Here is a 105,300-nt window from a genome sequence, read left to right on the forward strand (position 1 = left end):
GTCACCCGCGTCTCACCGCCGCCCTGGATCAGGCCGTAGTTAAACAGCGCGGGCGTGGTCAGCGTCAGCGCATCGCGGCTGACGATTTCGCCTCCGCTGTTGTTGGTCAGCGTCCCGCTGAGGGCCAGCGTCGCGCCGTTATCGCCCTGCAGACGACCGTTGTTGGTGAGCGCCCCGGTGGTGATGCCGAGCGTGCCCCCCTGCATTTTGCCGTCGCTGGTGACGGAGGCCGCCGTGATGTTCAGCGCCCCGCCGGACAGCAGGGTGCCGCCAGACTGCTGGCTGACCGCGCCGGTCTGGCTGAGGGTCAGGCCATTCACGCCGCTGATGGCGCCGCTGTTGCTGAGCGTGCCGCCTGTCAGCGTCAGGTTTTTCGCCGCCCACTGGCCCTGGTTCGCCAGCGTCGCGGCCTGCAGCGTCGCCGCACCCAGCGCGGTGATCCTGCTGCCTGCGGTTCCGGTGAGCGTATCGGCCAGCGTCATCTGCAGCGCGTCGGCGCTCTGCACCGCGCCGCTGTTGGTGAGCGACCGGGCGTTAAGCAGGATGTTCTGTGCCTGCCAGCTGCCGGCGTTGGTCACCGCGCCGGACGCAATCGTCAGAGTACCCTGGGTGAGAAGCTTACCGCCTGCGACGTTGATCAGCTCCTGCTGAGGCGCGGCCATCGCCATGCGCGCCATCAGCCGCTGCTGCCCCTGAACGGTCAGGCTCTGCAGACCGGTCAGGGTGCCCTGGTTGTTAATGCTGCTCTGACTCAGCGTAAGGGTGTTCCCCTGCACGGTGCCGCTGTTTTTAAGCGTGCTGCCGCCGAGCGTCACATCACCCTCGCTGAGGAGCTGCCCGCGGTTATCCAGCGTCTGAGCGGTGATATCCGCCCGGCCCTGGCTCATCAGCGAGCCGGTTGAGGTCAGCGTGCCGCCGGTCGTGGCCGTCAGCGTTCCCTGGCTGAGCAGAGACCCGCCGTGCGTCCAGTCGCTGGCGCTGATGTCCGCGCCGTTCCCCTGCAGCGTGCCCTGCGTGGTCAGCTGGCCTGCATCCAGCGTCAGCATGCCGCCGGAGAGGGTGCGCGAGGTCGCGCCCGTGGTCAGCGTGGTACCGGTGAGCGCCAGGCCGTTCGTTCCCTGCATCAGACCGCCGTTGTTCATATCGCGGGCAGTGAGGGACAGCGTACCGCCCGTGATGCGCCCCGGGTTCGCCAGGGTATCCGCGGTGAAGGCAGTCGCGCCGCCGCTCTGCAGCAGCCCGGTATTGGTTAACGCCCCGCTGAGCGTGCCGCTGAGTCCCGTCTGCCCGTTCACCGTGCCGCTGTTGGTGAGGGCGGTGCCGGTCATGCCCAGCGTCGCACCCTGCAGCGTACCGGCGTTGGTCAGCTGTCCGCCCGTCAGCGTGAAGCCGCCGCCGGAGAGCCATTTACCGTTCAGCTCGTTGATAAAGCGGTCGGCGGTGGCGTTAACTGCGTTGCTGCCCTGCATCAGGCCGCTGTTGCGCAGCTCAGTACCGCCTGCGGTCAGCGTTTTGCCCGCCACCGTGCCGCTGCTGGTCAGCGTCGTCGCGTTAAGCGCGGCATCTTCGGTGGCAACGATGTTCCCGGTATTGGTCAGGGCATTGCTCAGGCCCAAATCCAGGCTCTGCGCCTGAATATCGCCCCGGTTCGTCAGGTCGCTGCCCCGCAGGGTGAACCCGCCGTTCACCAGCAGCAGACCGGCGTTATCGAGCGTGTCGAGGGATAAGTCCAGAGGACTGCCGCTCACCAGCTGCCCGGTGGCGCCGTTGCTCAGCGCGCGGGTGGTCAGCGCCAGCGTGTCGTTGCCCTGAAGAATCCCGGTGTTGTTCAGCTGCGCGGCCTTCACCGTGAGCGCTTTCCCGGCCAGCTGGCCGTCGTTGAACAGCTGCGCCGCCGTCAGCGTGAACAGGTTCTGGCTGAGCAGGGCGCCAGTGTTATCCAGCCTGCCGGTCGTGGAAAGCGTCAGGGCGTCCAGCGTCTGAATGCTGCCCTGGTTATTCAGGTTCCCGGCCTCAAGCGTCGCGCTGCGCCCCTGAAGGCTGCCCGCGTTGCTGAGGGTTTGTCCGCTCAGGGTCAGGGTATCGCCGCCCGTCACCTGGCCCTGAGCCTGGTTCGTGAAGGTGTTCCCGGACCAGGCCAGCGTGCTGCTCCCCTGAAGCAGACCGCTGTTCTGCAGGTCGCCCCGCAGGGTCAGCACTTTTGCCAGCAGTTGGCCCCGGTTATCGGTACTGCCGGCCTGGACGTCCGCCGCCTGCTGGCTGAGCACCTTGCCGCTGTTGGTCAACGCGCCCGTCACCGCCGCAGTGATACCCGCTTCACCCAGCGCATTACCGGTGTTGTTCCACTCGCCGGTGGCCAGGTTCAGGGTATTGCCCTGCAGCAGCCCGGCGTTGTTCAGGGTGGTGTGGTGCAGGTCGAGCGCGCCGCCGGAGAGCAGCATGCCCGCATGCTGGTTGCTGAGCTGTGCCCCGGTCGCCGTGAGGGAATGTGTCCCCTGCAGCGTGCCGCCGTTGGTCACCGACGCGCTGTTAAACTGCGCGTCGGTACCGGCCATCAGCCCGCTGTTCGTCAGGCTGGCGGCGGTCAGCGTCAGGCCGTTCCGGGCAATCACTCGCCCACCGGCATCGTTGCTGGCCTGTCGGGTCAGGTTCAGCAGCAGGGCGGTGGCGCTGAGCTCGCCGCTGTTGGCCAGCGTTTCACCGCCGAGCGTCAGCGTTCCGCTGCTGCGCAGCGCGCCACGGTTAGTGAGGTCTGCCACGCCGAGCGTCAGCGCCGAGTCCCCCCCGACGGTGCCCTGGTTTTGCAGGCTGTCCGCCGTGATGTGCAGGTCGCTGGCCGCTATATTGCCCGCGTTAGCAAACGCAGTGCCGTTCAGGGTGAGCCGGTCGTCCGCCAGCAGGCGTCCGGTATCGGCGTTGGTCAGGCTGAGGTAGTCACTGTTCAGGCTGACGCCGTTGATTTCCCCCAGGTTTGTCAGCGTGTCACCCCGGAGGCGCAATGTGCCGTCAGTGGTGATAAGCCCGCTGTTAGCCAGCACCGGAACGTTCAGCGTTAAATCCTGCGTGCTGTAGACCGACCCGCCCGCGAGGTTCGTGAGTGACCCGGTCTTCAGGCCGAGCAGGGTGGTCCCCTGCAGCAGTCCACTGTTCTCCACCGAGGCAGCGTCCAGCGCCAGCGTACCGGCAACCAGCGTACCGCTGCTGGTGATGCGCCCGGGGGCCGTCAGGGTCATGCGATCCGCTTTTGCGATGCCGGACTGAAGGATGTTCTGTCCGCTGAGCGCGATGGCGCTGGCGGTAAGCTCACCGCCGCTGGTCAGGTCGCCGGTCGCGTTAAAACTCAGCGTGTCACCGGTGGATTTCCCGGCGTGCGCAATCGTGCCCGCCGTCACCGACAGGGCCCCCTTCGCCGCCTGCGTGCCGTTCAGCGCGGCATTCTGCGCCTGCAGGGTAAGCCCCTGCCCGCTCTGCAGATGCGCATCCTGGCCGGTAGTCAGGTCGCCGGTGCTGACGGTTAAGGCCCCCGCCGCGTCCGTTTGCCCGTTCAGGCTGGCGCTGCGGGTCGCGGAAATCTGTACATTGCCCTGGCTGGTGGTACGGGACGCCTGACCGCTGGTCAGGGTGCCGGCCTGCGCCGTCAGCGCCGTCGCGCCGGACAGGATGCCGTTCTGCTCAAGCGAGCCTGCGGTCACGTCCATCGCGCCGTCAGCCAGCAGGCTGCCGTCGTTACGCAGGGTCTGCTGCGCCGTGACGTTTGCATTGCCCTTCGCGCTCAGCGTGCCCCGCTGCTCCAGGGTTCCGGCGCTTAACGCCAGGTTACCGGCGCTCTGCAGGGTGCCGTTATTGGTGACCGTCTGCCCCCTGAGGGTGACGTCGTTACCCTGCGCCGTGCCGCCGTTCGTCAGGTCTCCGGCGTTCACGTCCAGATGGCCTTTCGCCGCCAGCTGGCCACCGTTGGACACCCTGTCGCCGGAGAGCGCAACGTCTCGCCCCGCATTCACCTGGCCCTGGTTACTGACGGTGCTGCCCGTCAGGCGGATATCGCCCGTGGCATCGGCCCGGCTCTGGCCGTCCAGCACCAGCTGTCCGCCGCTCAGGGCCAGACTCTCTCCTGCCGAGACCGCACTGCCCGTGGATGTCAGCGTACCGCCGCTGCTGAGCGTCGCCCGGGTATCGCTACCGCTGCGGGTATTCGTCAGCGTGATATCTTTTCCGGCCGCCACGCTGAGCGCGCCTTTGCTGGTGACGCTGCCGCCGCGCTGCGTCAGGCTGCCACCGGTGGACAGCGCAGTGTCGGCCTGGCCCGTCAGCGTCGCATCCGCAAGCGCTGTACCCTGACTGCTCGTGACGGTCAGCGCCCCGCCCTGTGCCGACACGCCGCCGCCGTTGACGGTCAGGGTATCTTTACTGTCCAGCGTCGCCGCGCCGCGGGAGACCAGGGAGGTATTGCTGAGCGTCATCCCCTGCCCGCTGCTCACCGCAAGCGCCCCCGCGCTGTTTGTCCCGCCGCCCGTCGTCTGCACTTTCCCCGCAGCGGAAAGGCGCATATCGCCCTGGCTGGCGAGCGTGCTGTTATTGAGTTCCACATCCTGCGAGCTGGTTACATTCAGCGCGCCCCCGGCCTGATGGCTGCCGTTGAGGACCACTCCCGCGCCATTCGCGGTAATCGAGCCGCTGGCCAGGCTGTTCGTGACCGTCAGTTTGCCGCCCGCATCCAGCTGAATGTCGCCCTGGCGCGCGGTGAGGTTACCGAGGTTCACCCCCACGCCCGTCTCGCTGGAGACCAGGCGGATACGGTTGGCATACATCCCGCCGAGCGCGCCGGTATCCACGGCCACCACGGGCGCGGCGCCCTCACCGGCAATCGGTTTGACGCTGCCGTCTGCGCCCACGCGGTTCGCCCCTGCCGTTACCGTCAGGTCGTTCGCATGTATCGCGGCGTTCACTTCCGTCGCGCGCGCAATGATCGACAGCGCGTCGCTCTTGCTGGCATCCAGCCCCTGGCCTTCAACCGTGATGGCGCCTTTCGTCACTTCCAGCGCCTGCAGGTTACCGCTGGCGTCGAACTGCGGTTTCCCGGTGGCCAGGGTGACGTTCGGGGTGTTGATAAATCCGCACCCGTTACAGGTGATGCCGTACGGGTTGGCCACCATAACGTTTGCCGCCTTGCCGGCGACTTCCGTATAGCCCTGCAGCTGCGAGCGGTTAGCTCCCGTGACTTCGTTGATGATGCCTTTCGCTTCCCGGCCGGCCTGCAGGTTGGGGTTGTTCTGGATAAGCCCGCCCAGTTGGGTCTGGGTTAAACGGTCCGTGCCGTTGTTGAGGATAAGCCCCTCTTTGCCGACATTATACTCACCGAACTGGTTATGCGAGATACCCGCCCCGTTGGGCGTGGCGATGTTGACGACCGGCACCCCGTTCCCCGCCCGATCGACCGTGGTCTGCCCGGTCGGCGTAAGCGCCGCCGCGACGGCAGGTGCCATCGGCTGCCAGACCATCAGGCTGCAGACAATCCAGCTGATCAGACGCTGCGAGAAACGAACGGGTGGGTGGCGGGTATCCATAGTCGTAGAGTCTCTTAAAGCATGAAGGCAATGCGCCAGTTAACGCTCACATGATCCGGGCCGAGCCAGTCGGGGTAGTGCAAAGGCGTACCGACCGAAATCTGGCTGCTGTACCAGCGCCCTGCGCTGCTCAGCCCCACCGAGCCACCCCATAACGTGCCGGAGGCAAAGCGGTCCTGGCGGTCTTTTTCCAGCCAGCCGCCGTCAACGGCGACCGTTGCGCTCACCGCACCAATCACCGGGAGGGTGAAGAGGGAATACCCCAGCTCGTTACGCCAGTAGCCGCCGTTGTCCCCGGACAGGTACTGCTCTTTAAAACCGCGCACGGAGCTTTCGCCGCCGAGCGTCAGGCGCTCGGAGCCGTACAGCCGGTCGGGCGACCACTGGCCGTAGGCGCTGGTCAGCCACCACGCGTTACGGGTGACAGGACGCTGGAAGCTGGCGTTCAGACTCCATTTGCGGAATTCCGCCCGCGGCATATCCCCGGACTTATCTTCGTCGGTTTCGGCATTGAACCACGGCATGCCGTGGCTCCAGGTCGGGTTGAAGGTCGCCACGCCGCCCAGCATTTTTTGCGTATGCGTAATGCCCAGGACCAGGCTGGAGAGGTTGCGCGTGCTGCTCTGAAGCGGCGCGTCGTTAAGCCAGTTGCGGCTGGAGCGCTGAACCACGCCTGCCGCAATGCCGGTTTTGACATCCCCGTTGCGGAAGACCACCCATGACACGTTAACGCGGTGGGTTTTGGTATCGCCCGTGGAGAGCCAGTTGAACCCCTGGTTACTGATGGTGGTCCGGTAGTTACTCCAGGCGTAGCTGTAGTCCAGTAATCCGTAACCAAACGGCACGCTGACGCCCGCCTGGAAATTCTGCGCATCGTACGCGCTGGCAAAATCACTGCTGCGCCCGCCGCTGACAAACCATTTATCCGCCAGCCCCAGCATATTATTGGCGGTGAGCACGCCACTCAATTGATCTTCCCCGGTACTCTTCTGCCCGCTATTATCCAGGCTTACGGATGCACTTAAGGGAAATTCCGGTTTTGCCGTGAGATTAACGATGGAATATCCGGCCTGCGTCCCCGGAAGAATTTCAATCTGAACCGGCTCGGTACGCAAACGGTTAATTTGCTCCATGCCCTGTTCGATGTCGCGTAAATTAAGAATGCCGCCCACCCGTCCCGGAAACGCCATTTTCAGCATGCGCGGCGTTTCGCCTTCCAGACGGATCGCTTCCAGCCGACCTTCCAGCACAACAATATTCAGCTGGCCGCCGGAGAGATCCTGCTCGGTAAGAAAAGCGCGGCTGGTGATATAGCCCCGGCTGATATACCAGTCAGAAATATGGGCGAGAAGTTCCGTTATTTTCGCCATATCCAGACAGCCGCCGGAGAGATCCTGCTCGGTAAGAAAAGCGCGGCTGGTGATATAGCCCCGGCTGATATACCAGTCAGAAATATGGGCGAGAAGTTCCGTTATTTTCGCCATATCCAGACAGCGGCCCTGCCACGGCGCGACAAGGGTCTGCCGGGTTTTCGGGGAGATTAAGGTCGCACCGGAAAGGGTAATGGTATGAATGGTGAAACAGGGTCCGGAGCCGGTAACAGGCAGCGGTCTGGCAGGCGCGGGGCGAGGAATACTGCGCTCCAGCTCTTCACGCTGTTGCTGGTTCTGTAATAAAAGCTGCTGCTGTTGCTGTTGAATGGAATCGCGATCGGCTGGTGACAAGGGGGCAGCGTTCACGCTCGCTGAAAAAAGCGCAACCGATAAGATAAAAACAATATAATTTGCTAATGAAATTATTATTTTTTTTATTTTATTGCTATTCATCCATGCCACAAAATTTATTCGCAATTAATATTTCCGAAATATAGGACCATTCTTAATGCGAGTATATCTAATTTGCTTTAAGGGACATCAAAGAAAATACTTTTTCAGAAAAGTGAGAGGTTGATTAAGAAAATATGAGAAATAATTTAACTCACCCTTAAATCTTGAGTTAGCCGTAATACATTAGGTATGAAGACGAAACGTTTTTCGCCATTCTGCGGGGCTCACCCCAAAACGTGCTTTAAACTGCTGTCGCCAGGTGACGGCGGAATTAAATCCCACCAGCTCGGCCACGCGCTCAATCGGCATATTTCCGGCTTCAAGCAAAATCTGGCTGCGCCGCAGGCGTTCGGCGGTAAGCCAGTCGGCGACGCTCAATCCCGTGGCTTTAATAAAATGACGGGTCAGGGTGCGGCGACTCATCGAAACCACCTCCGCCAGGGAGTCCAGGCTATGCGGTTCGGTGATGTGCTGCTGTAGGTAGTCGATGAGGCAGTTAATGCGTCCGTCGCGGGTATCTTTGGGTACCGGCTGGGCGATGAACTGCGCCTGCCCGCCCTCGCGGTGGGGCGGAACAATCATCCGACGGGCAATCTGGTTAGCAATCACGCTGCCAAAGCGCTGGCGAATGATATACAGGCAGCAGTCGAGGGCAGCGGCAGTACCGGCGGAGGTGATGATATTGCCGTCATCCACGTAAAGGGCATTAATATCCAGCTGAACGTTCGGGAAGAGCGACTGAAACTGACGTTCGAACTCCCAGTGGGTGGCCGCACGTTTGCCGTCGAGGATCCCCGCCCAGGCCAGCACAAACGATCCCAGACACAGCCCGACGATTTCTGCACCGTGGTCTCTCGCCTGCACCAGGCTGTCGAGCAGCACCTGCGGCGGGCGTTCCAGAACGTGCTGCCAGTAGGGAACGACAACAATATCGGCCTGCCCAATGGCGGTAAAATCCTGCGTGGCGTTGAGAGCAAATCCGTCTTTTGAGGTAAGGAACCCCGGCGTTTCGGCGCAAATCGTTACGTTAAAGCGCTTTTCGCCGGAGACCGAATCGCCAAACAGAATGCAGGGAACGGAGTAGTGAAACGGGCTGAACCCGTCTACCGCGACAATCGCGACGTTGATTAGCGACATCTGTCTCTCCTTTCCCTTTAACGCACTCAGAATATAACGGTTTCGCCATCCTGGGGAATGCTCACTGCGTCACTCACCTGATTAGCTTCAACGTACTCACGCAGCGCGCTGCGGGTCAACAGGCAGTGGTTAATGGCCTCCATATGGCTCGCCACAATTTTAGCCTGCGGCAGCAGGAAATGAACGTTAAGCACGTCCTCCTGCCCCATAATAATGGGCCCAAAACCAATGACGTGGGCATAGCCGGCGTTCAGTACCACCACGTCCGGCTGGTGCTTTTGCAGATCGGCCGCTACCTCGTCACGCCAGACGGTATCCCCTGCAAGATAGAGCGTCTTCTCATCAGGATGACGCAGCACCACGCCACAGGCCTCACCCAGCCGCTCCGCCAGCTCCGGCACGGCATAAGCGCGATCGGTCCCGTGCTGGCCGCCGCGGGTTTTCGTAATCTGAATATCGCCGAAGGTGGTCGCGTCGGTCATGACCGTCAGGTTGTTAAATCCCTGGCTGCGCAGCAGCGCGGCGTCACGGTCGTTTTGCACGTAAATCGGTTTGTCTTTGGCGATCAGCTCCGCCGCGGCGCGATCCCAGTGATCGTCATGGGTATGGGTGACGATCACCGCGTCGGCGTCCAGCAGCGTGTTGACGTCAACGGGGAGTTCAACCGTCGGGTTACGGCGTTCGGCATACGCCGTACCCGGGAAGCCCGGATAAGCACCCTTTGGGGCCAGCATCGGGTCGATTAAAAGACGTTTTCCGGCATAGGAAATCAGCTGAGTGGCGTTGCGAATGTGGGTAATGTTCATGGGCTATCCTCCTGTTGGTGTGATAAGGAGGATAGCCAGCCGTCGCAATTGACGCTGTGGGTTAAAGGGCGATTACCGATGGAATCGGGCCAAGAGAAGCAACCCGTTTTCTGTCACATCGTTTACCAGCCCGGCACTGCACCACCGTTAAAGATCGTCTCAGCCGCTTTTGCCACTTCAGGTGACTGATACGACTGGATAAACGCCTTCACATTCTCCGCGTCCTTGTTGTCTTCGCGCGTCACCACGATGTTCACGTACGGCGAGTTTTTGTCTTCAATAAAGACGCTGTCATGCACCGGTGACAGCCCGGTTTGCTGGATATAGGTGGTGCTGATGATGGCGACATCCACTTTCGGGTCGTCCAACACGCGCGGCAGCTGCGCCCCTTCCAGCTCCATAATTTTCAGCTGCTTAGGGTTGGCGGTAATATCCAGCGCGGTCGGCAGCAGCCCGGTATTCGGCTTCAGGGTAATGAGCTTCTCTTTTTGCAACAGCAGCAGCGCGCGGCCCAGGTTGGTCGGGTCGTTTGGAATGGCAATGGTTGCCCCGTCCTTCAGGTCAGACACGGATTTGATTTTGCGGGAATAGCCGGCCATCGGGAAAACAAAGGTGTTCGCCACGGCCACCAGCTTGTAGCCATGCGCCTTGTTATCTTCTTCAAGGAACGGGCGATGCTGGAAGACGTTGGCATCCAGTTCCCCCTGGTTGGTGGCATCGTTAGGCAACAGCGAGCCGCTGAAGCCCACCAGCTCCACGTCCAGGCCATATTTCTCTTTTGCCACCTTTTTGGCGACTTCCGCCACGTCCTGTTCAGCGCCGTTGATGACGCCGACTTTAATGTGTTTGGCATCGCTGCCACTTTGATCGCACCCTGCCAGCAGCAGGCCAGCCAGTACCAGAGCACCCAATCGACGTTTCACAAGACAGTTCCTTTTGCTGAATGTTGTAGTGACTATATCGACAACGAGGCGGGGAAATAAAAACCGAAAAAGAATCAATAAGAAGGATCGGTTATATGCGGGTATGGCCGGGTGGCGCTGCGCTTACTCGGCCTACGGATTCAGGGCTTAAAGGGCTTTCGCCAGATAATGCCGCTGCATGCCCGGATAAGGATAATCCTGCAAAGACATCTGCAGCTGGTACCCCTGCTTTTCATAGAACGGACGCGCCTGGAAGCTGGCGGTATCGACCAGCGCGTGCTTGCAGCCTTTGCGTCTGGCTTCATCTTCAGCCGTTTTGATGAGCTGGCTGCCCACGCCGGTTCCGCGCACGGTATCGCTCACCCAGAGGTAATCAATATTCAGCCAGTCGCCTTTGCGCACGCCGATTAACCCGCCTAGCATCACGCCATTCTCGTCACGAACGTAAACGCCAATATCGCCGCTAAAGGTCGCCATATCCAAAAATTGCGCGTTGTAGGCACGCAGCCCCACGAATAACTCTTCTTTTTCCTGCTGCGTAACCGTATTGGTAATGCTCAGTTGCATGGCGTTCTCCCTGTTTTTGTGTGCTGTTTGACTATCTCACAGATACTTTACGGAGAAAATTCATACTTTCGGCTGGCGTCGCTACACTGAATGTAACGATATATTTCATGGGAAGCCTGTGACTTCTAATGGGGGTTGTTGATGAAAGCTGCGCATCTGGTCTGCCTGCTGGTTTGTCTGCTCTTCGCCGCGTTTGCCCATGCTCAGGAAAAGGAGGATCCGGCGAAAGAGGCGCAGATTAAGCAGCAGGTCCTGAAAGATATAAAGAAAACCTGTACGCCACAGAAAAAGCAGAGCGATAAGGCCTGGCAGGCGATGATTTTGTCGTCAGAGGCCAATCAGCTGCTGATCAAAAATGCCATCACCGCCGTGAAGCGCGACAACCTGGATGCCTACTGGGCGGCGATTGGTCAGGTGGATTGTATGGAAGATTATTGAGGGCTGGAAACGTGCTTCTCGCCGGGTGGCGGCTGCGCCTTACCCGGCCTACACAACATTTTTAACGCTTACGCACGTCTGGAATGATCAAATCCCCGCGCAGCACATACGAGCCCAGCATCTGCGTTTTCTCCGTCAGCCAACTCACGATACGCGCCGCCATCGCATCCATTGAATATTCAATCGCCGGGATCACCGGAATACCCGGCAGGTGCAGCGATCCGGCCAGGCTAAAGACCATAATGTCGTCCGGCACGGATTTATTAAACGCCTGCAGCTGCGGGATCACCCGCTGGGCTTCCTGCTCGTCCGCCACCAGCAGCGCGTTGAAGTTCAGCGTGCTGGCGTTATTCAGCAGCTCCTGTAGCGCAACGGACGACGAGGTCGCGTCCATGAACACAAGGTTGCGATTAAAGGGCAGGAAATTTTTCTCCAGCGCGTGCTTGTAGCCGAGCAGCACCTGGTCAGCAAAACCGCTGCCGTGCGGATGGATCAGGGCAATCTGGCGTCGCCCCTGGCTGGTCAGGTAGTTACAGGCGGTTTCGGCGGCAAAGGCGTGATCGAACTGGATGCTGTTGGAATTATCAGACTCCATGCAGTCCACCAGAATGACGTTGTCCATGTCGACGTCCAGCGGGAAACGCGCGCCAATCACCAGGATGTCATCGCAAAGCCCGCAGGAGAGTTCCTCAAGAGCGTGCATCACTTCCGCTTTGCTGTGCGCGAAACGCAGCAGCAGGTGTTTTTGATGCTGGCTGAGCTGTTTTTCCAGCGCGTAGAGATAACCGGTGGTCTGGTTAATGTTTTCCTGGGCGCAAATCACCCCGATACAGCCCGTAGACTGGCTCAGCAGCGACTGGGCAATCACATTAGGCCGGTAGTTAAGCTCATCCACTGCCTTCAGAACGGCCTGACGGCTGGCTTCCTTTACGCCACGCGACCCACTCAACACTCGCGATACCGTGGCTTTAGACACCCCGGCAAGACGTGATACATCATTGATTGTCGACATCTCTTTCCCCTGGCAGGCTTACCTCGCGCCTGCAAATTCCATGACCGCTTCGGCTCACATTATAGCCAGAGCGGAGTATATCCGTTTCCGTTTTCCATGGAAACCGATTTTCCGTTTCCACTCCAAATGATGTCAAAACAGCCAAATTATGTGACCTACATCCGGTTAATTAGCCTCATAAGTATTTGACCTTGATGGCTGTCACAGTTCTGTCTTTTATGAATGGAAACCGGTTTCCGTATCATGTCCAATCATCCTCGCAATAACTATTTACATTTAGAGGATGGTTGTCGATGTTCAAGATTATGCTGTGCTGCTCTGCCGGGATGTCCACCAGCCTGCTGGTCAGCAAAATGGTCGATGTCGCGAAAGAACGTGGTTTGCCGGTGAAGATTGATGCGTACGGTGTTTCCGAATTTGATACGCAGTTTCCGCAATACCAGGTGGTACTTCTCGGACCGCAAGTGAAATACATGTTACAGACACTCTCAGACAAGGCGGCGACGCATGGCATTCCGGTGCAGCCCATCGACATGATGGACTACGGCATGCAGCGTGGCGATAAGGTACTGGACTATGCTCTGTCGCTCATCGAAGCGGCACACTAAAAGGTGTTCACATGAGTTCGTTATATCAATCCATGGTCGCGGTGATTGAGCAGTCAATTACCCCGCTGGCCGCAAAGCTGGGCCAGCAAAAGTACGTGATTGCCATCCGCGACGGCTTTACCGCCGCGCTGCCGTTCATGATCATCGGCTCGTTTATGCTGGTGTTTATCTTCCCGCCGTTCTCGGCGGATACCACCAACAGCTTCGCCCGCGGCTGGCTGGATTTCTCCCAGACCTACCGCGAGCAGCTGATGCTGCCGTTTAACCTCAGCATGGGCGTGATGACCTTCTTCATCTCGGTGGGGATTGGAGCGAGCCTGGGGCGTCAGTTCAACCTTGACCCGGTAATGTCCGGCCTGCTGGCCTTTATGGCCTTCCTGCTGGTCGCCGCGCCCTATGCCGACGGCAAAATCTCGACCCAGTATCTCTCCGGCCAGGGCATCTTCACCGCGCTTATCACCGCCATCTACTCCACCCGCGTCTATGCGTGGCTGAAGCAGAACAACGTCACCATTCGCCTGCCGAAAGAAGTGCCCACCGGCGTGGCGCGTTCGTTTGAGATCCTGATCCCGGTGATGGTGGTGATCGGTACCCTGCACCCGCTGAACCTGTTCATTGAAGCGCAGACCGGGATGATTATCCCGCAGGCGATCATGCACCTGCTGGAGCCGCTGGTGTCCGCGTCTGACTCCCTGCCCGCCATTCTGCTCTCCGTGCTGCTGTGCCAGATCTTCTGGTTCGCGGGTATCCACGGCTCGCTGATTGTCACCGGCATCATGAACCCGTTCTGGATGGCCAACCTCTCGGCAAACCAGGCGGCGCTGGCCGCAGGCGCGGCGCTGCCGCACGTTTACCTGCAGGGCTTCTGGGATCACTACCTGCTGATTGGCGGCGTAGGCTCTACCCTGCCGCTGGCGTTCCTGCTGCTGCGCAGCCGCGTTACCCATCTGCGCACCATCGGCAAAATGGGCGTGGTGCCAAGCTTCTTTAACATCAACGAACCGATCCTGTTCGGCGCGCCGATCATCATGAACCCGATGCTGTTTATCCCGTTCGTGTGCGTTCCGCTGGTCAACGCCTGCCTGGCGTACGGCGCAACCAAACTCGGCTGGCTGGCACAGGTTGTGTCGTTGACCCCGTGGACCACCCCTGCACCGATTGGCGCCTCATGGGCGGCAAACTGGGCGCTCAGCCCGGTGGTGATGTGCCTGGTCTGCATGGTGATGTCCGCGCTGATGTACCTGCCGTTCCTGCGCGCCTATGAGCGTACGCTCATCAAAAACGAAGAGCAGAAGGCCCAGGCAACCGTCGGCAACGCTGAAGCCGCCAGCAATTAAGTCAAAGAGGAAGAGTCATGAAATACGCATTTCCCGATAACTTCTGGTGGGGCAGCGCAAGCTCCGCTCTCCAGACGGAAGGGGCAAGAGAGGGGGAAACCACGTGGGATTACTGGTTTGCCCGCGAGCCGAACCGTTTTCACAACGGCGTGGGGCCGCAGCAGACCTCCACGTTTTATCAGTACTGGAAAACGGACATTCAGCTGTTGAAACAGCTGAACCACAACAGCTTTCGTACCTCGATTAGCTGGGCGCGCCTGATCCCCGACGGTATCGGTGAAGTGAACCCGGACGCGGTCGATTTTTATAATCAGGTCATTGATGAGCTGAATGAACAGGGCATCACGCCGTTTATCACCCTGTTCCATTTCGACATGCCGATGGCGATGCAGGAAATTGGCGGCTGGGAAAACCGTGACGTAGTGGACGCGTACGCCCGCTATGCGCAGATTTGCTTCGAGCTGTTCGGCGACCGCGTGCTGCACTGGTTTACCTTCAACGAGCCGATCGTGCCGGTGGAAGGCGGTTATCTGTACGACTTCCACTACCCCAACGTAGTGGATTTCCGCCGGGCGGCCACCGTGGCTTATCACACGGTGCAGGCCCATGCGAAGGCGGTTCAGGCCTACCGCGCCGGGCACTACGCGGGGGAGATCGGCATCGTGTTGAACCTGACGCCGTCGTATCCGCGTTCGCAGAACCCGGCAGACGTGAAGGCGGCGCACGTTGCGGATCTGATGTTTAACCGCAGCTTCCTCGATCCGGTCCTGCGCGGCGAATACCCGGCCGATCTGGTGGCGCTGCTGAAATCTTACGACCAGCTGCCCGCCTGCAAGCCGGAAGACGGTTTCCTGATTGCGGAAGGGAAAATCGACCTGCTCGGCATTAACTACTATCAGCCGCGTCGCGTGAAGTGTCGCGACAGCGCGGTGAACCCGCAGTCGCCGTTTATGCCGGAATGGTTCTTTGATAGCTACGAGATGCCGGGCCGCAAGATGAACCCCTACCGCGGCTGGGAAATCTACGCGCCGGGTATTTACGATATTCTGATTAACCTGCGCGACAATTACGGCAACCCCCGCTGCTTTATTTCTGAAAACGGCATGGGCGTCGAAAACGAGCAACGTTTTATTGAAAATGGCCAGATTAACGATCAATACCGCATTGATTTTATATCTGAGCATTTAACGTGGCTGCATAAAGGCATAAGCGAAGAGTGTAATTGTCTTGGCTACCATATGTGGACATTTATTGATAACTGGTCGTGGTGTAATGCCTATAAAAATCGCTACGGATTTATCCAGCTCGATTTGGAGACGCAGCAGCGCACCATTAAGAAAAGCGGGGAGTGGTTTGCCGCCACCGCCTTAAATAATAGCTTTGATAAAGAGTAATGATGATGATCGCACTAGAAGAAGCCGTAATGGAAATTATCGTCAACGCCGGGCAGTCCCGCAGCCTGTGCTTTGAAGCGCTGCACGCGGCGCGCCAGGGCAACATTGACGAAGCCAAAAGCCTGCTGCGCGAAGCCGACGGCTACGCGCGTCAGGCGCACAAGATGCAGACCAAACTGATTGAGCAGGACGCGGGCGAAGCCCGCCAGCCGATGACCTTAATTATGGTGCACGCGCAGGATCATTTAATGAACTCCTTATTAACGCGTGAATTATCCGAAGAAATTATTCATTTATATCAGAGATAGTCTATGGCGAAATAAATTACTGTAATACCTCTGTACCTAAAACTAGAAATCCACTTGTTCTGATGATAGCGACATATTCTGTCAGATCGGAGCGGGATGGTTATTGTCTGAATAAAATTAAACTATATTGAGATAACCATGAATACGATTAAAAAACTTCCATTAACTATGGCGGTTATCGCCGCGCTTTGCCCAATTTCCGTGCTCGCCCAGGAATTCACGCAGGAGCAAATCGACGCCATTGTGGCGAAAGCGGTGGATAAAGCCCTGGCCGAACGTCAGGCCAAAATGGATGCCGCCGTCGCGAAAAAAGCGGACGTGGTGACCGAGCCGCAGAGCGCGGCGCAATCCCCGGACATGGCGATTCCGTTCGGGATTAAATTTACCGGCTACGCCCGCTATGGCGCGCACTTCCAGGCCGCCGATCAGAAATATGTGGCGGTCGATGGCTCCTACAACGGCGCGTCCGCAATTGGTCGTCTGGGTAACGAAGGCAACGGCGGCGAGTTCCAGCTCTCTAAAGCCTTCAAGGGCGAAAACGGCGCCATCTGGGACATCAACGTGATGATCGACCACTGGGGCGACGAAGTTAACCTGAAAAAGGCCTACGCGGGGGTGACCAATATTATGGCCTCCAACCCGAATGCCTATTTCTGGGCCGGTCGCGACTTCCACCAGCGTCCGCAGCAGGGCATCAACGATTACTTCTGGATGAACCACGACGGCCAGGGCGCCGGGGTGAAGAACTTCGATATCGGCGGCGTGCAGTTTGACGTCGCTGCCGTGGCGGCAGTGGAATCCTGTAGCCCGGAAGTGATGGAAGACGAAGCGAACCCGTCACGCATCACCTGTACCGGCGGGTCCGGCACGGGCGACAAAGGTAACTACGCGGCCACCTCTAAAATCCACGGTATGAAGCTCGGTCCGCTGGATCTGGAGCTGTACGCCAACTACGGCTTTGATTCAAAAGCGGTGGAGAGCGATGAGCGTCTGAACGCCTGGCAGGGCGGCGTGGTGCTGAGCCATACCAACGACAGCGGCGTGAACAAGGTGATTGCCCGCTACTCCGATAACGCGGACAACAGCGTGTTCAACAAAACCGAGGATCTGACCACGGTCTACGCCAGCTTCGAAGGGCTGTATAAATTCACCCAGGCCACGCAGGTGGAGTACATCCTCGCCTTCCACGATTATGACAACAGCCGCGATAAGACCGACAACCGTAAGAACTACAACGCCATCGTGCGCCCGATGCACTGGTGGAACGACGTTCACTCCACCTGGCTGGAAGCAGGCTGGCAGCACGTTGACTACGATAACGGCGGCGACAACAAGGGCTGGAAGCTGACCCTGTCGCAGAACATGTCTATCGCCATGGGGCCAGAGTTCCGTCCGATGCTGCGCTTCTACGTGACCGGCGGCAAAGTGGATAACGCACGCACCGCGCGCGTGAACAACACCAAAGACGAGACGCTCGACGACTTCAACGTCGGCGCAATGTGGGAGGCGTGGTTCTAAGGTAAAAGCAAAACGGCAACGCAACGTTGCCGTTTTTAGTGTTTTCTCCCTCTCCCCGTGGGAGAGGGCCGGGGTGAGGGCATCAGGCCGCACACAACCATGCTATGCTGTTGACCGAATTAACGACAACATAGCAGGGGAGAACATGGGTTCCACACGTAAAGGGATGCTGAACGTTCTGATCGCCGCCGTTTTATGGGGCAGTTCCGGCGTTTGCGCGCAGTACATCATGGAGAAAAGCCACATTTCTTCGCCTTACCTGACCATGGTTCGCCTGCTGTTTACCGGCGTGATCCTCCTGACGCTCTCCTTCGTTCACGGCGACAAGATTTTCTCGGTCATCAAACATCGCAAAGACGCCCTCAGCCTGCTGTTTTTCTCGCTGGTCGGCGCGCTCACCGTGCAGCTCACCTTCCTGCTGACGATTGAGAAATCCAACGCTGCGACCGCTACCGTGCTGCAGTTTCTGTCGCCGACCATCATTGTGGCGTGGTTCGCCCTGGCGCGAAAAAAGCGTCCCGGCGTGTTTGTGCTTTCGGCCATCATGACGTCGCTTGTCGGTACCTTCCTGCTGGTGACCCACGGCGACCCAACCTCGCTCTCCATCTCGCCAGCCGCGCTGTTCTTCGGCATCGCCTCGGCGTTTGCCGCCGCGTTTTACACCACCTATCCGTCAACGCTTATCGCCCGCTACGGCACATTGCCGATTGTCGGCTGGAGTATGTTAATTGCCGGGCTAATGCTGACGCCGTTCTACGCCGGGCGCGGGACCACGTTCGTGATTGACGGCAGCCTGCTGCTGGCGTTTTTCTATCTGGTGGTGATCGGCACCGCGCTGACGTTCAGCCTGTACCTGAAAGGCGCGCAGATGATCGGCGGGCCGAAGGCGAGCATTCTGAGCTGCGCCGAACCGCTGAGCAGCGCGTTGCTGTCGGTGATTTTACTGGGCGTGGCGTTCACCCTGCCTGACTGGCTGGGAACGCTGCTGATTGTATCGTCGGTGATGCTGATTTCGATGGATTCAAGAAGACGGGTGAGGACATCGGCGTAGCCTGAAGTCCCCTCACCCCGGCCCTCTCCCCAAAGGGGCGAGGGTGAAAATACCGCACCGAGCAGTCCCCTATCCCCTATGGAGAGAGGGTTAGGGTGAGGGAAAATTGACTACTTCGCCTTCACCTTCCCCGCCACCAGCAGTGCCGTCAGCAGCATCAGCGTGCCGGAAATCACCAGCGGTGACGTCAGCCCCAGGTGGTCGAGCGCCACGCCGCCAATGGCCGCGCCGCAGGTGTTCGCCAACTGGATCACCGCCACCTGAATCGACCCGGCTTTTTCCGCCTGATCGGCAAGCGAGCGGGTGATCCACGTCGACCAGCCCACCGGTACCAGCGCAAAGGCAAAGCCCCAGACGATCGCAATGGCAGACGCGACCCACTTGTCGCTGCCCCACAGCACCAGCACCGTGGCGCTCGCTGCCAGCACCAGCGGCGCACCCGCCAGCGCCATCTTCAGGGAGCGCTTCAGGAACTGAGACGACAGCGACGTGCCGACAAAGCTGGCGATACCGAAGCTCAGGAGCACCAGCGTCAGGCCGTCGACGTCAAAGCCCGCCATGGTCATATACACCGGGCGGATATAGGTGAAGAAGGCAAACTGCCCGGCAAAGGACATAAATATCGCGGTCATTCCCGCCAGCACGCCGGGGCGCTTCAGCAGGCTGAACATGTTCTGCTTATGATGCGCCGCTTCACCCGGCAGGGACGGCAGCGCCTTCCACACCCAGATAATGCAGAGCAGGCCCATCACCGCCGCCGCGTTGAAGACGTTACGCCAGCCGATGATCCCGCCGAGGAAACTGCCGAGCGGCGCGGCAATCACCAGCGCGATGGAAACCGCACCGAAGATAACGGAAAGCGCTTTTGGCACCGTACGCGCGGGCACCAGCCGCATGGTGAGCGAGGCCGACATCGCCCAGAAGCCGCCTAATCCCAGCCCCAGGCAGGCGCGCCCGAGCAGCAGCAGGGTGAAGCTTTCCGCGAAGGAGACCAGCAGGCAGGAGAGAGTCAGCAGCACGCTGAACAGGATGACCACTTTACGGCGGTCGATGGTGCCAATCACCTGGGTGATAAACAGGCTGGCGAACATCGCCACGAAGGCGGTGACGGTAACGGACTGACCCGCCACGCCCTCGGAAATGCCCAGATCCTGCGCCATCGGCGTCAGCAGGCTCACCGGCAGAAACTCAACGGTAATCAGGCAGGCGACGCAGAACGCCACGGCGAAAACGGCTGACCAGTTGGGGCGTGAAACCTCGTTGGTCTGCGGTCTGGTCGTGGGCTGGATATGTTCTGTCATGGCGTCACCTGAAGATAAAAACGTGCGGAAAAGTCGCGCAGTTTATCATCATAAGTGTGACGGATTTAACGATTTGACAACTTTTATCGTTTTTACAGGGGATCAGTGCAGATAAAACACGCCCTCTTCCGGCAGGAAGAGCTGGTTATAGCGCAGCTGGAAGGCGTTCAGCTCCTGCGGATCGGGCTCCATCTCGCGCATAAAGCCAAGCGCGAGACGAATTTGCGCATCGGTAATCGGCGCGGCCAGGCGGGCTTTACGCAGCAGGCGGTGCCACGTGTGCAGGTTCTCTTCACTGCCGTCGACAATGCAGACCTGCCAGATCAGCAGCACCTGCGCCGCGTTTTGCAGATGCGCTTCGTCCGGGCGCTCAAGGTAGCGGATAAACTCATTGCCCGACGTTTTACCAAACTGGTCGATCATCGACTCAACCGGCATCGGAGTGATCCCAAGACGCTCGCTTAAACGTTTGATGGCGCGGCGGGAATCTGAGGTCAGGACGCGAAATCCCACCACAAACACCACGGCAAGCGTTGCCAGCATTATCCAGACCATGCGTTCTCCTTAGACTAGCCGCTCATCATAGCGGGAAACGCACGGCGTCGACAGCGGGTAGAAGCATAATAGTGAATGGAAAAGCGCTGGAAAAACGGCAGGAAAGTCGTTTTAGTTTTTATGGGGACGATTATACATACACGGTGTATGGTCAATGCCTGGCGGTAACGAATCTTCACTTCAGGGAAAGAGCGAACATGTCCATAACAATCAGTGTCCTGCTGGAGAACAGACCTAATCCCGGCGCTAAAAATTTACTGCGAGCTAAAGCAGGACTCAGCCTGTTTATACAGGATGAAAATGATTCCATTCTGTTTGATACCGGTCCGGATGATAGCTTCATACATAACGCAGCTCTGATGGGAGTCGATTTGACCCGCCTGACCGCAGCTATACTTTCTCACGGGCACTATGACCATTGCGGCGGCGTTCCGTGGTTACCGGATAATTGCCGGATCGTCTGCCATCCCGACGTGGCCTGCGAGCGCTACTCGGCAATACAGTTTTCAGGGTATACCGCCAGATTAAAAAAGTTGTCGCTGAAAAATGATTATTCACACTATCGCATGGAGTACAGCAGCACCCCGCTCCAGATTGGGAAGCGCTTTATATGGTCAGGGGAGATCCCTGTCGCCAAACCGCACGCATACGGTGTTATCGGTAGTAAAAATGCGAATGTGGATTATGTGAAAGATGAAGGGGTTCTAATTTATAAATCTGACCGTGGCCTGGTCATTTTTATCGGCTGTGGGCACCGAGGTCTGATCGATATTGTGCGTCACTGTCAGAGAATAACCGGCATCAACCATATTCATGCAATTTTCGGTGGTTTCCATCTTCGCTGTGCGTCACCGCGTAAGCTCTGGGCACTCAGGCAGTTTCTGCACTGCCTACAACCCGACAAAATAATGGGCTGCCATTGTACGGGTAAATGGGGCAATTTGTGGTTGCCGGACGCGGTTACCCCGGCAACAGGGGATATTTTTGTTCTGGGGTAGGTCTTAACTCAGCTAATAAAAAAGCCCGGCATCACACACCGGGCAAAGAAGTTACCTGCACACTCAGGCTGTTTTTAATTTCTGCGCACGATTCTCACGGCGAATTTTACGTTCTTCCAGCACGGCTACCATCGCCATCAGGACGATACAGCCAATCGCTGCTGCATCCAGCGCCGCGAAGGTGCCCGCCCAGCCGGTGAGGCCGAAAATCGGCGTGCCGTCAGCAATCATCCCCAGACCCAGCTTGGCGAAGCTGTCGCCGATCAGGTAGGCGAAGGTGCCCTTAATCCCATCGGCGGCGCCGATCGCTTTTTTCGGGACGAAGCCCACTGCTGCCACGCCAATCAGCAACTGCGGACCAAACACCAGGAAGCCGAGCGCGAACAGTGACGCCAGGTAAACGTACTGGTTGCTGGCGTGCTGGTAGACGCCGAGCGTGGCGATAATCAGCGCCAGCGCGACGCAGGCCACCAGCGCGCGACGGCCATTGGCGAGGTCGGAGAGCCAGCCCCACAGCAGGGTACCAACCAGCGCGCCCACTTCGAACAGGGTGAAGCCCTGAATCGCCACCTCTTTAGAGAGCTTCAACTCCTGGAAGGCGTACACGGTGGACCACTGGTCGATACCAATGCGCACCACGTAGAGGAAGATGTTCGAGAAGCACAGCAGCCAGATCACTTTGTTTTTCAGCACGTACTCAACAAAGATCTGCCATTTGGACATCTCGTTTTCTTCGGTCTCTTTGTCCTCTTCGCTGATCTCCTCGCCGAACAGCTCTTCGGCTTTGCCGAGGCCGTACGATTCCGGGGAGTCACTACCGTAGCGCAGGCCGATAAAGCCGACAATCAGGGCGATAATCGACGGGAAGATAAACATGCCGATCACGTGGCCGTCGAACAGGTAGTTAGCGCCAAACAGCGCCACGCCAGCCGCACCGGCACCGCCGAGGTTGTGGGAGATGTTCCACATGCCGAGGTACGAACCACGCTTGCGGCGCGGCGTCCATTTGGTGATGGTGGAGTAGCTGCACGACCCGCCGGTACTCTGGAAGAAACCGCTCAGGGCGTAGAAGGCGATCATCAGGAACAGGCTAACGGACCCTGCGCCCATGCTGGCGCTGAAGCCGAGCATACAGATGGCGGAGAGGATCAGCATAAACGGCAGGAACTGCTTGGTGTTTTTGCCGTCCGCGTAGTACGACACGACGGTTTTACCCACGCCGTAGGTGATGGAGAAGCCCAGGCCAATCATCCCCAGCTGCGTCATGCTCAGCCCGTAGGTGGAGATCATGTCGTTCTGCGCGATGTTAAAGTTTTTGCGGATCAGGTACATGGTCAGGTAGCCGATGAAGACCACCAGATAGGACTGCATGAACGGTTTGAACCACATCTTGCGCCGCACGTCGAGCGGCAGATCCAGGGTCGGCTTGCGCACCTGATTTAAGAAGGCCAGCATGACTGAGTTACTCCTGAGCTGATTTTTGCAGCATTGTAAAAACCAGCCGGGAGAGATGCCTGAGACAGCGTCCAGGTGAAACCGGGAAAATTTCTTAGTTTTGCGCCACTCGGCAGCAAAAGGTGAGGCGCGTCACGCTTCGCGCGGCGCCTGCGCGTTCAAAAACGGCAGCAGCAGCAGGGCGGAGATCCCCGCCGCGATGGCGATCACCGCGAAGAAACCGCTCCAGTGCCAGATGTCGATCACCCGCGCCAGCGGCCAGCCGGAGAGCGATGCGCCAAGGTAGGCAAACAGCCCCACAAAGCCCGTCGCAGCACCTGCCGCCTCTTTGTGGGAACACTCCGCCGCCGCCATGCCGATCAGCATCTGTGGGCCGAACACGAAGAAGCCGGTGGTGAAGAAGCACGCCGCCTGCATCACGTAGCTGGCAAACGGCATCAGCCACAGCGAGCCAACGGAGAGCAAAATCCCGGCGGCGAATATCAAGTTCATCGGGCCGCGGTTGCCGTTGAACAGCTTGTCCGAGCCCCAGCCCGCCACCAGCGCGCCGATAAACCCGCCCAGTTCGAACATCGTCACCGCCGAGTTGGCGGTCACCAGGTCCACGCCGAGCGTCTCGGACATGTACAGATTGCCCCAGTCGTTGATGGCCGCACGCACCACGTAAACCAGTACGTAGCAGAGCGACAGCAGCCAGATATACGGGTTTTTCAGCACATATTTGGTGAGGATCTCTTTGCGCGTCAGCCCCGCCCCCTCCTGCTGTTGCGCCATTTCCATCTCGTCGTGCCGCCAGTCGCCCACCGCGGGCAAGCCAACGGTTTGCGGCCTGTCGCGCAGGCGCCAGCAGAGGAACAGCCCGGCGAGAATGGCAAGCCCGCCGGCAATCATCATCCCCGCGCGCCAGCCGTAGCGCAACGCTGCGGCACCCACCACCATCGGGATCAGCGCCCCGCCGACATTATGCGCGGTGTTCCAGATTGCCCACCAGCCGCCGCGCTCGTTGCGCGAATACCAGGCGGTAAGCAGGCGGGCGCAGACCGGCGCACCCCAGCCCTGGAAGAAGGCGTTCAGCGCCCACAGCAGGGCGAAGGCCCAGAGCGACGTGGAGAAGCCAAACAGAATGTTCACCACGCCGGTGGCGATCAGCCCAACGCCCATAAAATAGCGTGCGTTGGAGCGGTCGCTGACGATGCCGGAGAAGAACTTCGACAGGCCGTAGGTGATGTAAAACAGCGTCGCCAGCAGGCCGATATCGGTGCGCGTCATCACGCCGCTGGCGAGGATCTCCGGCGCGGCGGCGTTGAAGCTTTTGCGGGTAAAGTAGAAGAGCGCGTAGCCGAGCCAGATAGCGATCAGAATATGGCGACGCCAGTAGCGGTAGCGGGCGTCGATTTCCGCTTTGTCACCTATCGGTGCGGCGTTCGCGGGGGTCTTAAACATGGTGGCTCCTTAGCGGCAGGCTGACGCTGACGCGCGTCCCGTGGGTGCAGGAGAGGTTCAGCGTGCCGCCGAGCGCCTTCACGCGCTCGCGCATGCCCGCCAGGCCAAAGCCCTGCTGGCCGGAGCCCGGCGGCAAGCCGCAGCCGTCGTCTTCAATTACCAGCATCAGGCGCTCGTCCTGCTGCCAGCCCTGGATCGTGACCGCGCTGGCACTGGCGTGTTTGACGATATTGTTCAGCCCCTCCTGACAGACGCGGAACAGCGTCACGCGCTGGCCTTCGCTCAGGACAGATTCGTTAATTCGCCAGTCGAGATGGCTGACAATGCCGCGGCTTTCCAGCTCCATCTCGCGCATCAGGGAACGCACCGCCTGCTCCAGCGACAGGTCGTCGAGCTGGCGCGGACGCAGCCTGCCGAGGAGGCGTCGCACCGAGTCATACACGCCCAGCGAAAGCTGCTCGATATGCGCTCCGCCCTGCTTCACGCCCGCGTTTTCCGCCGCCAGACGCTGGACAATGCCCGCCTGGGTGCGGATGGCGGTGATCGTCTGGCCGATATCATCGTGCAGCTCGCGGGCGACCTCCTGCCGCACGCTCTCTTCGGTCTCCAGCAGGCGTTCAGCCAGACGCCGGTTGCGCGCCAGCTCGGTTTGCAGGGACTGGTTCAGCTCGCGCAGGCGCTGAATGCCCGCGCCGAGCAGCAGCCCGGTCAGGCTCTGGGCCAGCAGGGAAAGCAGCAGGTCCACCGGATGGTCGTGCCAGGTCTGGCTGGCAATCAGCGCGATGGCGTTCATTAGGGTGGCGATCAGCGCCCCCTGCCAGCCGTAGTGCCAGGCCAGGGCGATAATCGGCAGCGCAAGGCAAAATGGGGTAAAGCGTGAAAGCTCGGCAGGTAAACCCAGCTGAAGCCACAGGCTCACCACGAACAGCAGCAGATACCAGATGAGGTGCCGGGCGCGCCAGTTCACCGGCTGGGAAACCAGCGCCGGGCCGAGCGGCTGCCAGACGGTACTGGTGAGGTAATGCCAGATGACGAGGCAGGTCGGCGCGAGGGTCAGGCCGCCGGTCAGGGTCAGCAGCAGCGCGTTGAGCATCTCCTTATCACCCGCCCACGGCAGGGACTGCAGCAGCGCGGCGGCAATCAGCGCCGCCCCCTGTCGCAGCAGCGTGCGCCAGTCGCGCTGGTGACGGTAGCGGGAAATGAGGGCAACAGGGAGCAGCGTGAGCAGGCTTCCGGTCATCAATAATGGCAGGTGCGCCAGAGCGACTTCCTGCGCCAGCCAGACCAGCAGCAGCCACTCCGCGCCCAGCAAAACCGGCCAGTATCCGCGCGGGCACTGGAGCATGAGCCCCAGTCGCAGGCCGAAGGGAAACAGCAGCACCGCCAGTTCGGGGCGTTCCACCAGGTGCAGGCTGATGCTCCATAAGCAGAACCACGCGGCGGAGAAGATAAAAAAGCTGGCAACGACGGCGATCAGCCGCGAAAAGACGGGACTCATTGCCAACTGTCGAACATACGGCGCGCCAGCTCGACGTCGTTGCTGACGTTAAGTTTTTCCATCAGGTTGGCGCGGTGAACGTGTACGGTTTTCGGGGACAGTTCCAGCTCGGCGGCAATCTCTTTTACCGACATTCCCTGCGCGAGTTTTTCCGCAACCTGGCGCTCGCGTCTGGTGAGCGGATCCTGACGTCCGGCCGCCAGCTTGATGGCGATATCCGGCGTTAAATAGCAGCCGCCGGTGGAGACGGTGCGCACGGCGGCAATCAGCTCGTCCGGGCTACAGCGTTTGGAGAGGAACCCGCGCGCCCCCGCGTTGAGTGCCTGCTCGACCAGCGCCGGGCTGTCGTGGACCGAGAGCATAATCGTCGACATCCCTTTCGGCAGCTGGCTTAACAGCTCCAGCCCGGAGAGATCCGGCATCGAGATGTCGCAGATACAGACCTGCACCCCGCGCCCCGGCAGGCCCGCCAGCGCCTCGCGACCGGAGCCAAACTCGGCCACGACCTGGAAATCCGGTTCGAGGTTGAGAAGCTGGGCAAAGCCAGAGCGGACGATAAGGTGGTCGTCGATAAGGGCGATGGTGGTCATGTGTCTTCCTGCGGTCTGAAAACGCCGGATGGCGCTGCGCTTATCCGGCCTACAAGAGCGAAAGACGCTTACCTTAAGCGATCTATTCGAAAAACACCGCAATTTTGTTAAACATGGTGGGATCGGACTGGTTACGCGCCACTTTGGTCACGTCTTCCAGCTTGTCGATCTGCGCCATCATCTGCTCCAGACGCTGGTCATCGTTGACCAGTAGCCAGATGCGGCTGTGCTCGCTGCCCTGAATCGGCAGACAGAGAATGCCTTCCACGTTAAACGCCCGGCGGGCAAACAGCCCGCAGACGTGGGTCATGACGCCAGGGTGGTTGCGGACGGTGAGTTCCAGAATGACGTTATCATGTTGTTTCTGCATGGCTTATTCTCCCACCATCTCAGTATTTGCCGCACCCGGCGGCACCATCGGATACACTTTTTGTTCAGGGTCGATACGCACGTGGATCAGCGCCGGGCCAGGGCGAGAAATCGCCGCCTGCAGCGCCGCGTGGGCATCCTCTTCCGCGTTCAGATCGCAGGTGTGCAGGCCAAAGCCGGCGGCAATCTGTATAAAGTTAATCATCCCCGGATAGGTCGCCGCAAACACGCCCTGCTTGTAGAACAGGCTCTGCTGCTGATGCACCAGACCCAGCGCTTCGTTGTTCATCAGGATAATTTTCACGTCTAACTGGTTTTCGGCCGCGGTCGCCATCTCCTGAATGTTCATCATCAGGCTGCCGTCGCCGGAGAAGCAGATGACCTTGCGGTCCGGATTCGCCAGCGCTGCGCCGACTGCCGCAGGCAGACCAAAGCCCATGGTGCCGAGGCCGCCGGAGGTCAGCCACTGGCGCGGACGGTTCAGCGGGTAGGCCTGGGCGGTCCACATCTGATGCTGACCCACGTCGGTGGTGATAATCGCACTGTCGTCCACGCAGGCGGCAACGGCGTTGATAAGACCATAGTGGCTCAGCGGGTCGCCTTCGGTTGGGATGGCGCCCGGGAACTCGCGCTGCAGATCGGCCACCAGCTGACGCCAGTCGGCGCGGTCGGTTGCGTCCGTCTGCGGGATCAGCTGCGCCAGCACTTCGGCCACGTCGCCCTGAATCGCCACGTGCGGCTGCTTGATTTTACCCAGCTCGGCGCGGTCGATATCCACGTGAATGATTTTCGCGTTCGGGCAGAACTGCTCGGTTTTGCCAATCGCCCGGTCATCAAAACGCGCGCCCATAACAATCAGCAAATCCGCCTCTTGCAGGATGTAGTTGGTGCTGCGCGCGCCGTGCATGCCCAGCATCCCCAGGGACAGCGGGTGCGCTTTTGGCAGCATGCCCAGCGCCATCAGGGTCATGGTGGTCGGCAGGTTGGCTTTTTCCGCAAACTCACGGATTTCATCCGCAGCGTTAATCGCCCCGCCGCCCAGATAGAGCACCGGACGTTTAGCGGCGTTGATCATGGCGGCAGCATCGCGCACGCTCTCAGCGCTGAATGCTGGCGCAGGGGCACGGTCGCCCGGCTCCGGCAGCACGTCGATCTCGATCTCTGCGGTCTGGACATCCTTAGGAATGTCTATCCACACCGGGCCCGGGCGGCCGGACTGCGCAATGCGGAACGCATCGCTGATAACCTGAGGAAGTTCGCTGATATCGCGAACTAAATAGTTATGTTTGGTGATGGGGATAGAGATGCCGTAGGTATCCACTTCCTGGAACGCATCGGTACCGATCATCGAGGAAGGCACCTGGCCGGTAATGCAGATCAGCGGAATGGAGTCGAGGCGCGCGTCGGCGATGGCGGTCACCAGGTTGGTTGCGCCCGGCCCGCTGCAGGCCATACAGACCGCCGGTTTACCCTGGGTACGCGCCATGCCCTGAGCGATAAAGCCTGCCCCCTGCTCGTGGCGTGCCAGGACGTGGCGGATCTGCGTGCTTTGGCTTAACGCATCGTACAGCGGCAGCACCGTGCCGCCGGGGATGCCCGCAACCGTGGTGATGCCCTGTCGCTCCAGCAGATGAACGATCAGCTGCGCGCCAGTAAAACGCGTCTTGTTGGATGTTGTGCCCGAACTTGCCATGCTCCAGTCCTTTTCTTCTGGGCCGACTTTCCGGGGAGGCTCTTAAACGAAAAACCCCGCCCGGTTTGCGCCGGCGGGGTTTTGGATTCGTGTGTTGATCCAGTCCCTACGGCGCATTGCCGACGACCACCACCACACGCACGACGACCACTGCGGCTGGTTGCGCAGTTTTTAGTAGAGTCGAAGTGAAGATGGATGAAGTCATTGGGGACCTGTGTTTGGATTCATTGATTGAATTTATACAAACACAGGTTTTCGGGCGTGACAATGGAAATATTTTCATCTGCACAAAAATGCGTCAGGGATCACGTTTCGTTTGTTGGGTGGTGAAAACAAAAAACCCCGCCTAAGCGAGGTTTTTATCAGGGTTTTGCGGTTGGTTGCCGCAGAACACACTGTGTTACGTCAACGCAAAAAGTATACGCGATCGAAGACGAACGCGCAATTCCGGCACGGATTTTGACGTTTTTGAGTATGGATCGCCTTTCGATTTTTGTCCAAAAAATACTGTTCATACATACAGTATTTATCTATACTGAGGGTGTTCGCAGTGAGCGAGGGGGCCGCAGTTCTACCGGCGCAACGAAGTCCTGGCTGAAACGGGTGGTGCCGTCAGTGCCTTAACCCCTGAAGTGAGCACACTGTGTTACGTCAATCCAGGTGCTGGCAACAGGCGGCGGAAAGGTACGCCAGCATCGTGCTCCTTTTAACCAAAAGGAGACGCGTATGAGCGTAGTGGATATGGTGATACTTATCCTCAAACTCATTGTTGCTGTACTGCAACTGCTTGATGCTTTCCTGAAATTCCTTCGGTAATTCAGGTTCAAGTCGCACCTGAGAGGGGCGGGCAACCGCCCCTCTTTAATAACGAGGGAATGCTATGTCGCGTCTGTTGATTGAGCCTGTCACACCGGATGAGCCGGGGTATATCGCCCTGAAGGCGGAAAGTATCGCATTGAATTTCAACATGCTGCGCAGGCTGGAAGAGAACTGGCAGCGTGGTGAGAACCGCTTTAACGCACCGGGTGAAAAGCTGCTGGGTGCGTTTCTCAACGGCAAGCTGGTCGGCGTGTGCGGCCTCAACCGCGATCCGTTCAGCCAGCAGCCGCGCGCCGGACGTATTCGCCATCTCTACGTCAGCGAGAAGTGCCGCGGGCTGGGCATTGGCAAGCAGCTTTTAACCGTCGTGATGGCCGATGCCAGCATCTGGTTTGATTTCCTCAATACCCATGCGCCGGACGCTGCCTATGGGTTTTATCGCCGCGCAGGTTTTACGCTGGTCTCGGACGAACCGCGGGTGACGCACCGCCTTTTTTGTGCGGTGTAAGCGGCTGGCAGCATCAGGGTGTGAATGTTACAGTTGAGTGACAATTCACCGCCCGATACGCCATGACCATCACCGTTTTCTGCATTTTGCTGTTCGCCGCACTGCTGCATGCCAGCTGGAACGCCATCGTTAAGGCCGGAACGGACAAGCTCTATTCCGCCATAAGCGTCAGCGGCTCCGCCACGGTTATCGCTCTGGTCTTACTGCCGTTTTCTCCACAGCCCTCTGCCGCAAGCTGGCCGTTTTTGATTGTTTCCTGCGCCTTGCAGGTGGTGTACACCGTGCTGGTAGCGAAAACCTATCAGGTCTCCGACATGAGCCAGACCTACCCGCTGATGCGCGGCACCGCCCCGCTGCTGGTGGCGCTGATCAGCGTGCTGGCGCTCGGCGATAGCCTTTCGTGGCTCGCCTGGTCCGGGATCGGGGTAATTTGCCTGTCGATTCTGGCGATGGCGATGAACGGGCGCACGCAGTCGCGGAAAGGGATCTGGCTGGCGCTGCTGAACGCCTGTTTTATTGCCGGATATACGCTGGTGGACGGCACCGGCGTACGGCTGTCGGACACCGCGCTGGGCTATACGCTATGGACCTTCTTTATGAACGGTTTCTGCCTGCTGAGCTGGGCGATGGTGGCGCGTCGGCGCGAGGCGTCCGGCTACCTGCGTCTGCACTGGAAAAAGGGGTTGCTCGGCGGCGTTGGCACGATGGGCTCATATGGTCTGGCGCTGTGGGCAATGACGCAGGCACCGCTGGCGGTGGTCGCGGCTCTGCGGGAAACCTCCATACTCTTTGGCGCGCTGATCGCTTTTTTGCTTTTAAAAGAGAAGGTTGCGGGCCTGCGCATCGCGGCGGCGCTGGGCATTGCCGGCGGCGCCATTCTGCTGCGCCTGGCGTAAAGCACTGGCAACATTAGTTGCCGTTCTTGTTTACAAATCCTGCCTTTGCCGGTTTTTTCATTCACCAAGACAATGCTTAAATTGTCATCTCTCTGTGGTAGATTCCTCGCGCATTTATGGGAATGCGCAGTCACTTATTCTTCATTTTTCTCTTTTGGCAAAAGTATTCAGCGACATGAAAAAGCAACGGAACGTTAACTTATTGTTGATGCTGGTGTTACTGGTGGCCGTCGGTCAGATGGCGCAAACCATCTACATTCCGGCGATTGCCGACATGGCAAAGGAATTAAACGTCCGCGAGGGCGCAGTACAGAGCGTAATGGCAGCCTATCTGCTGACCTATGGCGTTTCGCAGCTCTTCTACGGCCCGCTGTCCGACCGCGTCGGGCGTCGCCCGGTGATCCTGGTGGGCATGAGCATTTTCATGGTGGCGACGGTAATTGCCATTACCACCCACAGCCTGACCGTATTGATTGCCGCCAGCGCCCTGCAGGGCGTCGGCACCGGCGTCGGCGGGGTGATGGCGCGTACCTTACCGCGCGATATGTATCAGGGTACCCAGCTGCGCCATGCCAACAGCCTGTTAAACATGGGTATTCTGGTCAGCCCGCTGCTGGCCCCGCTGATCGGCGGCCTGCTGGACACGATGTGGTCCTGGCGCGCCTGCTACGCCTTCCTGCTGGTGCTCTGCGTGATTGTCACCTTCAGCATGGCGCGCTGGATGCCCGAAACGCGCCCGCAGGACGCGCCGCGCACGAAGCTTATCACCAGCTATAAAACGCTGTTCGGCAACGGCGCGTTTACCTGCTATCTGCTGATGCTGATCGGCGGCCTGGCGGGCATTGCGGTGTTCGAAGCCTGTTCCGGCGTGCTGCTCGGGGCTGGTCTTGGACTGAGCAGTATGGTCGTGAGTATTCTGTTTATTCTGCCGATCCCGGCGGCATTCTTCGGCGCGTGGTTTGCCGGGCGACCAAACAAGCGCTTCTCCACCCTGATGTGGCAGTCGGTGATCAGCTGTCTGCTGGCGGGTCTGATGATGTGGATCCCGGGGCTGTTTGACGTGATGTCGGTCTGGACGCTGCTCATCCCGGCAGCGCTGTTCTTCTTCGGCGCGGGGATGCTGTTCCCGCTCGCCACCAGCGGCGCGATGGAGCCGTTCCCGTTCCTTGCAGGTACGGCTGGCGCACTGGTGGGCGGCTTGCAGAATATCGGCTCCGGCGCGCTGGCCTGGCTCTCGGCGATGATGCCGCAGACCGGGCAGGCTAGTTTGGGCCTGCTGATGACGCTGATGGGGCTGCTGATTTTACTGTGCTGGCTGCCGCTGGCGTCGCGTGTCCCGCATCACGAGCAGCCGGTTTAACCGCATGATGGCCCGGCTTCTCGCCGGGCTTTTCACAGACAGGGGCGATCATCGCCTGCAATAACGGCTCTGGCGCTGGCCGCCAGGCGCCCTCTTCTCCGTCATAAAACTGGAAATCCGCGTTAAGCGCATACGGGATTTTCGCCTTTTGCAGCTCGCAGGCCATAAAGGTGGCGAAGGCCAGCTGCGAAGCGGTTGGCGTAAAGCGGCTTGATTCTCCCACGCCCCAGCCCCCGACCCAGCTAACGTGCCCGGTTTTTTGCTGCCAGTGCAGCGCGGCGTTGATGCGGTTATGGATAGCCGCTTTCTCCGCCGCCGTGCCGGACGTCCACGGGTATTTACCGCTATTTTTCAGCGGCCCCCACGGGAAAATATGCCACTCCGCCAGCAGGTAGTTCTGGCTGTGCGCAGGCAGCTTCAGGCTGGATAAATCCTCCGGTGCGGCACGCAGGCGCGGCGCAATAAAGATCATGCGCTGCGGGTCCATGTCGTGGATCGCTTTAATGGTTTTTTCATACACTCGGTTTAGCGACGCGAGGTTGTGGTTAAGCTTGTCGGCTGGCTCATAAATGAGATCAAAACCCAGCAGCGGGTAGCTCTGACCGAAATAGTGCGCAACGGCAATCCACCAGTTGATCGTCTCTTTTTCGTTGTCGGCTTTTGGGTCGTTTTTATATTCATCAGCCTGATAAGCGATTATCGGGATCACGCCATACTGCTCGCAGGCTTCCACCAGCTTGCGCAGGTGAATCAGCCGCGCTTCCGTCGGCTCATCGGCCACGCGGATGCGCACGTGAGTAATGCCTTTTGCACGAAAATCGCGAACCACCAGCGGGTCGAATTCGCGTATGCCGCGCTCGGTGCGCGCCCAGTCCACATCCATCCCGACGCCAAGCTGCTGCGCATAATGGGCAGCCGTCAGCGGCGGCTCAGCGGCAATCGCCCAGCCGGAAGAGATCAGTAATGCAGAGACAATAAAAGGCTTTAACACGGTTTACCCTGGATAAATCGAAAGCATTACCTGTATTTAGCACGCTTTTTCATATTTGGTGTAGAGCGAAAGCGTAATAATTCTTCAACCTGCCAGTTCTCTCAGCCAGCCGATAAAGGCGTCAATTTTCGGCCACTGACGGCCAGAAAGCGTCGAAATATAGTAGTGCTGATGGCATTTCAGGGTCTTTTCGCCAAACGGGGCGATCAGCTCGCCTCGTTCCAGCCGTTTCTGCACAAGCCGCTTTCTCCCCATCGCGACGCCAACGTGGTTGATGGCCGCAATAATCGCCAAATCAGAACGATCGAAACCAATACCAGATGATGGCGGCATGTTCACCGCAAAGTGCTGCGCCCAGCTCAGCCACTCATCCGTACCGGAATCATTGCTCCAGGCCTGACGGTCATGCAGCAGCGTGCAGTGGCTGAGGTTATCGGGGTTTTTCAACAGTTCATGCTCACGGGCATATTGTGGTGAACAGACGGGCAAAATTTCCTCGTCCATCAGGAAGTGATGAGAGAGATGGTTAGGCGGCGTATCGTCGAAATAAAGCGCCAGATCGATACCCGTTCGCTGCATATTGACGTAATCATTGCCGGTCAGGATGGTGAGCGAAATCGATGGATAGCGGCGGGTAAAATCACCCAGCATGGGCACCAGCCAGCACTGGGCGATCGACGGCCGGGAGTAGACCGTCAGCGTACCGGACAGCGCCTGGTTTTTGATATCCAGGATCTCCTGATTCAGGGTGTCGAGGGATGATTTTAGCGTCCAGTAGACGCGCTTTCCCTCCTGCGTCAGCTCGACTTTACGGTGCGAGCGGACGAACAGCTGAATGCCCAGTTCCTCTTCCAGCAGGTTGATGCGGTGGCTCACCGCGCTGGGGCTAAGCGACAGTTCCTCCGCCGCCAGCGCGAAGGACTCATGCCGGGCGGCCACTTCAAAGGTGTACATTTTCGACAGCTGCCAGCCATTTAACAGCCGGTTTCTGGCTTCATTTGCATCGGTCATCACAATTCTCACGCGTGGTTGCTGCGCTCAGCATACCGTTTAAGGGTGAATTTATGTGAACCTAATACGAATTAAGCGCGCTTTTTAGAGCGCAGTCACTCAGTTGATCCAATCTGGCTCACCTGAACGCCAATTTATATCGTTTGTCAGCCCACGCCGATTTTTCGTCCAATACCCTCAGATGACATAAGGGTGAGGTGAGATATGGGATCTCAGGTCTGGGTTGTGGCAACGCTGCTGGTCAGCATTGTGTTGATTGTTTTAACCATCGTAAAACTGAAGTTTCACCCGTTCCTCGCGCTGCTGCTGGCGAGCTTTTTCGTCGGCACGATGATGGGGATGAGCCCGCTGGATATGGTGAACGCCATTGAGAGCGGGATTGGCGGCACGCTGGGCTTCCTGGCGGCGGTGATCGGTCTGGGCACCATTCTCGGCAAGATGATGGAAGTCTCCGGCGCGGCAGAGCGCATCGGGATCGCACTGCAACGCTGCCGCTGGCTGTCAGCAGACGTGATTATGGTGCTGGTGGGCCTGATCTGCGGTATCACGCTGTTCGTGGAAGTGGGCGTGGTCCTGCTCATCCCGCTGGCGTTTTCCATCGCCAAAAAGACCCACACGTCGCTGCTCAAGCTGGCTATTCCGCTCTGTACCGCGCTGATGGCGGTGCACTGCGTGGTGCCGCCGCATCCTGCAGCCCTGTTTGTGACCAATAAATTAGGTGCGGACGTCGGGACGGTCATTGTCTACGGTTTGATGGTAGGCCTGATGGCCTCGCTGGTCGGCGGCCCGCTGTTCCTGAAACTGCTCGGCAATCGTCTGCCGTTTAAACCGGTTCCGGCGGAATTTTCAGACCTGAAGGTGCGGGAAGAGCACACCCTGCCGTCGCTGGGCGCCACGCTGTTCACGGTACTGCTGCCGATTGCCCTGATGCTGGTGAAAACCATCGCCGAGCTGAATATGGCAAAAGAAGGCACGCTGTATACGCTGCTGGAGTTTATCGGCAACCCGATCACCGCGATGTTTATCGCCGTGTTTGTCGCCTACTACCTGCTGGGGATCCGCCAGCATATGGGCATGGGCACGATGCTGACCCATACCGAGCACGGCTTCGGCTCTATCGCCAACATTTTGCTGATTATCGGCGCGGGCGGCGCGTTTAACGCCATCCTGAAAACCAGCGGACTGGCGGACTCACTGGCGCATATTCTCTCGAACCTGCACATGCATCCTATCCTGCTTGCCTGGCTGGTGGCGCTGGTGCTGCATGCCGCTGTCGGCTCCGCCACGGTCGCGATGATGGGGGCAACGGCGATAGTCGCGCCGATGCTGCCGCTCTACCCGAACGTCAGCCCGGAGATCATCACCATTGCCATCGGTTCCGGCGCCATTGGCTGCACGATCGTGACCGATTCCCTCTTCTGGCTGGTGAAGCAATACTGCGGCGCGACCCTGAATGAGACCTTCAAATACTATACGACGGCGACGTTTATCGCCTCGGTGCTTGCACTTGGCAGCACATTCCTGCTTTCCTTCATTATCTGAGCGCGAAGAGACGTATTATGGAAAACGCAACTATCACTACTTTAACCGCACAGTTTCCTCTGGTTGAGGATCTGATTGCCCTGAAAGAAACCACCTGGCTTAACCCGCGTACCACCACGCTGGCGGAAGGACTGCCCTATGTCGGGCTGACTAAAGCCGATGTGGACGACGCGCACGCTCGCCTGAAACGCTTCGCGCCGTATCTGGCGAAAGCATTCCCGGAGACGGCCGCCACGGGCGGGATTATCGAATCCGAGCTGGTCGCGATCCCGGCAATGCAGGCGCGGCTGGAGAAAGAATCTGCTAAGTCTATTCCCGGCACCCTGCTGCTGAAAAAAGACAGCCATCTACCGATTTCCGGCTCGATTAAAGCGCGCGGCGGTATCTATGAGGTGCTGACCCACGCGGAAAAACTGGCGCTGGAAGCCGGGTTGCTGAGCGTTGAAGACGACTACAGCATCCTGCTGGAGCCGCGCTTTAAGGACTTCTTCAGCCAGTACAGCATTGCGGTAGGTTCAACCGGCAACCTCGGGATGTCCATCGGCATTATGAGCGCACGCATCGGTTTTAAGGTGACGGTACATATGTCCGCCGACGCCCGCGAGTGGAAGAAAGCCAAACTGCGCAGCCACGGCGTCATCGTCGTGGAATATGAGCAGGATTACGGCGTGGCGGTGGAGCAGGGACGCAAGGCGGCAGAAAGCGATCCGAACTGTTTCTTCATTGACGATGAAAACTCCCGCACCCTGTTCCTGGGCTACGCGGTGGCAGGCGAGCGACTGAAGGCGCAATTTGCCGCACAGGGCCGCGTGGTGGATGCGGATCGTCCCCTGTACGTCTATCTGCCGTGCGGCGTCGGCGGCGGCCCTGGCGGCGTGGCGTTTGGCCTGAAGTTGGCCTTTGGCGATAACGTCCACTGCTTCTTCGCGGAGCCCACGCACTCCCCGTGCATGCTGCTGGGCGTCTACACCGGCCTGCACGATGAGATTGCGGTGCAGGATCTGGGCATTGATAACGTCACGGCAGCGGACGGGCTGGCGGTAGGACGCGCCTCCGGCTTCGTGGGCCGCGCGATGGAGCGCCTGCTCGACGGGTTCTACACCCTTTCCGACCAAAGCATGTACGACATGCTCGGCTGGCTGGCGCAGGAGGAAGGCATTCGGCTGGAACCGTCCGCGCTGGCGGGCATGGCCGGGCCGCTGCGCGTGCCTTCAGATGCCAGCGTTACCCACCTGGTGTGGGCGACCGGCGGCGGCATGGTGCCGGAAGACGAGATGGCGAAGTATCTGGCGAAAGGGAAGTAATTATGCCGGGTGGCGGCTGCGCCTTACCCGGCCTACAACTGCAAAATTTGTTGAATGTGGGTTACCGCAAACAGCAGTGACAGAGACAGCACGGCCAGGGCGATCAGGAACTTATCCCGCACCGCCTTCGGCTGCACAACATCCTCTTTTGCCACGTCCATCAGGTTACGACTGCGGGTATAGCGCCATAAAACGATCGCCACCAGCGCCAGCACAACAAGCGAGATCCAGAACGGCACCCCGGTGCGGTGCCAGTTGTGCTTAATCGCCAGGGCAATCAGCGCACCATACCCCAGCAGCGTGCGCAGCCAGGCGAGTGACGTCCGCTCCGGCTGCAGGCCGGGGTCCGCTTCGCGTCGCGCTTTGCGGCTATCCGCCATAGAACACCAGCACCATCACCACACCCGCCACCGCCAGCAAAATCCCGCTGATGATAAGCAGCCCGCGGGTATAGGGCAGATCCTGCTTCAGACGCATCGCCTTCTCATTGCGCAGCCAGCGCAGGTAGCCGTAAATTGCCAGCACGCCCGCGAACAGGCACAGCAGCAGCGCCAGCACCTCGCGAATCAGCGGGGTGGCGAAATCAGGCGCGAGCTGGTCGAGCCCCACCCCGGCGGCAAGGAATCCCAGCGCGGTGCGGATCCACGCTAAAAACGTGCGTTCATTAGCCAGCGAGAAGCGGTAGTCCGGCGCTTCGCCGAGGCGGGAAATTTTCATGAAGGTTCCTTGTCGTGCTACGGGCAGGCTTCAGCATAGCGTAAATCGACAAGGACAAGGAGACCGGCATCGGGCGATGCCGGTCAGGACGATCAGTGCAGCTCTGGCCAGAACCCCTTATTGGCCTCGATCAGGTCATCCAGAATCGCCTTCGCGACGGACGCGCTCGGCACGGTTTTTGACAGGGTAATCGCCTGCCAGAGTTTCTGGTACGAGCGCTGTTCCCAGGCATCCACCACCAGTTTTTCCACCGCCACCTGCTGGCTCATCAGCCCTTTCTGGAAGTGCGGAATATCGCCCACCGTAAGCGGCTCCGGCCCGTTATGGCCCACCAGGCACGGGATCTCCACCATCGCGTCGGCATCAAAGTTATGGATGGCCCCGTTGTTGGGCACAATCAGCAGCATCCGCTCCTGGGTGTTAAAGGCAATGGCGGTCGCCAGATCGACGATGTACGACGCATGTTCGTCGATTTCCAGCTCACCGGCAGAGGATTTACCCGCCTCGATAATCGCCCGGCAGGAACTGAACACGTGCTTCTCACGGTGATCCATGACCTCATTGGCGCGGGTGCGTTCCGGGTTGGAATGCGCGACCACGTAGTCCGGGAACAGGTAATACTTCAGGTAGGTGTTCGGCATGGTGTCCGGATCCAGCGCCTGCACGTCTTTTGCTTTAGCGAACGTATCGTTCCAGCTCGCTTCGGTATGCGCATCTTCTGAAGGCGGAACATAGCCCTTTTTCGCCACGTATTCGCGCAGTTTCGGCATCAAATCGTTGCCGTTCAGATCTTCAATCGACGTCCACCAGCCGAAGTGGTTCAGGCCGTAGTAGCGCACGCGCATCTCTTTGCGGTCCTTCAGGCCGACGATCTGCGCCATGCGCCCTTCAATGCCGATCGGCATATCGCAGATGTTGAGGATTTTGGCGTTCGGACGCAGGCGGCGCGTGGCTTCCGCGACAATCGCCGCCGGGTTGGAGTAGTTCAGCATCCATGCGTTCGGAGAGTACTGCTCCATATAATCCACCAGCTCCAGCACGCCGCCGATAGAGCGCATGCCGTAGGAAATCCCACCCGGGCCGCAGGTTTCCTGACCCAGCACGCCGTGGCGCAGCGGGATTTTTTCATCTTTTTCGCGCATCGGGTATTTACCCACGCGGATATGCGCCATCACGAAATCGACATCGCTAAACGCCGCTTTCGGATCGGTGGTGTAGCTGAACTCAATCTCCGGAGCCTGTTCCTTAAGGATAATTTTGCACGCTTCGGCGATGGTCTCCTGACGCGCGCCGTCGTTGTCATAGAACTTCAGGGCGCGCAGCGGGAAACGGTCACGGTTGGCTAACAACATCAGGACGATACCAGGCGTAAAGGTGCTGCCGCCGCCTGCAATGACAACTGAGAATTTTTTCATGATATAGCCTCTGTCAGGGTGGTTTGTTCATTTGTTAAGGGGGTTTTCATCAGCGATTCCAGCTGGTCGCGCACCTGAGGAACGTGCAGGCCGACAATTACCTGAATGCCGTTGCCGCGTCGCACCACGCCGTGGGCGCCGAGGGCTTTGAAGACGTCATCGCTTTGCGTTTTCGCCATATCGACCAGGGCGATGCGCAGGCGGGTGGCGCAGTTGTTGATGCTTTCGATGTTGGCCGCACCGCCCAGCGCCTGCAGGAATCCGGCGGCCTGCCCGACCTGCTGGCTGGCCGCAGCCGGAGCTGTGGTTTGCCCACGCGCCGCCTTATAGTCGGCCTTGCTGTAGAGCTTGATTTCGCTCTCCTCCCGGCCCGGCGTTTTCAGGTTCAGGCGCGCAATCAGCGTTTTGAAGACCACGAAGTAAATTCCGGTGAAGCAGACGCCAATGCCGATCTGGGTGAAGACCGTCGCGGCGTGGTTATGGAACATCGGGATCCAGTTTTGCGGCAGGAACTGATCCAGCAGGCCGCCGCCCATGTTCCCGACCACGCCAAAGGTGTACATCACCGTCGCCATGGTCGCCGCCAGCACGGCGTGAACGGCAAACAGCAGCGGCGAGATAAACAGGAAGGTGAATTCGAGCGGTTCAGTAATGCCCACCAGCACGGCGGTGAGCGTGGCCGGGACCAGCAGCCCCGCGACCTTGACGCGGTTTTCCGGCGACGCGGTGTACCAGATCGCCAGCGCAATCCCGACCGAACCAAACACTTTTGAGTTACCGTGCAGAGCGAAGCCGCCTTCCGGGAAGAGAGTTTTCAGCGGCAGGGTGCTCTGGCTGAATTCCTGCAGGTGCTGCGCCCAGTAGACCTGAATCCCACCCTCAACCGCCGCCGGGCCGAAGATGAACGGACCGTAGACGAAGTGGTGCAATCCGGTTGGGATCAGAATGCGTTCCAGGAAGGTATAGACCCACACGCCCAGCGCCCCGGCAGAGCGCAGGAACGCCTGCAGGGACTCAATGCCCATCTGCACTTTCGGCCAGCCCAGCAGCGTCAGCCAGGCGCAGGGGATCATTACGAAGAATGCGAGGATAACGACAAACGAGCTGCCCTGGAAAATCCCCAGAAACACCGGCAGCGGCTTGTCAAAATAGCGGTTGTGGATGGCGGTGACGATGCCTGAAATCACGATAGCGCCGATGATGCTGGTATCGAGCGTTTTGATGCCGGCAATCATCGCCAGCCCGCTTCCCGCCGTCGGTTCGGCGGAGAAGTCGACGCCGAAGAAGTGGCCCCAGGTCATCCCCATCGCGTTGATGAAGTAGTTCCAGGTCAGGAAGCTAATCAGCACCGCCAGACAGGCGCGGCCCTGGGCCTGCTTCGCCAGGCCAATCGGCAGGCCGACGGCAAAAATCAGCGGCATATTGCGAAACACCGCCCAGCCGCCCTCTTCAATGATGTGAACAATCTGCGCGAAAAGATGATCGGGGGCGGTTAAGGCTTCGCCGACAAACAGCGGGTTGCGAAGCATGATGGCGATTCCCACCACGATCCCGGCGAACGGAAACAGCAACACCGGGGTAAACATGGCACCGCCAAAACGTTGTATTTGACTGAGCATTTTTAAATCCTCATGAAACAACCTGTAGGGGTAGAGGCCTTTATGGTTTTTTGCTGGCCTGAGGTGAGCATAAGAACTTACTGATGCGCGAACATGGCGTGCCGCTGCGATTCGTGATCGCATTCATGGTTTTATTTTGACCAATCAGGTCTACTTTTTGCGGTAAATATAGACATGTCAGGACGCCATCCACGCCCTGATAAGGGCAGAGAGGTCTACCAGTGATCTACAAATCTATTGCCGACAGATTGCGGTTGCGGCTGAATTCGTCGGACTACAACATCGGCAGCCCGCTGCCCGGCGAAAAAGCGCTGGCGCAGGAGTTCGGTGTGGCGCGAATGACCATCCGCAAGGCGCTGGATCTGCTGGTGAGCTGGGGGCTGGTTGAGCGGCGGCACGGCAGCGGCACGTTTGTGTCGCGTAAAGACGTTCACCACGAAACCACCAACCTGACCGGGCTGGTGGAGGTGCTGCGCCAGCAGGGAAAAGAGGTGCAGAGCAAGGTGCTGCAGTTCGAAGTGATGCCCGCCCCGCCCGCCATCGCCAGCCAGCTGCGGATTCAGGTGGATGAGCGGATCTACTTTTCCCGACGGGTGCGCTACGTGGATGGTAAACCGCTGATGCTGGAGGACAGCTTTATGCCGGTGAAGCTGTTCCGCAATCTGTCGCTGGCGCATCTTGAGGGGTCTAAGTTTGATTACATCGAGAAGGAGTGCGGGATCACCATCAGCGGGAACTACGAGAGCCTGACGCCGGTGCTGGCAGATAAAACGCTGGCCGGTTATATGAACCTGCCGGAACAGACGCCGCTGCTGCGCATTACGTCCCTTTCCTACAGCGACAGCGGCGAGTTCCTCAATTATTCCGTGATGTTCCGAAATACCAGCGATTACCAGGTGGACTACCATCTGCGGCGCATCCACCCGGACGACCTGCTAGCCCATCCCCCAGAACAGCACCGCCAGTAGCTGCGGCGTAATGATGCGCAGGAACATCACCAGCGGGTAGACGGTGGCATAGGAGAGCGCGGCCGCGCCGCTGGTGGCGTGCAGGTTGTTGGCAAAGGCCAGCGCGGGCGGATCGGTCATGGAGCCCGCCAGCATGCCGCACAGCGTCAGGTAGTTCATTTTGGCGAACATCCGCGCCAGTATGCCCACCGTCAGCAACGGAATCGCCGTGATAAAGATGCCATAGCCGACCCAGCTCATCCCTTCGCCCTTGATCAGCGTATCGACAAAATCCCCGCCGGACTTCAGCCCGACCACCGCCAGGAACAGCACGATGCCCAGCTCGCGCAGCGCCAGGTTGGCGCTCGGCGGCATAAACCAGTAGAGCTTACCGATGCAGCCGATACGCCCGAGGATCAGCGCCATAATCAGCGGCCCGCCCGCCAGGCCCAGCTTGAGCGCCACCGGGAAGCCCGGCACGTACAGCGGGATGGAGCCAAGGAGTACGCCAAGCCCGATACCGATAAACACCGGCAGCATCTGCACCTGCTGCAGTTTTTGCTGGGCGTTACCCACCATATCCGCGACGGCGTCGATGGACGACGGGCGCCCAACCAGGTTGAGGATATCCCCGAACTGCAGGCTGGCCTCCGGGCTGGCGACCAGTTCAACGCCCGCACGGTTGAGACGGGAGATCACCACGTCGTAGCGCTCTTTTACCTGCAGATCGCGTATTTTCTTACCAAGAACGTGCTCGTTAGTCACCACAACGCGTTCCACGCGCATATCGGTACCACGGGTTGAGAGAGAGGTATCCACTTCCTGACCAATCACCAGCCGCGCGTTGTTTAAATCGCCGGGCTGGCCGACCAGGTGCAGCAGATCGCCCTGCTGAATGATGGTGCCAGGCGCGGGCACCATCAGCATATCGTCGCGCTTAAGGCGCGAGCAGATGATATTGGCGCTGTTCAGGATCGGTACGTCCTGAATCGCCATATTGTTCAGGTTGGGGTTATCGACCCGAATATTGATGGTTTTAATCGGCATATGGCCGTTGGTGAGCGTGGTTTCGTGGTCTTTCGCCTCTTTATCAACGTTAATGCGAAACAGGACGCGGACCAGCCACATGGAGAGCAGAATGCCGCAAATGCCAAACGGATAGGCCATGGCGTAGCTCATCCCCATCTGGTCGACGATGCCGGGTTCGATGCCCAAATCGCGCAGGATTTGCTGTCCGGCACCGAGCGCGGGCGTGTTGGTGACCGCCCCGGAGAAAATGCCCAGCACCACGGGCAGCGGGATAGCAAAGATTTTATGCAGAATGGCGGTGACCAGCCCGCCCATCACCACAATGCCGAGGGCAAACAGGTTGAGCCGCAATCCGGAAACCCGAAGTGAGGCGAAAAACCCCGGCCCCACCTGAATCCCGATGGTATAGACGAAGAGGATCAGGCCGAACTCCTGAGTAAAGTGGAGCATCTCGGCGCTCAGCACCAGCCCGAGCTGGTCGGCGAAGTGGCCGACAAAAATGCCGCCAAACAGCACCCCGCCTATCCCAAACCCGACGCCGCGGATTTTAATATTCCCTATCCACAGGCCAACAACAGCGACCAGGGCCAACACGCTGACGGTTAACGCGATATCACTCATGATCCACTTCCTTGGCATAACCTTAGTTATGCTAAGGATTCTCTCAGAGCCGTGGGCGGTTGTATGGGCGATGGCGCACAAAAAAGCCCTGCCGGGGCAGGGCGTTATATTTTCACCCTCTCCCTGTGGGAGAGGGCCGGGGTGAGGGCATCAACCCGCACACTGTTAACTGTTTAACGCCGGCCGGTCGCTAATGGCGATACGCTGCGGCGGGATGGTTTCCGGCACGTTGCGGGTCAGGTCAATATGCAGCAGCCCGTTGGTAAACGTGGCGCCGGACACCTCCATATGGTCTGCCAGGGTAAAGCTCAGGCTAAACGGCTGATTAACCAGCCCCTGATGCAACCATTTGGTCTCGGTCTCTTGTTTCTCCGGCGTACCTTTTACGGTCAGACGCGTGCCTTCGAGCTGGATATCCAGATCCTCCTGACGGAAGCCAGCCAGCGCCAGGGTGATACGATAGTGGTTATCGTCGCTTTTTTCGATGTTGTACGGCGGGAACGTCTGTTGCTCAGCGGTGTTTTGCAGGGCATTAGCCAGTTTGTCAAAACCAATCCACTGACGCAGCAGGGGGGATAAATCGTAGTTACGCATACTAAATCTCCTTCTGAGAAGCGAGTTCGGCACAGTTTAATTTTGTGCGCAGTTGTTCCTGCAAATCCTGATGGATTCGCATATGCTCCCGTTACGGCAAGCAATTCTGGGTGGGCCGCTCGCGCGACCCGCATAATTAGTTAATTTCGATACGACGCGGTTTTTTCTCTTCCGGAATCACACGTTCCAGTTCAATAAACAGCAGGCCGTTGACCAGGTTCGCGCCTTTCACGTGAATGTTCTCGGCTAACTGGAACTTGCGTTCAAAGTTGCGCTCGGCGATGCCCTGGTAAAGGTAAGTACGCTCTTTCTGCTCGGCCGTATGGGAACCTTTCACCACCAGCAGGTTGTCCTGCGCGGTGATCTCCAGTTCGTTTTCTGCAAAACCGGCGACGGCAATGGCAATGCGGTAGTGGTTTTCGTCAACCAGCTCAACATTGTATGGAGGGTAGCCGTTGCTCTGGCTTTGGTTATTTTCTAAATGGTTAAACAGGCGGTCAAAACCAATTGCAGAACGGTATAGCGGAGAAAGATCGAAGTTACGCATAAATAAAACTCCTGAAATCAGCGAGAAAATGTAGCCTTCCACCATGGACAGGCCTTTGCGCCCCCCGAACACCCATCAGGCGAGTTCGTTATCGGGTCGTATTCTTAAAATGGGTCTGCAACCGGGCTTTTCAAGCGCGACGACTGCACTTTTTTTTGCACTTTCCTGCATCTCGCTTAGACTGGGACAACAGCACAAAGGGTTAAATTGCGATGGCTGCCACAGTGCGGGGTTATCGGGCTATCCATTTTGGTTAAGGCTCGCTATAACCCTGAGTTGCAGGTCTATGCAGTGCCATTAACGATGACTGAGTGATGATGAAAAATGTTCTGATAAAGCTGACGACGTTCAGCGGGGTAGTTTTACTTTGCGGGTGTTCGAGCGTGATGTCTCACACCGGCGGTAAAGAAGGAACATATCCGGGGACGCGCGCCAGCGCGGCGATGATCTCCGATGACGATACAAACTGGGGCACCAAATCCCTGGTTATCCTGGATATGCCGTTTACGGCCGTGGCGGATACGCTTCTGCTGCCGTGGGATATGTTTCGTAAGGACAACTCCGTGCGCTCACGGGTAGAAAAAAGCGAGCAGGAGAATCTGGCAACAAACGCCGTTATCCCGCCCGCAGAGATGCCTCCACGCTAGTTCTGCGCGGTTTCCGTTAACCAAAGTTGACGGAAACCCCCTGTCTCTTCCATCCACGCAATAAAGCGCCCGTCCGGGGAAAACACGACGGCATCAGCAGACGGCGGATTGCCGTGATCGGATGTCAAAAACGTCACCTCTCCGGTCTGCGCGTCGCAGCAGGCGATCCGGTTTTCGAGCACAAATCCCAGTCGGTCACCCGCCGGATGCCAGTTAAACGCAGACTGAATATCGCTCCCGTTACGCGTCAGCTGCCGAGGCTCACCGCCCTCAGGCGAGATCAGCCACAGCTGCACAATGCCGTTATCGTCGCGCATCAGAAACGCGATCTGCGTCCCCTGCGGGTTGCTGCGAACCCAGTGACGCGGCACGTTCACCAGGCCCGGATAAGCCCTCTGATGCGTAAAGGTCAGACGACGCTGCTTCACCCCAGCAGGCGGAGCTGGCAGGGTCCCTTCGGTGCCCTGCAGCGGCGCATCGCCCGCGCGTTTCCAGCCCTGCTCGTCTTCCGGCAGGTCGACGATAAACAGTTCCGGGACTTTTTCGCCCTGCGCAGAGAGGGTATCGCCGATAAACGCCAGCCTGGTGTTGCCCACCCAGCCCTCTTCATAGGCGCGGTTAATCTCGTCGCTGCCCGGCTGCGGGTTGGGCGTCGTGCGGCTGACCAGCACGCTCCAGAAGGTTCCCGGATACTCACGGGGATGGTTCCCCTGCGGGTTCACAGGGCCGTAAGGCGCAGCCACGCCGACGTTGCGTAAATCGAGCTTCGGATCGCGCTCGTGCAGCACGTGGTCGTTATAGGTGAAGCTGACGAGCTGCCCGTTCGGGCTGAAGACGTGCACATGGCTGCCGCCGCGCAGCGCGCCTGCAGTGTAGGGCGCAGTGATATCCATCGCGTCAAGATTGCTCACCTGACCGTTACAGGCAATGACTCCCTGACGATGATGAAAATCGTAGTGCCAGTCTGCATCCGGGTTTCTCGGGCCGTGGATAAAGACGTATTTCTCCTGCGCGGGATGAACGGTCACCACGCCGACGTGCGCACCGTCAGTTGCACGATAGATCACCTCCACCTCACCCGTAGCGACATTGACCCGCTCAATGGTTTCACCGGTGAACGATGCACCGGAAGGGCGCACGTCATAGACCAGCCACTGGCTGTCCGGCGTCCAGGTATTGATGTTGGTCAGCTGGTGGTTGCGGGAAGCGAAGGTGATTTGTTTCATGAGGATACCCTGATGCACGGTGAGTGCATCAGGGTAAAACATCCGCAGGGATTAGCCTACTCGTTTCACATCACCCACCAGCAGGATGTAGGAGAGCGCACCGATCAGCGCCACGGCGGAGATGTACACCAGCGCCGGACCGAAGCCGTAGTCCTGCGCCAGGTAGCCGATGACCAGCGGTACGGTGATCCCGCCAAGCCCGCCGACAAAGTTGAACACGCCGCCGGTCAGGCCAATCAGCCGCATCGGCGCGAGAGACGACACCAGCGACCAGGTGATAGAGGCGAAACCGTTACCGAAGAACGCCACTGCCATCAGGGCCATAATCCACACCGGATCGTTGGTGTAGTTGGCGCCCATGATGCAGGTGGAGATCAGCAAGCCGCAGATAATCGGCGTTTTACGCGCCACACCCAGCGAATAGCCTTTTTTCACCAGCTTATCGGCCAGCCAGCCGGAGAGCAGTACGCCGAAAAACGCCGCGAGGAACGGCACGGTGGTCATAAAGCCCGCCTTCAGCGCCGTGATGCCCTTTTCCTGGGTCAGATAGTTCGGGAACCAGGTCAGGAAGAACCACAGCGTGGAGGTCACCGCGAACTGGCCCAGATAAACGCCCACCAGCTTACGGTGGAAGACCAGCTTCCAGTCCGCTTTGGTCAGCGGCTGGCGCGCCTCTTTTTTCACCGGCGCATCACCGTCCACCAGGCCACCGCCGTCGCGGATGTAGTCCAGCTCGGCTTTGGTGATGCTTTTGGTCAGACGCGGCGGCTGGTAGACCTTGAACCAGATCAGCGACCAGATAATGCCAATCCCCCCTGTGACGATGAACACCCAATGCCAGCTCAGCAGCTCCTGGATCCAAATCAGCAGCGGCGTCAGGAACGCCAGACCAACAAACTGCCCGGAGGTGTAAAAGCCAACGGCGGAAGCGCGCTCGTGTTCCGGGAACCAACTGGTCACCATGCGGTTATTGGTAGGAAACGCGGGCGCTTCGAAAACCCCGGTAATGGCACGCAGGCCAATCAGCGACATCAGCCCGGTCGCGAAGCCCTGGAAAAGGGTCGCCACGGACCAGCCGAAAATGGCGATAAAGTAGGTCAGACGTGAACCCACGCGGTCAAGGAACCAGCCGCCGGGGATCTGGCAGAGCGTATACAGCCAGGCAAACGCCGAGAAGACGTAACCCATTTCCGCTTTGGTGATGCCAAACTCTTCCTGAATATGGGCCGATGCCACGGCAAGGTTGGCGCGGTCGACATAGCAAATGACCACGGTAATAAAGATCATAATCAGCGTCAGGTAGCGGCGACGCCCGGTTTTTGTAGCGGTAACTGGAATATCCATCGCAATCTGTCTCCAGATTTTGGGCATAGCGAAGCCGCTCACCATGCCCTGTAATTTACAGAGGGTTATATTTTTGTAGGTACGTTTTTTTGGCCGATGGCGCTGCGCTTACCGGCGATTTACCACTCGGCTACGGAACCGTCTTCATGACGCCACAGTGGATTACGCCAGTCCGGCGCTTGTTTACTCAGCTCAATAACTTTGGCTTCGTCAATCTCTACGCCAAGGCCCGGCTTCGTTAACGGTTTAAAGAAACCGCCTTCCATGCTGAAGTCTTCTTTATTTTTCACAAAATCGAGCAGTTCCGCGCCCTTGTTATAGTGAATCCCCATGCTCTGTTCCTGGAACACCGCGTTGCGGGAGACAAAGTCGACGTGCAGGCAGGCCGCCAGCGCAATCGGTCCAAGCGGACAGTGCGGCGCCAGCGCCACATCGTAGGCTTCGGCCATCCCGGCAATTTTGTAGCATTCGGTGATGCCGCCCGCGTGAGAGAGGTCCGGCTGCAGGATGGCAATGCCGCCCGCTTCCAGCACGCGTTTAAACTCGAAGCGCGAGAACATGCGTTCACCCGCCGCGATGGGAATGTGCGTCTGTTCAGCCAGTTTCGGATAGTACTCGGCCTGTTCGGCCAGTACCGGCTCTTCGATAAACAGCGGACGATACGGCTCCAGCTCTTTGATCAGCACTTTGGCCATCGGCGCGCTAACGCGGCCATGGAAGTCCAGGCCAAATTCGATCTCGTTGCCGAAGGCTTCACGGATTTGCGCGACAGTACTCACCGCGCGATCCACCGCGCGCGAGTTGTCGATAACGCCCATCTCTTCGCAGCCGTTGAGTTTGAAGGTGTCAAAACCGATGTTGCGCAGCTGCGTAATGCCATCGATCACTTCCGCAGGACGGTCGCCGCCGACCCAGCTGTAGGCTTTAATTTTGTCGCGCACCAGGCCGCCCATCAGCTGCCAGACCGGCGCGTTCAGCACTTTGCCTTTGATATCCCACAGCGCCTGGTCGATACCGGCGATGGCGCTCATCAGGATCGGCCCCCCGCGGTAGAAGCCCGCGCGGTACATCACCTGCCACAGGTCGTTGATGCGAGCCGGATCCTGGCCAATCAGGTATTCACCCAGCTCGTGCACCGCAGCTTCTACGGTGCGCGCACGTCCTTCAATTACCGGTTCGCCCCAGCCCACGATCCCTTCATCGGTTTCGATTTTCAGGAACATCCAGCGCGGGGGTAAACGGTACGTGGTGAGTTTGGTTATTTTCATTTCACTGCCTCTCGATACGCTTTCACAAATGCTGCCGCCTGCTGTGCGGTACGTTCCACGGACTGACCGGCACGGTAAAGATCGCTGCCCAGCCCCGCGCCCACACAGCCCGCGCTCATCCACTGGCCCAGGTTTTCTGGCGTTACGCCGCCCACGGCAAAGACCGGCACGCTGGCAGGTAATACCGCTTTCAGCGCTTTGATGTAGTCCGGTCCAAAAGCCGATGACGGGAAAATTTTGAGCGACTGTGCGCCCGCATCCAGAGCAGTAAAGGCTTCCGTGGCGGTGGCGCATCCAGGGCAGACGGTCATGCCGTAACCCACCGCGCGTCGGATCACCTCAGGCTGAATGTTGGGCGTGACGATAAGCTTACAGCCCATCTTTGCCAGCCGATCTACCTGCTCAGGCCGTAACACGGTGCCTGCGCCAATCAGCGCCCTATCGCCGAAGGCCTCCACCACGGCCGGAATGCTTTTTTCCCACTCCGGAGAGTTAAGCGGGATTTCCACCGCGTCGAACCCGGCGTCGATAACCGCGCCGACGTGGGCTAACGCCTCGTCGGGCGTGATGCCGCGCAAAATCGCGATAAGGGGAAGATCAGTTTGCCACTGCATGAGCGATGCTCCTTATTCCTGCCTGAAATGCCGTGTCGCCGGATACCGTTGAAACGTTACGTCCAACAGCGCGAAACGCCTGCTCATAGCGCGACGTTAGCGATGTGCCAGCGACAAGGGTGATGGCCTGCTCGTGCGCGACGAAATCACGCATGCTGGCGACCTCTGCGCCAATTAGCAGGCCGGAGAGAAATTCGCTGACCTGCTCGCGCGGGAGATTTCCCAGCACGTGCGAGGCGCGAACCTCAAAAAGCTGCGGCAAAACATCAGGAGAAGCGATCCCACGTTCAAGCCCGGCAGCAAACGCCTCTGACGAGGCTTCCTGCTCCGGCAAACCGGCTCCCACCAGTGAATGATTGAGCAGCAAATGGTGCAGCTCGCCGGTCATCACGGTGCGAAAATCGTGGATTTGCTCAGCGTCGGCCTGGACCCACTTGCAGTGCGTTCCGGGCATGACGTAGACAGAAGAAGGAGAAAGCGTGCGCGCGCCAAGCAGCTGCGTCTCTTCGCCGCGCATCACATTGTGGTTATCGCCGCGAGAGATGCACAAACCGGGAATTATCCAGATATTGTCGCCAACGGACGTTAACTGCTCGCCAATCGCGGAGAAATAGGCAGGAACCGGTAGATAAGGCGCTATCTTCCAGCCAACGTTGCTACCGACCATTCCCGCCATGACCACCGGCGTGGCGCTGTCGCGCCAGTTTTGTGTGACCTCTGCTAACACCGCCTCGGGGGATTTACCGTTCAGGCGCGTCACGCCTGCTTCTGATTGCCTGCTCTCCAGGCACTGTTCGCCCTGGTACAGCCAGGCGCGCAGATTGGTCGATCCCCAGTCAATTGCGATGTAGCGAGATGTCATGTGATTTCCTTCAGCCTTCGTGTCGAGCTGGCAATCATGGTAAGCGCCGCCTGCTCTGCCGCATCGCCGTCCTGATGCCGTATCGCATCGAACAGCGCTTTATGTTCCTGGAGCGTTTTCGGCATGTTGGCCTCATCGCCCATCCAGGTACGTTCAAATACTGCTCGCTGTAGCGAGCTGATCGCCACGCTAAGCTGCTGTAATACCGGGTTATGCACCGACTGCAGCACCGCTTCGTGGTAGCGGATATCCGCCTCGTTAAACGCCTCCCGGTTCTGGTTATTGGCGATCATGTCGTTTAAAGCCGACTCAATCTGCGCCAAATCGCCAGAGGTTGCGCGCTCCGCCGCCCAGCGGGCGATGGCCGGTTCAACCAGGTTTCGGACTTCGCTCATCGCACCGATAAGCCTTGGGTCGTAATCGTTTTCCAGCACCCACTGCAGTACGTCAGTATCGAGGTAGTTCCACTGGTTGCGCGGGGCAACAAACGCGCCGCGATAGCGCTTCATTTCAATCAGCCGCTTCGCCATCAGCGAGCGGAAGACTTCCCGGATGATATTGCGCGAGGTTTCAAACTCCTCACACAGTTCGGCCTCTGCAGGCAGCGGCGAACCGGGAACGTATTTGCCACCCACAATCTGGGTGCCCAGCGTAATGACGATGCGATCGGTTTTATTGAGAGTCATGGAGAGTCCTTGTGCTCTGTATGTCCATCACTACTTTACCGCGACCGCTGAATTTCACCTCACTTTTGCAGTACAAACGTGAGGGCGTTCGACTTTGCTGTGGTGACAATGTAGTACAATCAATAAATGTTGTACTACAATCAAGATCACAAAAAGAACAATTCGATAAATTCAGCGCAAAAAAAAGCCCCGGTTGATAACCGAGGCCGATGATTAGAAATAAGCGTTACTGCAGCACAAACTTCTCGATCGCGTAGGCAACGCCGTCTTCCAGGTTGGATTTGGTCACGAAGTTGGCCACTTCTTTCACCGACGGAATGGCGTTATCCATCGCCACGCCCATGCCCGCGAATTCAATCATCGCGATGTCGTTTTCCTGGTCGCCCAGCGCCATGATCTCTTCCTGTTTAATCCCCAGCGCATCAGCGAGCGATTTCACGCCGGTGCCTTTATTGACGCGTTTATCAAGAATCTCGAGGAAGTACGGCGCACTTTTCAGCACGGTGTATTTCTCTTTCACCTCGGCCGGAATGCGTGCAATCGCTTTATCCAGGATCTCCGGCTCGTCGATCATCATCACTTTCAGGAACTGGGTGGCAGGGTCCATTTTCTCCGCTTCACAGAACACTAGAGGAATGGTCGCAACGTAGGATTCATGCACCGTGTAGTAGCTGATATCACGGTTGGCGGTGTAAAGCGTATTGCGATCGAGGGCGTGGAAGTGGGATCCCACTTCCCGGGACAGTTTTTCCAGGAACCGGTAGTCATCGTAGCTCAGCGCGGTTTGCGCAACCGTACTGCCATCCGCGGCTTTCTGCACCAGCGCGCCGTTATAGGTGATGCAGTAGTCGCCAGGCTGATTCATGTGCAGCTCTTTCAGGTAACTGTGCACGCCCGCATACGGACGCCCCGTGGTCAGGACCACATTCACGCCCTTTGCGCGTGCCGCGGCGATCGCGTTCTTAACGGCTGGAGAAATAGTGTGGTCTGGCAGCAACAGCGTGCCGTCCATATCGATTGCAATAAGTTTGATAGCCATGAGTTCCCCGGGATAAATGAGTGCTGCCTCATGCTAACGCGATTAAGCACACAAAAATAGAGCTACATTGCGCAACAAAAGCCCCCTTTTACGCTTATCCCGGGGAACAAAGACCTACTCGCGGGTGAGAACGATTTTACCGAACGCGCCGCGATCGAGATGTTCAAACGCCTGTTCAAGCTCGTTAAAACGGTAGCGATGCTCAATCACGGGTTTCAGTCCGGTGACGTCAACAGCGCGGACGAAATCTTCCAGCGCCCGGCGGTGTCCCACGCCGATCCCCTGAATGACGGGAGATTTTAGCAACAGCTCGCCAGCAGAGAGGGTTATCTCCGTCCCGGCCAGCACGCCAATAACGGAGATACGCCCGTGAACGGCAACGGCGCGCAGGGAGTGCTTCAGGTTCTCTCCCCCCACGGTTTCAATAATATGGTCTATGCCGCGATCCTGCGTGAGCGCCAGCGTATTTTCAGCCCAGTCGCCTTTCAGGCGGTTGATGCCCTGGCTGGCCCCCAGTTTTTTGGCCAGCGCCAGCTTTTCATCGCTCCCGGACGTGACAAATACCTCTGCGCCGTGCGCTTTTGCAATTTGCAGGGCGAAAATCGCCACCCCGCCCGTGCCCTGCACCAGGACCGATTGCCCGGGGCGCAGCTGTCCGCGTTCCACCAGCGCGAACCAGGCGGTAAGCCCTGCGCAGGGTAAGGTACTGGCCTCGGCGTCATCCAGGGTCTCCGGGGAGGCCACCAGCGCGTCTTCCTTCACAATCACATACTCGGCCAGCATTCCCTGGAAGTATCCGCCGGATGTTTTATAGGGCAAATTGCGCGCGTCCGCCTGCGGTTTACCGTCGATCCACTCCGGGAAGAAGGTTGAGATAACGCGAGCGCCGGGCTGGAAGCGCGTGACGCCTTCACCCACGCAGTCTACGACGCCCGCCATGTCAGACGCCGGGGTAAACGGGAAGGAAAGTGGGATTGGCATTGTGCCTTCAACAACCATTTTATCGCGATAGTTAAGCGAAACGGCATTCACCCGTACGCGTACTTCACCCGGGCCGGGCTGTGGAACGGGTGCCTGAGTCAGCTTGAGGTTCTCGCGCCCGAGGGCGTCCATGGACCAGCGTTGCATTGTCTCTGTCATTTTATTTCTCCTGCCATCAGATGAGCTTTAGTCCTGACAGTCTACCGTTGACTAAAGGTCACCAGTGGCGATAAGTTTTCTCTTTATTGACGCCATAATCAATACAATCCATGACCGATACGCTGAAGGATATTCCTGTTTTTGTGGCCGCCGTTGAGGCGGGAAGTTTCGCTCAGGCCGCAATTCGCCTGCATTTGTCACGCTCGGCGGTAGGGAAAAGCATCGCTCGCCTTGAAGAGCGGCTGGGGGTACGTCTTTTTCACCGCACCACCCGTAGCCAGAGGCTGACCGATAACGGCGCTCTTTTTTATGAACGCTGCCTGCGCGCGCTGGAGGAGATTCGGGGCGCGGAATCGCTGCTGGAAACAGGGAAACAGCAGGTCAGTGGCCGCCTGCGCGTTGCCATGCCGGTGCTGTTTGGTCGCCAGTGCGTCGCCCCGCTGCTGATAGCGCTGGCGCAGGAACACCCCGGGCTTGAACTGGAAATGTCATTCAGTGACCGGGTGGTGGATCTCGTCGAGGAAGGGTTTGATATGGCGGTGCGTAACGGCACGCTTCAGGACAGCAGCGTGCTGGTCGCCAGAAGGCTGGGAGAACACCGCATGGTGCTATGCGCCGCGCCGGATTATCTGCAGAAGAAAGGCCAACCGCAAAGCGTAGCTGATTTACCCCAGCATACGGCGATTAACTATCTGCGCGCAGGCAGAGTGCTGTCCTGGCAACTGATGGATAACGAAGGAACGTCGCACACCTTTACTCCCCGGTCATCACTTAATATGGATGATTTGCAGGCGATCTGCGACGCTGCGCTGGCCGGACACGGCATTGCATGGCTGCCCTGCTGGATGGTCGTTAAAGATATTCACCAGGGTAAACTCGTCCCGCTCCTGAAGCAGGCACCGGACGTGCATTTCGACGTTCATGCGGTGTGGCAGCAGACGCCGCATCTGCCGCTGAGGGTAAGAATGGCGATAGATACGCTGGCGAGCCGTTTACCGTCCGCAATGTCGCTGGATATGCCTGCGCCCATAAAAAAGCCGCGCTAAAAGCGCGGCCAGTTATCGTGCGGTTTCAAACCGATTAAATATCGATATTTGCCGCTTTCAGGGCGTTCTCTTCGATGAAGGCACGACGTGGTTCAACCGCATCACCCATCAGGGTCGTGAACAGCTGGTCTGCAGCAATCGCGTCTTTAACAGTGACACGCAGCATGCGGCGGCTTTCCGGATCCATGGTGGTTTCCCACAGCTGCTCCGGGTTCATTTCGCCCAGACCTTTATAGCGCTGGATCGCGAGGCCACGACGGGACTCTTTCACCAGCCAGTCCAGCGCCTGCTCGAAGCTGGCTACCGGCTGACGACGTTCGCCACGTTCGATGAACGCATCGTCTTCGATCAGGTCGCGCAGCGTCTCGCCGAGCGTGCAGATACGACGGTATTCCGGACCGGTGACAAACTCGTGCTCCAGCGGGTAGTCGGTATCAACGCCGTGGGTGCGCACGCGAATAATAGGCTCGAACTGCTTATCGGCGTTCTGCTGAACATCGCATTTCCACTGGCTGCCGTGCTGCTCTTTCTCGTTCAGATCGGTCACCAGAGCGTTCACCCAGCGGGTCACGGTCTGCTCGTCGCTCAGATCGGCTTCGGTCAGGGTTGGCTGATAAACCAGCTCCTTCAGCAGCGTTTTCGGATAACGGCGTTCCATACGCGTGATCATTTTCTGCGTGGCGTTGAACTCGGACACCAGACGCTCCAGCGGCTCACCGGCCAGTGCAGGGGCGTGCGAGTTCGCGTGCAGGGTCGCGCCATCAAGCGCGATCGCGATTTGGTACTGATCCATCGCTTCGTCATCTTTGATGTACTGTTCCTGCTTGCCTTTCTTCACTTTGTACAGCGGCGGCTGGGCAATGTAGACGTGGCCACGTTCAACGATTTCAGGCATCTGACGATAGAAGAAGGTCAACAGCAGCGTACGAATGTGCGAGCCGTCGACGTCCGCATCGGTCATGATGATGATGCTGTGGTAGCGCAGTTTGTCCGGGTTGTACTCGTCACGGCCAATGCCGCAGCCCAGCGCGGTGATGAGCGTCGCCACTTCCTGAGAAGAGAGCATCTTGTCGAAACGGGCTTTCTCAACGTTGAGGATTTTACCCTTCAGCGGCAGGATAGCCTGGTTCTTACGGTTACGGCCCTGCTTCGCAGAGCCGCCCGCGGAGTCCCCTTCCACGAGGTACAGTTCGGACAGCGCCGGGTCGCGTTCCTGGCAGTCAGCCAGCTTGCCCGGCAGGCCAGCTAAGTCCAGCGCGCCTTTACGACGGGTCATTTCACGGGCTTTACGCGCCGCTTCACGGGCACGCGCCGCATCGATAATTTTGCCCACCACGATTTTCGCGTCGGACGGGTTTTCCAGCAGGTATTCGCTCAGCAGTTCGTTCATCTGCTGCTCAACCGCCGATTTCACCTCAGAAGAGACCAGCTTGTCTTTGGTCTGTGAGGAGAACTTCGGATCCGGCACCTTCACGGAGACAACGGCAATCAGGCCTTCACGGGCATCGTCACCGGTGGCGCTGACTTTCGCTTTCTTGCTGTAGCCTTCTTTGTCCATGTAGGCGTTCAGGGTACGGGTCATCGCCGCACGGAAGCCCGCAAGGTGAGTACCACCGTCACGCTGTGGAATGTTGTTGGTGAAGCAGTAGATGTTTTCCTGGAAACCGTCGTTCCACTGCAGCGCCACTTCCACGCCGATACCGTCTTTTTCGGTGGAGAAGTAGAAGATATTCGGGTGAATAGGCGTTTTGTTCTTGTTCAGATACTCAACAAACGCCTTGATACCGCCTTCGTAGTGGAAGTGGTCTTCTTTGTTGTCACGCTTGTCGCGCAGGCGAATCGAGACGCCGGAGTTCAGGAACGACAGTTCACGCAGGCGTTTCGCCAGGATGTCGTACTCGAACTCGGTGACGTTGGTGAAGGTTTCGAGGCTCGGCCAGAAACGCACCATGGTACCGGTTTTGTCGGTGTCGCCCGTGACGGCCAGCGGTGCCTGCGGCACGCCGTGCGTATAAAGCTGACGGTGGATTTTGCCTTCGCGCTGGATAACCAGCTCCAGCTTCTGCGACAGGGCGTTTACTACCGAAACACCTACGCCGTGCAGGCCGCCGGAAACTTTATAGGAGTTATCGTCGAACTTACCGCCTGCGTGCAGGACGGTCATGATCACTTCCGCCGCAGAGACGCCCTCTTCCGGGTGAATACCGGTTGGGATGCCACGACCGTCATCGGTGACGGAGACGGAGTTATCCGCATGGATGGTGACCACGATGTCTTTACAGTGACCCGCGAGCGCTTCGTCGATAGCGTTATCTACCACCTCGAATACCATGTGGTGCAGACCGGTGCCGTCATCCGTGTCGCCGATATACATACCCGGGCGCTTACGCACCGCATCCAGCCCTTTCAGGACTTTGATACTGGAGGAGTCATAAGAATTCGACATCAACGTTTCTCGCTCATTTCAACTTGGGTTAATCCGTTATTTTACCCTTTTCCACGGTAAACATCTTCGAATTTTCGTCCGACATGTCTATAACGTGTTCAGCGCTAATGGCGCTGACGAAAACCTGCGACTGCGTGGCTTTTAAGCGGCTGGCAAGCAGCCCGCGCCGCGCGTCGTCAAGTTCCGAGGCAAAATCATCTATCAGGTACAGGCAGCGTCGCCCGCTCTCGCGGGTGAGAAACTCCCCCTGTGCCAGGCGTAGCGCACACATCAGGAGCTTGAGCTGCCCGCGCGACAGCGTGTCTTCCACCGGCGCGCCGTCGGCACGAATGCGGAAATCCGCCTTGTGCGGGCCGTGCGCGGTGTAGGTCAACATGCGGTCGCGCTCGAAGTTTCTCTCTAACACCTCGGCATAATCCGTCTCTTTCTCCCAGCCGCGCTGGAAGGAGAAGGTGAGAGAGAATTCGGGTAAAAACTGTTTGCAGGTGTCGGCCATGTCTTCGGCGATACCTGCGCTGTATTCGGCACGCCAGCGGCTGATCTGTTCCGCAAGAGGAATTAACTCCATGTCCCACGGACGCAGCTGAGCGTAGCGCGTCACCTGGCGCAGCGCGGCGTTACGCTGCTTGAGCAGACGCTTCAGGTTGCTCCAGGCGTTAAAAAATCCGGCTTCGTTGTGAAAGCATCCCCAGTCGAGGAACGCTCTTCTGTATTTGGGGCCGCCGTTGAGTAAAGTAAACCCCTCCGGCGTTATCAGCTGCATTGGCATCAGCAGCGCCAGCTCCGCCACCTTGTGGCCGTCGGTACCGTCGATGCGCACCTTGCTGTCGCCCTGCTTGTCTTTGGTCAGGCCGATGGCGGTCTCCCGCTCCGCCCCCTGCAAACGCCCGTGCAGAACAAAAGATTCCTGTTCGTGGCGGATGACGCGACCAATCTGCAAACTGCGAAACGCCCGGCCGTGGCCGAGCGTATAGATGGCCTCAAGCACGCTGGTTTTGCCGCTGCCGTTCGCGCCAACCAGGAAGTTAAAGCCAGGGGATAAAGCGAGATCCGCGCTTTCGATATTGCGAAAGTCGCGGATCAACAGACGGGTGAGCGACATTACAGTCTCATTGGCATGACAACATAGGCAGCCGACTGTGATGCGGCATCTTCAATCTGTACGCTCGAAACGGAGTCGGTCAGCAGGATGCGCACGTTCTCGCATTTCAGCGCGTTCAGCACATCCAGCACGTAGCTGACGTTGAAGCCGATTTCCATCTCAGCCCCGGCGTAGGTGACGTCCAGAATCTCTTCTGCCTCTTCCTGCTCCGGGTTGTTAGCGGTGATTTTGATCTGGTTTTCACTCACATACAGGCGCACGCCGCGGAATTTCTCGTTAGAGAGGATCGCGGCACGGGCAAAGGCCTGCTTGAGGCTGTCGCAACCGGCTTCCAGCGTTTTGTCCGGGTTCTTCGGCAATACGCGGCGATAATCCGGAAAACGACCGTCAACCAGCTTCGATGTGAAGACAAAATCGCCCACGTGAGCGCGGATGTTATTGCTGCCGATCTGCACGCGCAGCGGCGTGTCGCCGCCGTCGAGCATACGCATCAGCTCAATCACCCCTTTACGCGGCACGATGACCGAATGGTTTGGCAGCGAGTCGCCAATCGGCATGGAACAGACCGCCAGACGGTGGCCGTCGGTCGCCACGGTACGCAGCTCCTCACCTTCGGTTTCGAACAGCATGCCGTTTAAGTAGTAACGAACGTCCTGATGCGCCATGGAGAACTGGGTGGCTTCAATCAGACGCTTCATCGTCGCCTGCGGCAGGGTGAATTCCACTTCGCTCTGCCAGTCGTCCAGGTTCGGGAAGTCCGCTGCAGGCAGCGTGGAGAGCGAGAAACGGCTGCGGCCAGAGCGCACCAGCATACGGTCGCCTTCCAGCTGCACGGCGATTTCAGCGCCTTCCGGCAGCCCGCGGCAGATATCAAAGAATTTACGTGCCGGAACCGTGGTCGCGCCCGCGTCGTGCGGCTGCGTCAGCGTAACGCGCGCGATCATTTCCATTTCCAGATCTGTACCGGTCAGCGACAGCGTACCGTCCGCGACCTGAAGCAGCAGGTTTCCGAGAATAGGCAGCGTTGGGCGGCCGCCTAATGGGCCACTCACCTGTTGCAGCGGTTTTAATAAATGTTCACGTTCAACGGTAAATTTCATAGCGTCACGATGATAATGTTCTGATTAGATTGGAAAAATCTTCTTTTATGTCGTGGCTTTCTTCGCGTAACTGCTCAATCTTGCGACAGGCGTGCAGCACGGTCGTATGGTCACGGCCACCAAACGCATCCCCGATTTCCGGCAGACTGTGGTTGGTTAACTCCTTTGCCAGCGCCATCGCCATCTGACGCGGGCGCGCCACCGAGCGGGAACGACGTTTAGACAGTAAATCTGCCACTTTGATCTTGTAGTACTCAGCCACTGTCTTTTGAATATTGTCGATAGTGACCAGTTTTTCCTGCAATGCCAGCAAATCGCGCAGCGCTTCACGCACAAAATCGATGGTGATCGCACGACCGGTGAAGTTGGCATTGGCGATAACGCGGTTCAGTGCCCCCTCCAGCTCACGCACGTTGGAGCGCAGACGCTTGGCAATGAAGAACGCCACTTCGCCCGGCAGGCGAATGTCGTTTTCATCGGCTTTCTTCATCAGGATCGCGACGCGGGTTTCCAGCTCCGGTGGCTCGATCGCCACGGTCAGGCCCCAGCCGAAGCGGGATTTCAGACGATCTTCAACGCCGTTGATCTCTTTTGGATAGCGATCCGAGGTCAAAATGATCTGCTGATTACCTTCCAGCAGGGCATTGAAGGTGTGGAAAAATTCTTCCTGCGATCGTTCTTTATTGGCAAAGAACTGAATGTCATCGATTAGCAGCGCGTCAACAGATCGATAGTAGCGTTTAAACTCTTCGATCGCATTGTTTTGCAGGGCTTTTACCATGTCCTGAACGAAGCGCTCGGAGTGCATATACACCACTTTGGCATTGGGCTTGCGCGCCATAATGCCGTTGCCCACCGCATGCAGCAGGTGCGTTTTACCCAGACCCGTGCCGCCATATAGGAACAGCGGGTTGTAGGCTCCACCGGGGTTATCAGCAACCTGGCGAGCCGCCGCGCGCGCCAGCTGGTTCGACTTACCTTCAACGAAGTTATCGAACGTGTGTTTCACGTTAACGTTAGAGCGGTAGGTTGGCTCAGCCGGTGCGGGAACATTATCCCAGCCCTGACGAGCGGGGGCGACGCGAGGGGCCGGAGCAGGAGCGGCCTGAGCAGGCGCTGCGACGTTCACGGTTTCACGAACGGTTTGGGTGACCGGCTTTGTACCCACTTCAAAGCGCAGCTGTGGGGCATCTGACCCGCAGAAATCGTTCAGCAGTCCATTGATGTTATTAAGGTACTTGTCCCTTACCCAATCGAGCACAAAACGGTTTGGCGCATACAAAGCCAGCGTGTTATCGCTCAGTTCCGCCTGCAACGGGCGGATCCACATACTGAATTCTGTGGCTGGTAACTCATCCTGCAATCGGGCAAGACACTGCTGCCAAAGCGAAAGTGACACGGCGGACTCCACTCGAACAATAAAAGAAAACTATTGAATATTCATGATTGTTGGCGCACATCGACATGACCCTGTGTAAAGGGGGACGTGCGAATTGCTATCTGCAATTTATCCTGACCAGGATCCTGGGATCCCGATCGGGACCGCGGATCATAGCCTAAACTGAGCCAGAGATCTTCTGTTTCTCACAGATTCTTCCCGATTTATCCACAGGAAGATCCGAAACCGGGTAAGTGTAAACGATCCTGACGGGAGTGCCCCACGATTTAGTCCGCATATTGGAAAAATTAATGAGCACAGACAATTTTTTGCTTAAATGATCTAACGAAGATCCGGGACGATCCTTGCGCTTTATCGTTGAGCCCGTATAATCCTCGACCCGGCGCGTGATGCTCATCTTCCTGCGTCGTCCGTTGCTCATTTTCCACGCGAAAACGTGCGGAAATACGCGGGAAATAAGGAAAGAGAATTGACTCCGGAGTGTACAATTATTACAATCCGGCCTCTTTAATCACCCACGCTGAGGCGTTAGTCGTTCGAAACTCGTTCGGGTATACGCAAAAGTCAGTGAATTTATTCAAGTTTAGGTAGAAATCGCCATGAAACGCACTTTTCAACCGTCTGTACTGAAGCGCAACCGTTCTCACGGCTTCCGTGCTCGTATGGCTACTAAAAATGGTCGTCAGGTTCTGGCACGTCGTCGTGCTAAAGGCCGCGCTCGTCTGACCGTTTCCAAGTAATAAAGCTAACCCCTGAGTGGTTAAGCTAGCATTTCCCAGGGAGTTACGTTTGTTAACTCCCGCTCATTTCACTTTCGTCTTCCAGCAGCCACTACGGGCTGGCACGCCGCAAATCACCATCCTCGGCCGCCAAAATTCGCTGGGGCATCCCCGCATCGGTCTCACAGTCGCCAAGAAAAATGTTAAGCGTGCGCATGAACGCAATCGGATTAAACGTCTGACGCGTGAAAGCTTCCGTTTACGTCAGCACGAACTGCCTTCAATGGATTTCGTGGTGGTGGCGAAGAAAGGGGTTGCCGACCTCGATAACCGTGCTCTCTCGGAAGCGTTGGAAAAATTATGGCGCCGCCACTGTCGCCTGGCTCACGGGTCCTGATAGCCCTCATTCGGGTCTATCAACGCCTGATTAGTCCGCTACTCGGGCCGCACTGCCGTTTCACACCAACATGCTCAAGCTACGGAATTGAGGCATTGCGCAGGTTTGGAGTGATAAAAGGCAGTTGGTTGACGGTGAAACGCGTATTAAAATGCCACCCTTTACACCCAGGTGGAGACGACCCCGTCCCCCCAGGACCCTTTGATACCAGAGAACACTAACGATGGATTCGCAACGCAATCTTCTTATCATCGCTTTGTTGTTCGTGTCTTTCATGATCTGGCAGGCGTGGGAGCAGGATAAAAATCCTCAACCACAACAGCAGGTCACGCAGACAACGACCACCGCAGCGGGTAGCGCCGCCGACCAGGGCGTACCGGCCAGTGGCCAGGGGAAACAGATTACGGTTAAGACCGATGTGCTTGAGCTGACAATCAACACCCGTGGTGGTGATGTTGAGCAGGCGCTGCTGTTAACCTACCCGAAAGAGCTGAAGTCTAACGAACCGTTCCAGTTACTGGAAACCACGCCTGAGTTTATCTACCAGGCGCAGAGCGGCCTGACCGGTCGTGATGGCCCGGATAACCCGGCTAACGGTGCGCGTCCACTGTATACCGTCGAGAACGACACCTTTGTGCTGGCTGATGGTCAGAACGAACTCGCGATCCCGATGACGTACACCGACGCCGCAGGCAACACCTTCACCAAAACCTTCACCCTGAAACGCGGTGAATATGCGGTGAACGTGGGCTACAGCGTACAGAACGCCAGTGCGAAACCGCTGGAGCTGTCGACCTTTGGCCAGTTGAAGCAGTCCATCAATCTGCCGTCTCACCGTGACACCGGAAGCAGCAACTTTGCGCTGCATACCTTCCGTGGCGCGGCGTACTCCACGCCAGACGCGAAGTATGAGAAATACAAATTCGACACCATTGCCGATAACGAAAACCTGAACGTCAGCGCTAAAGGCGGTTGGGTGGCAATGCTGCAGCAGTATTTCGCCACTGCGTGGGTGCCAAATAACGACGGTACCAACAACTTCTATACCGCGAACCTGGGTAACGGTCTTGCAGCCATCGGCTACAAATCTCAGCCGGTTCTGGTACAGCCGGGTCAAACCGGTAAGCTGGCAAGCACCCTGTGGGTCGGCCCGGAAATTCAGGACAAAATGGCCGCTGTTGCGCCGCACCTGGATCTGACCGTGGATTACGGCTGGTTGTGGTTCATCTCTCAGCCGCTGTTTAAGCTGCTGAAGTTCATCCACAGCTTCCTGGGTAACTGGGGCTTCTCCATCATCGTTATCACCTTCATCGTTCGTGGCATCATGTACCCGCTGACCAAAGCGCAGTACACCTCCATGGCGAAGATGCGCATGCTGCAGCCGAAGATTCAGGCAATGCGTGAGCGTCTGGGCGATGATAAACAGCGTCAGAGCCAGGAGATGATGGCCCTGTACAAAGCAGAGAAAGTGAACCCACTGGGTGGCTGCTTCCCGCTGCTGATTCAGATGCCAATCTTCCTTGCGCTGTACTACATGCTGATGGGTTCCGTTGAGCTGCGCCACGCGCCGTTCGCCCTGTGGATCCATGACCTGTCCGCACAGGACCCGTACTACATCCTGCCGATCCTGATGGGCGTGACGATGTTCTTCATCCAGAAGATGTCGCCGACCACCGTGACCGACCCGATGCAGCAGAAGATCATGACCTTTATGCCGGTCATCTTCACCGTGTTCTTCCTGTGGTTCCCGTCAGGTCTGGTGCTGTACTATATCGTCAGCAACCTGGTGACCATCATCCAGCAGCAGCTGATTTACCGTGGTCTGGAAAAACGTGGCCTGCATAGCCGCGAAAAGAAAAAGTCCTGATTCGGTAAGTTAACGCTAAAATAAGGGCGGTCGATTGACCGCCTTTTTTATTTGTATTGAACGAGACCAACCATGAGCCATAACGACACTATCGTCGCCCAGGCAACCCCACCGGGACGCGGTGGTGTAGGCATTCTGCGCATCTCCGGCCTGAAGGCGCGCGAGGTGGCCGAAGCGGTGCTGGGTAAACTGCCAAAGCCGCGCTACGCTGATTACCTGCCGTTTAAGGACACCGACGGCACGCCGCTGGACCAGGGCATTGCACTGTGGTTCCCCGGCCCGAACTCCTTTACCGGCGAAGACGTGCTGGAGCTGCAGGGCCACGGCGGCCCGGTTATCCTCGACCTGCTGTTAAAACGTATTCTGACCCTGCCGGGCCTGCGCATTGCGAAGCCGGGCGAGTTCTCCGAGCGTGCCTTCCTCAACGACAAGCTCGACCTGGCGCAGGCAGAAGCGATTGCAGACCTGATCGATGCCAGTTCCGAACAGGCGGCCCGCTCCGCGCTGAACTCGCTGCAGGGGGCATTCTCCGCGCGTGTGAATCACCTTGTGGAAGCACTTACTCACCTGCGCATCTACGTGGAAGCGGCTATCGACTTCCCGGATGAGGAGATCGACTTCCTCTCTGACGGCAAAATCGAAGCCCAGCTCAACCAGGTAATGGCCGATCTCGACGCCGTCCGTGCCGAAGCGCGCCAGGGCAGCCTCCTGCGCGAAGGGATGAAGGTGGTGATTGCCGGACGCCCTAACGCCGGGAAATCGAGCCTGCTGAACGCCCTGGCGGGCCGTGAAGCGGCGATCGTAACCGACATTGCCGGGACCACCCGCGACGTGCTGCGCGAGCATATCCATATCGACGGGATGCCGCTACACATCATTGATACCGCCGGTCTGCGCGATGCCAGCGACGAGGTTGAGCGCATCGGTATCGAACGCGCCTGGCAGGAGATCGAGCAGGCCGACCGCGTGCTGTTTATGGTGGACGGCACCACCACCGACGCCGTTGACCCGGCTGAGATCTGGCCAGACTTTATCGCCCGTCTGCCGGCGAAACTGCCGATCACCGTGGTGCGTAACAAAGCAGACGTGACCGGCGAAACGCTCGGCATTAGCGATGTGAATGGTCACTCACTGATTCGCCTGTCGGCGCGGACCGGTGAAGGTGTTGACGACCTGCGTAACCATCTCAAGCAGAGCATGGGCTTTGACACCAGCATGGAAGGCGGCTTCCTGGCGCGTCGTCGTCACCTGCAGGCGCTGGAAGAGGCGGCAAATCACCTTGTTCAGGGTAAAGCACAGCTGATCGGCGCGTGGGCGGGTGAACTGCTGGCGGAAGAACTGCGTCTGGCGCAGCAGAATCTGAGCGAGATCACCGGGGAGTTTACGTCGGACGATCTGCTGGGAAGGATCTTCTCGAGCTTCTGTATTGGTAAGTAATGCCCGCTAATTAATGGTGATTTCCTCTTGGGAAATTACCATTGTCCAAATGGCAACTCGCCTAATCCCTTTTCACCCCCTATCCTGCATGCCTGCATCTATGGGGGGTTTATGGCGCGTTTTCTGTTTTGTAGTTTCGCATTAGTTCTGCTTTATCCGTCTGGCATTGATATGTATCTGGTGGGGTTACCGCACATCGCCCGCGATCTGGGTGCCAGCGAAGCGCAGCTGCATATTGCGTTTTCGGCCTACCTCGCGGGGATGGCGTCGTCGATGGTGTTTGCCGGGAAGATCGCGGATAAGGCAGGCCGTCAGCCTGTCGCCATAACCGGCGCCATCATTTTTGCCCTGGCTTCTCTTCTCTGCTCGCAGGCGCAGAACAGCACCGTGTTCCTGACCGGACGGTTTATCCAGGGTATTGGCGCCGGTGGTTGCTACGTGGTGGCGTTTGCCATTTTGCGAGACACCCTAAGCGCCCAGCGTCGCGCTAAGGTACTCTCGATGCTGAACGGTATTACCTGCATCATCCCGGTGCTGGCCCCGGTCGTGGGATATCTGATCATGCTGAAATTCCCGTGGCAGAGCCTGTTCTGGACCATGGCGGCCATGGGCGCGCTGGTGTTTACCTTATCCATCGCCGTGCTGAAAGAGACCCACCCGGGCTCGCAGAATACCGGCCATACAGCCACCATTCACCCGGCAGAGAAGCTTCTCAACCGCTTTTTCCTCAGCCGTCTGGCCGTGACCACGTTAAGCGTGGCGGTGATCCTGACCTATGTAAACGTTTCCCCGGTTTTACTGATGGAAACCATGGGCTTCGATCGCGGTGAGTATTCAACGGTGATGGCATTAACCGCGATGGTCAGTATGGCGGTCTCGTTCTCTACCCCGTTTGCGCTAAATGTTTTCAGCCAGCGCACGCTGATGCTGACCTCACAGGTTTTATTCCTCACGGCAGGCGCGATCCTGGCGACCACCAGCTCACATGCGGTGATGCTGGTGGGTATTACCCTTATTTGCGCCGGGTTCTCGGTTGGCTTTGGCGTGGCGATGAGCCAGGCGCTTGGCCCCTTCTCGCTGCGGGCAGGCGTAGCGAGCTCGGTGCTGGGGATCGCGCAGGTCTGCGGCTCGTCGCTGTGGATTTGGCTGGCGGCGGTCATCGGGCTTAACGCGCTGAATATGCTGATCGGGGTTCTGATTGGCTGTAGCATACTGTGCATTACCTTACTTATGGTCATCCGGCCCGCGGCGCACTATGAAGAAGCCCATCAGCAGTCTCGATCTTAACCTGTTGCTGTGCCTGCAGCTTTTGCTGCAGGAGCGCAGCGTCACCAAAGCGGCGAAGCGGATGAACGTGACGCCGTCGGCGGTGAGCAAATCGCTGGCCAAGCTGCGCGACTGGTTTGACGACCCGCTGTTTGTCAAAACGCCGCTAGGGCTGCTGCCGACACCACTGACGGTAAGTCTTGAGCAGGATCTGGCTGACTGGATGCAAATCGGCAACCAAATCCTCGATAAATTCCACCATGATTCTCCGGGCGGGCTGACGTTCGTGCTGGCCGCGGAAACGCCGCTGATGCTGATCCGCTTCAATACTCTGCTGGAGCAGGTGAACCAGCGCTATCCGCAGGCTACGGTGAAAATGCGTCAGTGGGATTACGACTCACTGGACGCGATTACGCGTGGCGAGGTTGATTTGGGCTTCACCGGGCGTGAAACGCATCCGCGATCCCGCGAACTGCTTAAGCTGATGCCGTGGTTTATCGACTACGAAATTCTGTTCAGCGATCGCCCCTGCGTCTATCTGCGCGAGGATCATCCGGCGCTTCAGCAAGAGTGGAATCTGGAGACCTTCCTGCGCTATCCCCATATCAGCATCTTCTGGGAACGCAGCGACACCTGGGCGCTTGATGAGGTGCTAAAGGAGATGGGACGCGAGCGCACTATCGCCATGAGCCTGCCGGGCTTTGAACAGGCGATGTTTATGGCGGCACAGCCCGACCATAACTATATCGCCACCGCGCCGCACTACTGCCATCACTACAATGAACTCCACCAGCGGAAGCTGATCGCGCTTCCTATTCCCATTGACGAGGAGCAGGCGGAAAAATTGACCGTGCCCTTCACGCTGATCTGGCATAAACGGAACAGTCATAATCCGAAAATCCTGTGGCTGCGGGAGACCATCAAGGCGCTGTACGGTGCGAGCGATCCAATTTTTGCCTAAGAAAATGTAAAGTTCGGTCCTAAGGCTTCTCTTACTCCCATTTACTGATTAAAACAGGAGTCAAGTTAAGCGATAATCATGTAACCGTTTAACCGATTACGACCATTATCAAGGAGCGAAAAATGGCTACGCACTTTGCAAGAGGGATACTTACGGAAGGACGTCTCGTATCGGCAAGAATTTCTTCAGCCTGTCACACTGAAGCACTCACTCTCCCGGAACACCGCAGGATGCGGTTTTTAGCGTCCAGAGCGCTTCTCGCAGAACTGCTGTTTATGCTGTACGGCACCAGCGAGCTGCCGGATATCATTACCCAACCCGAAGGCCGCCCGGTCTTTGCCGACCCGGATCTCCCTCGTTTTTCGATTGCCTACGCGGGCAATATCATTGGCGTCGCGCTGACCACCGAAGGGGATTGTGGGCTCGATATGGAACTTCAGCGCGCGACGCGCAGCTTCCATGGCGGTAATGCGCATGAAGACTATCCGCTCTCCAGCAATGAGAAGCTGTGGGTCCGCAACCAGAACGATCCTGTCGAAGCCAGAGCCCAGCTCATTACCTTACGCCAGAGCATTCGCAAGCTCTGTGGATGCGCCTCAGACGACGCCAGCCTGCTGCAGCTGCTGCCAGGCTCCGGACGTCTTCGTGCCACTCAGGCCACGCTGGTAGAGGCGCTCAGTGACGCAGAGGATGTGCTCATTTGGTCCATTGCGGTTACCCCCGCCATCGAACGCATGAAAATCTGGGAATTTGACAGTCAACAGGGATGGCGTAGCCTTCCTGATGTGCCCGAGCGCGCCAACGAGCCCGCCGCACGCCTGATGCGTTTAACCAGTTTACCGGCAGAAAAAGCATTCACCCTTAGCTGATCCAATCAGGGTCATCATGATGAAACAGGAGTAATCATGTCTGATACGTTGAAAGTCGTTACTTTACTGGGAAGCCTGCGCAAAGGTTCATTTAACGGGATGGTAGCCCGCACGCTGCCGCAGCTGGCGCCTGCAGGTATGGAAATTAGCGCCCTGCCGTCTATTGGCGATATTCCGCTGTATGATGCGGATGTCCAGCAGGAAGAAGGGTTCCCGCAGAGCGTTGAGGTCCTGGCAGAGCAGATCCGCCAGGCCGACGGCGTGGTCATCGTCACGCCAGAGTATAACTACTCAGTTCCGGGTGGCCTGAAGAATGCCATCGACTGGCTGTCCCGTTTACCTGAGCAGCCGCTGTCAGGCAAACCGGTGCTGATCCAGACCAGCTCCATGGGCGCGATTGGCGGCGCGCGCTGCCAGTATCACCTGCGTCAGATCCTGGTATTCCTCGATGCGATGGTGATGAACAAGCCGGAATTTATGGGCGGAGTGATTCAGAACAAGGTCGACCCGCAAACGGGTGAGGTGGTGGATCAGAGCACGCGCGACCATCTCTCTGGCCAGCTGACGGCGTTCGGGGATTATATTAAGCGAGTGAAGGCGTAAGATCATTGCGGCCTGATGCCCTCACCCTGACCCTCTCCCACGGGGAGAGGGAACAAACACTAAAGCCCTTTTCGAAGAAAAGGGCTTACTGTTTATTTGGCGTCAATAAACACAATCTTCAGCACAAACAGCAGCGCCACAACGATGACGCACGGGCTGAGGTCGCGGAAGCGGCCGGTACCGATCTTCATTACGCAGTAAGAGATAAAGCCCAGCGCGATACCTTCGGTAATCGAGAAGCTGAACGGCATCATCACGGCGGTAATAAACGCCGGCACCGCTTCGGTTAAATCATCCCACTTCACGCGTGACAGGCTGGAGGTCATCAGCACACCCACGTAGATCAGCGCACCCGCCGCCGCGTACGGTGGAACCATACCCGCCAGCGGAGAGAGGAAGATCACCAGCAGGAACAGAATACCCACGACCACCGCCGTCAGGCCGGTACGGCCGCCCACGGATACGCCGGAAGAAGATTCTATGTACGCGGTAACAGACGAGGTTCCGATAAACGCACCGGTCACAGAGGAGACGCTGTCCACAAACAGCGCCTGCTTCATGCGCGGGAATTTCCCTTTTTCATCCGCCAGACCCGCTTTGTCGGTCACGCCGATCAGCGTACCGGAGGAGTCGAACAGGTTCACCAGCATGAAGGAGAAAATCACGCCCGCCAGGCCCAGGTTCAGGGAGCCAGCCAGATCGACGTGACCAACAACGGTAGAGATGCTCGGTGGCGCGGAAACGATGCCGTTATAGTGAACGTCGCCCAGCATCCAGCCCAGCAGGGTGGTGACCACGATAGACACCAGCACCGCCGCGTGAATATTGCGGGAAGCCAGGATCGCGATGATAAAGAAGCCCAGCACGCCCAGCAGCACGTTATGAGAGGTCAGGTGACCGATGCTCACCAGCGTATCCGGGTTCGCCACGATCACGCCGGCGTTTTTCAGCCCCATCATCCCGATAAACAGACCGATACCGCTGGTAATGCCCACGCGAAGGCTCACGGGGATGTTCGCAATCATCCAGTAACGCACGCGGAAAATGGTCAGCAGCAGCAGGCCAACCGCGCCCCAGAAGATGGCGCCCATGCCAACCTGCCACGGCAGACCCATCGCCTGAACCACCACGAACGCGAAGAACGCATTCAGGCCCATCGCCGGTGCCAGCGCAACCGGCAGGTTAGCGAACACACCCATCAGAATGCTGCCAAGGGCGGCGATCAGGCAGGTGGTTACAAAGACGGCGCTGGTATCCATGCCAGCAACGCCCAGAATTTGAGGGTTCACAAAAACGATATAGACCATCGTCAGGAAGGTGGTGAAACCCGCGATCACTTCGGTGCGTGCCGTTGTGCCGTGCTCGCGCAGTTTGAAAACGCGCTCAAGCAGACCCTGACCAGACGTCTGGGTAGTGTGTTGTTGACTCATCATCAATTTCCGAACAAGGAGGGAAAATTCGTCGCTATCCTATACCAAAATGCGACAATAGTGGCAGTTACGTGATACTTTTTTCATTGAATTTGCTTATACGGCAACGATTGCGTTTCGGCGAACTGCCGTACGTAAACGTTAAACTGGTTAAAAGGGAAAGGCATGTCCGGAATTGAAGCGGTATTTTTCGACTGCGACGGTACGCTGGTCGACAGTGAGGTCATTTGTTCCCGCGCGTATGTGGCCATGTTCCAGGAATTTGGCATTACGCTGGAACTCGAAGAGGTGTTTAAACGCTTTAAGGGCGTGAAGCTCTACGAGATCATCGACATCATTAACGAAGAACACGGCGTCGTTCTGGAGAAAGCGGCTCTGGAACCGGTGTACCGCGCCGAGGTTGCACGCCTGTTCGATTCGGAGCTGGAGGTGATTCCGGGCGCAAACGCGCTGCTGGATGCGATGACGGTACCAATCTGCGTCGTCTCTAACGGCCCGGTCAGCAAAATGCAGCACTCGCTGGGCAAGCTTGAGATGCTGCACCACTTCCCGGAAAAACTGTTCAGTGGCTACGATATCCAGCGCTGGAAGCCGGACCCGGCACTGATGTTCCATGCGGCAAAGGCGATGAACGTTAACGTAGAGAACTGCATTCTGGTGGATGACTCGTCTGCTGGCGCGCAGTCGGGGATTGATGCGGGAATGGAGGTGTTTTACTTCTGCGCCGACCCGCACAACAAGCCGATCGATCATCCAAAAGTCACGACCTTCACCGATCTGGCGCAGTTGCCCGCGCTGTGGAAGGCGCGCGGATGGGATATTACTCGCTGAAAAAACAAAGCCGGATGGCGCTAACGCTTATCCGGCCTACAGGGCTAGTAGGGCGGGTAAGCGCTAGTGCCACCCGCCACAAACATTACTCTTTCGGATCTTTACCCGCCAGCAGCTTATCCAGCTCGTCGCCGCCCACGTGACGGAAGTCCTGACCTTTCACGAAGTAGAAAATGTATTCGCAAATGTTCTGGCAGCGGTCGCCGATACGCTCGATGGAGCGCGCGCAGAACAGGGCAGTCAGTACGCTTGGGATCGTACGGGAATCTTCCATCATGTAGGTCATCAGCTGACGCACGATGCCTTCATACTCCTGGTCGACCTTCTTGTCTTCACGGTAGATACGCACCGCTTCGTCCAGGTCCATACGCGCAAAGGCATCCAGCACGTCGTGCAGCATCTGCACGGTGTGACGGCCCAGCGACTCCAGACTCACCAGCAGCGGCTGGTGCTGCTGAGAGAACTTCTCCAGCGCGGTGCGGCAGATTTTATCGGCCACGTCACCAATACGCTCCAGCTCGGCGATGGTTTTGATGATTGCCATCACCAGACGCAGGTCGCTCGCCGTCGGCTGACGTTTCGCGATAATGCGCACGCAGGCCTCGTCGATAGCGACTTCCATCATGTTGACGTTTTTGTCGCCTTCAATGACGCGCTTCGCCAGCTCGCTGTCCTGGTTGTGCATTGCCGTAATTGCATCAGAAAGCTGCTGCTCAACCATGCCACCCATGGTCATCACCTGCGTGCGGATGCTTTCCAGCTCTGCGTTGAACTGGCCTGAAATATGTTTATTAAGATTGAGGTTGTCCATGGTTTCTCCACATGCACTAAGGCAAATCAACCGTAGCGGCCAGTAATATAATCTTCGGTTTGTTTCTTCGCGGGCTTAGTGAACAGATCGTCCGTGTTACTGAACTCAATCAATTCACCCAGGTACATAAACGCCGTGTGATCGGAACAACGTGCAGCCTGCTGCATGTTATGGGTCACGATAACCACGGTGTAATCCTGCTTCAGCTCGGTGATCAGCTCTTCAATGCGGCCGGTTGAGATCGGGTCCAGCGCTGAACACGGCTCATCCAGCAGCAACACTTCAGGGCGAATCGCAATACCGCGCGCAATGCACAGACGCTGCTGCTGACCACCGGAGAGAGAGTAACCGCTCTGGTGCAACTTATCTTTGGTTTCGTTCCATAATGCGGCCTTGGTCAAAGCCCACTGCACGCGCTCGTCCATATCAGCACGGGAGAGCTTTTCAAACAGACGAACGCCAAAGGCGATGTTGTCATAAATGGACATCGGGAACGGTGTGGGTTTCTGGAACACCATCCCCACTTTGGCGCGCAGCAGGGCAATATCCTGAGCCTGGGTCAGAATGTTTTCGCCGTCGAGGATGATTTCCCCTTCAGCGCGCTGCTCCGGATAGAGAGAATACATTTTGTTAAAGGTACGCAGCAGCGTGGATTTCCCACAGCCGGACGGACCGATAAATGCCGTGACCTGGTTCTTGGCGATATCCAGGTTGATGTTCTTCAGGGCATGGAATTTGCCGTAGTAGAAGTTCAAATCACGAACCTGAATCTTACCCGGGGCAGTATCAACCATACTCATTGACTCATTTCCTCATTCGGCGCCGCGAGCTGCCGCGCCGTAAAAAATTAACCGTGTTTCTTCTTCGCGAAAATGACGCGCGCCAGAATGTTCAGCAACAGTACGCAAAGGGTAATGATCAGCACCCCGGCCCAGGCCAGCTGCTGCCATTCCGCGAAGGGGCTCATCGCAAATTTAAAGATCGTCACCGGCAGGTTGGCGATCGGCTGCATCATGTCCGTGCTCCAGAACTGATTGGAGAGGGACGTAAACAGCAGCGGCGCCGTTTCACCCGCGATACGCGCAACCGCCAGCAGGATACCGGTCATGATCCCGGAGACCGACGCCTTCAGCGTAATCGCCGAGATCATCTTCCATTTCGGCGTACCCAGCGCATAAGCCGCTTCACGCAGGCTGTCCGGCACCAGTTTCAGCATGTTCTCGGTGGTTCGAATCACAATCGGCACCTGCAGCAGCGCCAGTGCAATCACACCCGCCCAGCCGGAGAAGTGTTCCATCTGCGCCACCACCACGGTGTAAACGAACAGACCCACGACAATAGACGGGGCTGACAACAAAATGTCGTTAATGAAGCGAATCACTTCCGCCAGCCAGGATTTACGGCCGTATTCTGCCAGGTAGATGCCCGCCATGATGCCCAGCGGCGTGCCGAAGACCGTCGCCCAGAGGATCAGCAGTCCGCTACCCGCCAAGGCATTCGCCAGGCCACCACCCGCCGTGTTCGGCGGCGGCGTCATTTCGGTGAACAGCGACAGTGACATTCCGTCAATTCCGCGAACGACCGTCGAGAAGAGGATCCAGACCAGCCAGAACAGGCCGAATGCCATCGTCGCCATAGAGAGCGTCAGGGCAATGCGGTTTTTCATGCGGCGTCTGGCCTGCATTTTACGGCGAGATTCCGCCAGTTCAGCGGTTGCTTGCATTTCGAGAGTAGCCATTAGCGTGCCCCCTCATTTTTAGCGAGGCGCATAATCATCAGCTTGGAAATCGCCAGAACAATGAAGGTGATAACGAACAGAATCAGACCCAGCTCCATCAGCGCCGCCACGTGCAGCCCCGATTCCGCTTCCGCAAATTCATTCGCCAGCGCCGAGGTAATACTGTTACCCGGCATGTAGAGCGACGCGCTGTCGAGCTGGTAGGTGTTACCGATGATAAAGGTAACCGCCATGGTTTCACCCAGCGCACGACCTAAGCCCAGCATCACGCCCCCGATCACCCCATTTTTGGTGAACGGAAGGACGATGCGCCAGATCACTTCCCAGGTGGTGCAGCCGATACCGTAGGCCGACTCTTTCATCATCACCGGCGTTTGTTCGAAGACATCGCGCATAACCGCCGCAATGTACGGAATAATCATGATGGCGAGGATCACACCTGCCGCCAGAATGCCAATACCGAAAGCCGGGCCAGAGAACAGGGCCCCCACAAACGGAATGGCAGAAAGAACGTTACCGACCGGTTCCTGGAAGTATGTGGCGAACAGCGGTGCAAAGATGAACAGACCCCACATGCCGTAGACGATACTTGGAATGGCCGCCAGCAGTTCGATGGCAATACCCAGCGGGCGCCGCAGCCAGCCCGGCGCCAGCTCCGTCAGGAACAGGGCAATACCAAAGCTCACCGGAACCGCAATCAGAAGGGCGATGAACGAGGTCATCAGCGTGCCGTAAATCGGCACCAGGGCACCGTAGATGTCGTTCGGCGCGTCCCACTCTTTGGTCCACAGGAAGGAGAAACCGAATTTCTGGATGCTCGGCCATGAGGAGAAAATCAGAGACACAATAATGCCGCCCAGCAGCAATAGCACAATCAGCGCAGCCAGTTTAACCAGCGCGCTGAAAATCATGTCACCTTTTTTACCCGGAGGGTTAAATGCAGGCTTGGTTGCAGCCATAAATTACTCTTCTGTTTGAGACGTTTTTACGAATATGCCCGGTGGCGCTAACGCTTACCGGGCCTACAGCTTAAACCGTAGGGCGGGTAAGCGCAGCGCCACCCGCCATCTTCGTTAAATATATCCTGTTAGTACAGCGCTTTACCGCTGCTGTCTTTCACGTTGGTTTTCCATGCAGCGCGAATCTGCTCAACCACGTTGTCCGGCAGGGTGGCGTAATCCAGGGCGTTAGCCTGTTTGCCGCCGTTTTTGTATGCCCAGTCGAAGAACTTCAGCACTTCGGTGCCCTGCTCAGGTTTCTTCTGCTCTTTGTGAACCAGGATGAAGGTGGTAGAGGTGATTGGCCATGCACCTTCGCCTTTCTGGTTAGTCAGATCCTGCGCGAACGATTTGCTCCAGTCAGCGCCCTTCGCTGCGTTAGCAAAGTTCTCTTCGGTTGGGCTAACCGGTTTGCCGTCGGCGGAAACCAGTTTGGTGTAGGACAGGTTGTTCTGCTTCGCGTACGCATACTCTACGTAGCCGATGGAGCCTGGCAGACGCTGTACGAACGCGGCGATACCGTCGTTACCTTTACCGCCCAGACCGGTTGGCCAGTTAACGGTAGAGCCGGAGCCAACTTTAGATTTCCACTCTTCGTTCACTTTTGCCAGGTAGCTGGTGAACACGAAAGAGGTACCGGAACCATCCGCGCGGCGAACCACGGCGATGTTCTGAGAAGGCAGCTTCAGGCCTGGGTTGAGTTTAGCGATCGCTTCGTCATCCCATTTTTTGATTTTGCCCAGGTAGATGTCACCCAGGGTTTTGCCGTCCAGCACCAGCTCGCCCGACTTCACGCCCGGCAGGTTGATGGCCAGGACCACGCCACCGATCACGGTCGGGAACTGGAACAGGCCTTCCTGAGCCAGTTTGTCATCAGACAGTGGAGCGTCAGACGCGCCGAAATCAACCGTGTTCGCGGTAATTTGTTTAACGCCACCGGAGGAGCCGATACCCTGATAGTTAACCTTGTTACCGGTTTCTTTCTGGTAGGTATCCGCCCATTTGGCATACACCGGCGCAGGGAAGGTTGCACCAGCGCCAGTCAGGCTTGCTTCTGCAAATACAGAGAACGCGCTCAGAGATAAGGTCGCGGCGACAACAGTTGCGACAGTGGTACGCATAACTTTCATAATGTCTCCTGCAAGATTTTCGTAAATCGTTGTTTAGTGGCTACGATGAGCAAAATAGGACAAACAGGTGACAGATAAATGTACGAATTATGACAGTTTTATGACAATGAAAATTTCACTTAAAAAACAGTAAAAGAAAACTTATTTTTCAATGCGTTAGCCACGTTTATGACAAGACGTTTTCAGAAATATTTTCTTTATGTGACACTGAAAAAAGTAGCTGAAGATGACTAATTGTCATTATTAAAAATGAGAAAGGATTGATGAAAAACAAACCAGGCAGGATAAAAAAGCTCCACCCGAAGGTGGAGCCTGAAGGGATTATTCTACGGTAACCGATTTCGCCAGGTTACGCGGCTGGTCAACGTCGGTGCCTTTGATCAGCGCAACGTGATAGGCCAGCAGCTGCAGCGGAACGGTATAGAAGATGGATGCAATCACCTCTTCCACATGCGGCATCTCGATGATGTGCATGTTGTCATTGCTGACAAAACCGGCATCTTTGTCGGCGAAGACGTACAGGACACCACCGCGGGCGCGGACTTCTTCGATGTTAGATTTCAGTTTTTCCAGCAGTTCGTTGTTTGGTGCCACAACGATGACCGGCATATCCGCGTCAATCAGCGCCAGCGGGCCGTGTTTCAGCTCGCCTGCCGCATAGGCTTCAGCGTGAATGTAGGAGATCTCTTTCAGCTTCAGCGCGCCTTCCAGCGCAATCGGATACTGATCGCCACGACCCAGGAACAGGGCGTGATGTTTATCAGAGAAGTCTTCCGCCAGCGCTTCAATGCGTTTGTCCTGAGACAGCATTTGCTCAATGCGGCTCGGCAGCCCCTGCAGGCCGTGAACGATGTCGTGCTCAACGGAAGCATCTTCGCCTTTCAGACGCGCCAGCTTCGCCACCAGCATCAGCAGAACGGTCAGCTGCGTGGTAAACGCTTTGGTGGAGGCCACGCCGATTTCGGTGCCTGCTTTGGTCATCAGCGCCAGATCGGATTCACGCACCAGGGAAGAGCCAGGAACGTTGCAGATGGCCAGTGAGCCCAGGTAACCCAGCTCTTTAGAGAGACGCAGCGCGGCCAGCGTGTCCGCCGTTTCGCCAGACTGGGAAAGGGTGATCATCAGGCTGTTACGACGTACCGCAGATTTGCGATAGCGGAATTCAGACGCGATTTCCACATCGCACGGCACGCCCGCCAGGGATTCAAACCAGTAGCGAGAAACCATACCGGAGTTGTAGGAGGTGCCGCAGGCCACGATCTGAATGTGCTCAACCTTGCCGAGCAGTTCGTTCGCGTTTGCACCCAGCTCGCTCAGATCCACTTCACCGTGGCTAATGCGCCCGGTCAGGGTGTTTTTGATGGCGTTTGGCTGCTCGTAAATCTCTTTCTGCATGTAGTGACGGTAAGCGCCTTTATCGCCCGCGTCGTACTGCAGATTCGATTCGATCTCCTGACGTTTCACCTGCTCGCCTTTGGTATCGAACACGGTCACGCTGCGGCGAGTCACTTCCGCGATATCACCCTCTTCGAGGAAGATAAAGCGACGGGTAACCGGCAGGAGCGCCAGCTGGTCAGAAGCGATGAAGTTTTCGCCCATGCCCAGACCGATAACCATCGGGCTACCGGAACGCGCGGCCAGCAGCGTGGACGGGTCGCGGGAATCCATGATCACCGTACCGTACGCACCGCGCAGCTGAGGGATAGCACGCAGCACCGCATCACGCAGTGTGCCGCCCTGCTCAAGCTCCCAGTGCACCAGGTGAGCAATCACTTCGGTGTCAGTTTCAGAGACGAAGGTGTAGCCGCGCGCTTTCAGTTCTTCGCGCAGCGGTTCGTGGTTTTCGATAATGCCGTTGTGCACGACCACGATGTGTTCAGACACATGCGGGTGCGCGTTACCTTCAGACGGTTCACCGTGCGTCGCCCAGCGGGTGTGCGCAATACCGGTACCACCGTGTAGCGGATGTTCTTCCGCGGCCTGGGCCAGCATCTGCACTTTACCGAGACGACGCAGACGGGTCATATGACCTTCTGCATCGACGACAGCCAGACCGGCTGAGTCGTAACCACGGTATTCCAGACGACGTAAACCTTCGAGAAGGATTTCAGCAATATCACGCTGCGCAACTGCGCCAACAATTCCACACATAATTTTAGATTCCGAATTTAGGCATTATGCCTGCGTTGTCGCTGACCTGCATTTACCCTTTCCGGGCGCCCCGAGCCTTGTAGAGAGTGGGGTTATTTTTATGGGTACTGCTTGTGGGGGGAGATATATATTTATCTCCTCACCCGGGTTTGCCTGATGACGGCTACGCCTTATCAGGCCTACTCAATCGTAGGGCGGGTAAGCGTAGCGCCACCCGCCTTGTTGTTACTTTTTCTTCACCGGGCGTTTCCAGCCCTGCTTGCTGACCTGCGGAACGCGGCTTAACACCAGCGCGTTCTCGGCCACATCGCGCGTAACGGTTGTTCCGGCGGCAATGGTCACCCCGTTACCCACGGTAACAGGTGCCACCAGCTGCGTATCGGAGCCAACGAACACGTCATCACCGATGATGGTTTTAAACTTATTCGCGCCGTCATAGTTACAGGTAATCGTCCCTGCACCAATATTCACGTTATTGCCAATTTCCGCGTCGCCCAGATAGGTCAGATGACCGGCTTTCGAGCCTTTACCCAGACGCGCTTTTTTCATTTCCACGAAGTTACCCACGTGAGCGCCTTCCAGCAACTCAGCGCCTGGGCGCAGACGCGCAAACGGGCCGATGGTACAGGCGGCATCCAGACGGGCATCTTCCACCACGCTGTACGGACTGATTTCGCAGTCGTCACCGATGACGCTATTTTTAATCACGCAGCCGGTGCCAATTTTGACGCGGTTGCCCAGCGTCACGTGACCTTCGAGGATAACGTTAGTATCAATCTCAACGTCACGCCCGTGAGATAACGAACCACGCAGATCGAAACGCGCCGGATCGCGCAGCATCACGCCCGCCAGCAGCAGTTTTTCGGCCTGCTCGGACTGATAAATACGCTCAAGACGGGAAAGCTGCAGGCGGTTGTTCACACCGTCCGTTTCGCTGATGCGCGCCGGATGAACGGCGGCAATTTCACGCCCTTCGTGGTACGCCATCGCAATGATGTCGGTGATGTAGTATTCACCCTGCGCGTTGTTGTTGTTGAGTTTGGACAGCCAGCGCTTCATATCCGCGCCATTGGCAATCAGGATACCGGTGTTGATCTCCTGAATCTTGCGCTGTTCGTCGCTGGCATCTTTATGCTCAACAATACCCGTGACGTTACCGTTTTCACGGGTGATGCGACCATAACCGCTCGGATCGTCCAGCACGACGGTCAACAAACCGATGCCGCCCTGCGGTTTGGCTGCACGCAGGTGAGTCAGTGTTTCAACGGAGATCAGCGGGACATCGCCGTAGAGCATCAAAATGTCTTCGTCATCCGCAAAGAAAGGCGCTGCCTGCTGCATCGCATGGCCTGTACCCAACTGTTCGGCCTGAAGCACCCAGTTGAGCTTGTCATCGCTCAGCGTCTTTTTAAGCAGATCGCCACCGTGGCCGTAGACCAGGTGGACCTGGCTCGCACCCAGTTCATTCGCTGCATCAATGACATGCTGCACCATTGGCTTTCCTGCAAGCGTGTGGAGCACCTTAGGCAGATCGGAATACATGCGGGTCCCTTTGCCTGCGGCAAGGATCACCACGCTCATCGCACTGTTTGACATACGCATCCTGACGGTAGTTTGAGTGTGAAGTAAAAACGTTTGATGCTTAAAATTCTACATCTTTTTAATCATGAATTAAGGCCGAAAAAAAAAGCCAGCCTGGTATCCAGACTGGCTTTTGTGCTTTTCAAGCCGGTGTTACATCGCTTTTTTGGTCAACTCGATAACGCGCAGTTTCGCGATCGCTTTGGCCAGCTCCGCAGACGCCTGAGCGTAATCCACGTCACCATGAGAGCTGCTAATGTGCTCTTCAGCCTTACGCTTCGATTCCAGGGCTCGCGCTTCGTCGAGATCCTGGCCACGGATAGCGGTATCGGCCAGAACGGTCACACTGCCTGGCTGCACTTCAAGAATGCCGCCGGACAGATAGATAAACTCTTCGTGACCGAACTGTTTAACGATGCGGATCATACCAGGCTTAATGGCGGTGAGCAGCGGTGCGTGACCCGGGAAGATACCCAGTTCACCTTCACTACCCGTTACCTGGATTTTCTCGACCAGACCAGAGAACATTTGTTGCTCTGCGCTGACGACGTCCAGGTGGTAAGTCATTGCCATATCACCCTCCGATTAAGGCGTTAAAGTTTTTTGGCTTTTTCCACGGCTTCGTCGATGGAACCAACCATGTAGAACGCCTGCTCCGGCAGGTGATCGTATTCGCCTTCCATGATGCCTTTAAAGCCACGGATGGTGTCTTTCAGGGAAACGTATTTACCCGGAGAACCGGTGAATACTTCCGCAACGAAGAATGGCTGGGACAGGAAGCGCTGGATCTTACGCGCACGTGCTACCACCAGTTTGTCTTCTTCAGACAGTTCATCCATACCCAGGATGGCGATGATGTCTTTCAGTTCCTGGTAACGCTGCAGCAGGGACTGTACGCCACGCGCGGTGTCGTAGTGTTCCTGACCAACAACCAGTGGATCCAGCTGACGGCTGGTGGAGTCCAGCGGGTCAACGGCCGGGTAGATACCCAGAGACGCGATCTGACGGCTCAGTACCACGGTTGCATCTAAGTGCGCAAAGGTGGTGGCTGGTGATGGGTCAGTCAAGTCATCCGCAGGTACGTATACCGCCTGAACGGAGGTGATAGAACCGGTTTTGGTAGAGGTGATACGTTCCTGAAGAACACCCATCTCTTCCGCCAGCGTAGGCTGATAACCTACCGCTGAAGGCATACGACCCAGCAGTGCAGATACTTCCGTACCGGCCAGGGTGTAACGATAGATGTTATCAACGAACAGCAGAACGTCACGGCCTTCGTCACGGAATTTCTCAGCCATAGTCAGACCGGTCAGCGCAACGCGCAGACGGTTTCCTGGTGGCTCGTTCATCTGGCCGTAAACCAGGGATACTTTGTCCAGAACGTTGGAGTCGGTCATTTCGTGGTAGAAGTCGTTACCCTCACGAGTACGTTCACCTACGCCCGCAAACACAGAGTAACCGGAGTGCTCGATCGCGATGTTACGGATCAGCTCCATCATGTTTACGGTTTTACCTACGCCCGCACCACCGAACAGACCAACTTTACCGCCCTTCGCGAACGGACACATCAGGTCGATAACTTTGATACCGGTTTCCAGCAGTTCCTGAGAGCTGGACAGCTCTTCGTAGGAAGGTGCCGCGCGGTGGATAGCCCAACGCTCTTCTTCACCGATGTCGCCTTTCATGTCGATTGGTTGACCCAATACGTTCATGATACGACCCAGTGTTGCTTTACCTACCGGGACTTCGATCGGGTGCTCAAGGTCTTTTACTTCCAGACCACGACGCAGACCGTCGGAAGAACCCATCGCGATGGTACGCACGATACCGCCGCCGAGCTGCTGCTGAACTTCCAGCACCAGGCTCTCGTTACCATTCTGTACCTCAAGCGCGTCGTACACGCGTGGTACGGCGTCCTGAGGGAACTCGACGTCCACCACGGCGCCGATTACCTGGACAATCTTTCCAGTAGCCATCTTGAATCCTCTACGTAATTCGTAAACCTGGTTAAACCGCGGCGGCCCCCGAGACGATCTCGGTGAGTTCCTGAGTAATGCTGGCCTGACGAGCTTTGTTGTAAACCAACTGCAGCTCTTTAATCAGGCTGCCGCCATTATCGGTCGCGGCTTTCATCGCCACCATTCGTGCGGCCTGCTCGCTGGCCAGGTTTTCTACAACGCCCTGATAAACCTGAGATTCAACGTAACGACGCAGCAGGGTATCCAGCAGCGGTTTCGGATCGGGTTCATACAGGTAATCCCAGGTTTTTTGCTTCAGCTCGCCATCTTCTGATGCCGGTAACGGCAGCATCTGCGTGAGCGTTGGAACCTGAGACATGGTGTTAATGAATTTGTTGCTGACAACGTACAGTCTGTCCAGACGGCCTTCATCATAAGCCTGCAACATCACTTTAACCGGGCCGATCAGTTCGGACAGGGACGGGTTATCACCCATACCGGTCACCTGAGCGACAATGTTGCCACCAACGGAGTTAAAGAAAGAGACGCCTTTAGAGCCGATCATTGCGATATCGCACTGAACGCCTTTTTCAGACCATGCTTTCATATCCGCCAGCAGTTTTTTGAACAGGTTAATGTTCAAGCCGCCACACAGACCACGGTCGGTCGACACCACCAGGTAGCCCACGCGCTTAACGTCGCGTTCTTCCAGGTAAGGGTGCTTATATTCCAGATTACCGTTTGCAAGGTGACCAATCACTTTGCGCATGGTTTCTGCATAAGGACGGCTGGCCGCCATGCGATCCTGCGATTTACGCATTTTGGAAGCGGCGACCATCTCCATCGCTTTAGTGATCTTTTGCGTGTTCTGGACGCTTGCGATCTTACTACGTATCTCTTTTGCGCCGGCCATGAGCTTCTCCTCAATGCCAGGCGGCTTGTCTCAAGACAAGCCGCCGGACGATTACCAGGATTGGGTTGCTTTGAAGGAATCGAGGATAGCTTTCAGCTTGCCTTCGATTTCGTCGTTATAGCCACCGGTCTGGTTGATCTCTTGCATCAGCGGAGCGTGATCACGGTCGACGTAAGCCAGCAGAGCGGCTTCGAAGCTACCGATTTTCGCCAGTTCCACATCTTCGAGGTAACCGCGTTCAGCCGCGAACAGAACCAGGCCCTGCTGAGCAACAGACATTGGTGCGTACTGTTTCTGCTTCAGCAGCTCGGTCACTTTCTGACCGTGACTCAGCTGTTTACGGGTTGCTTCGTCCAGATCGGATGCGAACTGAGAGAACGCAGCCAGTTCACGATACTGTGCCAGCGCGGTACGGATACCACCGGACAGTTTCTTGATGATCTTGGTCTGAGCAGCACCACCAACACGGGATACGGAGATACCCGGGTTAACTGCCGGACGAATACCGGAGTTAAACAGGTTGGTTTCCAGGAAGATCTGACCATCGGTAATGGAGATTACGTTGGTCGGAACGAACGCAGAAACGTCACCCGCCTGGGTTTCAATGATCGGCAGAGCGGTCAGAGAGCCCGTTTTACCCTTCACTTCACCTTTGGTGAAGTTCTCGACGTATTCCGCGTTAACGCGGGAAGCACGCTCCAGCAGACGAGAGTGGAGGTAGAATACGTCGCCAGGGAACGCTTCACGTCCAGGTGGACGACGGAGCAGCAGGGAAACCTGACGATAAGCAACAGCCTGTTTAGACAGGTCATCGTATACGATCAGTGCATCTTCACCGCGGTCACGGAAGTATTCGCCCATTGCGCAACCGGCGTATGGTGCCAGGTATTGCAGTGCAGCAGATTCAGACGCAGTTGCTACCACAACGATGGTGTTAGACAGTGCGCCGTGCTCTTCCAGTTTACGAACCACGTTAGAAATGGTGGACGCTTTCTGGCCGATGGCCACGTACACGCATTTGATGCCGGAGTCACGCTGGTTGATGATGGCGTCGATAGCCATCGCGGTTTTACCGGTCTGACGGTCACCGATGATCAGTTCACGCTGACCACGACCGATTGGAATCATGGCATCAACGGACTTATAACCTGTCTGAACAGGCTGATCTACGGACTGACGGTCGATAACGCCTGGTGCGATAACTTCGATTGGGGAGAAGCCATCGTGCTCAACCGGACCTTTACCGTCGATTGGCGCACCCAGGGTGTTAACAACGCGACCCAGCAGGCCACGGCCAACCGGTACTTCCAGAATACGGCCAGTACACTTAACCTTCATGCCTTCGGCGAGGTCAGCGTATGGACCCATCACAACTGCACCTACGGAGTCGCGCTCCAGGTTCAGTGCGATAGCGTAACGGTTACCCGGCAGGGAAATCATCTCACCCTGCATACAATCGGCCAGGCCGTGGATGCGGATAACACCGTCACTTACAGAAACAATAGTACCTTCGTTGTGAGCTTCACTCACAACACTGAACTGAGCAATGCGCTGCTTGATCAGTTCGCTGATTTCGGTGGAATTCAGTTGCATGCTCCAGTCCCCTTAAGACTGCAAGACGTCTGCAAGGCGTTCAAGACGGCCGCGTACGCTGCCATCAATGACCATATCACCCGAGCGGATGATTACGCCTGCCATTACAGACTTATCGATTTTGCAATTCAGCTTAACTTTGCGTGACAGACGTTTTTCCATCGCGGCGGTGATTTTCGCAAGCTGTTCGTTACTCAGTTCAGTCGCAGAAGTCACTTCAACTTCAGCGGTTGCTTCACTAAGGGCACGTAAGTGCTCAAACTGCTCGAGAACATCCGGGAGCACACGGAGACGACCATTTTCTGCCATCACCTTAATCAGGTTCTGGCCGTTGGCATCCAGTTGCTCTCCGCACACGGCGATAAACGACGCGGCGAGAGTTTCAGGTGCTAACGCACCGGAAAGCAACTCAGCCATTTGTTCGTTTTTCGTCACCTCAGCGGCAAACGCCAGCATATCCTGCCAGCGATCGACATTGTGGTGTTCGACAGCAAAGTCAAAAGCTGCTTTGGCGTAGGGGCGAGCTACCGTAACAAATTCAGACATCAGCCCCTCCCTCCTTACAGTTCAGCGACAAGTTTGTCCACGATGTCGCTGTTAGCAGCTTCATCCACGGAACGTTCGATGATCTTCTCGGCGCCAGCAACAGCCAGAATCGCAACCTGCTTACGCAGTTCTTCACGAGCACGTTTACGCTCAGCATCAATTTCTGCCTGAGCCTGTGTCACGATCTTAGTACGTTCCTGTTCTGCTTCAGCTTTGGCTTCGTCCAGGATCTGCGAACGGCGTTTGTTAGCCTGTTCGATGATTACCTGAGCTTCCGCTTTCGCTTTTTTCAGCTGGTCTGTCGCGTTGGCCTGTGCAAGGTCCAAATCTTTCTTAGCGCGTTCTGCAGAAGCCAGACCGTCAGCAATTTCTTTCTGACGTTTTTCGATGGCAGCCATTAAAGGCGGCCATACATACTTCATGCAGAACCAGACAAAGAGAATAAACGCGATGGCCTGGCCGAGGATTGTTGCGTTCATGTTCACAGCACAATACCTCTTTAATTTCTGTGGCTTAGGGTTTTAAAACTACTACTACGCGACAGCAAACATCACGTACAGACCCAGACCTACAGCGATCATTGGGATAGCATCCACCAGACCCATAACGATAAAGAACTGAGTACGCAGCAGAGGAATCAGATCAGGTTGACGCGCTGCGCCTTCCAGGAATTTGCCCCCGAGGATGCCGATACCGATCGCAGCACCGATAGCCGCCAGACCCATCATCACAGCGGCAGCTATGTACAGCAGATCCATATTCAGGTTTTCCATGACAGTCTCCAGTTTGTTTCAATTAAAACGTAGTAGTGTTGGTAAAAAATCAGTGCTCTTCAGACGCCATCGACAGATAGACGATCGTCAGAACCATGAAGATAAAGGCTTGCAGCGTAATGATCAGGATGTGGAAAATGGCCCACGGCACATTCAGAACCCACTGTGACCACCACGGCAGAAGACCCGCGATCAGAATGAAAATCAGCTCACCCGCATACATGTTGCCGAACAGTCGCAGACCCAGTGAAACAGGTTTGGACAGCAGGCTAACGCCTTCCAGGATCAGGTTGACCGGAATAAACGCCCAGTGGTTGAACGGCTGCAAGGTAAGCTCTTTCACAAAGCCGCTTACGCCTTTCATTTTGATGCTGTAGAAAAGAATCAGGATAAACACGCCCAGCGCCATCGACAGGGTGATGTTCACGTCCGCAGACGGTACAACACGCAGTGCAGGCAGGCCGAAGATGTGCTCGCCGATAAACGGCAGCAGATCGATTGGCAGCAGGTCCATCAGGTTCATCAGGAAGACCCAAACGAACACGGTCAGCGCCAGCGGAGCAATCAGCTTGCTCTTGCCATGGTACATGTCTTTGACGCTGCCATGGACGAAGCCGATGATCATTTCGATGAAGGTCTGGAATTTCCCTGGTACACCGCTGGTCGCTCGTTTAGCAACACCGCGGAACATGGCCAGGAACAGAAGACCCAAAACCACCGAGAAGAACATGGAGTCGATGTTGATCGTCCAGAAGGTGGCCGGGGGGTTATGTGGATCCACCAGCGAGAATGTACGCAGGTCCAGCTGAAGGTTATTCAGATGGTGACCTATGTAATCCTGCGGCGTCATATTTTCTGAAGCCATGATGCCTTTTACCCTTTGTTATTGATTACAGCTGGAGCCAGAACTTGTACCACCAGCACCAAAACCCACGTTGCTATCAGCGGCATGAAGACCACTTTCAAAACCGCCAGCGCCATCACCAGTAGAGCAAAGGTCAGCAACACCTTACACACTTCGCCGAGGGCGAAGGACCAGGCCACGCGGCCTTTGGCGGGTGTATGCGCCTGATGACGCCAGGCAAAAATCATAAACAACACGTTTGGCAGCACAACCGCCAAACCCCCGCACACGGCGGAGATGCCCCAGAAGGGGTCTTTGAGGCTAAACAGCAGTCCACTTGCTATCACAGCCAGAAACTGAACGAACAGAAGCTTACGAGCAACGTTTCTACTCAAGAGCGACACAGACATCACGTTTTTACTCCTGCTCCCTTCGAGGTATGCCGCGTGTCGTATAAAACGTCCTTTAAGGCTCAGAGTCAAGCATCAAAAAGCGGTCAAATTATACGGTGCGCACCCGTGATTTCAAACATTAAGTAGCGAAAAGGTGAATAAATGTTTAAATATTTTTCCCCACCGCTATTTTTTAACTTTCGCTGAAAGCGTCAACCTTCGACCAAAACTGCAAACAGCGCGAAAACGTTGTCGATAAAGCGTGCACGAGATCACAAAACACACATTTGCGATAAGGTTGTATTTATCAAAGGCGCAAATCGCGAAAATTTATCTTTATGAAATTAAACACAAAATGTCGCAACTATTTTCAAAACAGCCCAGTACACAATAAAAACCTTTTATTGACATTCTTAATAAATAATTAACATTGCGTTCTGGTTACTGCCTTCCACTTTTAGCAGACTTATATTTTCACAGATGACTATCTTCTAGGTGAATAATAGGCGCTACGTTAACCGGAAGAAAAACCTTAGTGAAGCAGAGGTTAAAAGCTCCCCGATAAAACCCCGGTAGTTGTGCTGTTTTTTAACATGATAAGAACAGCACGAATTCCACATTTTTTATTAATTTTTTAAAAATTGTTTGGCTTAATTATCACCAGATGACGTTCACCTTCGAGCTGAGGAATCTGTAATTTCTCAATAGACTCGACAGCAAAACCGTCTGGAAGCTGTTCAATCTCATCGCCTGGCAACTGCCCTTTCAGCGCATAAAAGCGGCCGTTCTCCGCAGGCAAGTGCTTACACCAGCTCACCATGTCATTGAGCGAAGCAAACGCGCGGCTGATAACCCCGTCAAACGGCGGCTCTGCCGGGAATTCCTCTACCCTGCTCTGCACGGGCGTGATGTTCTCAAGCTTCAGCTCATGCTGTACCTGACGTAAAAAGCGCACGCGCTTGCCAAGGCTGTCCAGCAGCGTGAAATGGCTCTCAGGGCGAACAATCGACAGCGGAACGCCCGGTAAACCTGGACCCGTACCCACGTCGATGAAACGCTCACCTTTCAACCATGGGGCAACCACGATGCTATCGAGTATATGGCGAACGAGCATCTCGTTGGGGTCGCGAACAGACGTCAGGTTGTACGCTTTGTTCCATTTGTTCAGCATATCGACATAGGCCACCAGCTGATTTTTCTGGTGATCGGTGAGCGAAATACCTGCCTGATCCAGCAGACGAGAGAGTTTGTTGAGCACGGTGAATACCTGTTTAGAGATTTTTCGCCCGGTGGCGCTGCCGCTTATCGGGCCTACGAATAAGTAGGGCGGGTAAGCGAAGCGCCACCCGCCAAAAGCAATGTCAATTACGCGCTGCGGCGCAACATACCTTGCTTTTTCAGCCAGACCAGCAGGATCGAAATCGCCGCAGGGGTAACCCCCGAGATGCGGGACGCCTGACCGATCGACACCGGTTTGTGATCGTTCAGCTTGGCGATCACTTCGTTAGAAAGACCCGTCACCTGGCGGTAGTCCAGCATTTCCGGCAGCAGCGTGTTTTCGTTACGCTGCTGTTTTTCGATCTCATCCTGCTGACGCGCGATGTAACCTTCGTACTTCACCTGGATCTCAACCTGCTCTGCCGCTTCAGCGTCTTCCAGGCCCGGCGCGAACGCGGTCAGTTTGACCAGGTTCTCGTAGGTGACTTCAGGACGGCGCAGCAGATCTTCCCCGCTGGCCTCGCGCGACAGCGGCGCTGTTAAGTGAGCGTTTACTTCGGCAGCAGTTTCCGCCTGCGGATTCACCCAGGTGGTTTTCAGGCGCTGACGTTCCTGTTCAATGCGTTCCAGCTTCTCGTTGAAGCGCGCCCAGCGTTCGTCATCGACCAGACCGAGTTCACGGCCCATTTCGGTCAGACGCAGGTCGGCGTTATCTTCACGCAGCATCAGGCGATATTCCGCGCGAGAGGTAAACATACGGTACGGTTCTTTGGTACCCAGCGTGCAGAGATCGTCAACCAGCACGCCCAGATACGCCTGAGAACGGCCTGGTGCCCAGCCTTCTTTCTCAGCAGAGAAGCGCGCGGCGTTCAAACCGGCAAGCAGACCCTGTGCAGCCGCTTCTTCGTAGCCGGTGGTGCCGTTAATCTGACCCGCGAAGAACAGACCGTGGATGAATTTGCTTTCCAGGGTTGGCTTCAGGTCACGCGGATCGAAGAAATCGTACTCAATAGCGTAGCCAGGGCGAACGATTTTCGCATTCTCCATCCCCTGCATTGAGCGAACAATTTGCATCTGCACATCAAACGGCAGGCTGGTGGAGATGCCGTTCGGGTAAATTTCGTTCGAGGTCAGCCCTTCCGGCTCCAGGAAGATCTGGTGCTGGTTACGATCGGCAAAGCGCATCACTTTGTCTTCGATCGACGGACAGTAGCGTGGACCGATCCCTTCGATCACGCCAGCATACATGGGGCTACGATCGAGGTTATTGCGGATCACGTCATGGGTTTTCTCGTTGGTATGCGTGATGTAGCACGGTACCTGCTGCGGATGCTGTGCCGCATTACCCATGAACGAGAAGACCGGCATTGGGTTATCACCGTGCTGTTGCGCCAGCACGCTGAAATCAATGGTACGCGCATCAATACGCGGCGGCGTGCCTGTTTTCAGGCGGCTAACGCGCAGCGGCAGTTCGCGCAGACGACGAGACAGTGGAATAGACGGCGGATCGCCAGCACGGCCACCACTGTAGTTATCCAGACCGATATGAATTTTACCGTCCAGGAATGTGCCCACGGTCAGCACCACGGCTTTCGCGCGGAATTTGAGGCCCATCTGGGTCACGGCACCCACGACGCGATCGTTCTCAACGATAAGATCTTCAACCGCCTGCTGGAAGATCATCAGGTTCGGCTGGTTCTCCAGGGCGGTACGCACCGCCTGACGGTAAAGTACGCGGTCTGCCTGAGCACGGGTCGCACGGACAGCGGGGCCTTTACTCGCGTTTAGTATCCTAAACTGGATGCCAGCCTGATCGATCGCTTTCGCCATCAGGCCGCCAAGTGCATCCACTTCTTTTACCAGGTGTCCTTTCCCAATGCCGCCAATCGCCGGATTACAGGACATTTGTCCCAGCGTGTCGATATTGTGTGTCAAAAGCAGGGTCTGCTGACCCATTCGCGCTGCGGCCATTGCGGCCTCAGTGCCTGCGTGACCCCCGCCAATGATGATGACGTCAAAAGGATCCTGATAAAACATGGTGGTCTGCCTCGCGTAAAGCGGTATGAAAATGGATTGAAGCCCGGGCCGTGGATTCTACTCAACTTTAGTCTTTCGAGAAAGCATTGGGATCCTGGGCTATTAAAAAGAAGATCTTTTTATTTAGAGATCTGTTCTATTGTGATCTCTTATTAGGATCGCGAACCTGTGTGGATAAGTCCGATCTCATAAAGAAGATCATGCAGTTAGAAAGGATCGTTTGCTGTGAATGATCGGTGATCCTGGACCGTATAAGCTGGGATCAGATCGCGACTTTATGCACAGGCCAAAAACGACGCTACGGTTGTTCTTTGGATAACTACGGGTTAATACGAGCTTTTAACCAGAGTTATCCACATCTGTTCGCGCGATCTTTAATCGTTTTTGAGTAAATTTTTCCATTCCGCGAGCCAGATCTCGGCTGGATCCTCCGGAATGTCATGATCGAGGATGTTGATCTTGAGCGTTTCACCCAGCTGTTTTGCTCCGCAGGAGGTGACAGCGGCTTCGACTTTCTCTATTGCCCCGCAAAAGGTGTCATATTCGCGACTGCCGATCCCCACTGCGCCAAAACGGACGTTTGACAGGTCGGGCTGCTGTTCCAGCAGTTCGTCATATAAAGGTTGCAGGTTATCCGGCAGATCGCCCGCGCCGTGCGTGGAGGTGATCAGCAGCCAGACCCCGTCAGTCGGGAGATCTTCCAGCAACGGGCCGTGCAGGGTTTCCGTGGAAAAGCCCGCATCTTCCAGCTTTTCAGCCAGATGTTCCGCTACGTATTCCGCACCACCAAGGGTGCTGCCGCTGATAAGGGTAATGTCCGCCATTGATCGCTCGCCTGGATAAAGAGACGGCCATTGTACGCTGTGAACGAGCTGGGATCTACCTGTGGAGAATGTGGGAATGAATTTGCCCGATCACGGGCGGATGGTACGCATGATCGGGTTTTGCAGGGAGATCAGGGTCTCGGTGGACTGAATTTCATCGATTGTTTGGATCTTGTTGATAAGTACCTGCTGAAGGGCGTCGATGGATCGGCACATGACTTTAATAAAGATGCTGTAGTGCCCGGTGGTGTAATACGCCTCGGTGACTTCATCCAGTGCGTTTAGTCTCGCCAGGGCGGAAGGATAGTCTTTGGCGCTTTTAAGAATGATGCCAATGAAGCAGCAGACGTCGTAACCCAGATGTTTAGGACTGACGTCAATGCGTGCGCCGGTAATGATCCCCGCCTGCTTCATTTTCTCTACGCGAACGTGAATGGTTCCCGGGCTGACGCCAAACTGTTTCGCCAGTTCGGCGTAGGCGGTACGGGCATTGGCCATTAACGCCTCCAGAATGCCGCGGTCGAGATTGTCGATCTGATAATTTTCCATAGCTTTTTCTTATGAAGATTAATGAATCACTCTATTCTAGCGTTTAATTTTATCGAATCAAAAGTGAAGGTGGCTTTTTGTTGATGAGTTATTGAATGTGATGCCATTTCTGTTGCTTAATCAATATCAACAGGACGCAGGAGTATAAATAATGAAAACCGCTTACATCGCAAAACAACGCCAGATCAGTTTCGTTAAATCCCATTTTTCCCGCCAGCTGGAAGATAAACTTGGGCTAATTGAAGTCCAGGCGCCGATTCTGAGCCGCGTGGGTGACGGGACCCAGGATAACTTGTCTGGATGCGAAAAAGCGGTACAGGTGAAAGTGAAAACACTGCCAGACGCCCAGTTTGAAGTGGTTCATTCACTGGCGAAGTGGAAGCGTCAAACCCTGGGGCAACACGACTTCAGCGCGGGCGAAGGGCTCTACACGCACATGAAAGCCCTTCGCCCCGATGAAGACCGCCTCACCCCAATTCACTCTGTCTATGTTGACCAGTGGGACTGGGAGCGCGTAATGGGTGACGGCGAGCGCCACATCGGCACGCTGAAATCCACCGTTGAGGCGATCTACGCCGGGATCAAAGCGACCGAAGCTGCCGTGAGCAAAGAGTTTGGTCTGGTACCGTTCCTGCCGGATACGATCCACTTTGTGCACAGCCAGGAATTGCTGGCCCGCTTCCCGGATCTGGATGCCAAAGGCCGTGAACGTGCGATTGCTAAAGAGCTGGGCGCGGTATTTCTGATTGGGATCGGCGGCAAACTGTCTGATGGCAAACGCCACGACGTTCGCGCGCCGGATTATGATGACTGGAGCACTGCGGGTGAGGGCGAGTTTGCCGGGCTGAACGGCGATATTCTGGTCTGGAACCCGGTACTGGAAGACGCATTCGAGCTTTCTTCTATGGGGATCCGCGTGGATGCTGACGCGCTGAAGCGCCAGCTGGCGGTCACCGGAGATGAAGATCGTCTCAAACTCGAGTGGCACCAGGCGCTGCTGCGCGGTGAAATGCCGCAGACGATTGGCGGCGGTATCGGCCAGTCCCGTCTGACCATGCTGCTGCTGCAATTACCCCATATCGGTCAGGTTCAGTGTGGCGTCTGGCCGCAGCAGGTACGTGAAAGCGTCGGCTCTCTTCTGTAATTAACGCTGCCAGCGTCTGAGCAGGCGACTACGCAACCCGGTATCAAAGCGCCAGATATGATCGAAGATGCGCATGATGCCGGGTTTTCCATGGGCGGACATCGCCACCGCATGAAAACGGTGCTGATGCACCCGCTGTAACTCCTTCACCTTATTCACCACGTCATCCGGCAGCCGCTGGGCAATAAAATCGGAAATCACCACCGCGTCAGCGTCGTACCAGTCGCCGCCCTGCATACGCTCCACAATGCTGCGAAAGCAGCTGGCCAAATCCGTGCCGCCGCGAAAACGCTGGCTCAGGAAGCGGATTGCCTGCTCGATCCCCTGCTGGTTCGTCAGCTCATAGCCCACGACTTCGCTGGAGAACAGCATGATGAAGCAGCGACGGCGATCGGCGAGCGCCACGCGCATCAGCGCCAGACAAAAAGCTTTTGCACACTGCTCGTTAAACCCGCCCATCGATCCGGACGTATCCACGCAAACGATGAAGGGCCCGCGCGGCTGTTCATCAAAATCCTGATGAACGACCGGCCGCTGGCTGATTTTCTCGCGCCAGGCTTCGCCGTGCAGCCGGTAGGTGAGAAGCTGTTTTTCCACCAGCCGACGGTAAAACTCATACTCCAGCTCGGTCATCCCCAGCGTGCTCAGCTCCGTGGGCAGCAGACGCAAAATATCATCGCTCTGCTGGAGCCCGTCGACCTGCTCCGGTACGGTGGCCGGTTCACGCACCAGGGTGCGGAAGGTTTCCATCGGGGCGTCTTTCTTTGGAACCGACTTTGCCTCTCTTGAGCGTCCCAGCTGTTCTGCAAGCTTCATCAGCTCGGGCTGCTGCGTCAGAAAATCGCCGTACTTGACGATCAGCTGATAGTCCCCGCGCCTGAGCTGGCCTGCGCTCATATCCCAGAGACGCCCAGCGGCGTTTTCATTCTCCACCAGCACCTGTTCTAACTGGCCGCTCAGGGTCATTCGTTCCTGAACTTCACTGAGCAGCTGTTCGCGCTCTTCATCCAGCAACTGCTGGTTAAGGGTTGTAGCCTGAACCACCAGACTCAGCCGCCAGCGCTGTAAGAAGAGGGTGTGCAGTGCCGGGGTAAAAGTGGCGTTATCCGTGACCAGCCCCCGGGCCTGGCTGGCAAACGGGGAGTGGACCTTGTCGAGCAACGTAAGGGTTTGCGGTAGCTGAACGATAAACTGCGGCGTGGAGAGCCGCTGGCACTGCTGATAACAGGCCACCTCTTCCGTTAACTCAGGCGGAACTTCTGTCTCCCTGAACCGCTGACGCAAATTTTCGCGCCAGCGCGGAAGATCGTCCGTCATCGCCTTTTTGAGCTTCGGAAATTTTTCAAAGAAGGCTGCCAGCTGCGGTGACGCCAGAAGTGTTATGACCACCTCTTCGATCAACCCCTCCTCGCTGACGGCCAGCATGACGTTGAGCGTGTCCAGGGTTAGCATTGACGCGCCTGTTTGATCTGCGCGCTGACGTCCTGCAGGCTGGCTTCGATGCGACCTAACCAGTCGCTATGAATAAAGAGGCATTTTTGCTGTTCGCTAAAGCGGGTGTGCTGCTGGTGCCATTCCGTATCCAGCGCTTCAAGCTGCTGCTTAATCTCTTCCGGTACGCTGTCCGAGGCGCTGCCCGGCAGCGCCAGACGCGATCCCTGCAGGCTGACGTCGCGGATCACCAGATGCTGGCTGCTGTCCACTTCCATATTCAGCGGTTGCGCGAAGCCGATGCCGTTGAGCTTGCCGCGGATCTCTCCCCCCTTATCCAGCCACTGCGCCAGCGCCTCGCGCTCAATCGTAATGTGTACCACCTGCATATCATGCAGTTTGAGCGGCTGCTGGAGCAGCAGCGTGAGCGTTGTACCAGTCAGATCCGCGGGAAGCTCGTAGTGCGGCTTGCGGGCGAACATGCCTCCAAGGCGATTCACTTTCAGCGCGGTTTTATCACTTTGCTGCTGCTGAAGCTGGATGCGCCGCTGGGCAATCGCCCCCAGTTGATTGAGCATCGCCTGCTGCCCCCAGGCGTGTCCGGTCATCAAAACGTCAAGCTGCTGCTGCATCAGATTCATGCCTTCCGCGTCGTGCCAGAGGCAATCTTTCAGCAGGATCAGATCGATGGGGGCAACGGCATCGCGGCCGCTAAACAGGGCGCTGGCCTGCAGGAGGCGGATCGCTTTTTTCCAGCGACGATCGGAGACATAGGGTGCAGAAGGGAGGAGATCAAGCTGCTGACGCAGCAGATAGATCAGCTCGAATACGGCGTCAGGTAGTTTGACTTTGCTGATATCCTGCTGCCACTGGTAATACTCCTCATCCGTCACCTGCAGCGAAGCGGATACCGGGTTTTCACTCTCATCCTGCTGGCTCACCAGCATGGAGCGGAAGTTTGATTTGTCCTGCACTTTGTCCAGCCACAGGCGGATGAGCATACGGTCATACAGCGCTTCCAGACTGCTGTCGGCCTCGGGCAGTTCGTTAGAGGCGGCCACCAGCAGGCGCATCGGGATTTTCTCTTCACTGGCGCCGTTGCGGAACCGACGTTCGTTTATCGCCGTGAGCAGGGTGTTAAGAATGGCCGGTCCCGCTTTCCAGATCTCATCGAGAAAGACAATCTCAGCTTCAGGCAGATACCCCGCCGTCAAACGCTCATAGCGCCCTTCATCTTTCAGCGCCTGAATAGAGAGGGGGCCAAACACTTCTTCCGGGGTGGAAAAGCGGGTCATGAGATATTCGAAGGCGCGGGCATTCTGAAAAGCAAATTTTAGCCTGCGGGCAATCAGGCTTTTGGCAATGCCCGGCGGTCCCAGCAAAAACACGCTTTCACCGCTCAGCGCCGCCAGTAAACAGAGGCGAATGGCGTGGCTACGCTCGAAAAGGCCTTTCTCCAGCGCGCTGCTGAGGCGGGAAATTCTTTCTGCTAATAAATGTGAGTGAGCCATAATAGTTTTGCATCCTTTCGCCGTCGTGGCGGCCAATTGAAGCGAGTATAGACGTTTCAGTCAGGGCTGGTAATAGACTGAAGTGCGGCGCAATTTTCTTTGCGCTACATTAATGCGGTTGCATTTAGGGGTACGATTTTGCAATGAATCGTGCATACTGTGCGCTTTTTGTGGGCCAAGGGACCAGGAACACATTTGTTATTTAAACGAAAAGACTAGTCTATGAGCACTGATAATAAGCAATCATTACCCGCAATAACGCTTGCGGCGATCGGGGTTGTCTACGGTGATATCGGCACCAGCCCGCTTTATACGCTTCGTGAATGTCTGTCCGGCCAGTTTGGCTTTGGTGTTGAACGCGATGCCGTGTTTGGCTTCCTGTCCCTCATTTTCTGGCTGCTGATCCTGGTGGTTTCCGTTAAGTATCTCTCCTTCGTTATGCGTGCTGATAACGCAGGTGAAGGCGGGATCCTGACCCTGATGTCTCTTGCCGGGCGCAATACCTCGGCCAGAATGACCTCAGTGCTGGTCATTATCGGCCTGATTGGGGGCAGTTTCTTCTACGGAGAGGTGGTTATCACGCCCGCTATTTCGGTGCTGTCGGCGATAGAGGGGCTGGAGATTATCGCTCCACAACTTGATTCATGGGTGGTTCCGCTGGCCATTATTGTCCTGACGCTGCTGTTCATGATCCAGAAGCACGGTACCGGGCTGGTGGGCAAACTGTTTGCACCGATTATGCTGGCCTGGTTCCTGATCCTGGCGGCGCTTGGTTTGCGCAGCATTATCGCGAACCCGGAAGTGCTGCAGGCGCTGAATCCCTACTGGGCCGTGCATTTCTTCCTCGAATACAAAGTGGTTTCCTTTGTGGCGCTGGGTGCCGTGGTGCTCTCCATCACCGGTGTGGAAGCGCTGTATGCTGATATGGGTCACTTCGGGAAACTGCCTATCCGCGTGGCATGGTTTATTGTGGTGCTCCCGTCGCTGGTGCTGAACTACTTCGGTCAGGGGGCGCTGCTGCTTAAAAACCCGGAAGCGATCAAGAACCCGTTCTTCCTGCTGGCGCCTGACTGGGCGCTGGTACCGATGCTGATCCTGGCGACGCTGGCGACCGTCATTGCCTCTCAGGCGGTGATCTCCGGCGTGTTTTCTCTGACGCGCCAGGCCGTGCGTCTGGGGTATCTCTCACCGATGCGCATCATCCATACCTCAGAGATGGAGTCGGGTCAGATCTACATCCCGTTCATTAACTGGCTGCTCTATTTCGCTGTGGTCATTGTTATCGTCAGCTTCGAGCACTCCAGTAACCTGGCGGCGGCGTACGGTATTGCGGTAACCGGTACGATGGTGCTGACGTCGCTTCTCTCCACCACGGTGGCGTACCGAAACTGGCACTGGAATAAATTCCTCGTGGCGATGATTCTGGTGGGCTTCCTGTGCATCGACGTGCCGCTGTTCTCTGCGAACCTCGACAAGATTGTCTCCGGAGGCTGGCTGCCGCTGACGCTGGGTCTGGTGATGTTTATTGTCATGACCACCTGGAAAAGCGAGCGTTTCCGCCTGCTGCGCCGCATGCACGAGCACGGGAATTCTCTGGAGGCGATGATCGCTTCTCTGGAGAAATCTCCGCCGGTCCGCGTGCCGGGTACCGCGGTATACATGTCTCGCGCGCTGAATGTTATTCCGTTCGCGCTGATGCATAACCTCAAGCACAACAAAGTGCTGCACGAGCGCGTGATCCTGCTGACGCTGCGCACCGAAGATGCGCCGTATGTTCATAACGTCCGCCGCGTGCAGATTGAGCAGCTGTCGCCGACTTTCTGGCGCGTAGTGGCAAGCTACGGCTGGCGTGAAACGCCAAACGTGGAAGAGGTGTTCCACCGCTGCGGCCTGGAAGGGCTGAGCTGTCGGATGATGGAAACATCGTTCTTTATGTCGCACGAGTCGCTGATTATCGGCAAGCGCCCGTGGTATCTGCGCCTGCGCGGCAAGCTATACCTCATCCTGCAGCGTAATGCCCTGCGTGCGCCTGACCAGTTTGAGATCCCGCCTAACCGCGTGATTGAGCTGGGAACGCAGGTCGAGATTTAAGTCATTTCGAAAATGCCGGGTGGCGCTTCGCTTACCCGGCCTACCAAACCCGTAGGCCCGTGCAAGCGAAGCGCCGCCGGGCAATTTCTCCCATCAATATTTCACTTAGCGAAACGTTTCGACGTCGATCACAAATCTGTTACGTCATGATGGTTTTCTGAACATTTCTGGGGCTACACTACTTTTAGCGAAACGTTTCGCTAGTGGAGCAAGAAAATGAAGAAAGGCACTGTACTCAACTCAGAAATCTCATCGGTTATTTCCCGTCTTGGGCATACCGATACGCTGGTGGTTTGCGATGCAGGCTTACCGGTTCCGCGCAGCACAACCCGTATCGATATGGCGTTAACGCAGGGCGTACCTTCGTTTATGCAGGTACTGGACGTGGTGACCGCGGAGATGCAGGTTGAGGCGGTCATTCTCGCGGCGGAAATCAAACAACATAATCCGCAACTCCACGAAACGTTGCTCAGCCACCTTGAGCAGCTGCAACAACACCAGGGAAATACCATAGAAATTCGTTACACAACGCACGAACAATTCAAACAACAAACCGCAGACAGTCAGGCGGTGATTCGCAGCGGGGAGTGTTCCCCGTATGCGAATATCATTCTCTGTGCTGGCGTCACCTTCTGAGGCCATCATGGACGCATTACTGCAACTTAAAGGGATCGATAAGTCGTTCCCGGGCGTAAAAGCCCTCTCCGGCGCGGCGCTGAACGTCTACCCCGGGCGCGTCATGGCGCTGGTGGGCGAAAACGGCGCCGGCAAATCCACCATGATGAAGGTGCTGACCGGTATCTATCAACGCGATGCCGGTTCACTCCTTTGGTTGGGTAAAGAGACCACCTTCAATGGCCCGAAATCCTCTCAGGAAGCGGGCATCGGTATTATTCACCAGGAGCTGAACCTCATCCCGCAACTCACCATTGCGGAAAACATCTTCCTCGGCCGCGAGTTCGTGAACCGCTTCGGTAAGATCGACTGGAAAACCATGTATGCCGAAGCGGACAAGCTGCTGGCGAAGCTGAACCTGCGCTTTAAGAGCGACCGCCTGGTGGGCGATCTCTCCATTGGCGATCAGCAGATGGTGGAAATCGCGAAGGTGCTGAGCTTCGAGTCGAAGGTCATCATTATGGATGAACCGACCGACGCCCTGACCGATACCGAAACCGAATCCCTGTTCCGCGTTATCCGCGAGCTGAAATCGCAGGGGCGCGGGATTGTCTATATCTCTCACCGTATGAAAGAGATCTTCGAAATCTGCGATGACGTCACCGTTTTCCGCGACGGGCAGTTTATTGCCGAGCGCGAAGTGGCGACGCTGACCGAAGATACGCTCATCGAAATGATGGTGGGACGTAAGCTCGAAGATCAGTACCCGCATCTGGATAAAGCGCCGGGTGAGATCCGCCTGAAGGTGGACAACCTCTGCGGTCCGGGTGTGAACGACGTGACCTTCACCCTGCGCCAGGGCGAGATCCTGGGCGTAGCGGGCCTGATGGGGGCGGGACGTACCGAGCTGATGAAAGTGTTGTACGGCGCACTGCCGCGTACCAGCGGTTATGTCACCCTCGACGGCCATGAAGTGGTCACCCGCTCTCCGCAGGATGGTCTGGCGAACGGCATCGTCTATATCTCCGAAGACCGCAAACGCGACGGCCTGGTGCTGGGGATGTCAGTAAAAGAGAACATGTCCCTGACCGCGCTGCGCTATTTCAGCCACAGCGGTGGCAGCCTGAAGCATAAAGACGAGCAGCAGGCGGTGAGCGATTTTATCCGCCTCTTTAACGTCAAAACCCCGTCGATGGAGCAGGCGATTGGCCTGTTGTCCGGTGGGAATCAGCAGAAAGTGGCGATTGCGCGCGGGCTGATGACGCGTCCGAAAGTGTTGATCCTCGACGAGCCAACCCGCGGCGTAGACGTGGGGGCGAAGAAAGAGATCTATCAACTGATTAACCAGTTTAAGGCCGACGGTCTAAGCATCATTCTGGTCTCTTCCGAGATGCCAGAAGTATTAGGCATGAGCGATCGCATTATCGTCATGCATGAAGGGCATCTCGGCGGTGAACTCACTCGCGAGCAGGCCACCCAGGAAGTTCTGATGGCTGCCGCTGTGGGCAAGCTTAATCGCGTGAATCAGGAGTAAGAAGATGACTACCCAGGCTGTTTCTGGTCGCCGCTATTTCACAAAGGCGTGGCTGATGGAGCAAAAATCGCTGATTGCCCTGCTGGTGCTGATCGCGATTGTGTCGACCATGAGCCCGAATTTCTTCACCGTTAATAACCTGTTCAATATTCTGCAGCAGACGTCGGTGAACGCCATTATGGCGGTCGGCATGACGCTGGTGATTCTGACCTCAGGTATCGATCTGTCCGTCGGTTCCCTGCTGGCGCTCACCGGCGCGATCGCCGCTTCGATTGTCGGCATTGAAGTCAACGCGCTGGTGGCCGTGGCCGCTGCCCTGGCGGCAGGTGCGGCGATAGGCGCCGTCACCGGCGTGATTGTGGCAAAAGGCCGCGTTCAGGCGTTCATCGCGACGCTGGTGATGATGCTGCTGCTGCGCGGGGTGACCATGGTTTACACCAACGGCAGCCCGGTCAATACCGGCTTTACCGATAACGCCGATCTGTTTGGCTGGTTCGGTATCGGTCGCCCGCTGGGTGTCCCGACCCCGGTATGGATCATGGCTATCGTCTTCCTGGCGGCGTGGTACATGCTGCATCACACTCGTCTGGGCCGTTATATCTATGCGCTGGGCGGTAACGAAGCGGCAACGCGTCTATCCGGTATCAGCGTTAATAAAGTCAAAATTATCGTTTACTCCCTGTGCGGTCTGCTGGCGTCACTGGCAGGCATTATCGAAGTGGCGCGCCTCTCCTCCGCGCAGCCAACGGCGGGTACGGGGTATGAGCTGGATGCCATTGCGGCAGTGGTTCTGGGCGGTACGAGTCTTGCTGGCGGTAAAGGTCGCATTGTTGGGACATTGATCGGCGCACTGATCCTCGGTTTCCTGAATAATGGTTTGAATTTGTTAGGTGTTTCCTCCTATTACCAGATGATCGTTAAGGCAGTGGTGATTTTGCTGGCGGTACTGGTAGACAACAAAAAACAGTAACTGACGACACTACAGGACATCTTAGATATGAACATGAAAAAACTGGCTACCCTGGTTTCCGCTGTCGCGCTGAGCGCAACCGTAAGTGCTAACGCCATGGCGAAAGACACCATCGCGCTGGTTGTCTCTACCCTGAACAACCCGTTCTTCGTCTCTCTGAAGGATGGCGCGCAGAAAGAAGCGGACAAACTGGGCTACAACCTGGTGGTTCTGGATTCACAGAACAACCCGGCGAAAGAGCTGGCTAACGTTCAGGACTTAACCGTTCGCGGCACCAAAATTCTGCTGATCAACCCAACCGATTCTGATGCCGTAGGCAACGCCGTGAAGATGGCAAACCAGGCGAAGATCCCTGTAATCACCCTGGACCGTCAGGCAACCAAAGGCGAAGTTGTGAGCCATATTGCGTCTGATAACGTGCTGGGCGGCAAAATCGCCGGTGATTACATCGCGAAGAAAGCCGGCGAAGGCGCGAAAGTTATCGAACTGCAGGGGATTGCCGGTACGTCTGCCGCCCGCGAGCGTGGCGAAGGCTTCCAGCAGGCGGTTGCAGCGCATAAATTCAACGTACTGGCCAGTCAGCCTGCGGACTTCGACCGTACTAAAGGTCTGAACGTCATGCAGAACCTGCTGACCGCGCACCCTGACGTGCAGGCAGTATTCGCGCAGAACGACGAAATGGCGCTGGGCGCGCTGCGTGCCCTGCAGACCGCTGGTAAATCTGATGTGATGGTTGTCGGATTTGACGGCACGCCGGATGGTGAAAAAGCAGTAAACGATGGCAAACTGGCAGCGACCATTGCTCAGCTGCCTGAGCAGATTGGCGCCACTGGCGTTGAAACTGCCGACAAAGTGCTGAAGGGCGAAAAAGTTCAGGCCAAATACCCGGTTGACCTGAAGCTGGTCATCAAGCAGTAAAGGCGAATCAGGCCGTCACGGCGGCCTGAGGGACACCAATAAAGAAAAGTGTGGCATACGCCACCGGGTAACACCGGTGGCGCTCTCTGATGGACAATCCAACCATGAAAACCGCAGGTAACCTCGTCGTCCTTGGCAGTATCAATGCCGATCACATTCTTAACCTTGAATCGTTCCCGACACCGGGCGAAACCGTCACGGGTAACCAGTATCAGGTGGCATTTGGCGGTAAAGGTGCAAACCAGGCCGTTGCTGCCGGTCGCAGCGGGGCAAATATTGCGTTTATCGCCTGCACGGGTGATGACGATACCGGCGAGCGCGTACGCAAGCAGCTGGCGAGCGACAATATCGATATCGCACCGGTCAGCGTTGTTGCAGGGGAATCTACCGGCGTGGCGCTGATTTTCGTCAACGCAGAAGGTGAGAATGTCATCGGTATTCATGCTGGCGCTAACGCGGCGCTGACGACGGAACGCGTAGAAGCGCAACGTGTACTCATCGGCGGAGCGGAAGCCCTGCTGATGCAGCTGGAGTCGCCGGTTGAAAGCGTGCTGGCCGCCGCCAAAATTGCGCATGAAAATCATACCACTGTCGTACTTAATCCGGCCCCTGCCCGTGTATTATCTGACGAGCTGCTGGCGCTGGTGGACATCATCACGCCGAACGAAACCGAAGCCGAAAAGCTGACGGGCATTCGCGTTGAAAACGATGATGATGCTGCGCGAGCCGCGCGTGCGCTGCACGATAAAGGCATCGGAACGGTGATCATCACCCTGGGTAGCCGTGGGGTGTGGGCAAGCGTCAATGGCGAAGGCCGTCGCGTGCCTGGCTTTAAGGTGAAGGCGATTGATACCATCGCAGCGGGAGACACCTTCAATGGTGCACTGGTGACCGCGCTGCTGGAAGGCATGAGAATGGATGACGCTATCCGCTTCGCACACGCTGCCGCCGCGATTGCGGTGACGCGCAAGGGCGCCCAGCCTTCCGTTCCGTGGCGTAAAGAGATCGATGAATTCTTAAGTCAGCAGGGGTAACGCTTGGCCACAATGAAAGATGTCGCCCGCATGGCGGGCGTTTCTACCTCGACGGTCTCTCACGTTATAAACAACGATCGCTTCGTCAGCGAGGCGATTCGGGAGAAAGTCGAAGCGGCGGTAAAAGATCTCAACTATGCGCCGTCTGCGCTGGCGCGCAGCCTTAAGCTCAACCAGACGCGCACCATCGGTATGCTGATCACCGCGAGTACCAACCCCTTTTATTCAGAACTGGTTCGCGGCGTGGAGCGCAGCTGCTTCGAGCGTGGCTACAGCCTGGTGCTGTGCAATACCGAAGGTGACGAGCAGCGCATGAATCGTAACCTGGAAACGCTGATGCAAAAACGCGTCGACGGGCTACTGCTGCTTTGTACCGAAACGCACCAGCCGTCGAAAGAGATTATCCAGCGCTACCCCTCCATTCCCACAGTGATGATGGACTGGGCGCCGTTCGACGGTACCAGCGACCTTATTCAGGATAACTCCCTGCTGGGGGGCGATATGGCCACCCAGTATCTGATCGATAAAGGCTATACCCGCATCGCCTGTATTACCGGCCCGCTGGATAAAACCCCGGCGCGTTTGCGTCTGGAAGGGTATCTCGCCGCAATGGCGCGGGCGGGCCTTTCCGTGCCGGAAGGGTACCGTATTACCGGCGATTTTGAGTTTCACGGTGGTTTTGAAGCGATGCAAACACTGCTGGCGCAACCTCAGCGTCCACAGGCGGTGTTTATCGGCAATGATGCCATGGCGTTTGGTGCCTATCAGGCGTTATATCAGGCCGGTTTGCGTGTTCCCGACGATATGGCGGTAATCGGCTACGATGATATCGAGCTGGCCAGCTATATGACGCCGCCGCTCACCACCATTCATCAGCCAAAAGATGAGCTGGGCGAGCTGGCCATCGATGTGTTGATCCACCGAATGGCTCAGCCCACGCTGCAGCAGCAACGCCTGCAGCTTACTCCTGTTCTGATGGAACGGGGTTCGGTTTAGCTTTCGCCTTATGGCGTTCTTTAATCAGGTTACGGCCATCTTTCGGTTTTAACAGCATAAAGACCAGCGCTGAAACGACGGTGAGTGCGCCCATGGTGATAAAGGTATAGTGGAACTGCTCGACGGTGTTCGCGCTGTCGAAACCTTCATAAAACCGCAGTACCGCCGCGCTCACGGCCACACCCAGACTGATGGACAACTGCTGGGTTACTGCCAGCACGCTGTTGCCGCTACTGGCGTTCTCGTCGGTCAAATCCGCAAGGGTGATGGTGTTCATTGATGTGAACTGCGTCGACATCGCCATGCCCAGCACGAATAGCGGCAGGATCAGCATCCAGACGGGTAACGCGGCGGACTGCAGCGAGAACTGCGCAATCATCAGGCCGATAAAGACCGTCACACCAACCAGCGTCTTGCGATAGCCAAACCAGCGTAGCACCTGCGTCACGGTCGATTTTGCCAGAATCGAGCCCATTGCGGTGGGCGCCATCATGCAGCCGGCAATCAGGGCCGGGTAGCCGAAACCCACCTGCAGCATCAGTGGCATCAGGAACGGTACGCAGCCCGTCCCCAGACGCGAGGCAATGTTTCCCGCGATCCCGACGGAAAAGGTTCGGGTGTTGAAGAGCCCAAGAGAGATTAACGGCGTCGGGTGACGGCGCGCGTGACGTATATAAAGAAGGAACAGCAGCACGCCGGCGAGGATAACGGAGAGCGCCATCCACGTCGCGACGATCTTCTCGCCAACCAGCTCCATCCCGCTGGAGAAGAGTACCAGGCTCAGGCCAAACAGGAAAAAGCCACCCATGTCGAAGCTGCGTCTTGGCGTGGTGAAGTTCGGCATATATTTGCGGGCATACAGCAGCCCCGCAACGCCAATCGGAATATTAATCAGGAAGATCCAGTGCCAGCTTGCCCAGGTGACAAACACGCCACCGAGTACCGGGCCCAGTATCGGGCCGACCAGTCCCGGCATGGTAACGAAGTTGAGCACGGGAAGCAGTTCGCTTCGAGGGTAGGCTCGTAATAAGGCAAGGCGTGCCACGGGCATCATCATCGCGCCGCCAATGCCCTGTAAAACGCGGAAGATAACCAGTTCCGTTAAGGACGAGGAGAGCGCACAGGCCAGCGAACCGAGCGTAAAGAGCGTTACGGCCAGCATGAAAACTCTACGGGTACCGAAGCGGTCGGCCAGCCAGCCGCTAACTGGAATTAACATTGCAACCGTCAGGGTGTAGCTGATGATGGCGGACTGCATCGCCAGCGGGGAGCGGTTAAGGCTTTGCGCAATAGCGGGAAGCGCGGTGTTGAGGATGGTGGCATCCAGTGCCTGCATAAAAAACGCCATGGCTGCAATCCACGGCAATCCGGCCATGCTGCGCGCTTTTTTCTTTGTCATTTATTTACCTGCTGGTGGGTTGGCGCAGCCAGTAATGCCTGGCACGCACTCAGGGCTCGCTGCCCGTCGCTTTCCTGAATGGCATCCACTATCGCCTGATGCAATTCCAGTTTTACCACGTCGTTTTGTGTAATAGAGGTAAAGTAGGTGTGATACACCGAATGAAATAATGAGGCAAACGAGGTGAGGAACGGATTGGCGCTCATCATATAGATATGTTCATGCCAGGCCATATCGACCTCAACCCAGCGTTCGCGGTTGAAGTGTTTTTTCAGGAACACCATCTCTTCCATCAACGCGTTAAGCTGCGCTTTCTGCTCTGCTGTGCCAAGTGTGGCGGCAAGCAGACATGCCTGAGGTTCAAGGCTGCTGCGCATCACCAGAAAGTGATCGACGACCTGATGAAAGTTGTCTTCCGTCATCCACCAGGAGAGTAGCTCCTGATCGAGAAAATTCCAGTTACTCTGTGGCATCACGCGTGTGCCAATACGAGGACGTGGAAGCACCATACCTTTTGCCGTCAGGGTTTTCACCGCTTCGCGCACTGCGGTACGGCTCACCCCAAACTGCTCACCCAGCTCCATTTCACCCGGCAGGATGCTGCCCGGGGCATATTTACCCGCTAAAATCCGCTGAGCCAGCTTTTCTGCCAGCACATACGACAGGTTTTTTTGGGCGGCCAGCTGTTGTGCGCTTAATGGCATCGCTTTTATTCCTTAAAGATTCATGCTGATAATTATGCCACCTCGAATGTGATTGTGGTTGCAGATACATCAAATAGAACAATTTGTAGCTTGATTTCACCTCTGCTGGTGAAAAAAAACACGGATAGAAACTTTTTTTAAATTTCCTCTTGTCACGCCGGAATAACTCCCTATAATGCGCCTCCACTGACACGGAACAACGGCACACACGCCGCCGGGTCAGCAGAGAATAGCGAAAATAAACGCTTGACTCTGAAGCGGGAAAGCGTAATATGCACACCCCGCGC

At 57.0% G+C, this 105,300-nt stretch carries 96 protein-coding genes, 1 pseudogene and 1 other annotated feature; of the genes and pseudogenes, 35 read left to right on the forward strand and 62 right to left on the reverse strand.

The annotated features are described in order from the left end of the window. The 6 genes and pseudogenes from cdiA to P349_RS02335 all read right to left on the reverse strand — a co-directional run. Positions 1–5,564: pseudogene (gene cdiA / locus P349_RS0124665) on the reverse strand (contact-dependent inhibition toxin CdiA); the annotation flags it as partial. 14 nt (positions 5,565–5,578) lie between these two features. Further along, a complete protein-coding gene (locus P349_RS0124670; protein ID WP_443112203.1) occupies positions 5,579–7,288 on the reverse strand; it encodes a ShlB/FhaC/HecB family hemolysin secretion/activation protein in 1,710 nt (569 codons plus the stop codon). Between the two features lie 285 nt (positions 7,289–7,573). Beyond that, on the reverse strand, positions 7,574–8,527 hold the full coding sequence (locus P349_RS02350) for a GlxA family transcriptional regulator (RefSeq protein ID WP_032648509.1): 954 nt from the start codon (positions 8,525–8,527) through the stop codon (positions 7,574–7,576). 26 nt (positions 8,528–8,553) lie between these two features. Next, entirely contained in the window at positions 8,554–9,333 is a 780-nt protein-coding gene (locus tag P349_RS02345) for an MBL fold metallo-hydrolase (protein ID WP_024907363.1), read from the reverse strand. 122 nt (positions 9,334–9,455) lie between these two features. After that, complete coding sequence (gene nlpA / locus P349_RS02340; protein WP_032648516.1) at positions 9,456–10,256, reverse strand: lipoprotein NlpA; 801 nt, start codon at positions 10,254–10,256, stop codon at positions 9,456–9,458. 147 nt (positions 10,257–10,403) lie between these two features. After that, a complete protein-coding gene (locus P349_RS02335) occupies positions 10,404–10,823 on the reverse strand; it encodes a GNAT family N-acetyltransferase (protein ID WP_032648519.1) in 420 nt (139 codons plus the stop codon). A gap of 141 nt (positions 10,824–10,964) precedes the next feature. On the opposite strand from P349_RS02335, the gene P349_RS02330 reads away from it, so the two are divergent. Further along, positions 10,965–11,261 (forward strand): YicS family protein, encoded by a 297-nt coding sequence (locus tag P349_RS02330; RefSeq protein ID WP_032648520.1) that lies wholly within the window; start codon positions 10,965–10,967, stop codon positions 11,259–11,261. 61 nt (positions 11,262–11,322) lie between these two features. Here P349_RS02330 and P349_RS02325 read toward each other — a convergent pair whose 3' ends face one another. Further along, positions 11,323–12,273, reverse strand: a complete 951-nt coding sequence (locus P349_RS02325; RefSeq protein ID WP_023293714.1) for a LacI family DNA-binding transcriptional regulator — start codon at positions 12,271–12,273, stop codon at positions 11,323–11,325. A 293-nt stretch (positions 12,274–12,566) separates the two neighbouring features. On the opposite strand from P349_RS02325, the gene P349_RS02320 reads away from it, so the two are divergent. The 6 genes from P349_RS02320 to P349_RS02295 all read left to right on the forward strand — a co-directional run bounded on the left by P349_RS02320 (position 12,567) and on the right by P349_RS02295 (position 18,489). Further along, on the forward strand, positions 12,567–12,881 hold the full coding sequence (locus P349_RS02320; RefSeq protein WP_032644367.1) for a PTS sugar transporter subunit IIB: 315 nt from the start codon (positions 12,567–12,569) through the stop codon (positions 12,879–12,881). Between the two features lie 11 nt (positions 12,882–12,892). Continuing rightward, entirely contained in the window at positions 12,893–14,218 is a 1,326-nt protein-coding gene (locus P349_RS02315) for a PTS sugar transporter subunit IIC (RefSeq protein ID WP_032648525.1), read from the forward strand. Positions 14,219–14,235: 17 nt separating this feature from the next. Then, positions 14,236–15,612 carry a glycoside hydrolase family 1 protein gene (locus P349_RS02310; RefSeq protein ID WP_032648527.1) on the forward strand — a complete coding sequence of 459 codons (1,377 nt, stop codon included), beginning with the start codon at positions 14,236–14,238 and terminating at the stop codon, positions 15,610–15,612. A 5-nt stretch (positions 15,613–15,617) separates the two neighbouring features. After that, the gene (locus P349_RS02305) at positions 15,618–15,920 is read left to right on the forward strand and encodes a PTS lactose/cellobiose transporter subunit IIA (RefSeq protein ID WP_193745681.1); all 303 of its coding nucleotides are present in this window, start codon (positions 15,618–15,620) and stop codon (positions 15,918–15,920) included. Between the two features lie 138 nt (positions 15,921–16,058). Next, the gene (locus P349_RS02300) at positions 16,059–17,438 is read left to right on the forward strand and encodes a carbohydrate porin (protein WP_008500137.1); all 1,380 of its coding nucleotides are present in this window, start codon (positions 16,059–16,061) and stop codon (positions 17,436–17,438) included. Positions 17,439–17,583: 145 nt separating this feature from the next. Continuing rightward, positions 17,584–18,489, forward strand: a complete 906-nt coding sequence (locus tag P349_RS02295; protein ID WP_032648532.1) for an EamA family transporter — start codon at positions 17,584–17,586, stop codon at positions 18,487–18,489. A gap of 110 nt (positions 18,490–18,599) precedes the next feature. Here P349_RS02295 and nepI read toward each other — a convergent pair whose 3' ends face one another. Both nepI and P349_RS02285 read right to left on the reverse strand, forming a co-directional pair. Continuing rightward, positions 18,600–19,790, reverse strand: a complete 1,191-nt coding sequence (gene nepI / locus P349_RS02290) for a purine ribonucleoside efflux pump NepI (RefSeq protein ID WP_032648535.1) — start codon at positions 19,788–19,790, stop codon at positions 18,600–18,602. Between the two features lie 102 nt (positions 19,791–19,892). Next, on the reverse strand, positions 19,893–20,345 hold the full coding sequence (locus P349_RS02285) for a DUF1198 domain-containing protein (protein WP_024907368.1): 453 nt from the start codon (positions 20,343–20,345) through the stop codon (positions 19,893–19,895). Positions 20,346–20,542: 197 nt separating this feature from the next. On the opposite strand from P349_RS02285, the gene P349_RS02280 reads away from it, so the two are divergent. Next, complete coding sequence (locus P349_RS02280; RefSeq protein WP_032648538.1) at positions 20,543–21,343, forward strand: MBL fold metallo-hydrolase; 801 nt, start codon at positions 20,543–20,545, stop codon at positions 21,341–21,343. Positions 21,344–21,406: 63 nt separating this feature from the next. Here the strand turns inward: P349_RS02280 and uhpT are convergent, their stop codons facing one another. The 7 genes from uhpT to ivbL form a co-directional block, all read right to left on the reverse strand. Further along, complete coding sequence (uhpT, locus tag P349_RS02275) at positions 21,407–22,798, reverse strand: hexose-6-phosphate:phosphate antiporter (protein ID WP_023309834.1); 1,392 nt, start codon at positions 22,796–22,798, stop codon at positions 21,407–21,409. A gap of 132 nt (positions 22,799–22,930) precedes the next feature. After that, entirely contained in the window at positions 22,931–24,241 is a 1,311-nt protein-coding gene (locus P349_RS02270; protein WP_032648539.1) for an MFS transporter, read from the reverse strand. After that, complete coding sequence (uhpB, locus tag P349_RS02265) at positions 24,234–25,739, reverse strand: signal transduction histidine-protein kinase/phosphatase UhpB (RefSeq protein WP_032648542.1); 1,506 nt, start codon at positions 25,737–25,739, stop codon at positions 24,234–24,236. Before uhpB ends, P349_RS02270 begins: the two co-directional genes overlap by 8 nt. Further along, the gene (uhpA, locus tag P349_RS02260; protein WP_024907372.1) at positions 25,736–26,329 is read right to left on the reverse strand and encodes a transcriptional regulator UhpA; all 594 of its coding nucleotides are present in this window, start codon (positions 26,327–26,329) and stop codon (positions 25,736–25,738) included. The genes uhpB and uhpA overlap by 4 nt, the downstream gene beginning before the upstream one ends. An 82-nt stretch (positions 26,330–26,411) precedes the next feature. After that, a complete protein-coding gene (gene ilvN, locus P349_RS02255) occupies positions 26,412–26,699 on the reverse strand; it encodes an acetolactate synthase small subunit (RefSeq protein WP_010426528.1) in 288 nt (95 codons plus the stop codon). Between the two features lie 3 nt (positions 26,700–26,702). Continuing rightward, entirely contained in the window at positions 26,703–28,391 is a 1,689-nt protein-coding gene (ilvB, locus tag P349_RS02250; protein ID WP_032648544.1) for an acetolactate synthase large subunit, read from the reverse strand. Positions 28,392–28,497: 106 nt separating this feature from the next. Further along, entirely contained in the window at positions 28,498–28,596 is a 99-nt protein-coding gene (ivbL, locus tag P349_RS26485) for an ilvB operon leader peptide IvbL (RefSeq protein ID WP_057979964.1), read from the reverse strand. 521 nt (positions 28,597–29,117) lie between these two features. Here ivbL and tisB point away from each other — a divergent pair. From tisB to emrD, 4 genes are all read left to right on the forward strand, one after another. Continuing rightward, positions 29,118–29,207, forward strand: coding sequence for a type I toxin-antitoxin system toxin TisB (gene tisB, locus P349_RS25785; protein WP_071995334.1), 90 nt, complete (start codon positions 29,118–29,120; stop codon positions 29,205–29,207). Between the two features lie 64 nt (positions 29,208–29,271). Continuing rightward, a complete protein-coding gene (locus P349_RS02245; RefSeq protein WP_024907376.1) occupies positions 29,272–29,718 on the forward strand; it encodes a GNAT family N-acetyltransferase in 447 nt (148 codons plus the stop codon). 62 nt (positions 29,719–29,780) lie between these two features. After that, a complete protein-coding gene (locus P349_RS02240; protein ID WP_032648548.1) occupies positions 29,781–30,614 on the forward strand; it encodes an EamA family transporter in 834 nt (277 codons plus the stop codon). A gap of 175 nt (positions 30,615–30,789) precedes the next feature. Continuing rightward, a complete protein-coding gene (gene emrD, locus P349_RS02235; protein WP_032648550.1) occupies positions 30,790–31,974 on the forward strand; it encodes a multidrug efflux MFS transporter EmrD in 1,185 nt (394 codons plus the stop codon). On the opposite strand, the gene P349_RS02230 is transcribed toward emrD, so the two are convergent. Together P349_RS02230 and dsdC are read right to left on the reverse strand one after the other, a co-directional pair. Beyond that, on the reverse strand, positions 31,877–32,965 hold the full coding sequence (locus tag P349_RS02230) for a cellulase family glycosylhydrolase (RefSeq protein ID WP_032648552.1): 1,089 nt from the start codon (positions 32,963–32,965) through the stop codon (positions 31,877–31,879). The two genes, emrD and P349_RS02230, sit on opposite strands and share 98 nt — an antisense overlap. A gap of 84 nt (positions 32,966–33,049) precedes the next feature. Next, positions 33,050–33,976: a DNA-binding transcriptional regulator DsdC gene (dsdC, locus tag P349_RS02225; RefSeq protein ID WP_024907380.1), complete on the reverse strand. Its 927-nt coding sequence runs from the start codon at positions 33,974–33,976 to the stop codon at positions 33,050–33,052. 204 nt (positions 33,977–34,180) lie between these two features. On the opposite strand from dsdC, the gene dsdX reads away from it, so the two are divergent. Continuing rightward, positions 34,181–35,518: a D-serine transporter DsdX gene (gene dsdX / locus P349_RS02220; protein WP_032648554.1), complete on the forward strand. Its 1,338-nt coding sequence runs from the start codon at positions 34,181–34,183 to the stop codon at positions 35,516–35,518. Positions 35,519–35,535: 17 nt separating this feature from the next. Continuing rightward, entirely contained in the window at positions 35,536–36,822 is a 1,287-nt protein-coding gene (gene dsdA, locus P349_RS0124680; protein WP_032648556.1) for a D-serine ammonia-lyase, read from the forward strand. A gap of 32 nt (positions 36,823–36,854) precedes the next feature. On the opposite strand, the gene P349_RS02215 is transcribed toward dsdA, so the two are convergent. The 4 genes from P349_RS02215 to P349_RS02200 all read right to left on the reverse strand — a co-directional run bounded on the left by P349_RS02215 (position 36,855) and on the right by P349_RS02200 (position 40,573). Further along, positions 36,855–37,202 (reverse strand): DUF202 domain-containing protein, encoded by a 348-nt coding sequence (locus tag P349_RS02215; RefSeq protein WP_023326377.1) that lies wholly within the window; start codon positions 37,200–37,202, stop codon positions 36,855–36,857. Continuing rightward, positions 37,192–37,539 carry a YidH family protein gene (locus P349_RS02210; protein ID WP_032648558.1) on the reverse strand — a complete coding sequence of 116 codons (348 nt, stop codon included), beginning with the start codon at positions 37,537–37,539 and terminating at the stop codon, positions 37,192–37,194. Before P349_RS02210 ends, P349_RS02215 begins: the two co-directional genes overlap by 11 nt. A gap of 92 nt (positions 37,540–37,631) precedes the next feature. Next, positions 37,632–38,954, reverse strand: a complete 1,323-nt coding sequence (locus P349_RS02205; RefSeq protein ID WP_032648560.1) for a 6-phospho-alpha-glucosidase — start codon at positions 38,952–38,954, stop codon at positions 37,632–37,634. Beyond that, positions 38,951–40,573 carry an alpha-glucoside-specific PTS transporter subunit IIBC gene (locus P349_RS02200; protein ID WP_024907386.1) on the reverse strand — a complete coding sequence of 541 codons (1,623 nt, stop codon included), beginning with the start codon at positions 40,571–40,573 and terminating at the stop codon, positions 38,951–38,953. Before P349_RS02200 ends, P349_RS02205 begins: the two co-directional genes overlap by 4 nt. Positions 40,574–40,794: 221 nt before the next feature. Between P349_RS02200 and P349_RS02195 the strand changes: the two genes are divergently transcribed. Further along, complete coding sequence (locus tag P349_RS02195) at positions 40,795–41,541, forward strand: GntR family transcriptional regulator (RefSeq protein WP_024907387.1); 747 nt, start codon at positions 40,795–40,797, stop codon at positions 41,539–41,541. Here P349_RS02195 and P349_RS02190 read toward each other — a convergent pair. The 3 genes from P349_RS02190 to ibpA all read right to left on the reverse strand — a co-directional run bounded on the left by P349_RS02190 (position 41,509) and on the right by ibpA (position 44,311). Beyond that, positions 41,509–43,170 carry a putative transporter gene (locus P349_RS02190; protein ID WP_024907388.1) on the reverse strand — a complete coding sequence of 554 codons (1,662 nt, stop codon included), beginning with the start codon at positions 43,168–43,170 and terminating at the stop codon, positions 41,509–41,511. The genes P349_RS02195 and P349_RS02190 overlap by 33 nt on opposite strands. A gap of 165 nt (positions 43,171–43,335) precedes the next feature. Continuing rightward, the gene (gene ibpB / locus P349_RS02185; RefSeq protein WP_024907389.1) at positions 43,336–43,764 is read right to left on the reverse strand and encodes a small heat shock chaperone IbpB; all 429 of its coding nucleotides are present in this window, start codon (positions 43,762–43,764) and stop codon (positions 43,336–43,338) included. Between the two features lie 136 nt (positions 43,765–43,900). Further along, positions 43,901–44,311, reverse strand: a complete 411-nt coding sequence (ibpA, locus tag P349_RS02180) for a small heat shock chaperone IbpA (RefSeq protein WP_008500162.1) — start codon at positions 44,309–44,311, stop codon at positions 43,901–43,903. Beyond that, positions 44,305–44,376 (reverse strand) — a sequence feature (ROSE (Repression Of Heat Shock gene Expression) occurs in the 5'-region of heat shock genes and acts as an RNA thermometer to modulate expression.). Its footprint overlaps the gene before it by 7 nt. 249 nt (positions 44,377–44,625) lie before the next feature. Between ibpA and P349_RS02175 the strand changes: the two genes are divergently transcribed. Then, positions 44,626–44,958 carry a YceK/YidQ family lipoprotein gene (locus P349_RS02175; RefSeq protein ID WP_024907391.1) on the forward strand — a complete coding sequence of 111 codons (333 nt, stop codon included), beginning with the start codon at positions 44,626–44,628 and terminating at the stop codon, positions 44,956–44,958. On the opposite strand, the gene P349_RS02170 is transcribed toward P349_RS02175, so the two are convergent. The 8 genes from P349_RS02170 to P349_RS02135 form a co-directional block, all read right to left on the reverse strand. Continuing rightward, a complete protein-coding gene (locus P349_RS02170; protein ID WP_193745679.1) occupies positions 44,955–46,184 on the reverse strand; it encodes a DUF3748 domain-containing protein in 1,230 nt (409 codons plus the stop codon). The two genes, P349_RS02175 and P349_RS02170, sit on opposite strands and share 4 nt — an antisense overlap. Positions 46,185–46,235: 51 nt before the next feature. Further along, positions 46,236–47,573, reverse strand: coding sequence for an MFS transporter (locus P349_RS02165; RefSeq protein WP_080350511.1), 1,338 nt, complete (start codon positions 47,571–47,573; stop codon positions 46,236–46,238). Positions 47,574–47,647: 74 nt separating this feature from the next. Further along, entirely contained in the window at positions 47,648–48,796 is a 1,149-nt protein-coding gene (gene dgoD, locus P349_RS02160; protein ID WP_032648563.1) for a galactonate dehydratase, read from the reverse strand. After that, positions 48,793–49,410 carry a 2-dehydro-3-deoxy-6-phosphogalactonate aldolase gene (locus P349_RS02155; protein ID WP_032648565.1) on the reverse strand — a complete coding sequence of 206 codons (618 nt, stop codon included), beginning with the start codon at positions 49,408–49,410 and terminating at the stop codon, positions 48,793–48,795. The genes dgoD and P349_RS02155 overlap by 4 nt, the downstream gene beginning before the upstream one ends. Further along, positions 49,394–50,272, reverse strand: coding sequence for a 2-dehydro-3-deoxygalactonokinase (locus P349_RS02150; RefSeq protein ID WP_032648567.1), 879 nt, complete (start codon positions 50,270–50,272; stop codon positions 49,394–49,396). The genes P349_RS02155 and P349_RS02150 overlap by 17 nt, the downstream gene beginning before the upstream one ends. Beyond that, on the reverse strand, positions 50,269–50,958 hold the full coding sequence (gene dgoR, locus P349_RS02145; RefSeq protein ID WP_003861109.1) for a D-galactonate utilization transcriptional regulator DgoR: 690 nt from the start codon (positions 50,956–50,958) through the stop codon (positions 50,269–50,271). Before dgoR ends, P349_RS02150 begins: the two co-directional genes overlap by 4 nt. A 226-nt stretch (positions 50,959–51,184) precedes the next feature. Beyond that, on the reverse strand, positions 51,185–51,997 hold the full coding sequence (gene yidA / locus P349_RS02140; RefSeq protein ID WP_032648569.1) for a sugar-phosphatase: 813 nt from the start codon (positions 51,995–51,997) through the stop codon (positions 51,185–51,187). Positions 51,998–52,111: 114 nt separating this feature from the next. Next, the gene (locus P349_RS02135; protein WP_032648571.1) at positions 52,112–53,137 is read right to left on the reverse strand and encodes a zinc-dependent alcohol dehydrogenase family protein; all 1,026 of its coding nucleotides are present in this window, start codon (positions 53,135–53,137) and stop codon (positions 52,112–52,114) included. A gap of 110 nt (positions 53,138–53,247) precedes the next feature. Here P349_RS02135 and P349_RS02130 point away from each other — a divergent pair, with 110 nt between their 5' ends. Next, positions 53,248–54,183: a LysR family transcriptional regulator gene (locus P349_RS02130; RefSeq protein ID WP_032648572.1), complete on the forward strand. Its 936-nt coding sequence runs from the start codon at positions 53,248–53,250 to the stop codon at positions 54,181–54,183. Positions 54,184–54,217: 34 nt separating this feature from the next. On the opposite strand, the gene gyrB is transcribed toward P349_RS02130, so the two are convergent. The 4 genes from gyrB to dnaA are packed head-to-tail and all read right to left on the reverse strand — an operon-like array spanning position 54,218 to position 60,230. Beyond that, positions 54,218–56,629, reverse strand: coding sequence for a DNA topoisomerase (ATP-hydrolyzing) subunit B (gene gyrB / locus P349_RS02125; RefSeq protein ID WP_024907871.1), 2,412 nt, complete (start codon positions 56,627–56,629; stop codon positions 54,218–54,220). 28 nt (positions 56,630–56,657) lie between these two features. Beyond that, the gene (gene recF / locus P349_RS02120) at positions 56,658–57,731 is read right to left on the reverse strand and encodes a DNA replication/repair protein RecF (RefSeq protein ID WP_032648574.1); all 1,074 of its coding nucleotides are present in this window, start codon (positions 57,729–57,731) and stop codon (positions 56,658–56,660) included. After that, positions 57,731–58,831: a DNA polymerase III subunit beta gene (gene dnaN, locus P349_RS02115; RefSeq protein WP_008500170.1), complete on the reverse strand. Its 1,101-nt coding sequence runs from the start codon at positions 58,829–58,831 to the stop codon at positions 57,731–57,733. The genes recF and dnaN overlap by 1 nt, the downstream gene beginning before the upstream one ends. 4 nt (positions 58,832–58,835) lie before the next feature. Further along, positions 58,836–60,230: a chromosomal replication initiator protein DnaA gene (gene dnaA / locus P349_RS02110; protein WP_010426558.1), complete on the reverse strand. Its 1,395-nt coding sequence runs from the start codon at positions 60,228–60,230 to the stop codon at positions 58,836–58,838. Positions 60,231–60,829: 599 nt separating this feature from the next. Here dnaA and rpmH point away from each other — a divergent pair. The 9 genes from rpmH (at position 60,830) to P349_RS02075 (ending at position 68,349) form a co-directional block, all read left to right on the forward strand. Continuing rightward, on the forward strand, positions 60,830–60,970 hold the full coding sequence (gene rpmH / locus P349_RS0124685; RefSeq protein WP_000831330.1) for a 50S ribosomal protein L34: 141 nt from the start codon (positions 60,830–60,832) through the stop codon (positions 60,968–60,970). Between the two features lie 16 nt (positions 60,971–60,986). Continuing rightward, a complete protein-coding gene (gene rnpA / locus P349_RS02105; protein ID WP_032640303.1) occupies positions 60,987–61,346 on the forward strand; it encodes a ribonuclease P protein component in 360 nt (119 codons plus the stop codon). Further along, positions 61,310–61,567 carry a membrane protein insertion efficiency factor YidD gene (yidD, locus tag P349_RS25795; RefSeq protein WP_001307474.1) on the forward strand — a complete coding sequence of 86 codons (258 nt, stop codon included), beginning with the start codon at positions 61,310–61,312 and terminating at the stop codon, positions 61,565–61,567. The genes rnpA and yidD overlap by 37 nt, the downstream gene beginning before the upstream one ends. A 2-nt stretch (positions 61,568–61,569) precedes the next feature. Then, a complete protein-coding gene (gene yidC / locus P349_RS02100) occupies positions 61,570–63,213 on the forward strand; it encodes a membrane protein insertase YidC (protein ID WP_032648576.1) in 1,644 nt (547 codons plus the stop codon). A gap of 72 nt (positions 63,214–63,285) precedes the next feature. Then, positions 63,286–64,650: a tRNA uridine-5-carboxymethylaminomethyl(34) synthesis GTPase MnmE gene (gene mnmE / locus P349_RS02095; protein ID WP_021242672.1), complete on the forward strand. Its 1,365-nt coding sequence runs from the start codon at positions 63,286–63,288 to the stop codon at positions 64,648–64,650. A gap of 111 nt (positions 64,651–64,761) precedes the next feature. Next, positions 64,762–65,937 carry an MFS transporter gene (locus P349_RS02090; protein ID WP_032648577.1) on the forward strand — a complete coding sequence of 392 codons (1,176 nt, stop codon included), beginning with the start codon at positions 64,762–64,764 and terminating at the stop codon, positions 65,935–65,937. Beyond that, positions 65,906–66,877 (forward strand): HTH-type transcriptional regulator YidZ, encoded by a 972-nt coding sequence (gene yidZ / locus P349_RS02085; protein ID WP_032648578.1) that lies wholly within the window; start codon positions 65,906–65,908, stop codon positions 66,875–66,877. Before P349_RS02090 ends, yidZ begins: the two co-directional genes overlap by 32 nt. 122 nt (positions 66,878–66,999) lie before the next feature. Beyond that, entirely contained in the window at positions 67,000–67,746 is a 747-nt protein-coding gene (locus P349_RS02080; protein ID WP_032648580.1) for a 4'-phosphopantetheinyl transferase family protein, read from the forward strand. 36 nt (positions 67,747–67,782) lie between these two features. Continuing rightward, positions 67,783–68,349 (forward strand): NADPH-dependent FMN reductase, encoded by a 567-nt coding sequence (locus tag P349_RS02075; protein WP_032648582.1) that lies wholly within the window; start codon positions 67,783–67,785, stop codon positions 68,347–68,349. A 92-nt stretch (positions 68,350–68,441) separates the two neighbouring features. On the opposite strand, the gene adeP is transcribed toward P349_RS02075, so the two are convergent. Beyond that, positions 68,442–69,779, reverse strand: a complete 1,338-nt coding sequence (adeP, locus tag P349_RS02070; RefSeq protein WP_024907880.1) for an adenine permease AdeP — start codon at positions 69,777–69,779, stop codon at positions 68,442–68,444. Between the two features lie 165 nt (positions 69,780–69,944). On the opposite strand from adeP, the gene yieH reads away from it, so the two are divergent. Next, positions 69,945–70,610, forward strand: coding sequence for a 6-phosphogluconate phosphatase (yieH, locus tag P349_RS02065; RefSeq protein ID WP_032648584.1), 666 nt, complete (start codon positions 69,945–69,947; stop codon positions 70,608–70,610). A gap of 85 nt (positions 70,611–70,695) precedes the next feature. Here the strand turns inward: yieH and phoU are convergent, their stop codons facing one another. From phoU to asnC, 20 genes are all read right to left on the reverse strand, one after another. Next, on the reverse strand, positions 70,696–71,421 hold the full coding sequence (gene phoU, locus P349_RS02060) for a phosphate signaling complex protein PhoU (RefSeq protein ID WP_008500182.1): 726 nt from the start codon (positions 71,419–71,421) through the stop codon (positions 70,696–70,698). A 26-nt stretch (positions 71,422–71,447) separates the two neighbouring features. Further along, complete coding sequence (gene pstB / locus P349_RS02055) at positions 71,448–72,221, reverse strand: phosphate ABC transporter ATP-binding protein PstB (RefSeq protein ID WP_008500183.1); 774 nt, start codon at positions 72,219–72,221, stop codon at positions 71,448–71,450. 47 nt (positions 72,222–72,268) lie between these two features. After that, positions 72,269–73,159 (reverse strand): phosphate ABC transporter permease PstA, encoded by an 891-nt coding sequence (gene pstA / locus P349_RS02050; RefSeq protein ID WP_024907882.1) that lies wholly within the window; start codon positions 73,157–73,159, stop codon positions 72,269–72,271. After that, entirely contained in the window at positions 73,159–74,118 is a 960-nt protein-coding gene (gene pstC / locus P349_RS02045; protein WP_024907883.1) for a phosphate ABC transporter permease PstC, read from the reverse strand. The genes pstA and pstC overlap by 1 nt, the downstream gene beginning before the upstream one ends. Positions 74,119–74,246: 128 nt before the next feature. Next, the gene (gene pstS / locus P349_RS02040) at positions 74,247–75,287 is read right to left on the reverse strand and encodes a phosphate ABC transporter substrate-binding protein PstS (RefSeq protein ID WP_024907884.1); all 1,041 of its coding nucleotides are present in this window, start codon (positions 75,285–75,287) and stop codon (positions 74,247–74,249) included. A 321-nt stretch (positions 75,288–75,608) separates the two neighbouring features. Next, positions 75,609–77,438: a glutamine--fructose-6-phosphate transaminase (isomerizing) gene (gene glmS / locus P349_RS02035; protein ID WP_032648587.1), complete on the reverse strand. Its 1,830-nt coding sequence runs from the start codon at positions 77,436–77,438 to the stop codon at positions 75,609–75,611. A 225-nt stretch (positions 77,439–77,663) separates the two neighbouring features. After that, entirely contained in the window at positions 77,664–79,034 is a 1,371-nt protein-coding gene (gene glmU / locus P349_RS02030) for a bifunctional UDP-N-acetylglucosamine diphosphorylase/glucosamine-1-phosphate N-acetyltransferase GlmU (protein ID WP_032648588.1), read from the reverse strand. A 138-nt stretch (positions 79,035–79,172) separates the two neighbouring features. Then, positions 79,173–79,592: a F0F1 ATP synthase subunit epsilon gene (locus P349_RS02025; protein WP_006177560.1), complete on the reverse strand. Its 420-nt coding sequence runs from the start codon at positions 79,590–79,592 to the stop codon at positions 79,173–79,175. A 20-nt stretch (positions 79,593–79,612) separates the two neighbouring features. Then, positions 79,613–80,995, reverse strand: coding sequence for a F0F1 ATP synthase subunit beta (atpD, locus tag P349_RS02020; protein ID WP_006177559.1), 1,383 nt, complete (start codon positions 80,993–80,995; stop codon positions 79,613–79,615). 31 nt (positions 80,996–81,026) lie between these two features. Beyond that, complete coding sequence (atpG, locus tag P349_RS02015; RefSeq protein WP_024907886.1) at positions 81,027–81,890, reverse strand: F0F1 ATP synthase subunit gamma; 864 nt, start codon at positions 81,888–81,890, stop codon at positions 81,027–81,029. Positions 81,891–81,941: 51 nt separating this feature from the next. Further along, a complete protein-coding gene (atpA, locus tag P349_RS02010; RefSeq protein WP_006808751.1) occupies positions 81,942–83,483 on the reverse strand; it encodes a F0F1 ATP synthase subunit alpha in 1,542 nt (513 codons plus the stop codon). A 12-nt stretch (positions 83,484–83,495) separates the two neighbouring features. Then, entirely contained in the window at positions 83,496–84,029 is a 534-nt protein-coding gene (gene atpH / locus P349_RS02005) for a F0F1 ATP synthase subunit delta (RefSeq protein ID WP_024907887.1), read from the reverse strand. A gap of 14 nt (positions 84,030–84,043) precedes the next feature. Then, entirely contained in the window at positions 84,044–84,514 is a 471-nt protein-coding gene (gene atpF / locus P349_RS02000; RefSeq protein ID WP_014072436.1) for a F0F1 ATP synthase subunit B, read from the reverse strand. Between the two features lie 48 nt (positions 84,515–84,562). After that, positions 84,563–84,802 carry a F0F1 ATP synthase subunit C gene (gene atpE, locus P349_RS01995; RefSeq protein ID WP_003023794.1) on the reverse strand — a complete coding sequence of 80 codons (240 nt, stop codon included), beginning with the start codon at positions 84,800–84,802 and terminating at the stop codon, positions 84,563–84,565. 49 nt (positions 84,803–84,851) lie between these two features. Continuing rightward, positions 84,852–85,667 carry a F0F1 ATP synthase subunit A gene (gene atpB / locus P349_RS01990; protein ID WP_008500193.1) on the reverse strand — a complete coding sequence of 272 codons (816 nt, stop codon included), beginning with the start codon at positions 85,665–85,667 and terminating at the stop codon, positions 84,852–84,854. An 8-nt stretch (positions 85,668–85,675) separates the two neighbouring features. After that, positions 85,676–86,056, reverse strand: a complete 381-nt coding sequence (gene atpI / locus P349_RS01985) for a F0F1 ATP synthase subunit I (protein ID WP_023333920.1) — start codon at positions 86,054–86,056, stop codon at positions 85,676–85,678. A gap of 616 nt (positions 86,057–86,672) precedes the next feature. Next, positions 86,673–87,296 (reverse strand): 16S rRNA (guanine(527)-N(7))-methyltransferase RsmG, encoded by a 624-nt coding sequence (rsmG, locus tag P349_RS01980; protein ID WP_024907888.1) that lies wholly within the window; start codon positions 87,294–87,296, stop codon positions 86,673–86,675. A gap of 107 nt (positions 87,297–87,403) precedes the next feature. Then, a complete protein-coding gene (gene mnmG / locus P349_RS01975) occupies positions 87,404–89,293 on the reverse strand; it encodes a tRNA uridine-5-carboxymethylaminomethyl(34) synthesis enzyme MnmG (protein ID WP_023333918.1) in 1,890 nt (629 codons plus the stop codon). 374 nt (positions 89,294–89,667) lie between these two features. Next, positions 89,668–90,117 carry an FMN-binding protein MioC gene (gene mioC / locus P349_RS01970; RefSeq protein WP_023309786.1) on the reverse strand — a complete coding sequence of 150 codons (450 nt, stop codon included), beginning with the start codon at positions 90,115–90,117 and terminating at the stop codon, positions 89,668–89,670. A gap of 90 nt (positions 90,118–90,207) precedes the next feature. Beyond that, a complete protein-coding gene (asnC, locus tag P349_RS01965) occupies positions 90,208–90,666 on the reverse strand; it encodes a transcriptional regulator AsnC (RefSeq protein WP_024907891.1) in 459 nt (152 codons plus the stop codon). Positions 90,667–90,817: 151 nt separating this feature from the next. On the opposite strand from asnC, the gene asnA reads away from it, so the two are divergent. Beyond that, the gene (asnA, locus tag P349_RS01960) at positions 90,818–91,810 is read left to right on the forward strand and encodes an aspartate--ammonia ligase (RefSeq protein ID WP_032648591.1); all 993 of its coding nucleotides are present in this window, start codon (positions 90,818–90,820) and stop codon (positions 91,808–91,810) included. Here the strand turns inward: asnA and viaA are convergent, their stop codons facing one another. After that, positions 91,811–93,262 carry an ATPase RavA stimulator ViaA gene (gene viaA / locus P349_RS01955; protein WP_032648593.1) on the reverse strand — a complete coding sequence of 484 codons (1,452 nt, stop codon included), beginning with the start codon at positions 93,260–93,262 and terminating at the stop codon, positions 91,811–91,813. Continuing rightward, on the reverse strand, positions 93,256–94,752 hold the full coding sequence (ravA, locus tag P349_RS01950; RefSeq protein WP_032648595.1) for an ATPase RavA: 1,497 nt from the start codon (positions 94,750–94,752) through the stop codon (positions 93,256–93,258). The genes viaA and ravA overlap by 7 nt, the downstream gene beginning before the upstream one ends. A 222-nt stretch (positions 94,753–94,974) precedes the next feature. Between ravA and kup the strand changes: the two genes are divergently transcribed. From kup to rbsR, 7 genes are all read left to right on the forward strand, one after another. Then, positions 94,975–96,843: a low affinity potassium transporter Kup gene (gene kup / locus P349_RS01945; protein WP_024907895.1), complete on the forward strand. Its 1,869-nt coding sequence runs from the start codon at positions 94,975–94,977 to the stop codon at positions 96,841–96,843. Between the two features lie 216 nt (positions 96,844–97,059). Then, positions 97,060–97,479, forward strand: a complete 420-nt coding sequence (gene rbsD / locus P349_RS01940; RefSeq protein ID WP_024907896.1) for a D-ribose pyranase — start codon at positions 97,060–97,062, stop codon at positions 97,477–97,479. A gap of 7 nt (positions 97,480–97,486) precedes the next feature. Further along, a complete protein-coding gene (gene rbsA, locus P349_RS01935) occupies positions 97,487–98,992 on the forward strand; it encodes a ribose ABC transporter ATP-binding protein RbsA (protein ID WP_032648597.1) in 1,506 nt (501 codons plus the stop codon). Positions 98,993–98,996: 4 nt separating this feature from the next. Further along, positions 98,997–99,962, forward strand: a complete 966-nt coding sequence (rbsC, locus tag P349_RS01930; RefSeq protein WP_006808742.1) for a ribose ABC transporter permease — start codon at positions 98,997–98,999, stop codon at positions 99,960–99,962. Positions 99,963–99,989: 27 nt separating this feature from the next. Then, a complete protein-coding gene (rbsB, locus tag P349_RS01925) occupies positions 99,990–100,880 on the forward strand; it encodes a ribose ABC transporter substrate-binding protein RbsB (RefSeq protein ID WP_010426610.1) in 891 nt (296 codons plus the stop codon). A gap of 104 nt (positions 100,881–100,984) precedes the next feature. Further along, a complete protein-coding gene (gene rbsK / locus P349_RS01920; RefSeq protein WP_032648603.1) occupies positions 100,985–101,914 on the forward strand; it encodes a ribokinase in 930 nt (309 codons plus the stop codon). Positions 101,915–101,917: 3 nt separating this feature from the next. Next, positions 101,918–102,910 (forward strand): ribose operon transcriptional repressor RbsR, encoded by a 993-nt coding sequence (gene rbsR, locus P349_RS01915; protein ID WP_024907899.1) that lies wholly within the window; start codon positions 101,918–101,920, stop codon positions 102,908–102,910. Here rbsR and mdtD read toward each other — a convergent pair. Further along, positions 102,876–104,309, reverse strand: coding sequence for a multidrug transporter subunit MdtD (mdtD, locus tag P349_RS01910; RefSeq protein ID WP_032648599.1), 1,434 nt, complete (start codon positions 104,307–104,309; stop codon positions 102,876–102,878). The genes rbsR and mdtD overlap by 35 nt on opposite strands. Beyond that, positions 104,306–105,013, reverse strand: coding sequence for a FadR/GntR family transcriptional regulator (locus P349_RS01905; protein WP_024907901.1), 708 nt, complete (start codon positions 105,011–105,013; stop codon positions 104,306–104,308). The genes mdtD and P349_RS01905 overlap by 4 nt, the downstream gene beginning before the upstream one ends. Between the last annotated feature and the right edge of the window lie 287 nt (positions 105,014–105,300).

Source organism: Enterobacter sp. DC4, assembly GCF_000568095.1.
Classification (GTDB): Bacteria; Pseudomonadota; Gammaproteobacteria; order Enterobacterales; family Enterobacteriaceae; genus Enterobacter; species Enterobacter pseudoroggenkampii.

Excerpts from the sequence above, each read along its gene's own strand:
- P349_RS02270 (WP_032648539.1), bottom strand. The coding sequence starts at position 24,241 with ATGTTTAAGACCCCCGCGAACGCCGCACCGATAGGTGACAAAGCGGAA.
- ravA (WP_032648595.1), bottom strand. The coding sequence starts at position 94,752 with ATGGCTCACTCACATTTATTAGCAGAAAGAATTTCCCGCCTCAGCAGC.
- P349_RS02310 (WP_032648527.1), top strand. The coding sequence starts at position 14,236 with ATGAAATACGCATTTCCCGATAACTTCTGGTGGGGCAGCGCAAGCTCC.
- atpD (WP_006177559.1), bottom strand. The coding sequence starts at position 80,995 with ATGGCTACTGGAAAGATTGTCCAGGTAATCGGCGCCGTGGTGGACGTC.
- atpE (WP_003023794.1), bottom strand. The coding sequence starts at position 84,802 with ATGGAAAACCTGAATATGGATCTGCTGTACATAGCTGCCGCTGTGATG.
- recF (WP_032648574.1), bottom strand. The coding sequence starts at position 57,731 with ATGTCGCTCACCCGTCTGTTGATCCGCGACTTTCGCAATATCGAAAGC.
- nepI (WP_032648535.1), bottom strand. The coding sequence starts at position 19,790 with ATGACAGAACATATCCAGCCCACGACCAGACCGCAGACCAACGAGGTT.
- P349_RS02025 (WP_006177560.1), bottom strand. The coding sequence starts at position 79,592 with ATGGCAATGACTTACCACCTGGACGTCGTCAGCGCAGAGCAACAAATG.
- P349_RS02165 (WP_080350511.1), bottom strand. The coding sequence starts at position 47,573 with ATGGTGAGCGGCTTCGCTATGCCCAAAATCTGGAGACAGATTGCGATG.
- rbsB (WP_010426610.1), top strand. The coding sequence starts at position 99,990 with ATGAACATGAAAAAACTGGCTACCCTGGTTTCCGCTGTCGCGCTGAGC.
- dgoD (WP_032648563.1), bottom strand. The coding sequence starts at position 48,796 with ATGAAAATAACCAAACTCACCACGTACCGTTTACCCCCGCGCTGGATG.
- asnA (WP_032648591.1), top strand. The coding sequence starts at position 90,818 with ATGAAAACCGCTTACATCGCAAAACAACGCCAGATCAGTTTCGTTAAA.
- P349_RS02170 (WP_193745679.1), bottom strand. The coding sequence starts at position 46,184 with ATGAAACAAATCACCTTCGCTTCCCGCAACCACCAGCTGACCAACATC.
- rpmH (WP_000831330.1), top strand. The coding sequence starts at position 60,830 with ATGAAACGCACTTTTCAACCGTCTGTACTGAAGCGCAACCGTTCTCAC.
- ilvB (WP_032648544.1), bottom strand. The coding sequence starts at position 28,391 with ATGGCAAGTTCGGGCACAACATCCAACAAGACGCGTTTTACTGGCGCG.
- dsdA (WP_032648556.1), top strand. The coding sequence starts at position 35,536 with ATGGAAAACGCAACTATCACTACTTTAACCGCACAGTTTCCTCTGGTT.
- rbsA (WP_032648597.1), top strand. The coding sequence starts at position 97,487 with ATGGACGCATTACTGCAACTTAAAGGGATCGATAAGTCGTTCCCGGGC.
- phoU (WP_008500182.1), bottom strand. The coding sequence starts at position 71,421 with ATGGACAACCTCAATCTTAATAAACATATTTCAGGCCAGTTCAACGCA.
- P349_RS02150 (WP_032648567.1), bottom strand. The coding sequence starts at position 50,272 with ATGACATCTCGCTACATCGCAATTGACTGGGGATCGACCAATCTGCGC.
- dgoR (WP_003861109.1), bottom strand. The coding sequence starts at position 50,958 with ATGACTCTCAATAAAACCGATCGCATCGTCATTACGCTGGGCACCCAG.
- yidA (WP_032648569.1), bottom strand. The coding sequence starts at position 51,997 with ATGGCTATCAAACTTATTGCAATCGATATGGACGGCACGCTGTTGCTG.
- yidZ (WP_032648578.1), top strand. The coding sequence starts at position 65,906 with ATGAAGAAGCCCATCAGCAGTCTCGATCTTAACCTGTTGCTGTGCCTG.
- ibpA (WP_008500162.1), bottom strand. The coding sequence starts at position 44,311 with ATGCGTAACTTCGATCTTTCTCCGCTATACCGTTCTGCAATTGGTTTT.
- gyrB (WP_024907871.1), bottom strand. The coding sequence starts at position 56,629 with ATGTCGAATTCTTATGACTCCTCCAGTATCAAAGTCCTGAAAGGGCTG.
- P349_RS02210 (WP_032648558.1), bottom strand. The coding sequence starts at position 37,539 with ATGAAAATTTCCCGCCTCGGCGAAGCGCCGGACTACCGCTTCTCGCTG.
- P349_RS02135 (WP_032648571.1), bottom strand. The coding sequence starts at position 53,137 with ATGACAGAGACAATGCAACGCTGGTCCATGGACGCCCTCGGGCGCGAG.
- P349_RS02190 (WP_024907388.1), bottom strand. The coding sequence starts at position 43,170 with ATGAGTGATATCGCGTTAACCGTCAGCGTGTTGGCCCTGGTCGCTGTT.
- glmU (WP_032648588.1), bottom strand. The coding sequence starts at position 79,034 with ATGTCAAACAGTGCGATGAGCGTGGTGATCCTTGCCGCAGGCAAAGGG.
- mnmE (WP_021242672.1), top strand. The coding sequence starts at position 63,286 with ATGAGCCATAACGACACTATCGTCGCCCAGGCAACCCCACCGGGACGC.
- atpB (WP_008500193.1), bottom strand. The coding sequence starts at position 85,667 with ATGGCTTCAGAAAATATGACGCCGCAGGATTACATAGGTCACCATCTG.
- P349_RS02285 (WP_024907368.1), bottom strand. The coding sequence starts at position 20,345 with ATGGTCTGGATAATGCTGGCAACGCTTGCCGTGGTGTTTGTGGTGGGA.
- P349_RS02245 (WP_024907376.1), top strand. The coding sequence starts at position 29,272 with ATGTCGCGTCTGTTGATTGAGCCTGTCACACCGGATGAGCCGGGGTAT.
- P349_RS01905 (WP_024907901.1), bottom strand. The coding sequence starts at position 105,013 with ATGCCATTAAGCGCACAACAGCTGGCCGCCCAAAAAAACCTGTCGTAT.
- rbsK (WP_032648603.1), top strand. The coding sequence starts at position 100,985 with ATGAAAACCGCAGGTAACCTCGTCGTCCTTGGCAGTATCAATGCCGAT.
- glmS (WP_032648587.1), bottom strand. The coding sequence starts at position 77,438 with ATGTGTGGAATTGTTGGCGCAGTTGCGCAGCGTGATATTGCTGAAATC.
- P349_RS02175 (WP_024907391.1), top strand. The coding sequence starts at position 44,626 with ATGATGAAAAATGTTCTGATAAAGCTGACGACGTTCAGCGGGGTAGTT.
- dsdC (WP_024907380.1), bottom strand. The coding sequence starts at position 33,976 with ATGACCGATGCAAATGAAGCCAGAAACCGGCTGTTAAATGGCTGGCAG.
- P349_RS02305 (WP_193745681.1), top strand. The coding sequence starts at position 15,618 with ATGATCGCACTAGAAGAAGCCGTAATGGAAATTATCGTCAACGCCGGG.
- P349_RS02130 (WP_032648572.1), top strand. The coding sequence starts at position 53,248 with ATGACCGATACGCTGAAGGATATTCCTGTTTTTGTGGCCGCCGTTGAG.
- pstC (WP_024907883.1), bottom strand. The coding sequence starts at position 74,118 with ATGGCTGCAACCAAGCCTGCATTTAACCCTCCGGGTAAAAAAGGTGAC.
- atpG (WP_024907886.1), bottom strand. The coding sequence starts at position 81,890 with ATGGCCGGCGCAAAAGAGATACGTAGTAAGATCGCAAGCGTCCAGAAC.
- uhpA (WP_024907372.1), bottom strand. The coding sequence starts at position 26,329 with ATGACCACCATCGCCCTTATCGACGACCACCTTATCGTCCGCTCTGGC.
- pstA (WP_024907882.1), bottom strand. The coding sequence starts at position 73,159 with ATGGCTACTCTCGAAATGCAAGCAACCGCTGAACTGGCGGAATCTCGC.
- asnC (WP_024907891.1), bottom strand. The coding sequence starts at position 90,666 with ATGGAAAATTATCAGATCGACAATCTCGACCGCGGCATTCTGGAGGCG.
- ibpB (WP_024907389.1), bottom strand. The coding sequence starts at position 43,764 with ATGCGTAACTACGATTTATCCCCCCTGCTGCGTCAGTGGATTGGTTTT.
- P349_RS02205 (WP_032648560.1), bottom strand. The coding sequence starts at position 38,954 with ATGAAAAAATTCTCAGTTGTCATTGCAGGCGGCGGCAGCACCTTTACG.
- mnmG (WP_023333918.1), bottom strand. The coding sequence starts at position 89,293 with ATGTTTTATCAGGATCCTTTTGACGTCATCATCATTGGCGGGGGTCAC.
- P349_RS02335 (WP_032648519.1), bottom strand. The coding sequence starts at position 10,823 with ATGCAACTGAGCATTACCAATACGGTTACGCAGCAGGAAAAAGAAGAG.
- atpH (WP_024907887.1), bottom strand. The coding sequence starts at position 84,029 with ATGTCTGAATTTGTTACGGTAGCTCGCCCCTACGCCAAAGCAGCTTTT.
- mdtD (WP_032648599.1), bottom strand. The coding sequence starts at position 104,309 with ATGACAAAGAAAAAAGCGCGCAGCATGGCCGGATTGCCGTGGATTGCA.
- P349_RS02325 (WP_023293714.1), bottom strand. The coding sequence starts at position 12,273 with ATGTCGACAATCAATGATGTATCACGTCTTGCCGGGGTGTCTAAAGCC.
- P349_RS02090 (WP_032648577.1), top strand. The coding sequence starts at position 64,762 with ATGGCGCGTTTTCTGTTTTGTAGTTTCGCATTAGTTCTGCTTTATCCG.
- P349_RS02240 (WP_032648548.1), top strand. The coding sequence starts at position 29,781 with ATGACCATCACCGTTTTCTGCATTTTGCTGTTCGCCGCACTGCTGCAT.
- atpI (WP_023333920.1), bottom strand. The coding sequence starts at position 86,056 with ATGTCTGTGTCGCTCTTGAGTAGAAACGTTGCTCGTAAGCTTCTGTTC.
- tisB (WP_071995334.1), top strand. The coding sequence starts at position 29,118 with ATGAGCGTAGTGGATATGGTGATACTTATCCTCAAACTCATTGTTGCT.
- rbsD (WP_024907896.1), top strand. The coding sequence starts at position 97,060 with ATGAAGAAAGGCACTGTACTCAACTCAGAAATCTCATCGGTTATTTCC.
- ivbL (WP_057979964.1), bottom strand. The coding sequence starts at position 28,596 with ATGACTTCATCCATCTTCACTTCGACTCTACTAAAAACTGCGCAACCA.
- P349_RS02330 (WP_032648520.1), top strand. The coding sequence starts at position 10,965 with ATGAAAGCTGCGCATCTGGTCTGCCTGCTGGTTTGTCTGCTCTTCGCC.
- emrD (WP_032648550.1), top strand. The coding sequence starts at position 30,790 with ATGAAAAAGCAACGGAACGTTAACTTATTGTTGATGCTGGTGTTACTG.
- P349_RS02155 (WP_032648565.1), bottom strand. The coding sequence starts at position 49,410 with ATGCAGTGGCAAACTGATCTTCCCCTTATCGCGATTTTGCGCGGCATC.
- P349_RS02075 (WP_032648582.1), top strand. The coding sequence starts at position 67,783 with ATGTCTGATACGTTGAAAGTCGTTACTTTACTGGGAAGCCTGCGCAAA.
- yidC (WP_032648576.1), top strand. The coding sequence starts at position 61,570 with ATGGATTCGCAACGCAATCTTCTTATCATCGCTTTGTTGTTCGTGTCT.
- yidD (WP_001307474.1), top strand. The coding sequence starts at position 61,310 with ATGGCGCCGCCACTGTCGCCTGGCTCACGGGTCCTGATAGCCCTCATT.
- uhpB (WP_032648542.1), bottom strand. The coding sequence starts at position 25,739 with ATGAGTCCCGTCTTTTCGCGGCTGATCGCCGTCGTTGCCAGCTTTTTT.
- P349_RS02320 (WP_032644367.1), top strand. The coding sequence starts at position 12,567 with ATGTTCAAGATTATGCTGTGCTGCTCTGCCGGGATGTCCACCAGCCTG.
- pstS (WP_024907884.1), bottom strand. The coding sequence starts at position 75,287 with ATGAAAGTTATGCGTACCACTGTCGCAACTGTTGTCGCCGCGACCTTA.
- viaA (WP_032648593.1), bottom strand. The coding sequence starts at position 93,262 with ATGCTAACCCTGGACACGCTCAACGTCATGCTGGCCGTCAGCGAGGAG.
- P349_RS02295 (WP_032648532.1), top strand. The coding sequence starts at position 17,584 with ATGGGTTCCACACGTAAAGGGATGCTGAACGTTCTGATCGCCGCCGTT.
- ilvN (WP_010426528.1), bottom strand. The coding sequence starts at position 26,699 with ATGCAGAAACAACATGATAACGTCATTCTGGAACTCACCGTCCGCAAC.
- P349_RS02215 (WP_023326377.1), bottom strand. The coding sequence starts at position 37,202 with ATGGCGGATAGCCGCAAAGCGCGACGCGAAGCGGACCCCGGCCTGCAG.
- rbsC (WP_006808742.1), top strand. The coding sequence starts at position 98,997 with ATGACTACCCAGGCTGTTTCTGGTCGCCGCTATTTCACAAAGGCGTGG.
- mioC (WP_023309786.1), bottom strand. The coding sequence starts at position 90,117 with ATGGCGGACATTACCCTTATCAGCGGCAGCACCCTTGGTGGTGCGGAA.
- dnaN (WP_008500170.1), bottom strand. The coding sequence starts at position 58,831 with ATGAAATTTACCGTTGAACGTGAACATTTATTAAAACCGCTGCAACAG.
- yieH (WP_032648584.1), top strand. The coding sequence starts at position 69,945 with ATGTCCGGAATTGAAGCGGTATTTTTCGACTGCGACGGTACGCTGGTC.
- dsdX (WP_032648554.1), top strand. The coding sequence starts at position 34,181 with ATGGGATCTCAGGTCTGGGTTGTGGCAACGCTGCTGGTCAGCATTGTG.
- P349_RS02315 (WP_032648525.1), top strand. The coding sequence starts at position 12,893 with ATGAGTTCGTTATATCAATCCATGGTCGCGGTGATTGAGCAGTCAATT.
- P349_RS02280 (WP_032648538.1), top strand. The coding sequence starts at position 20,543 with ATGTCCATAACAATCAGTGTCCTGCTGGAGAACAGACCTAATCCCGGC.
- P349_RS02300 (WP_008500137.1), top strand. The coding sequence starts at position 16,059 with ATGAATACGATTAAAAAACTTCCATTAACTATGGCGGTTATCGCCGCG.
- P349_RS02345 (WP_024907363.1), bottom strand. The coding sequence starts at position 9,333 with ATGAACATTACCCACATTCGCAACGCCACTCAGCTGATTTCCTATGCC.
- kup (WP_024907895.1), top strand. The coding sequence starts at position 94,975 with ATGAGCACTGATAATAAGCAATCATTACCCGCAATAACGCTTGCGGCG.
- adeP (WP_024907880.1), bottom strand. The coding sequence starts at position 69,779 with ATGAGTCAACAACACACTACCCAGACGTCTGGTCAGGGTCTGCTTGAG.
- P349_RS02200 (WP_024907386.1), bottom strand. The coding sequence starts at position 40,573 with ATGCTCAGTCAAATACAACGTTTTGGCGGTGCCATGTTTACCCCGGTG.
- P349_RS02080 (WP_032648580.1), top strand. The coding sequence starts at position 67,000 with ATGGCTACGCACTTTGCAAGAGGGATACTTACGGAAGGACGTCTCGTA.
- atpA (WP_006808751.1), bottom strand. The coding sequence starts at position 83,483 with ATGCAACTGAATTCCACCGAAATCAGCGAACTGATCAAGCAGCGCATT.
- pstB (WP_008500183.1), bottom strand. The coding sequence starts at position 72,221 with ATGAGTATGGTTGATACTGCCCCGGGTAAGATTCAGGTTCGTGATTTG.
- uhpT (WP_023309834.1), bottom strand. The coding sequence starts at position 22,798 with ATGCTGGCCTTCTTAAATCAGGTGCGCAAGCCGACCCTGGATCTGCCG.
- P349_RS02350 (WP_032648509.1), bottom strand. The coding sequence starts at position 8,527 with ATGTCGCTAATCAACGTCGCGATTGTCGCGGTAGACGGGTTCAGCCCG.